At 60.3% G+C, this 115,343-nt stretch carries 75 protein-coding genes, 1 tRNA gene and 1 riboswitch (2 of these 77 running past the window's edge); of the genes, 29 read left to right on the forward strand and 47 right to left on the reverse strand.

Annotated elements, in window-relative coordinates; translation table 11 throughout:
- Window positions 1-1,084, reverse strand: the 5' portion of a protein-coding gene (locus tag D0Y96_RS18445; RefSeq protein ID WP_199480459.1) for an alpha-L-fucosidase. Its footprint begins 404 nt before the window's first position; 1,084 of the gene's 1,488 nt are visible here — the first part of the coding sequence; the start codon lies at window positions 1,082-1,084; its stop codon lies off the left edge, out of view.
- Window positions 1,085-1,336: 252 nt separating this feature from the next.
- Between D0Y96_RS18445 and ffh the strand changes: the two genes are divergently transcribed.
- The 3 genes from ffh (at window position 1,337) to D0Y96_RS18460 (ending at window position 4,761) form a co-directional block, all read left to right on the forward strand.
- A complete protein-coding gene (gene ffh, locus D0Y96_RS18450; RefSeq protein WP_117302968.1) occupies window positions 1,337-2,716 on the forward strand; it encodes a signal recognition particle protein in 1,380 nt (459 codons plus the stop codon).
- 76 nt (window positions 2,717-2,792) lie between these two features.
- Entirely contained in the window at window positions 2,793-3,971 is a 1,179-nt protein-coding gene (locus tag D0Y96_RS18455; protein WP_117302970.1) for a glycoside hydrolase family 172 protein, read from the forward strand.
- A 130-nt stretch (window positions 3,972-4,101) separates the two neighbouring features.
- Window positions 4,102-4,761, forward strand: a complete 660-nt coding sequence (locus tag D0Y96_RS18460) for a peroxiredoxin-like family protein (RefSeq protein WP_117302973.1) — start codon at window positions 4,102-4,104, stop codon at window positions 4,759-4,761.
- Between the two features lie 22 nt (window positions 4,762-4,783).
- On the opposite strand, the gene D0Y96_RS18465 is transcribed toward D0Y96_RS18460, so the two are convergent.
- From D0Y96_RS18465 to D0Y96_RS18510, 10 genes are all read right to left on the reverse strand, one after another.
- Entirely contained in the window at window positions 4,784-5,545 is a 762-nt protein-coding gene (locus D0Y96_RS18465) for a PIG-L deacetylase family protein (protein WP_147325139.1), read from the reverse strand.
- A 12-nt stretch (window positions 5,546-5,557) separates the two neighbouring features.
- Window positions 5,558-6,301 carry a ribonuclease HII gene (gene rnhB / locus D0Y96_RS18470; RefSeq protein ID WP_117302978.1) on the reverse strand — a complete coding sequence of 248 codons (744 nt, stop codon included), beginning with the start codon at window positions 6,299-6,301 and terminating at the stop codon, window positions 5,558-5,560.
- Window positions 6,302-6,400: 99 nt separating this feature from the next.
- Window positions 6,401-6,754, reverse strand: coding sequence for a 50S ribosomal protein L19 (rplS, locus tag D0Y96_RS18475; protein ID WP_117302981.1), 354 nt, complete (start codon window positions 6,752-6,754; stop codon window positions 6,401-6,403).
- Window positions 6,755-6,817: 63 nt separating this feature from the next.
- Window positions 6,818-7,117 (reverse strand): type II toxin-antitoxin system RelE/ParE family toxin, encoded by a 300-nt coding sequence (locus D0Y96_RS20820; RefSeq protein WP_117302983.1) that lies wholly within the window; start codon window positions 7,115-7,117, stop codon window positions 6,818-6,820.
- Complete coding sequence (locus tag D0Y96_RS18485; protein WP_117302986.1) at window positions 7,107-7,343, reverse strand: addiction module protein; 237 nt, start codon at window positions 7,341-7,343, stop codon at window positions 7,107-7,109. The genes D0Y96_RS20820 and D0Y96_RS18485 overlap by 11 nt, the downstream gene beginning before the upstream one ends.
- Before the next feature lie 35 nt (window positions 7,344-7,378).
- Window positions 7,379-8,188, reverse strand: a complete 810-nt coding sequence (gene trmD / locus D0Y96_RS18490) for a tRNA (guanosine(37)-N1)-methyltransferase TrmD (protein WP_117302988.1) — start codon at window positions 8,186-8,188, stop codon at window positions 7,379-7,381.
- Window positions 8,189-8,277: 89 nt separating this feature from the next.
- Window positions 8,278-8,892: a ribosome maturation factor RimM gene (gene rimM, locus D0Y96_RS18495; protein WP_117302990.1), complete on the reverse strand. Its 615-nt coding sequence runs from the start codon at window positions 8,890-8,892 to the stop codon at window positions 8,278-8,280.
- Window positions 8,893-8,909: 17 nt separating this feature from the next.
- Window positions 8,910-9,200, reverse strand: coding sequence for a KH domain-containing protein (locus D0Y96_RS18500; RefSeq protein ID WP_350449118.1), 291 nt, complete (start codon window positions 9,198-9,200; stop codon window positions 8,910-8,912).
- A 180-nt stretch (window positions 9,201-9,380) separates the two neighbouring features.
- Entirely contained in the window at window positions 9,381-9,623 is a 243-nt protein-coding gene (rpsP, locus tag D0Y96_RS18505; RefSeq protein WP_117302992.1) for a 30S ribosomal protein S16, read from the reverse strand.
- Between the two features lie 182 nt (window positions 9,624-9,805).
- Window positions 9,806-11,251 (reverse strand): dicarboxylate/amino acid:cation symporter, encoded by a 1,446-nt coding sequence (locus tag D0Y96_RS18510; RefSeq protein WP_350449119.1) that lies wholly within the window; start codon window positions 11,249-11,251, stop codon window positions 9,806-9,808.
- Window positions 11,252-11,467: 216 nt separating this feature from the next.
- On the opposite strand from D0Y96_RS18510, the gene D0Y96_RS18515 reads away from it, so the two are divergent.
- The 7 genes from D0Y96_RS18515 to D0Y96_RS18545 all read left to right on the forward strand — a co-directional run bounded on the left by D0Y96_RS18515 (window position 11,468) and on the right by D0Y96_RS18545 (window position 18,142).
- Window positions 11,468-11,552, forward strand: a tRNA-Leu gene (locus D0Y96_RS18515).
- A gap of 50 nt (window positions 11,553-11,602) precedes the next feature.
- Window positions 11,603-11,956 carry a DUF3467 domain-containing protein gene (locus D0Y96_RS18520; RefSeq protein ID WP_252263935.1) on the forward strand — a complete coding sequence of 118 codons (354 nt, stop codon included), beginning with the start codon at window positions 11,603-11,605 and terminating at the stop codon, window positions 11,954-11,956.
- A 3-nt stretch (window positions 11,957-11,959) separates the two neighbouring features.
- A complete protein-coding gene (locus D0Y96_RS18525; RefSeq protein ID WP_350449120.1) occupies window positions 11,960-13,540 on the forward strand; it encodes a glycosyltransferase family 39 protein in 1,581 nt (526 codons plus the stop codon).
- Window positions 13,541-13,567: 27 nt separating this feature from the next.
- Window positions 13,568-15,217: a tetratricopeptide repeat protein gene (locus D0Y96_RS18530; RefSeq protein WP_350449121.1), complete on the forward strand. Its 1,650-nt coding sequence runs from the start codon at window positions 13,568-13,570 to the stop codon at window positions 15,215-15,217.
- Window positions 15,214-16,566 carry an NfeD family protein gene (locus D0Y96_RS18535; RefSeq protein WP_117302997.1) on the forward strand — a complete coding sequence of 451 codons (1,353 nt, stop codon included), beginning with the start codon at window positions 15,214-15,216 and terminating at the stop codon, window positions 16,564-16,566. Before D0Y96_RS18530 ends, D0Y96_RS18535 begins: the two co-directional genes overlap by 4 nt.
- Window positions 16,567-16,615: 49 nt before the next feature.
- Window positions 16,616-17,401, forward strand: coding sequence for a slipin family protein (locus D0Y96_RS18540; RefSeq protein ID WP_117302999.1), 786 nt, complete (start codon window positions 16,616-16,618; stop codon window positions 17,399-17,401).
- Between the two features lie 27 nt (window positions 17,402-17,428).
- The gene (locus tag D0Y96_RS18545; RefSeq protein WP_117303001.1) at window positions 17,429-18,142 is read left to right on the forward strand and encodes an SPOR domain-containing protein; all 714 of its coding nucleotides are present in this window, start codon (window positions 17,429-17,431) and stop codon (window positions 18,140-18,142) included.
- 28 nt (window positions 18,143-18,170) lie between these two features.
- Here the strand turns inward: D0Y96_RS18545 and D0Y96_RS18550 are convergent, their stop codons facing one another.
- From D0Y96_RS18550 to D0Y96_RS18590, 9 genes are all read right to left on the reverse strand, one after another.
- On the reverse strand, window positions 18,171-18,881 hold the full coding sequence (locus D0Y96_RS18550; protein ID WP_117303003.1) for a lysophospholipid acyltransferase family protein: 711 nt from the start codon (window positions 18,879-18,881) through the stop codon (window positions 18,171-18,173).
- Window positions 18,882-18,883: 2 nt separating this feature from the next.
- Window positions 18,884-20,338, reverse strand: a complete 1,455-nt coding sequence (mpl, locus tag D0Y96_RS18555; protein ID WP_117303005.1) for a UDP-N-acetylmuramate:L-alanyl-gamma-D-glutamyl-meso-diaminopimelate ligase — start codon at window positions 20,336-20,338, stop codon at window positions 18,884-18,886.
- Between the two features lie 22 nt (window positions 20,339-20,360).
- Entirely contained in the window at window positions 20,361-21,302 is a 942-nt protein-coding gene (locus tag D0Y96_RS18560) for a S66 peptidase family protein (RefSeq protein ID WP_350449122.1), read from the reverse strand.
- The gene (gene dapF, locus D0Y96_RS18565; RefSeq protein WP_117303010.1) at window positions 21,295-22,095 is read right to left on the reverse strand and encodes a diaminopimelate epimerase; all 801 of its coding nucleotides are present in this window, start codon (window positions 22,093-22,095) and stop codon (window positions 21,295-21,297) included. The genes D0Y96_RS18560 and dapF overlap by 8 nt, the downstream gene beginning before the upstream one ends.
- A complete protein-coding gene (locus D0Y96_RS18570; RefSeq protein WP_117303013.1) occupies window positions 22,092-22,811 on the reverse strand; it encodes an MgtC/SapB family protein in 720 nt (239 codons plus the stop codon). The genes dapF and D0Y96_RS18570 overlap by 4 nt, the downstream gene beginning before the upstream one ends.
- The gene (locus tag D0Y96_RS18575; RefSeq protein WP_252263936.1) at window positions 22,808-24,442 is read right to left on the reverse strand and encodes a hypothetical protein; all 1,635 of its coding nucleotides are present in this window, start codon (window positions 24,440-24,442) and stop codon (window positions 22,808-22,810) included. Before D0Y96_RS18575 ends, D0Y96_RS18570 begins: the two co-directional genes overlap by 4 nt.
- Entirely contained in the window at window positions 24,435-25,382 is a 948-nt protein-coding gene (locus D0Y96_RS18580; RefSeq protein WP_117303017.1) for a PfkB family carbohydrate kinase, read from the reverse strand. The genes D0Y96_RS18575 and D0Y96_RS18580 overlap by 8 nt, the downstream gene beginning before the upstream one ends.
- A 48-nt stretch (window positions 25,383-25,430) precedes the next feature.
- A complete protein-coding gene (locus D0Y96_RS18585) occupies window positions 25,431-26,291 on the reverse strand; it encodes an S-methyl-5'-thioadenosine phosphorylase (protein ID WP_117303018.1) in 861 nt (286 codons plus the stop codon).
- 98 nt (window positions 26,292-26,389) lie between these two features.
- Window positions 26,390-27,943, reverse strand: coding sequence for a hypothetical protein (locus tag D0Y96_RS18590; RefSeq protein WP_117303021.1), 1,554 nt, complete (start codon window positions 27,941-27,943; stop codon window positions 26,390-26,392).
- 86 nt (window positions 27,944-28,029) lie between these two features.
- Here D0Y96_RS18590 and ygfZ point away from each other — a divergent pair, with 86 nt between their 5' ends.
- Genes ygfZ through ribF form a run of 4 tightly spaced genes read left to right on the forward strand, consistent with a single transcriptional unit; the run spans window position 28,030 to window position 31,547 of the window.
- Window positions 28,030-29,139, forward strand: coding sequence for a CAF17-like 4Fe-4S cluster assembly/insertion protein YgfZ (gene ygfZ / locus D0Y96_RS18595; RefSeq protein ID WP_117303024.1), 1,110 nt, complete (start codon window positions 28,030-28,032; stop codon window positions 29,137-29,139).
- A gap of 12 nt (window positions 29,140-29,151) precedes the next feature.
- A complete protein-coding gene (locus D0Y96_RS18600; RefSeq protein ID WP_117303026.1) occupies window positions 29,152-29,802 on the forward strand; it encodes a DUF1844 domain-containing protein in 651 nt (216 codons plus the stop codon).
- Window positions 29,803-29,817: 15 nt separating this feature from the next.
- Window positions 29,818-30,597, forward strand: a complete 780-nt coding sequence (locus D0Y96_RS18605; protein WP_117303029.1) for an MBL fold metallo-hydrolase — start codon at window positions 29,818-29,820, stop codon at window positions 30,595-30,597.
- Complete coding sequence (gene ribF, locus D0Y96_RS18610; protein WP_117303031.1) at window positions 30,594-31,547, forward strand: riboflavin biosynthesis protein RibF; 954 nt, start codon at window positions 30,594-30,596, stop codon at window positions 31,545-31,547. The genes D0Y96_RS18605 and ribF overlap by 4 nt, the downstream gene beginning before the upstream one ends.
- Before the next feature lie 60 nt (window positions 31,548-31,607).
- Here ribF and D0Y96_RS18615 read toward each other — a convergent pair whose 3' ends face one another.
- Together D0Y96_RS18615 and D0Y96_RS18620 are read right to left on the reverse strand one after the other, a co-directional pair.
- Window positions 31,608-31,838, reverse strand: a complete 231-nt coding sequence (locus tag D0Y96_RS18615) for a glutaredoxin family protein (protein WP_117303034.1) — start codon at window positions 31,836-31,838, stop codon at window positions 31,608-31,610.
- 37 nt (window positions 31,839-31,875) lie between these two features.
- Entirely contained in the window at window positions 31,876-32,946 is a 1,071-nt protein-coding gene (locus D0Y96_RS18620; protein ID WP_117303037.1) for an SDR family NAD(P)-dependent oxidoreductase, read from the reverse strand.
- Between the two features lie 244 nt (window positions 32,947-33,190).
- On the opposite strand from D0Y96_RS18620, the gene D0Y96_RS18625 reads away from it, so the two are divergent.
- Window positions 33,191-34,189: a DUF892 family protein gene (locus D0Y96_RS18625; RefSeq protein WP_117303040.1), complete on the forward strand. Its 999-nt coding sequence runs from the start codon at window positions 33,191-33,193 to the stop codon at window positions 34,187-34,189.
- A 27-nt stretch (window positions 34,190-34,216) separates the two neighbouring features.
- Here the strand turns inward: D0Y96_RS18625 and D0Y96_RS18630 are convergent, their stop codons facing one another.
- The 3 genes from D0Y96_RS18630 to D0Y96_RS18640 form a co-directional block, all read right to left on the reverse strand.
- Window positions 34,217-35,815, reverse strand: a complete 1,599-nt coding sequence (locus D0Y96_RS18630) for a rhamnogalacturonidase (protein WP_117303043.1) — start codon at window positions 35,813-35,815, stop codon at window positions 34,217-34,219.
- A gap of 47 nt (window positions 35,816-35,862) precedes the next feature.
- A complete protein-coding gene (locus D0Y96_RS18635; protein WP_158562483.1) occupies window positions 35,863-37,026 on the reverse strand; it encodes an endo-1,4-beta-xylanase in 1,164 nt (387 codons plus the stop codon).
- An 89-nt stretch (window positions 37,027-37,115) separates the two neighbouring features.
- Window positions 37,116-40,457, reverse strand: coding sequence for a TonB-dependent receptor (locus D0Y96_RS18640; protein WP_117303048.1), 3,342 nt, complete (start codon window positions 40,455-40,457; stop codon window positions 37,116-37,118).
- A gap of 301 nt (window positions 40,458-40,758) precedes the next feature.
- Here D0Y96_RS18640 and D0Y96_RS18645 point away from each other — a divergent pair, with 301 nt between their 5' ends.
- The 3 genes from D0Y96_RS18645 (at window position 40,759) to D0Y96_RS18655 (ending at window position 47,396) form a co-directional block, all read left to right on the forward strand.
- Window positions 40,759-42,033: a hypothetical protein gene (locus tag D0Y96_RS18645; protein WP_147325140.1), complete on the forward strand. Its 1,275-nt coding sequence runs from the start codon at window positions 40,759-40,761 to the stop codon at window positions 42,031-42,033.
- Window positions 42,034-42,224: 191 nt separating this feature from the next.
- Window positions 42,225-45,578 (forward strand): TonB-dependent receptor, encoded by a 3,354-nt coding sequence (locus tag D0Y96_RS18650; RefSeq protein ID WP_117303052.1) that lies wholly within the window; start codon window positions 42,225-42,227, stop codon window positions 45,576-45,578.
- A 144-nt stretch (window positions 45,579-45,722) separates the two neighbouring features.
- Entirely contained in the window at window positions 45,723-47,396 is a 1,674-nt protein-coding gene (locus D0Y96_RS18655; RefSeq protein WP_252263937.1) for a glycoside hydrolase family 43 protein, read from the forward strand.
- A gap of 68 nt (window positions 47,397-47,464) precedes the next feature.
- Here the strand turns inward: D0Y96_RS18655 and D0Y96_RS18660 are convergent, their stop codons facing one another.
- Both D0Y96_RS18660 and D0Y96_RS18665 read right to left on the reverse strand, forming a co-directional pair.
- Window positions 47,465-50,857: a TonB-dependent receptor gene (locus D0Y96_RS18660; RefSeq protein WP_147325141.1), complete on the reverse strand. Its 3,393-nt coding sequence runs from the start codon at window positions 50,855-50,857 to the stop codon at window positions 47,465-47,467.
- Window positions 50,858-51,063: 206 nt separating this feature from the next.
- Window positions 51,064-54,540, reverse strand: a complete 3,477-nt coding sequence (locus tag D0Y96_RS18665; protein WP_117303057.1) for a glycosyl hydrolase — start codon at window positions 54,538-54,540, stop codon at window positions 51,064-51,066.
- Window positions 54,541-54,720: 180 nt separating this feature from the next.
- Here D0Y96_RS18665 and D0Y96_RS18670 point away from each other — a divergent pair, with 180 nt between their 5' ends.
- Window positions 54,721-56,880 (forward strand): alpha/beta hydrolase family protein, encoded by a 2,160-nt coding sequence (locus D0Y96_RS18670; RefSeq protein WP_158562484.1) that lies wholly within the window; start codon window positions 54,721-54,723, stop codon window positions 56,878-56,880.
- Between the two features lie 117 nt (window positions 56,881-56,997).
- Here the strand turns inward: D0Y96_RS18670 and D0Y96_RS18675 are convergent, their stop codons facing one another.
- The 8 genes from D0Y96_RS18675 to D0Y96_RS18710 all read right to left on the reverse strand — a co-directional run bounded on the left by D0Y96_RS18675 (window position 56,998) and on the right by D0Y96_RS18710 (window position 71,722).
- Window positions 56,998-59,277: a TIM-barrel domain-containing protein gene (locus D0Y96_RS18675; protein WP_252263938.1), complete on the reverse strand. Its 2,280-nt coding sequence runs from the start codon at window positions 59,275-59,277 to the stop codon at window positions 56,998-57,000.
- A gap of 30 nt (window positions 59,278-59,307) precedes the next feature.
- Window positions 59,308-60,540, reverse strand: coding sequence for a hypothetical protein (locus D0Y96_RS18680; protein WP_117303063.1), 1,233 nt, complete (start codon window positions 60,538-60,540; stop codon window positions 59,308-59,310).
- Window positions 60,537-61,691, reverse strand: a complete 1,155-nt coding sequence (locus D0Y96_RS18685; protein ID WP_199480461.1) for an alkaline phosphatase family protein — start codon at window positions 61,689-61,691, stop codon at window positions 60,537-60,539. Before D0Y96_RS18685 ends, D0Y96_RS18680 begins: the two co-directional genes overlap by 4 nt.
- 90 nt (window positions 61,692-61,781) lie before the next feature.
- Complete coding sequence (locus D0Y96_RS18690) at window positions 61,782-65,333, reverse strand: TonB-dependent receptor (protein ID WP_117303065.1); 3,552 nt, start codon at window positions 65,331-65,333, stop codon at window positions 61,782-61,784.
- A 44-nt stretch (window positions 65,334-65,377) separates the two neighbouring features.
- Window positions 65,378-67,720 (reverse strand): alpha/beta fold hydrolase, encoded by a 2,343-nt coding sequence (locus tag D0Y96_RS18695; RefSeq protein ID WP_117303067.1) that lies wholly within the window; start codon window positions 67,718-67,720, stop codon window positions 65,378-65,380.
- 316 nt (window positions 67,721-68,036) lie between these two features.
- Complete coding sequence (locus D0Y96_RS18700) at window positions 68,037-69,074, reverse strand: LacI family DNA-binding transcriptional regulator (RefSeq protein ID WP_117303069.1); 1,038 nt, start codon at window positions 69,072-69,074, stop codon at window positions 68,037-68,039.
- 542 nt (window positions 69,075-69,616) lie between these two features.
- Complete coding sequence (locus D0Y96_RS18705) at window positions 69,617-71,032, reverse strand: sensor histidine kinase (protein WP_117303071.1); 1,416 nt, start codon at window positions 71,030-71,032, stop codon at window positions 69,617-69,619.
- A gap of 3 nt (window positions 71,033-71,035) precedes the next feature.
- The gene (locus D0Y96_RS18710) at window positions 71,036-71,722 is read right to left on the reverse strand and encodes a response regulator transcription factor (protein WP_158562485.1); all 687 of its coding nucleotides are present in this window, start codon (window positions 71,720-71,722) and stop codon (window positions 71,036-71,038) included.
- A gap of 157 nt (window positions 71,723-71,879) precedes the next feature.
- Between D0Y96_RS18710 and D0Y96_RS18715 the strand changes: the two genes are divergently transcribed.
- Window positions 71,880-74,753, forward strand: a complete 2,874-nt coding sequence (locus D0Y96_RS18715; protein ID WP_117303075.1) for a TonB-dependent receptor — start codon at window positions 71,880-71,882, stop codon at window positions 74,751-74,753.
- Window positions 74,754-74,825: 72 nt separating this feature from the next.
- Here D0Y96_RS18715 and D0Y96_RS18720 read toward each other — a convergent pair whose 3' ends face one another.
- Window positions 74,826-75,533, reverse strand: coding sequence for a Crp/Fnr family transcriptional regulator (locus tag D0Y96_RS18720; protein WP_117303077.1), 708 nt, complete (start codon window positions 75,531-75,533; stop codon window positions 74,826-74,828).
- A gap of 129 nt (window positions 75,534-75,662) precedes the next feature.
- Here D0Y96_RS18720 and ric point away from each other — a divergent pair, with 129 nt between their 5' ends.
- The 3 genes from ric to D0Y96_RS18735 are packed head-to-tail and all read left to right on the forward strand — an operon-like array spanning window position 75,663 to window position 80,019.
- Window positions 75,663-76,370 carry an iron-sulfur cluster repair di-iron protein gene (gene ric / locus D0Y96_RS18725; RefSeq protein WP_117303079.1) on the forward strand — a complete coding sequence of 236 codons (708 nt, stop codon included), beginning with the start codon at window positions 75,663-75,665 and terminating at the stop codon, window positions 76,368-76,370.
- Window positions 76,367-77,722: an NnrS family protein gene (locus tag D0Y96_RS18730; RefSeq protein ID WP_199480470.1), complete on the forward strand. Its 1,356-nt coding sequence runs from the start codon at window positions 76,367-76,369 to the stop codon at window positions 77,720-77,722. Before ric ends, D0Y96_RS18730 begins: the two co-directional genes overlap by 4 nt.
- Complete coding sequence (locus D0Y96_RS18735; RefSeq protein ID WP_117303081.1) at window positions 77,719-80,019, forward strand: nitric-oxide reductase large subunit; 2,301 nt, start codon at window positions 77,719-77,721, stop codon at window positions 80,017-80,019. The genes D0Y96_RS18730 and D0Y96_RS18735 overlap by 4 nt, the downstream gene beginning before the upstream one ends.
- Before the next feature lie 60 nt (window positions 80,020-80,079).
- Here D0Y96_RS18735 and D0Y96_RS18740 read toward each other — a convergent pair whose 3' ends face one another.
- Window positions 80,080-82,326 (reverse strand): alpha-amylase family protein, encoded by a 2,247-nt coding sequence (locus D0Y96_RS18740; RefSeq protein WP_117303083.1) that lies wholly within the window; start codon window positions 82,324-82,326, stop codon window positions 80,080-80,082.
- A 164-nt stretch (window positions 82,327-82,490) separates the two neighbouring features.
- Window positions 82,491-82,675, forward strand: a riboswitch (cobalamin riboswitch).
- A 100-nt stretch (window positions 82,676-82,775) separates the two neighbouring features.
- On the opposite strand from D0Y96_RS18740, the gene D0Y96_RS18745 reads away from it, so the two are divergent.
- Entirely contained in the window at window positions 82,776-85,625 is a 2,850-nt protein-coding gene (locus D0Y96_RS18745; RefSeq protein WP_117303085.1) for a ribonucleoside-diphosphate reductase subunit alpha, read from the forward strand.
- A gap of 16 nt (window positions 85,626-85,641) precedes the next feature.
- Entirely contained in the window at window positions 85,642-86,784 is a 1,143-nt protein-coding gene (locus D0Y96_RS18750; protein ID WP_252263939.1) for a ribonucleotide-diphosphate reductase subunit beta, read from the forward strand.
- Window positions 86,785-86,845: 61 nt separating this feature from the next.
- On the opposite strand, the gene D0Y96_RS18755 is transcribed toward D0Y96_RS18750, so the two are convergent.
- A complete protein-coding gene (locus tag D0Y96_RS18755; RefSeq protein ID WP_117303089.1) occupies window positions 86,846-88,096 on the reverse strand; it encodes an amino acid deaminase in 1,251 nt (416 codons plus the stop codon).
- A 103-nt stretch (window positions 88,097-88,199) separates the two neighbouring features.
- Between D0Y96_RS18755 and D0Y96_RS18760 the strand changes: the two genes are divergently transcribed.
- The 4 genes from D0Y96_RS18760 (at window position 88,200) to D0Y96_RS18775 (ending at window position 92,877) form a co-directional block, all read left to right on the forward strand.
- Window positions 88,200-89,654, forward strand: coding sequence for an N-acyl-D-amino-acid deacylase family protein (locus D0Y96_RS18760; protein ID WP_117303091.1), 1,455 nt, complete (start codon window positions 88,200-88,202; stop codon window positions 89,652-89,654).
- 22 nt (window positions 89,655-89,676) lie between these two features.
- Window positions 89,677-90,069, forward strand: a complete 393-nt coding sequence (locus D0Y96_RS18765; protein WP_117303093.1) for a RidA family protein — start codon at window positions 89,677-89,679, stop codon at window positions 90,067-90,069.
- A 64-nt stretch (window positions 90,070-90,133) separates the two neighbouring features.
- Window positions 90,134-91,483 (forward strand): GntT/GntP/DsdX family permease, encoded by a 1,350-nt coding sequence (locus tag D0Y96_RS18770; protein ID WP_117303095.1) that lies wholly within the window; start codon window positions 90,134-90,136, stop codon window positions 91,481-91,483.
- A 410-nt stretch (window positions 91,484-91,893) separates the two neighbouring features.
- Window positions 91,894-92,877 carry a YncE family protein gene (locus tag D0Y96_RS18775; RefSeq protein ID WP_158562486.1) on the forward strand — a complete coding sequence of 328 codons (984 nt, stop codon included), beginning with the start codon at window positions 91,894-91,896 and terminating at the stop codon, window positions 92,875-92,877.
- 103 nt (window positions 92,878-92,980) lie between these two features.
- Here the strand turns inward: D0Y96_RS18775 and D0Y96_RS18780 are convergent, their stop codons facing one another.
- The 9 genes from D0Y96_RS18780 to D0Y96_RS18820 all read right to left on the reverse strand — a co-directional run.
- Window positions 92,981-94,009 carry an alpha/beta hydrolase family protein gene (locus D0Y96_RS18780; protein ID WP_117303099.1) on the reverse strand — a complete coding sequence of 343 codons (1,029 nt, stop codon included), beginning with the start codon at window positions 94,007-94,009 and terminating at the stop codon, window positions 92,981-92,983.
- 163 nt (window positions 94,010-94,172) lie between these two features.
- On the reverse strand, window positions 94,173-95,849 hold the full coding sequence (locus D0Y96_RS18785) for a hypothetical protein (RefSeq protein ID WP_117303101.1): 1,677 nt from the start codon (window positions 95,847-95,849) through the stop codon (window positions 94,173-94,175).
- 423 nt (window positions 95,850-96,272) lie between these two features.
- On the reverse strand, window positions 96,273-100,424 hold the full coding sequence (locus D0Y96_RS18790; RefSeq protein ID WP_158562487.1) for a beta strand repeat-containing protein: 4,152 nt from the start codon (window positions 100,422-100,424) through the stop codon (window positions 96,273-96,275).
- A 457-nt stretch (window positions 100,425-100,881) separates the two neighbouring features.
- Complete coding sequence (locus D0Y96_RS18795; protein ID WP_147325142.1) at window positions 100,882-102,336, reverse strand: hypothetical protein; 1,455 nt, start codon at window positions 102,334-102,336, stop codon at window positions 100,882-100,884.
- A gap of 49 nt (window positions 102,337-102,385) precedes the next feature.
- Window positions 102,386-106,573: a TonB-dependent receptor gene (locus D0Y96_RS18800; protein WP_252263940.1), complete on the reverse strand. Its 4,188-nt coding sequence runs from the start codon at window positions 106,571-106,573 to the stop codon at window positions 102,386-102,388.
- A gap of 72 nt (window positions 106,574-106,645) precedes the next feature.
- Window positions 106,646-108,538, reverse strand: coding sequence for a hypothetical protein (locus D0Y96_RS18805; RefSeq protein WP_117303111.1), 1,893 nt, complete (start codon window positions 108,536-108,538; stop codon window positions 106,646-106,648).
- 145 nt (window positions 108,539-108,683) lie between these two features.
- Window positions 108,684-110,813, reverse strand: coding sequence for a hypothetical protein (locus D0Y96_RS18810; protein WP_147325143.1), 2,130 nt, complete (start codon window positions 110,811-110,813; stop codon window positions 108,684-108,686).
- A gap of 59 nt (window positions 110,814-110,872) precedes the next feature.
- Window positions 110,873-114,988, reverse strand: a complete 4,116-nt coding sequence (locus D0Y96_RS18815; protein WP_147325144.1) for a hypothetical protein — start codon at window positions 114,986-114,988, stop codon at window positions 110,873-110,875.
- Window positions 114,989-115,011: 23 nt separating this feature from the next.
- A protein-coding gene (locus tag D0Y96_RS18820; RefSeq protein ID WP_117303117.1) for a hypothetical protein crosses the window boundary here: on the reverse strand, window positions 115,012-115,343 show its 3' portion. 1,081 nt of this gene lie beyond the right edge of the window; the window shows 332 of its 1,413 coding nt (coding positions 1,082-1,413); its start codon lies beyond the right edge, outside the window; it ends in the stop codon at window positions 115,012-115,014.

Below are 115,343 nucleotides of genomic sequence, written 5' to 3' on the forward strand. Positions count from 1 at the left end.
TCGTTCCGTCAGATTTTGGCCCGATATTCAGCAGAAGATTTCCGTTCTTGCTCACGATGTCGATCAGCTGCCAGACCAGCGACTCCGGCGACTTATAGGTATCGCCCTTCACATAGCCCCAGCTTTTGTCGCTGACCGACGTATCCGTCTGCCAGTGCAGCGGATCAACATGATCGAGGCCACCGCGCTCGATATCCAGCACCACCGTGCCTTCAGGCGTCGCACCATTCTTCAGAAAGAGCACCGGCTGTTGTCCGCGTTTTGCTGCTTCGTTGTAGTAGAAGGCCATAAAGCGCCTCAGATACGGCTGAAACTCCGGCTGCTCGACCCACCAGTCGAAATACATCAGCTCCGGATGCAGCTTTTCCACCAGCTCACCGGAGCGTGCCAGCCAGTCGTTCAGATAGGCCGCATCGGGGTGCAGCACGCCTTTGGTTCCTGGTTCTTTGCCCTGCGGCGCCACATGCGCGGGTCCATACAGCGATGCATTCTTCGGGTCCTGCACATCGGAGGGAAATGCCCGCCCGCTATCCATAAACCAGTAGTGCTCCGCCCGGTGCGATGAGGCTCCAAAGTGCAGCCCATCTGCACGAACCGCATCCGCCAGCTCGCCCACCAGGTCCCGCTTCGGTCCCATCGCTGCCGCGTTCCAGTCGCTCAGCTTTGAGGCATACATCTGGAATCCATCGTGGTGCTCCGCAACCGGAATCACATACTTCGCGCCGGACTCCTTAAACAGCGCCGCCCATGCCTGCGGATCGAAGTGTTCGGCATGGAACATAGGGATGAAATCCTTGTAACCGAACTTCGTCTCCGGCCCATACGTCGCAATCTGATGTTTGAATTCCGGCGAGCCCTGGATATACATTTTGCGCGGATACCATTCGTCCCCAAACGCCGGCACCGAATACACGCCCCAGTGGATGAAAATCCCGAACTTGGCATCTTGATACCAGTCAGGCACTTTGTACTTCTTCAGCGAGTCCCAGTTCAGTAGAAACGGCCCTTCTTCCGCCTGCCTGTCCACCGAGTTCAGAATCGCCGCGCGCGTATGGTCGTACTTCGCAACGGATTTCTGCCACACCAGATCATCCGCATTCGGGGTTTGTGCAACCGTTATCATTGCAGGCGCTAAAAAAAGGCCCGCGGAGATCAGGATCGTGCAGCGCCGGGTCCATCCATTCCACAGAGGCATTGGTTCTGGCCACTCCTTCAAGGGGGAATTTTTCAGAAGGGACAGCTTATACCCCGGCGGGCGTCTTCGCCCACCGCAGCTTTCGTTTTCCTGCCGGGAGCCTCCCCGTTCGCTCCGCTGATAAACTGACAGGGCCACCTTATGTTTGAGAATCTTTCCGAGAAACTGCAGCGCGCCTTCAAGAATCTCCGCGGCCAGGGCACCATGACCGAGGAGAACATCCAGGAAGCGCTGCGCGAAATTCGCGTCGCCCTGCTGGAAGCCGACGTCAACCTGAACGTCGTGAAGGACCTTATCGATCACATCCGCGAGAAGGCCATCGGTCAGGAAGTGATGACCGCCCTCTCGCCGACCGAGCAGGTCATCAAGATCGTGCACGATGAGCTGGTCACCCTGCTCGGCAAAGACACGGCGCGCTTTCAGTTCGCTTCGCGTCCGCCGACCGTCATTCTGATGGCCGGCCTGCAGGGCTCCGGTAAAACGACGACCTCCGGCAAGCTCGCCGCATGGCTGCAGAAGGGTGGTCATCGCCCCATGCTGGTCTCGGTCGACGTCTACCGCCCCGCTGCCCGTGAGCAGCTTCGCGTCGTGGCGCAGTCCATCAAGGCAAATATCTATCAGGGCGATACCAAAGGTGAGCCCGCAGGCACGCCGCTCGTCGAGCGCCTCGCGAAAGAGGCGCGCCGCGAAGCCGTCATCACCGGCTGCGACACGCTGATCGTCGATACCGCCGGACGTCTGCACATCGACTCCGATCTGATGGACGAGATGGCGAAGCTCAAGGCTCTGCTCAGCCCGCAGGAGATCCTCTTCGTTGCCGACGCCATGACCGGACAGGATGCCGTTCGCTCCGCTGAGGAGTTCCACAGACGCCTCGCCCTCACCGGCATCGTCCTTACCAAGATGGATGGCGACGCCCGCGGTGGTGCTGCGCTCTCGATACGCCATGTCACCGGCCAGCCGGTGAAGTTTATCGGCATGGGCGAAAAGCCGGATGCCTTCGAGCCCTTTCACCCCGACCGCATCGTCGGCCGCATTCTCGGCCACGGCGACATTATGTCGCTCATGGAGCGGGCCGAGGAGAAGCTCGACCGCAAAAAGTCGGAAGAGTTTGCCCGCAAGGCTCTCAGCGGCGATGGCTTCTCGCTTGAAGACTTTCGCGACCAGCTCCGCCAGATCAAAAAACTCGGCTCGCTCCAGAGCATTATGAAGATGCTGCCCTCGGTCGGTCCCTTTGCCGGCATGCAGCAGATGGCCGATCAGGTGGACGAGAAGCAGTTCACGCGCGTTGAAGCCATCATCAACTCCATGACGCAGAAGGAGCGGAACCATCACGAGATCATCTCGGGAAGCCGCCGCAAGCGCATTGCCAATGGCTCCGGCACAACCGTTCAGGAAGTGAATCAGCTTCTGCGCCAGTACGCGCAGATGCGCAAGATGTTCAAGGGCATGGGCAAGGGCGGCATGATGCAGCGCCGCGCCATGGGTATGCTCGGCGGGATGAAGGGCATGGGGCGGTAGACCGGCCTTTCTGCCCGTAACAGGCGGAGAGGCGTATGCTGGTCGGGCGTAAAAACCCTCCACTGCAGGACGGTCCATGATCCAGCACTCTGTCCGAATTCGCCTGACCCCATTCTGCCTTTCCGCGCTTCTTCTCGCTGCCTCGACGACACTGACTATGGCCTCCGCTCACGCGCAGCAGGAGAGCGCCGCGTGGCCTTCTCTGACGCAGCCGCAGGATTACGTCGTAAAGCGCGTCTCCAGCGCAGACCCCACCGGAGCCAATGCCGATGCGCGTCCGGTCGCGCCAGGAGCGACCATCACCCTGCTCGATGCTGATGGCCCCGGCATCGTCTCGCATGTGTGGATGACCATCGCCGACTCCGAAGAGTGGTCGCTCAAAAAGATTGTGCTGCGCATGTACTGGGATAACGAGACAGACCCCAGCGTCGAAACGCCCGTCGGTGATTTCTTCGGCCTCGGACTCGGCGATTATCACAACTGGCAGTCGGCGATGCTCTCGGTCGCGCCTGAAAAGGCTCTGAACAGTTTCTTTCCCATGCCCTTTCAGCATCACGCGCGCATCACCATCACCAACCAGGGCAGCCAGCCCATCCACTCGCTCTACTGGAACATCGACTATCGCGCGTATCCTCATCCCCTGCCCGCAGACACACTTTACTTTCACGCGCAGTATCATCAGGCCCAGCCCAATCACGGAGCCTTCAACACCTGGACCTCCAACGGCGACCCGGCGGTGAACAGCCGCACCAACCTCACCGGCGAAGACAACTACGTCTTTCTCGACGCGAAGGGCCGCGGCCAGTATGTCGGCGTCACTCTTTCGGTGCTGCAGAATCAGGACAACTGGTGGGGCGAGGGCGATGACATGTTTTTTGTCGACGGCGAAAAGAAGCCGTCCATCGCCGGCACCGGTTCAGAGGATTACTTCCTCGGCGCGTGGGACTTCGGCAGCCACGCCTTCTCTTATCCTCTTTATGGCGCTCCTTATATAGAAGGCGATGAGCATGAAGGCTCGCGCGCCAGCGTCTATCGCTTTCACCTCGACGCGCCCATCACCTTCACCCGATCCATTCGCGCCACGATCGAGCATGGGCACGCCAACGTGCGCTCCGATAACTACTATTCGGTCGCCTACTGGTATCAGACCGAGCCGCATGCTCCCTTCCCGCCGCTGCCTCCGGTCGCCGATCGCATCCCCGCACTGCAGCCAACCGGAGGCCCCGGCAATCATCTGGTACAGCCTGCTCCCTGAGCGGGAAAGCAGCGTGCGGCAAAGAGGAATGAGGCGATTCCATGCCATGACCCTCTGAAAATGAGAGGATGGAGAGGATCGCTATCTTCTCACTGAGGCTGCTTCGCATGCCTCGCCATGCAGGACACGAATGCCGCACCTTCAGAACCAGCTCGACCAGATTACGCAGAACACGCGCACCCTTGTGCAGCCGGAGCGGCTGGAGATCAACGAGCGCTCCATCGCCGAGCTCTTTGCCACCGGCATCGAAGAGAACATCCTGCCCGCCGGTGAGCAGGCTCCCGATTTCGCGCTTCCCGATGCTTCAGGCCGTCAGGTCCGTCTTTCGGATCTGCTGGCCCTCGGTCCGCTGGTCCTCAATTTCTTCCGCGGCCGCTGGTGCCCTTACTGCATAACCGAGCTTGAAGCCTGGCGCGATCTCTATCCGGTCATCCGCGAGCGCGGAGCCCTCGTCATCGGCATCTCTCCTCAGCTCGAGCGACAGAACGACTTCACCGCCGGCCAGCATTCGGTTCCCTTCCCTCTGCTGACCGACAAGGAATGCTTCGTCGCGAACAAGTTCGGCCTGGTCTGGACGGTTCCGCTCTATCTGCAGAACTACTATCGCAGCATTCTGGTGAATATTCCGTACATCAACGGTGAATCGAGCTGGAAGCTGCCGCTTCCGGCGACCTATATCATCGCGCAGGACGGGAAGATTCTTTATGCCGAGGCGCATGCCGACTTCCGTGTTCGCCCCGAGCCCGAAGAGGTACTGCGCGCGCTGCCCGCCTTTGCGCGGCCGGAGTAATTCTTCCAAACAGGCGTTTCCGTCAGTCCCCGGTGATTCCCGCAAACAGCGCACGATCCTCGCTGACCGGAACGATCCCTCGTGTTGCCACCAGCAGAAATCGCTCGCGCGCCATGGCGTTGCGCACATGCTCACCCACCCGCTCCAGCACGCCGCTTTGCGAGCTGTGCTGGCGGAAAGCCTCCAGCTTGCGCGCGCTCAGCTCCGGATTCAGCTCCAGCGTGAGCGAGTACGGCATTGTTGAAGATCCACTGAGTTCCGGCCGTCCGCGCACGGAAATAAACGGCGTGCTGGAGTAGTACAGCTTCTGCGGAGCATACGTCTCCAGCCCTTCAGCGAGCTGCTCTGGAAAAAACTCCGGCCGGCCGGCCCAGTGAAACGCCGCCGTCGCCGTTACGGAGACCATCGTGTGATCGCGGTGCAGATTCACGCTGCCGTCCCCGCCGAAGGTCAGCACCACATGCGGGCGCCACCGCCGGATTCGCGCCGCGATCGCTCCCGCAAGCTCATAGAAATCCTGCCGCGGCAGCTCTCCATCCGGATAGTGCAGCACCTCATGATGCGCGATGGCCAGCACGGCCGCCGCAGCCTCAAGCTCGGCGCGCCGCACCTTTCCCAGATCCTCACCGGCTGCGACCTCTCCGCGAAAGTGCGCCGCTTCTCCATTGGTCAGGCAGAGAACGCCGGTTTCCACGCCCTGCTGGTGCGCCGTCAGCAGCGCTCCGCCAAAGGCTCCGCTTTCATCATCGGGGTGCGCGGTCACGCACATCAAACGCAGAGGCAATCGATCATCTCCTCAGGAGGAAAGCTGCTCGTCCCAGGGCAGCGATGTCTGGGCAACGGGACGAAAGCTGCGCCGGTGCAGCGGGCACGGCCCGTGCTTCTCAAGCGCCGCCAGATGTTCCGGAGTGCTGTATCCCTTGTGCGAGGCCAGCCCGTACTGCGGATACTCGTGATCCAGCTCACGCATGCGCCCGTCGCGATAGACCTTGGCGACGACCGACGCCGCCGCGATGGAAATGCTCAGCGAATCGCCATAAATAATGCTGGTCTGCGGGCAGGTCAGGTCGAGCTTCATCGCGTCGATCAGGAGATGATCGGGAGCAGGCGACAGCTTCGTCACCGCCGCGGTCATCGCCAGCCGCGTCGCCTGATAAATATTGACGCGGTCAATCGTCTCCGCATCGATCTCTTCGATGACGATGGCAATGGCCTTCTTCTTCACCACGCCGGCCAGCCGCTCGCGGTCTTCGCGCAGAAGCTGCTTCGAGTCACGCAGCCCGCGAATGCGCGTGTCGATGGGAAGAATGACCGCCGCCGCCACCACCGGTCCAAACAGCGCGCCGCGGCCTACCTCATCCACACCGGCAATGACGGTGGCGCCCTGCAGCCGCGCGGCTTTCTCGTACTTGTTGCCGCAGACCAAGGTTCGCAGCATGCGCAGCTTGCGCGCAGCCGCCGAGATACTTTTCTCGCCGTTCCCGCTGAGAATCTCAGCGTCGAGCCCAGGTTCGGGGATGGGTTCGAAAAGCTCCGCCATGCCTCAAAGTGTAAATCGCAGTGTGCTGCGGAAGGTGGTGGAAATTCGGGCAGACACACAAACGCCCCGGCGGAACACCGGGGCGCAGCGGGAAAAGACCTATGCCTTCTCTACTTCCTTCAGACGGGCAGCCTTGCCGCGCAGTCCGCGCAGGTAGAAGAGCTTCGCGCGGCGAACCTTCGCGGAGCGAATCTTCTCAACCTTGTCGATCACTCTGGAATTGAACGGGAAGATGCGCTCGACCCCCTGGCCGAAGCTCATTTTGCGGACAGTGAAGCTGCCCTGCGCACCGTTCCTGCGGGCAATCACGATGCCCTCAAACGCCTGAAGACGCTCTTTGTCGCCTTCCTTGATCCTGACCTGGACACGCACCGTGTCACCGGGCGCAAACGCCGGCAGATCGGTACGGTTCAGCTTGTCGGCAAGCCGCTGCATTACTGGATGAATAGACATAACTCTTCCTGATGATGAAATCCGAACTCTCAGTTTACAGGAAAAACTGTACCTTTGACGACTTCAGACGCGATTTCGCCAGTATCCCGGGCGTCTGTACCTATGCGCAAAAGCCAGTATCTGGATCGTTGTTTCCGTTTCGCGGTACACAACAGCGAATGGGAAGTGGCTCAATATAAATCTGCGTGTGCCGTCAGCTCGGAGTGGCCAGCGTTGCGGAGATGCACTTACCAGTGCAATGCAGCGGTCAATTTCCGCGGCCAGTCTGTTTGCTGCAATCACACTGCGCTCGCGATACCACGACAGTGCAGACTTTAGTTCTTCAAGCGCAGCGGGATGAAACTCCAGCGTCTTACCTGGCATGGAGAATAGCTGACATCTGACGACGCGCTTCAGCCCATGCAACCGGCTTTACCCTGCCGCTGTCCAGCTCCGCCCTGCGACTGGCAATCTCTTTCTCCCACGCCTCTTCCGCTGATTCATCCACGGTGTCATCGAGACTGTCCAGTAATGAATCCGCCAGCGCCGCGCGTGCTTCGGATGGCAATTCCAAGGCCTTTTTCAGAAGTTCAGAAACCTCATGCGCCATACAAACAGTGTAGACGGGAATGTCAGGATTCCGCCTCACCTGGACTGATTCATGTTCAGGAGAAACTTCCTGTCTTCTTTGGTCAGCTCCGCCTTCTCGAGCAGATCAGGCCGGTTGCGCAGCGTCTTTTCAAGCGCCTTCTGCCGCCGCCACTTCCGGATCGCCGCATGGTCTCCGCCCGCCAGCACCTCAGGCACAGCGAGCCCGCGAAACTCCGCCGGCCGCGTGTAGTGCGGGTAATCGAGCAGACCGCCTGCTCCGTGCGTGGAGCGCGGCGGCCCATCCGGATCATCGGCGAACTCGGCATCCGCCACTCCAAAGCTCTCGTACGCGCTCGAGGCCTCGTTACCCAGAACGCCCGGCAGCAGCCGCATCGTGGCATCGACGATGACCGCCGCACCCAGTTCTCCACCCGAGAGCACATAGTCTCCGATCGAGAGCTCGCGATCGCAGAACAACTCGTTCACCCGCTCATCGACGCCTTCATAGCGGCCACAGATCAGGGTCACGCGCTCCAGCTTCGACAGCTCCCGCGCCACCGGCTGGGTGAACCGCGCTCCCTGCGCCGAGAGCAGAATCACCGATTCCTTCGTCGTGTCGCGTTCCGGCTTCGCTGCGATGCCCAGCGACTCGATCGCCTCCGCCAGCGGCTCCGGCTTCAGCACCATGCCTTCGCCGCCGCCGAAGGGGCGATCGTCGACGGTGCGGTGCCGGTCATATGTGAACTCCCGCAGGTCATGCATGCTGACCTGCACCCGCTCCTGCGCGATGGCGCGGCGCACCACTCCATATCCGAGAATGCCGGTAAAAAAGTCGGGAAAGATGGTGATGATGTCAAAACGCATATAAGATTTCCGGCGAAAATTACTCCGGAGGAGCGCAGAGTCCGGCCGGCACGAGCACGGGGAAAGACAGGCTATACCTGGACGAGATTCTATTCTTTGTTCCTTGTCTCGATCTCGCGCTGTTCCTCTTTCGTCATCGGCGCGTTGATCTCAAGCAGGCCCGCCGGCAGGCGCATCTCGATACGCTGCTGTTCCACGTCGATCGCCTCCAGCCACGCCTTCGCAAAAGGAATCAGAGCGTCCTGCTCCTTCCTTTTTCCGGGACCCGATGAGGGACGCCGCACTACCAGCAGCGAGGTGCTCGACGACGCGCTGTCCACGTCCACGACCTCGCCGATGTCCACGCCGTTCCGGCCCAGGTCGATCACATGACAGCCGATCAGATCGCCGACGTAGACCGATCCCTCCTCGAGGGGAGCCCGTTCGCTCTGCGGGACAGCGACCTCAAATCCGCGCAGAGGCTCGGCATCGTTGATCGACTCGATGCCTTTAAATTTAAAGACGATTTTGCTGCGGAAGAACCAGTGACTCTCCAGCTCGATCTCGCGCGGGCGGGAGTGCAGTCTCTCCGGGGGAATGAGAAACAGCCTGCGCCGCTCTTCGAAGCGTTCAGGGAAATCCGTGAGAATGTCGGCTATGATCTCGCCGCGTCGTCCGTGCGTACGAAGGAGCCTGGCAACGATCACCCAATCAGACGGCGGCATGTGGGGGGAGGGGACCGTTATTCTGCCTTGGCTGCCTGCTGGTTCTCTTCGAGAATGTCGAGCGTGTAGCGATGATGATGCTTCATGCTGACGGCGCCGAGAATCGTGCGCATCGAACGCGCAGTCCGGCCCTGCTTGCCGATCACCTTACCTACGTCAGCAGGCGCTACCCGCAGTCGAAGCACAGTGCTTTCGTCGCGCTCCACAGCCTCAACGATTACCGCGCCCGGTTCATCCACCAGTGCGCGAGCGATTTCCGTTACCAGTTCCTGCATGTTGTCGGGTTTATCTTGCGAACTCATCTTCATGGCCCCCCTTTGCGAGATCGCCTTCCGTCTCCAAGGGCTTGTCGCGCAATAGTACCGCAAGCCCAGGAAAGGAAGACAGCGTATTTCCTGAGTTTTTACGCCGTACCACAGCAAACATCTGTCAAGGGGGAACTTTTTTGATCCGTACTACTTACTACACCCACGGAACTGGTACAGAAACTACGCTGCGACCGGAGCGCCCTGCTTCGCCACCAGAATGGCGACCCGATCGGACAACTGAGCACCCTTCGCGGTCCAGTAATCGATGCGATCCTGCTTCAGCGTGACGGAAGCCGGGTTGGTACGCGGATTATAGGTACCGACCACTTCTACGGAACGGCCATTACGCGCGCGGCTCTTCTCGATCACCACGACCCGGTAATATGGCTGCTTGCGCGCACCGACGCGCGCCAGACGAATCATCAACACAGTCAAACATCCTTTCAAATACAGCTGCAATTTCAGGGGATACCAGCGGCTGCTGCGCCCGTCAAACAGGCGTTAACGCATACTCCTGGAAGTTAAGTATAGCAGCAGGAATGGCCTGCGGACAGAGAATCTCTCACAGGAACATTCCCTTCCCGTGAAACATTTTCTTCGCGCACTCAGTCTTCGACAGCGGCCAGCACCTGCTCTGACGGAGCTTCGCTGCGGAACTCACCCTCCCACCGGGCTACGACTGCCGCAGCCAGACAATTCCCCACCACATTCACCGTCGTCCGTCCCATGTCCATCAGCGCGTCGATGCCCAGGACCACGAAGATCGGACCCTCCGGCAAGCCGAAGATCGAAGACATCGCCATCAGCACCACCAGCCCTGCCCGCGGCACGCCTGCCAGGCCTTTGCTCATCAGCATCAGCGTTCCCAGCATCACGATCTGCGTGCGGAGTTCCATCCGGAACCCCGCGGCCTGCGCCACGAAGACCGATGCCAGCGACAGGTAAAGCGCCGAGCCCGCGAGGTTGAAGCTGTATCCGGTCGGAATCACAAAGGCGACGATGCGGCGCGGAACGCCGAAGGCCTCCATCACCTCCATCGACCGCGGCAGTGCTGCCTCCGACGTGCTGGTGGCGAAGGCAATCGTCGCCGGCTCCGCAACGGCGCGCAGAAACTCCCGCACCGGGATGCGCGCGATCAGCGCGGCCGGCAGCATCGCCAGCAGAGCAAAGGCAATGAGCGCGATATAGAGCAGCAGCAGCAGACGGCCCAGGCTCAGCATCACGCCCAGCCCCGACTGCGCCACCGTATAGGCCAGCGCCGCTCCCACGCCGAAGGGCGCAAAATACATCACCAGATTGGTGAAGGCGAACATCGTCTCGGTCAGCGATTCCGCCAGCCGCATCATCGGAGCGCGCCGCTCCTCATTGAGCCGCGCCAGCGCCAGACCGAAGAGGATGGCGAAGACCGCCACCTGCAGAATCTGATTGTCGGCCATCGATTTCGCGATGCTCTCGGGAAAGACGTGAATCAGGAACTCCTGCCAGGAAATCTGTTGCGGAGCCTGCGCCGGATGCGCTTCAGCCAGCCCGCTTCCGCCGGGAAGCGCGCTCGCAGCAGCAGTCGAAGCACTTCCTGCATGCAGATGCGTTCCCACCTTCGAGACATCGATCGCGACGAGACCGATCGCCAGCGCGATCGTCGTCAGGACTTCAAAATAGATCAGGGATTTGAGTCCGAGGCGGCCGACCGCGCGCAGATCGCCGTGCCCGGCAATCCCGGTGATCAGCGTTCCCAGAATCAGCGGGCCGACGATGACCCGGATCAGGCGCAGGAAGATGTCACTGAGGACGCGAAGCTGTATTGCGAGACGCGGCGCATCGAGCCCGAGCTCGATCCCGGCCAGCATCGCCCAGAAGATCCATATCGTCAGCGACCGCCTGCGTATGGCGCCCCAGGCCAGCAGCAGCAGCCCGGCCACGCGGATCGCGATTCCCACCCGGCCCAGTGGAGTCGACAGGCTGCCTGCCACTCCTCCGGCCAGCACGCCGGCGGCATACAGGGCAATCCCCGGGAAAAGTATTCGACCTGCGCCGGGAAGTTCCGATTTCACCCGCTTTTCCCCTCTGTCCATCGCCGTTCGCCGGCACCCAAATTCCTTTCATCATAGCGAAGCGCCGTTTGAAATAGGGCGAAGCGCCGCCTGGGGCACAGCGAAGCGCCGGTTCGCAGCCGATTCCGCGATGGCGCGGCCTCACTGGCACGTATTCGATCCATACTCTGCACGAGCACGCCGGTGGCATAAAATGATCCCAGCCATGGATCATGTGCGAAAGTGGCGAAATTGGCAGACGCACCAGACTTAGGATCTGGCGGGGCAACCCGTGGGGGTTCAAGTCCCCCCTTTCGCACCAGATGACAGGGCGCTTCGGCGGTCTCTCCACAGCTTTATCGCCGAATTCGAATGGCGCCGCGCCTCGCGGCCTGCTGCTGCGGTACTCTGGTGAAAACCATGAATGCCTCGCATCCGCAACCGAAGCTGAATCTCACCAAATCGTCCGATTACCGGGAAACCTATGCCAACAGCGTGCAGATTCGCATGAGCATGTGGGATTTCTTTTTTGCCTTCGGACTCATTCGCCAGGAGATGCCCGATCAGGTGACGATTGAAAATGGCCACGGCGTCTATATCAGCCCGCAGCAGGCCAAGGCGCTGTGGAACATGCTGGGACAGAACCTGGCGCAGTATGAGCAGACCTTCGGCCCGATCTCGCTTGAGCCGCAGCCTGTTCCCGCACCTCACGGCCCGGTGCACTGACGCGTGACCGGCACCGGAAGATCTTCGCGGCCGATTCCCTCCGGGCTGTTTTGGGCGCTGATTTTCCCGCTGATCTTTATTGCGGTGCTGGTCGCGCACCTGTCGCTGCTGCGCCTTCCTTATTACTGGGACGAGGCCGGATACTACATTCCGGCAGCCTGGGACTTCTTCCGGACCGGCTCGCTGATCCCCTTTTCGACGCTTTCAAATGCCCATCCGCCGCTTCCCTCCCTGTGCCTCGCCCTTGCATGGAAGCTCTTCTCTTTCTCGCCGCTGGTCACGCGCACAACCATGTGCCTGGTCTCCGCCGTCGCGCTGACCGCGGTGTGGAAGCTGGCGCTCACCGTAACCGGCAGACAGTCGGTTGCCGCGGTAACCGTGGCTCTCACCGCGATCTATCCGGTCTTCTTCGCGCAGAGCTCGCTCGCGCATGCGGATATGTTCGCCACCGCCGCGACACTTTGGGCGCTGGCCTTTCTGCTGCAGAGAAAGCTCTGGCCGGCAGCGCTCTGCTTTGCCCTTGCGGCGCTGGCCAAGGAGACGGCCATCGTTACTCCGCTGGCGCTCGCGCTGTGGCAGCTCCGGCTGGCGCTGCGCTCACCGCAGAAGAGAGAGCCTCTGCGCGCCGCCGCGCTGCTCTGCCTGCCGGTCATTCCGCTGGCACTCTGGTACTTCTATCACTGGCACCGCACCGGCTATATCTTCGGGAACCCTGAATTTCTGCGCTACAACGCCACCCAAACGCTGACACCCCTGCGCGTGCTGCTGGCCTTCGCGCATCGCGTGATGCACGTGACCCTGCACATGAATCTCTTTGTGCCGGTGCTGCTGACGCTGGGCTGCATGCTGCTTCCGCCGGCCACAGAAGACGACGGCACCGAGCGCAGACGGATCTCCTTCGAAGATCAGGCGATCTTTTATGTCGTGATCCTCGCCAACCTGCTTCTCTTCTCCGTGCTCGGAGGGGCGCTGCTCACGCGCTATCTGCTTCCGCTCTATCCTCTGGTGCTGCTTCTCTGCGTCAATACCTTTCACCGCCGTCTGCGGGACTGGTCGGCGCTCGTTGCCCTCAGCACAGCAGGATTCATCATCGGCCTCTTCGTCAACCCGCCTTACCGCTTCGCGCCGGAAGACAACCTCGAATACGTAACCGTGATCCGGCTGCAGCAGAAGGCCATTGCGCAGATTCTCGCGCACTATCCCGGGGCGACCGTGCTGACCGCGTGGCCAGCCACCGACGAGCTGCAGAAGCCGGAGCTGGGCTACGTCTCGCGGCCGGTGCCCGTGACCGCCATCGACAATTTCTCGCTGCCGCAGATTCATCGCGCCGCGTCGCTCGACCAGCCGTATACCGTCGGCCTTATCTTCTCCACCAAGTACGACCCGCCCCGGCTCCTGCTCAGCCTGGGACGCCGCAACGAGGCTCTCGACACACGCTTCTTCGATTTTCACCGCGATCTTCCGCCGCGGACCATCGCCCGTCTGCTCGACGGGCAGGTCGTCTGGAGCATGGACAGCAAGGGGCAGTGGGCCGCCGTTCTTCACTTCGACCGGCCGCAGGTAGCCCGGTGGCCGCTCGAATAACTGCCACCCACTTATAATCACTCTGTCGTGCGGCTTTCCTTTCTATCCCGTCTCTTTTCCGTTTTTGTCCTGATTGTCTTCGCTCTTTCTCTGCCGGCACAGCAGGCATCGGAGAGCGTGCCGCAGGCTCCCGCGAGCTCAGAGAGCGAAGCGGCCACCCACGGACGTCTGATCCTGGTGCTGCCCTTCGAGAATCACAGCGGCCAGGCGAGCCTTGACTGGATGGAGGAGGCATTTCCCGACATCTTCAATCGCCGGCTGGCTTCGGCGGGCTTTCTGCCCATCATCCGCGCCGACCGCCTCTATGCCTTCGATCATCTCGGCCTGCCGCTCAATCTGCATCCTTCGCACGCCACGGCGATCCGCATCGCGCAGATGCTCGACGCCGATTACATCGTCTTCGGAGACTACACCGTTACCGGCGACCAGCTCACCGCCGAGACCCGCATTCTGGACGTGACGGCGCTGCACCTCGGCAACAATATTCAGGAGCAGTCGAAGCTCGAAGATCTGCTCGATACGGCCAACAAGCTCGCCTGGGAGGTGGCCCGTCAGTTCGACCCCACCTATGCCGTCGCCGAGCAGACCTTTCTCGCCGCCGACGGACATCTGCCCGTCAGCGCCTTTGAGAATTACATTCGCGGCGTCGTGGAAGATCAGCCCGACGAAGGCATTCGGCATCTGCGCGAGTCCATCCGCATCGATCCCAACTTTCCGCCCGCATGGCTGGCGCTGGGCCGGCGATACTTCGCCAATCAGGATTACGATGAGGCGGCCGCCACCTTCGGCCACCTGCCCACGGACTACACCTACGCTCTCGAAGCGGATTTCTACCGCGGCCTTGCCTTCTTCTATACCGGCAATTACATGAAGGCCGAGGATGCCTTCGCCTTCGTCAGCACGCGGCTCCCGCTGCCTGAGGTCGTGAATAACCAGGGCGTCGCCGCCAGCCGCCGCGGCAAGGATGCTGCGGCCCTCTTTCGCGAAGCCATTGCCGCCGATCCCAAAGAGCCCGATTATCATTTCAATCTGGCTGTCTCTCTCGCGCACAGCGGGAAGACTCCGGAGGCCGTCGCCGAGCTGCAGCAGACCCTGAAGCTTCGCCCGCAGGATGCGGAGGCGCAGTCTTACCTGAACACACTGCAGAATCCGGGCGCGGTGAAACCCAACCCCGACCCAGGCCACGCCATCACCGATACCGAAGGACCGCTTGAGCGCATCCGCCGCACCTATAACGAAGCCGGCTTCCGTCAGGCCGCCTTTGAAATGGAGCAGGTGCAGAAGATGCGGCTTGCCTCGATGCCTCCGGCGCAGCGCGCTGCCGCTCTGGTCAAAGACGGCGATCAGTTCTTTCAGCGCGGCCTGGTGCTTGAGGCCGAGCACGAATATCAGTCGGCTCTGAGCGCCGACCCCTCCTCGGCCGCCGCGCATGCCGGCCTTGCCGCCGTGCGCGAGCGCAGCGGCGATCAGGCTGCCGCGCGTGACGAGGCGCAGAAGTCTCTGCACCTTGCGCCCAACGCCGACGCGCATCTGGTTCTGGCGCGCCTCGATCTCGCCGGCAATCAGCTACTCGCCGCCGCCGGCGAGGTCAGCGATGCGCTGAAGGTCGATCCGGCCAGCCCTGCCGCCCGCGGCATGAAACAGGCGCTCGAAGCGCGTGGACAGCAGGTGCCATGATCTGCCTCCGGAGGTGGCTGTCTCGCTTCAGAACGCCGGCGACGGCCGCCCTGGCCGCGGCTGTTTTTCTGGCCTTCGCGTCTCTGCTTAGTCCATCGGGCCTCGCCGCGTCAACCCCGCGCGTTGTCGTGCTGCATCTCGACGACACCATCCAGCCGATCAGCGAGGATTATCTGAGCCGAGGTATTGCGCGTGCGGCCGATACCCGCGCCGATGCGCTGCTCGTCACGCTGAACACGCCCGGCGGCCTGCTCGACTCCACGCGCGAGATGGTCTCAAAGATTCTCGCCTCGCCTGTGCCGGTCATTGTGTACGTCGCGCCCTCCGGCAGCCGCGCCGGCTCGGCGGGCTTCTTTCTGCTCGAAGCGGCCGACATCGCCGCCATGGCTCCCGGAACCAACGCGGGCGCGTCGCACCCGGTCATCGAAGGCGCAAAGCTCGACCCCATCATGAAGCAGAAGCTGGAGAACGACACGACCGCCTTTCTCCGCTCCTTCGTCTCGCGCCGCGGGCGCAATGTCGACGCGGCCCAGGATGCCGTGCTTAACTCGAAGTCGTACACCGAGCGCGAGGCCCTGCAGCTTCATCTCCTCGACACGATCGCGCCTGACGAACATGCTCTGCTCAATGCGATCGACGGCCGCACCATCACCCGCTTCGACGGGCGCACGCAGGTTCTTCATACGCGCGATGCGATCCTGACCCCGGTCACTCCGTCTCTGCGCGAGCAGATCCTCGACCGCCTGATGGACCCGAACCTGGCTGTTCTGATCCTCGTCGTCGGCGGCCTGCTGATCTACCTCGAGTTCAATGCGCCCGGCACCATCATTCCCGGCGCGCTCGGCACCCTGCTGCTGCTGCTCGCTCTCTTCGCGCTCAACCTGCTGCCTGTGCATTACACCTCGATGGTGCTCATCCTCGGAGCCTTTGCCCTCATGATTCTGGAAGCAAAAGTGCCCAGTCATGGCATACTGGCCGGAGTCGGCATCATCGCCCTGGTGCTGGGTACCCTCACGCTGGTCGATGCGCCCATTCCGGAGCTGCGCGTGCACGTCTCTACCGCCATCGCCACCGGCGTCGCCTTCGGCTTCATCACGACATTCCTCGTGCGCCTTGCCGTGCGCGCTCGCAACAATAAAGTGCTGACCGGGCCGGATGCGCTCATCGGCGGCATCGGCATCGCCCAGGAGGCTCTTGCGCCGCGCGGCCAGATCCTCGTCCACGGGGAGCTCTGGTTTGCCGAATCCGCTACGCCTGTCGCCCCTGGAGAACACGTCCGCGTCCGCGCCGTAAACGGTCTGACGCTGTTGGTCGAGCGGATTCCCGATGCCGTTTCTTCAACGGTTTAACTCATTTCCGGTCTCTTCAATGAGATACAATCGCAGCCGGTGAGGCTTTATGTCCAGCATTCCTGTCTTGATCGTCGTCCTCGTTGTTCTTCTCTATCTGTTCAATTCGATCAAGATCCTGCGCGAATATGAGCGCGGCGTGATCTTTCGCCTCGGGCGCGCTCTGCCGCAGCCCAAAGGCCCCGGCATCATTCTTGTTTTCCGTCCCTTCGATCAGATGGTCCGCGTCTCGCTGCGTCAGGAAGTGATGGAAGTTCCCCCGCAGGACGTCATCACCCGCGACAATGTCACCATCAAGGTGAACGCGGTGATCACGCTGCGCGTGCTGGACCCGGCAAAGGCCGTCATCGAGGTCTCGAACTATGTCTATCAGACCTCGCAGTTTGCGCAGACCACGCTGCGCTCGGTGCTGGGCGAGGTGGAGCTCGACGGGCTGCTTTCGCACCGCGACGCCCTCAACCAGCGCATTCAGAGCATCATCGACCAGCGCACCGAGCCCTGGGGCGTAAAGGTGGTCAGCGTAGAGGTCAAGCAGGTCGACCTGCCGGAGCAGATGCTGCGCGCCATGGCCCGTCAGGCCGAAGCCGAGCGCGAGAAGCGTTCAAAGATTATCAATGCCGAGGGCGAATTCGCCGCCGCCGAGCGTCTGGTCGAGGCTTCAAACCTGCTCGCCCAGCAGCCTATCACCTTACAGCTCAAGTACCTGCAGACCCTGATCGATATCGGCGTCGAGAAAAACACGACCATTGTCTTTCCTCTTCCCCTGGAGCTCCTCTCGCTTCTGGGAAAGATTGTGCCAGCCGCGCAGCCGGCTCCGCCACCGGAGCAGAAGTAGCGGGTTAGCATCAGCGGAGGCATCGCCATGAAAAGCACCCTCGATCGGGAAGAACAGCAAACCGACACAGAAATCACCCTGGGAATGACTTCGCTGCTCGGCATCTTCTTCGGACTTGTGCTGATCTGCGGTATCTTCTTCGGACTCGGTTATTCTCTGGGCCGCGGCAACGGCTCTCATGCACAAAGCGCAGCCACGCCCTCGACAGACGCCACCACAGCCAGCGCAAACCATGCACCCAAGCCCTCTGCCGACCAGGGCTCCTCGCTACCGCAGACCTCTGCGGACTCCTCCGCCTCGCCTTCCGCGGGAGACAGCTCCAGCGTGACCGTCCCAACCGGATCGGATGCGGCGGCACAGACCACATCGGCAGCCACCCCGTCGGAGCCTGCTCCCACGCCTGCTGCCGAAACCGCTTCGACGCCCCCGGCAGTGCTGACCCGCACCACCGCGCCGGCGCAGACCCAGGCTATGCCACGGCCGGCCGTGGCATCCACTGCCGTACCTTCATCGGCCGGCCCTTCGTCGCCCATCATGGTGCAGATCGCCGCCGTCAGCCATCAGGAAGATGCTGACGTGCTGATCTCCGCGCTGCGGCGCAGAGGCTACAGCGCGACCGCGCACAGCGAGCCGCAGGACAAGCTGCTCCATGTGCAGATTGGTCCCTTCGCCTCACGCGACGAGGCCCGGGCCATGCGGACAAGGCTTCTCGCCGACGGCTACAACGCGATCGTCAAGTAAGACAAGGAAACCTGAACGCAGACTCGTCTCAGGCCCGCATCCACTCCGGCAGACCCGAAGCAATCGCCTCACGCACCGCAGCCATCAGAGCATCCCGGTCCGCGAAGTCCTGCGGCCAGAGCGCGGGGTGAAAGACGACATGCGCCTTACCCGGTCTGATCTTCACGCTTCCCTTGCGCATCATGCTCTCCGTACCGTAGATCGACACCGGAACCACCGGGGCGCCTGTCTCCATCGCCAGATAGAACGGCCCCTTTTTGAAGGCCTGCAGCCGTCCGTCGCGTGAGCGCGTTCCCTCGACAAAGGAGAGAATATTCACGCCGGACTCGAGAACGCGCACCGCCTTCTCCACGCTTTCCTTCGCGCTCTCCAGCCGCCCGTCGCGGTCTACAGGGATAAAGTCACCCAGCTTCATCCCGTAGCCGATCACGGGAATTCTGAGCAGCGAGCGCTTGATGAAGACCGAAAGCCGCCCCGGCACCAGCGGCAGCAGAACCGGCGGGTCGAGATTCGAGATATGATTCGCGAGATAAATATATCGCTGTGCCGGATCGAGAGGCTCGCGCCGGGTGGCCACAATCTGAATCCCGGCAAACTTCAGCCCGGCGTGCAGGATCCACATCGCCCAGCCGTACAGCATGGTAATGTCGCCGCTCACCAGTGTGATCGGAATGCCCACCGCCGCTGCGGGAATCGCGAGCACGACATAGACCAGCAGCAGCTTCAGCGAAGCGAACACGATCAGCCCCTCCGCGCCGGACCGCTCACGCCGGCGGTCCGCTCTTCGAGCGCTCTGGGCAGCTTCTGATAGATTCCGTCGAAGCCCCCGTTGGAGAGAATCGCGATCACATCGCCGGGCTCAGCCTGCGGAGCCACTTTCTTCACGATCGCATCGGCATCGGCAAGCAGCTCCGCCGGACGGCCCGCCGCCTGCAATGCCTCGACAATCTGCTCCGGATGCAGCCTTTCTCCTTCCGGAATATTTTCGCTCTGATAGACCGCGGCCATCACCACGCGATCGGCCAGCATCAGGCTCTCCACCAGCTCTTTCTCAAAAACATTCCGCCGCAGCGTATTCGAGCGCGGCTCGAGCACCGCCCAGAGCCGCGCCTGCGGATACGCCGAGCGCAGCGCCCGCAGAGTCTCGCGAATCGCCGTGGGATGATGCGCAAAGTCGTCGATGATGGTCACGCCATCCACCACCGCACGCACTTCCAGACGCCGTTTCACGCTCCGAAAGGTGGCCAGCGCCTCGACGATGGCATCGAGCGGCACGCCCTGCCCGGCGGCGAGTGCCGCAGCGGCCGTCGCATTCAGCGCATTGTGCTCTCCGGCCATCCCCAGCGAGAATTCTGCCCACGCCTCGCCGCTCCGCAGCACCTTCCATCGCGTCTGTCCATCCTGATGCCGCAGCTCCGTCATGCGCCACATCGACTCCGGCGCGAATCCGTAACGCTCGACGTTACAAAATGACCTGGCCACACACTCTGATACATGCGGCGCGCCATCGAAGGCCACCACGCGTCCCCGCCGCGGCACCAGATTTACCAGCCGCCTGAACGCCGTCTTCACCGCGTCGAGATCGCGGTAAATATCCGCATGATCGAACTCCACATGCGTCAGAATCATCGCATCGGGGAAGTAATGCATGAACTTCGGGCCCTTGTCGAAGAATGCCGTGTCATACTCATCGCCTTCAATGAGGAACGGCCTGCCCTCGCGCAGCTGAAAGCTGGTGCCGAAATTCTCCGCTACTCCGCCGATCAGAAACGACGGCGCAAGCTCCGGCTGCCGACGCGAAGCGACCTCATAGATCCAGGCCAGCAGGCTGGTCGTGGTGGTTTTGCCATGCGTTCCCGCCACCACCAGCGACTCGTGATCTCGGATGAACTCCTCGTGCATCACCTGCGCCAGCGAGGTAAACGCAATCCTCCGGTCGAGTACCTCTTCGAGCTCCACATTGCCGCGCGAAATCGCATTGCCCACGATCACCAGGTCGGGACAGGGCTGCAGATTCTCCGCGGAAAAAGGCTCCGCAACCGGAATACCCAGGCTGCGCAGTAAATCGGACATGGGCGGATACGCGGCGCGGTCCGATCCCGTGACGCGATGCCCTTTGCTCTGCAGCAGCCCGGCGAGCGAAGCCATCGCCGTACCGCAGATGCCGATCAGATGAATGTGCTTCGTCTTCTCCATGCTCTTCAAATCCAATACGCCGTCATCCAGTCCGGACCGCTGCCTCCGCATAGTGCAGGGACGGCTGATCTTCCAGCATCAGCTCCGCCTCGATGCCCATGGGCAGCGTGACATTCCCGCCTGAGACATGTCCTGATCGCAGCCCAATCGCAATCGGTCCATCGAACCAGTCCAGCACGCGCAGAATCACCTGTTCCACCAGGTCCGGATGCGCTCCCGGCGAAACGCAGTCCAGCATCTCGCCAAAGATAAAGCCGCTCACGCCGTCGAATTTACCCGCCAGCACCATCTGCCGCAGCATTCTGTCGATCTGATACGGCTTCGTTCCCACATCTTCGAGAAAGAGCAGCTTTCCCTCCGTTTGTGGCGTAAAATGCGTGCCCAGCGCGGCAGTCAGGATGCTCAGGCATCCGCCATACATCACCCCGCGCGCCCGTCCTGGCCTCAGAATACGAAGCCCCTGCTGCGGCCCGGCTTCCACCTGTCCGCCATTGCAGGCAGCGGCAAAGCTGCTCTGGTCGACGCCGTTCTCCACCGCGAAATCCGCTGCGACCATCGGCCCATGAAAAGCCACCAGCCCCGCCTGATCCAGCAGCCAGGTCTGTACCGTTGTCAGGTCGCTGTACGCAAAAAATGGCTTCGGATGGCTCCGGATCAGATCGAGGTCCAGGTCTTCCAGCAGATAATTCGATCCGTAACCGCCACGCGTACAAAATATCGCCGCAATCTCCGGATCGCGAAAGGCCGTGTGCAGATCCTCGATCCGCTCCTCAGGCGTTCCGGCAAAGTAGGGAGCCTGCCTCCCGTACGCGTGCGGAGATGCCGCTACCTCGTAGCCCAGCTCGCGCAGCCGCTCGATGCCACGTGTAATGCGCTCCGCCTTTGCGCTGCTCGCCGGGGAAACAACGGCGATCTTTGCTCCGGACTGTATGGCCGGAGGCCTGAGAAGCGAGACCTTACCCACCAAAAGCCTCGCCCGTCGCAATCAGATCAGCCGGACCGGTCAGCGTCATCTCTCTGCCCTCGCCCGCCCACTCCACGTGCTGTCTGCCTCCTGGCGCATCCACCAGCAGATGCGGCGCACCACCGTAACGAGCAATCACCGTCGCCGCGCAGGCACAGGTTCCGGTGCCGGAGGAGGTTGTCGGTCCCACGCCGCGCTCGAAGATCCGGATTGCGATCTCTTTTGTATCGAGGATGCGCACAAATTCCACATTCGTCTGCTGCGGAAACTGTAGATGGAAGCAGATCTCCTGCCCCAGCGCCTGCCAGCTTCTTCCGTGCGCCTGAAACTCTTCTCCCTCAACCAGAATGACGAAGTGCGGATTCCCCATCGAAACCACCGTTCCCTCGACAACGGTTCCGTCCGCCAGCGTCACTTTTTCCGCATGCACGACGGGAACGCCCATCCCGGCGGCGATCTCGTAATGGCTCTCCGCGGTGCTCACCATGCGGCATGCGCGAACGCCCGCATCGGTTTCGAGCGTCACCACATCGCCCGGTGCGGCATTTGCCTGGTGCGCCATCCACGCGGCCACGCAGCGGGTTCCGTTGCCGGAGATCTCCGCAATCGAGCCATCGGCGTTGGCCAGCCGGATCGTCCCGCTCAGACTGCCCGTCCACTCCAGGAACTCCACGCCGTCGGCGCCTACTCCTGTATTGCGCGCGCACAGCTTCTTTGCCAGCTCAGGATCGCACTTTCCTTCCACCACCAGAAAATCGTTACCGCACGCATGCGCCTTCACAAAGCGCGTCATTCATCCTCCGGATCACGAAAAATATGAACTTCATCGATGATGGGCGAAGCCTTCAGCGACTCAAGCATGCGCCGATGCCCGCGATGCGTGGTGGCCACCGTAAACGAGACGCGCTCCAGCTCCCCGATCGAATCATGGTCCACGCTCGAGAGCTGCCGGTTCTCCCTGTCCATCGCGCGCAGAATCGCCAGCGTCATCTTCTCCGCATCGCGGCCGCGCGTCTCATACACCACGGAATAAAACTTCAGGTTCGATTTGGTCTCCAGTACGCCCACCACTTCCAGCACCACCAGCACCAGCACCGTCGAAAAGATGGCGGGAACATACAACCCCGCGCCGCACGCCATGCCGATCGAAGCTACAGCCCACACCGTCGCCGCGCTGGTCAGCCCGCTGACCCGGTCGCGGTTGTGCAGAATCAGCCCGGCGCCGAGAAAGCCGATGCCCTGCACGATGTTCGATGCGATCTGCGCTTTATTCGGGCTCGTATCGCCGGCTACCACCGTCGACAGAAAGGTGAACAGCGCCGCGCCGAAACAGATCAGCAGATTCGTCCGCACGCCCGAGGGCTTGTGGTGATACTCCCGGTCGATACCGATTGCGCCTCCCAGCAGCGCCGCCAGCAGCAGCCTTCCGGCCACGTCGCTGGTCAGAATCATCTGCTGCAGCTGGTTGAAGCTGGTCATATGTGCGCCCTGATCGAATACGAGGATCATTTTTGCGTGATGCTATCACCCGCGGCGGTCGCATTTGAACGGTAAATGCGCACGCAGGGTTGACCAGTCGAACACACTATGTTGAGCAGGCTCAGCCCGTCAGGGTGCGCGGCCACCGCCTTCGCGACCGCGTCTCCGTCTTCGGCAATCACAAAGCCGGCCGCTTTGGCCGGGTCGCGCAGCGCCGGAGCCCACTGATAATAATCCGTCTCATTGATGGTGCGCTTCAGTGGAATGCCCGCGCGCTGATAAGCTCCCACGTGGTCCGAGGTCCAGGCCAGAATCCGGCCCTCCTGCGGAAGCTGGTTCAGGGCCCGTGCATAGGCCTGCTCAAAGGGAATGCGCGTCCGCGAGTTCGCCACCGCTTCGGCCAGCACCAGCGGCCGCGCGCGCATCAGCGCCGAGCAGTCCACGATCGTAAGGCACACCGCCGCAAGCAGCGCCAGCGGAGCCAGAGACGGCCAGCGCCGCTCCATCTGCCGCGTTACCCATACCACCAGAAAGCCCAGAAACAGGGCAAAGCCGGGCAGCATCTCCATGCCGTAGCGCGTGTTGTACCAGGAATGCGGCCACCACGGCGGAATAAAGATCGGCACCGATCCCCAGGCGACAGAATAGGCGTAAAACGGCACAGGCAGCCACAGCAGCAGCGCGGGCAACAGGCATTTTTTGCGCCATCCAAAGACAGCCGCCGCGCTTCCGCCCAGCGTCAGCCACAGCAGCACATTGGTCCATCGCAGCGGCACCGCTCCCAGCTCGGCGGCCTTCAGAAAATAGAGCGCTGCCACCGGCATGCTGTGCCAGCCCGGATAATGCGGCGAGCCCGGCTTCGTCGTGCGCGCATCGATGGCCTTCGCCGAATACGGCCCGCGCATAAAGTCCAGCGGGTCTCCGAACTGCCTGGCGTTCCAGATCAGCCACAGCAGCGGAGCCGCCGCCATCGCCACCGTAAACAGCACAAAGGCCCCGCCCGCTTCCGACTTCCATGCCCGCGCACGCCATACGCCGCGCAGCACGATCAGCCACTCAAGAAATGTCAGAACCCATCCGTCGTAGCGGGTGAAGATCGCCGCGAGCAGCACCAGGCCAAGGCCCATCAGCATCCGCGCGGCGTGGCGATGCCTCCCCGATGACAGAGCGCGCAGGCACGCGGTAAGCAGCAGGGCGCTCCAGATCACCTCGCACAGAAACAACGGCTCCGTCATGGCCGTCGTCTGCATGTAAAGCAGACCCGGATTCAGTCCGAAGAACAGCGCCGCCACCACTCCGCCCGCAGGAGGCAGCCAGAAGCGCGCCAGCCGGTACAGCCCGGCCACGCTCAGCACATAGAACATCATGGAGGGAATCGCACCCGCCATTCCGCTCTGCCACCAGCTCATCGGCGCCACGAAGGGAATGAGCAGCAGATGCGGCAGCGGCAGCCAGACCGAGCCAAGCTGCCGGAAGCCGGGGTTCAGCGAATCGACGACCCGGCGCGCAATGTGCATGTGCGCCACGGCATCGCCGTAGAGCAGCAGCATGCCGCGCGGATAGCAGTACGCGAACGCCGCCATAGACAGCAGCGTCGCGAGCATCGCCGCGAACAGCGTCTCATGACGCAGCCCGCGCCGCTCCGTCTCTGCTTCAGTCAAGGTGCGAGAGCTGGCGGAAGAGCGCAAAGCGTTTCTCGATTTCATCCCGGTCGAGCTGCTGCAGGCGCTCAGTTCCAAAGCGCTCCACGGTAAACGATCCCATCACGCCGCCATAGAACATCGCCCGCTTAAAGACCGCCGGCGTCAGCTCGCCCTGCGACGCCAGATAGCCGAAGAATCCGCCGGCAAAGGAATCGCCCGCGCCCGTGGGGTCGACCACCTCGGAAAGCGGCAGCGCCGGCGCGCGAAACGGCACCGTCAGCACGTGCGCGTCGCTCTTCGCCAGGCCCGGGAACGACCGCTCGCTGAAGAAGGCCGTCGCGCCGTACTCCCCATGCTTCACCACCAGGCTCTTCGGGCCCATCTCCAGAATCTTCGCCGCAGCGCGCATCAGGTTGCCGTCGCCGGCCAGCAGCTTCGCCTCGCCGTCGTTGATCAGCAGAGCATCCAGCCCCTTCAGCACGCGCTCCAGATTCTCGCGATGGCCGGTGATCCAGTAATTCATTGTGTCGCCGCACACCATGCGCACGTCCGGCATGCTGCGCCGCACCTCTTCCTGCAGCACCGGATCGATATTGGCCAGGAACAGATATTCGCTGTCGCGATACTCGGCGGGAATCTTCGGCGTAAAGCTCTGAAAGACGTTCAGCTCCGTCGCCAGCGTCTGCGCCTCGTTGAGGTTCTTCATGTACGAGCCCTGCCAGAAGAAGCTCTTGCCGGAAACGTGATCCAGTCCGCGTGTATCCACACCGCGCCGGGTCAGAATTGCCTCGTGCTCGGGGAGAAAATCCTCGCCGACCACGCCGATCACGCGCACCTGGGTAAAGTAGCTGGCCGCCAGCGAAAAATATGTCGCTGCCCCCGCGACACAGCGCTCCACGCGGCCCGAAGGCGTCTCCACCGTATCGAACGCAACACTGCCTACCACGACAATCGACATTCGCTCTCCTCGCGCCTCTGTTTTCAAAAATTTACTTCTGAAAAATCGTTACAGATACTTCCCCATCAGTAACTGCAGCTTTTCCCGCGTCGCCGCCGGAATCGCATCGCGCTGCGTCAGGATGGCGTGCTGCAGCGCCGAAGCACAGGCGCATGTACGCTCCTTCGGCATGGCAGCCACGGCTGCCTTTACGACCTTCGCCGCATTGGCCGCATTCTGGTGCAGCACAGCGACAATCTGATCGACGGTCACATCGTCATGGCCTTCATGCCAGCAGTCGTAATCGGTGACCATGGCCATCGTCGCGTAGCAGATCTCGGCCTCGCGCGCCAGCTTCGCCTCCTGCAGATTGGTCATCCCGATCACGTCGGCGCCCCAGCTGCGATACAGGTTCGACTCCGCTCGGGTCGAGAACTGCGGGCCTTCCATGCAGACATAGGTGCCGCCGGACTTGCCGATGACGCCTTCCGCTCTGCAGCCCTGCGCGATGGCCTCCGCCACCGTTGCGCACACCGGATCGCCGAAGGCCACATGGCCCACGATGCCCTCGCCGAAGAAGGTAGAGATGCGGTGGAAGGTGCGGTCAATGAACTGGTCCGGAATCACGAAGTCGGTCGGCTTGTGCTCTTCCTTCAGCGAGCCGACGGCGGAGACGGAGAGAATCCGCTCCACGCCAAGCTGCTTCATCGCATGAATGTTGGCGCGGAAGTTCAGCTCCGAGGGAAGCAGGCGATGGCCGCGGCCGTGCCGGGCGAGAAAGGCTACCTTTCGGCCTTCGAGCTCACCCAGAACGAATACGTCGCTGGGATCGCCGAATGGCGTGGTGACGCGCTCTTCGCGCACCTGGGTCAGTCCGGGCATGGAATACAGTCCGCTGCCCCCGATGATGCCAATCTCTGCCTTTTGCAATACGTGCTCCGGCGGCGTCCTGCGCGGCGCGCCGCTTCCGGTGGGATTGAAAGACCAGTATAAATGCTGGTGCAGCAGTGCTTTTGAAATTCCTGTTCTCAGTGCGGCAGCGCGACCTTCATCATGCCGCAGCCGGCAAGGAAATGAACCATGCTGCCGGTCAGTCCCTCGACGGGAAGCTGCCGGCTCGATGCAACCTGCTGCCCGGCGCTGCCCTGCTGCGCGCCCAGCATCAGCAGCTGCAGCTTGCGCGCCGTGGTCAGGTCATAGCTTTCGCTGATGAAGACGTCGCGACCGCTGGTCACCATCAGCACCGGGCCTTCACTCGTTTTGTACGCCTGTTCTCCTTCGGCCTCTTCGGCGTCAGGATCGCGCTGCACGTTTGCATATTTCTTGCCCAGCTCATCGGCATACATCTTCACAAACAAGGCCGCGGCTTGCGGCGACTTCCACTGCGAGAGGTACATCAGCGCGATCGACGCGGTGGAATCCTTGTCCGGCGCATCCTTCTTCTGCGAAGCGTAGTAGATGCCGCCGTCCCAGGCCGGTGTGAGCAGCGCCGCCGTGCGGTCGCCGCCGAACAGCTTCGACAGAATCTGCACATCCAGCTCGCCCATCACGCCGATGTCGTAAGGGTCGTACTGCGTGTCCAGTATGGGATGCACATCCGGCATGTGCAGCAGCGGCACCGGCGTTCCCCGCTCATAGGCCTTCGGATTCATGATCTCGTAGCTGGTGGCGGGCGGGTGATCGAGCACCGCGGCGAACGCGCCCTGCTGGCCTTTGTCGGTCAGCAGCGTTGCCTCGAACTTCAGCCCGTCCCGGTAGGGAAAGAGCAGCGACTCCTGCAGCAGCAGCGGAGCCCGCGAAAGCACGGGCGAATCCGGATCGTCGGCCATATTGTCCGTCAGGTTATCCACCAGCTCCGGTGAGCTCTGCAGATGCCTGCCGGTAGGCGCCAGGCCGTAATCGAGGAAGACCGCCATCGCCTGGCCCTCCAGCACGGCCTCGCGCGCCGTATCCACTTCGTCGGTGGAGACGTGGTGCAGGTCCTCGGCCGCGTTGCGAGAGATATCCTCGCTGCTCTGGTCCTCCCACTTATCCAGATTCACGTGCTGGTCCTGCAGGGCGTGAGTCAGCTCATGCGCCAGCACCGGCTTCTGCGTCTCCGGTTCGATCCAGTCCAGCAGGTTCACCGTCTTCGTCTTGTTGTCGTAATAACCGGCGATCTGCTCCTTCAGCAGGCTCACCAGAAACGGCTCGAGACGGAAGTCCTGATCGAGCAGCCCGAACTTCTTGAGCACAATCTCGGACCGCTCCATCCGCTTCGCATCTTTGTCGTCCTTCATTTTGTCGACAAGATAGCCCTCTACCGCGGCGCGCGTCGTCAGCTTTCGCTTCACCTCATGTTTGATCGGCAGCTTCGAGTCCTGTGAGGCAAACTGCATGATCGTGTCGACCGAGGCGAAGAGCTCCTTTGCCTGGGCAGGAGTAATGTGGGTCTCTGTCTTCTCCTGCGGCTTCGCGTCGCCGGGCTTCGTCTGAGCCGTATCCGGCGTCTGATCCTGCGCCTGCTGCTGAACGCTCCCGGCCCATGCCGTGCCCCATGCGGCCGTCATCCCCAGAACGATGACCGGCAAAATCCCTTTCATCCTCAACAAATGCCTCATTCCTTTTCCTTTAAACAGATGCAAAAACGGGACTTCGCTTCCGCAGCTATAATTTTCTCAGGTCCCTCATGAGCACGACGCCACATCTCGCGGAGACTGCCTTCTTCTCGACGCCGCTCTCTGCTCAGCTCTCCAGCCGTCACCCTGAGCTGGCACAGCGGCCTTACCGCGGATCGCTCTCTCCCTCCGGGTTTTCCACTCAGGAAGCGGAGCTGCAGGCGCTTCTCGCCTCTTCCGGCCTCTTCGACCTCGGCTGCAGAGCCTTCCTCCGCGTGACCGGCGACGACCGCCTGCGCTGGCTGAACGGCATGGTCACCAATACCGTTCAGGGGCTTGCCGACGGCCAGATGAATGACTCGTTTTTCCTGAATGCGCAGGGCCGAATCCTTGGCGATGCCGTCATTTACCGCTCCGCCGATCATCTGCTGATCGAAACCGACCGCTCCCAGTCTGAACGCCTCCTCGCACACCTCGACCATTTCATCATCATGGACGACGTGGAGCTGCAGTCATTAGACGCATCCGCGAGCGTACTCGGCATCGCCGGACCACACGCCGCTTCCGTTCTCATGAAAGCCGGAGCCACTGTGCCCGAGCCCATGCACTTTCTCTTCACCTCGATTCACGGCGTGCCCGTCACGCTTGCCCAGGTGTACAGCCCCGGTGTGCCCCGCTTTGAAATACAGGCACCCGCGGACAAAATCCTCAATCTCTGGACCGACCTCACCGGCGACGGAGCCGTTCCCTCCGGGATCGACGCGCTGGAGGCGCTCCGCGTCCTCGAAGCCCTGCCGCTTTACGGCACCGATATCTCCGACCGCTACCTCGCTCAGGAGACGAACCAGAATCAGGTGCTCCACTTCAGCAAGGGCTGCTATCTGGGGCAGGAGATCGTCGAGCGCATTCGCTCCCGCGCCACTGTCCATCGCGGCCTGCGCCAGTTCGAGCTCCACGGCGACGTGCCGCAGCTCGCGCCTGGCCAGAGCCTTCCGCTCACCGCAGGTGAGACCGCGATCGGCGAGCTGACCAGCGTGACCCGCATCACCCTGCCCGGATTTACCCATATCCTGGCCCTCGGCGTCGTTCGCAGCGAGGCCGTGGAGCGCGGGCAGGAAATCTCTTATCCCGGTGGTACTGCAACGCCTCTGACTTCACCGCCCACTTTTACCGGCATCTGAAAGAAGAACACTATGGCTGAGAAACCTCCTGCATTTACCGTTACCGATCGCCGCAAGTTCACCAGCGAGGGCGATCTTCGTCCCGACGAAACGGGCGAAACATCTTCATCCGCTGCCTCCGAAACTCGTCCGGCGTCCGCGGCTGAATCCACCGGCGGGCGTGTCGTCACGATGCCGTCGCCAAAGTCTGAGACCCCGGCAGCCAAAGCCGCGCCGGTAAAGCAGGAAGAGCCGGAAACAGAGGCCCCCGAAACAGAAACCGAAGAGGGGCTGCCCGGCTATACCGACGAGGAAAACGCCGAGCAGCATGCCGCGTATCAGCAGTCCTCGCAGCAGATCGACGACATGCTGCGCCAGGCCAACCCCGGCATGGGGCCGTCGGCGGCCGTTACCTTCGAGCATGTCATTCAGTCCATCTATGTCTCGGCCATGCTCGCCCTCGGCGCGGGAACCGAACAGGGGCAAAAGCCGCGCATCGACATTCTTGGCGCCCGTCAGAGCATTGATATGCTCGCTATTCTGCAGGAAAAGACCAAAGGCAACCTCACCAGCCGCGAAGAGAGCCTGCTGCAGAATGCGCTCTTCGAGCTGCGGATGATGTTCCTTGAAATGACCAACGCCATCGCCAAATCCGCCCAGCATCCGCCGGCGGGAAGGAGCTGATTCCCGGCCCCACGCATGCAGGCGGAGATCGTCATCCTCGGCAGCGGCACCTCCATGGGTGTCCCCACGCTTGGCTGTTCCTGCGCGGTCTGCACCTCTGCGGACCCGCGCAACCGCCGCATGCGTCCCTCGATTGCCGTCGCATGGGAGAACCGCACCGTCATCATCGACACGGGTCCGGACTTCCGCGAGCAGGCGCTGCGCGAGCGCATCCGGCATGTTGACGCGGTCTTCTACACGCACTCACACGCCGACCACATCCTTGGCCTCGACGACCTGCGGCCGCTCAGCTTCGCGCACCGCCCCGGTTATCTGCCGCTCTTCGCCGATCAGCCGACGGCAGAGATCCTTGAGCGCATCTTCGAATACACCTTTTCACCGGATTCCCAATATCCGACTCGCGCCCGCGTGAAGCTGCACCGTCTGGAGGGTCACGAATCGGCTATGATCCACGGGGCTGATTTTCGCCGCGTTCCGATTATGCACGGCGATCTGCCCGTCGCCGGCTTTCGCTTCGGCTCCGCCGCCTACCTCACCGACATGAACAGCATCCCCGACTCCAGCCTGCCGCTGCTGGAAGATCTCGACGTCCTGATTCTCGATGCGCTTCGTCCGGAGTACCACCCCAGCCACGCCAATATCGAGGAGGCGCTGCGCTGGGTCGAGCGCGTGCAGCCGCGCCGCGCCTGGTTCACCCACATGTCTCATGAGATCGAGCACGCGGAGACCGAGCGCACGCTTCCTCCGCACGTGCGCCTGGCCTGGGATGGCCTCCGCATTCCGTTTGCGCTATGAACGTCTATCGCTCCATCGGCGATCTGCCCGCCCCGCTCGACCGCTCCGTTGTCGCCATCGGCAACTTCGACGGCGTGCACCGCGGCCACCAGATGATCATTCAGCGCGTCCGCGAGCGCGCCCGCGAGCTTCAGGCCGTCTCCCTGGCCGTCACCTTCGATCCTCACCCGGTCGCGGTCCTTCATCCCGAATACGCTCCGAAGCTGATCACGCCCATGGCGCAACGGCTTGCCCTGCTGGCGGAGACCGGCCTCGACGCCGCTCTGGTTTTGCCGTTCACCCATGAGTTTTCCCGTCTGTCCGCCGACGACTTCGCCCGCGGCATTCTGCGCGACGCGCTGCACGCCGCCGAGGTCCACGAAGGCGACAACTTCCGCTTCGGCCACGGCGCCACCGCCGGCCTGGCGGAGCTGAAAGAGCTGGGGCAGCAGCTTGGCTTTGCCGTCGTCGCGCATGGAGCGCTGCGCATACGCGGCATCGATCTCTCTTCAAGCCAGATTCGCCGGATCATCGCCGATGGCCGCCTGGCCCTTGCCCGCGCTCTGCTCGGACGTCCGTTTTCTGTCCGATCCACGCCCGCGCATGGCCGCGGCATCGGCTCGAAGCTCACCGTGCCTACCATCAACCTCGCGCCCTATGCGGATCTGCTCCCCCCCAACGGCGTCTACGTCACGCGCATGAAGATCGGAACCGGCGCAGCTGCACGCGTCTTCAACGCCGTCACCAATGCGGGCGTCCGGCCTACTTTTGGCGAGGAAAGTTTTGCCGTCGAGTCGTATCTGCTCAACTTTGAGGCGGTCGATCTCTCTGAACAGACTCCGCTGGAGCTCTGCTTTCTGGCACGCATCCGCGAAGAGCGGCGCTTCCCGTCTCCCGAAGCGCTCAAAGCGCAGATTCTGCGCGACGTTGCATGGGCGCAGCATTACTTCCGCAGAGCCGGCCTGATATAGGTCCGCAGTCTCTGCAGATCTTATTTTGTTTCTGCCAGGTTTTCGCTTCTTTGCTGTGCGCTACTTCGCCAGCATCGACGTCAGCCGTTCCGGATCGAAGCCGATCATCACTTCGCCATCCACCACAATCGTTGGCGTCGAGCGGCTGTTCAGCTCCGTCAGCTCGCGCAGCGCGGCCGGATCGGCCACCACGTCGCGGTATTCGAACTCCACCTGCTGCGCTTTGAGGAAGTTCTTTGCGGCAAAACAGGGCGGGCACCCTGGCTGACTGTAGAGAATAATTCGTTTCACCCTTTCAGAATACCGAAAGGCTCACGAAATACCATCCTTAATCTGTCTGGTTATAGCGCCGCGAAGCGGCATGGGCAAAGCGCATCGCCGGTCTCACCTCCAGCTCGCGCACCTCGTCGCCGCGAAAGACGGCCGATGTTCCTGGAACGGGCTGCGGCAGCGCCAGATTCACGAGCTGCATCGCGCGAGCCGTCAGCGACGGCATCAAGTTGCCGAAGCGCGCAGCGAACATGGCCTGCGGAGTAATCGTGATCTCGCTTTTTCCCGCTGTCGCCGCATGCACGATCCTGCGCGCTGCCGCTCGCGCCGAGGCGGACACGCCAGGAAGCGCGGCAGCCAGACTGAACCACCGGTACTCGCGCACAGCATCGCCGGTAAACCGTGCGTTCCCATGCGAGCCGGTGCGCATCAGTCCTGGACAGACCGTCAGCACTCGAATTCCCTTCGAGCGCACCTCGGCGTGGAGCCCTTCGGAAAATCCGGTAACGGCAAATTTGCTGGCCGTGTACGGCAACAGATGCGGAAAGGCAATCTTTCCCCCGATCGACGAGATATGGATAATGTTGCCGCTCTTCCGCGCCAGCATCTGTGGCAGCACAGCCAGGGTGCAGTGAAGGCCGGAGAAAAAGTTCGCCTCCATCGCCTCGCGGAAGCTCTCCGCGGTATGATTCTCCACCGGACCCACGGTCATAATGCCGGCATTGTTCACCAGCATATCGATATGCCCGAAATGAGCCGTCGCCCGCTGCACCAGCGCGTCTGCGTCCTCGGGCTTCCGCAGATCGCAGGGAAATGTCATTACATCGGACTCCGCCTGCACCGCGCGCCATTGCAGCAGGAGCCTGCGCGCCCTTTCCAGCTCTTCTCCGTCGCGAGCGGCAAGCACAAGCCGGGCGCCGCGGCGTCCAAACTCTTCAGCCAGAGCCAGGCCCAGCCCGCGCGAGCCTCCGGTAATCACAACGACCTTTCCCTGCACTCGTCTCTGCACTCGCGCCGACACCTTTTTACAGGCCTTCGCCGCACAGAACACGGCTGCCCCGGTACAGGCCAGCCCCGTGCCCGCCGCTACAGCCGCGGCGATCCCTGCCGCTTTTCGTATCCTCATCATCGTCAATCCCTCACCCGCCGCGAATCATACCCCTGGTCTGCCTGGAGAGACAAAACTCCTTCAGGCCGAGCGCAAATCGTCTGGTGCAGTTGGATGTCATGAGCGGGGCCGGCGTGGCCCGCCAGGCTTCCGCACGCCTGTACATCTTTCGGGCCGCCTGAAACCGGAAACAAAAACGAGAAGAAGCCTCGTGACATACGCGCGCTCCCGCCCGGCCGCATCCAATCAATACAGGAGGGAGCACATGGCAGAGACTGTGCAGGAACGGATCAATCGATATCTGGAAGACGCTGTTGCAGCAGAGCGGAATTTCGACAGCACGCTTCATGCCTTTGCTCACACAGGCGTACAGCATCCTGCAAAGGTTCTGTTCGCCTCGCTTGCCGGGCGGACAAGGACACAGCACGAACGGCTTACCGCGCTGCTGAAGAAGCGTGGCGGCGCGCCTTCGGCGGCAAAGACAGCCCTGGCGCACACCCTCGCGTTTACTCCGCTCTGCGCTCAGATGGGTCAGGGGCATGCGGAGAAGAATACGCAGAACCTCATCATCACCTTTGCCGCCGCAGCGGCTGAAATGGCGATGTACGAGTCGCTTGCCGTGGCCGCCGCCGAGGCTGGCGACGAAGAGACCGCTGCGCTGGCGCAAACGCTGCAGTCGGAAGAGCACAGCGACTCCAGACAAATCTGGAATCTTCTTCGTCACAGCGCAAAACAATCCTTCGAGGATGAGGTTTCCAGCGGCAAGGAGCCCGAGCATCTCATCCGCGACTATCTCGAAGAAGCCATTGCCGCCGAGATCAGCTTTGAAAAGCAGCTTCGCGCCTTCTCCAAAGACGCAGATGATGCCGCTGTTCAGCAGCTCTTTGCGCAGCACGCTCAGGAGACGCATGCGCAGCATGAGATCCTGGTCCGCAAGCTGAGGACCTTCAAGGCCACCCCATCGGTCCTCAAAGATATGCTCGCTCATCTCTTTGTGATGACGCCCAAAGTGGCGCAGTCCGGTCATGACGGTGCGGAGCGCCTCAGCCAGAACCTGATGATGGCCTACGCGGCCGAAAATGCGGAGGTCGCCATGTACGAGGCGCTGGCGGAAGCTTCTCTGGCCGCCGGAACTCCCGATGTGGAGCGCATGGCGCTGTCGATTCAGCAGCAGGAAAAAGAGGCCGCGGAAAAGATCTGGAATCAGCTTGCTCCGGCAGCCCGCCGAGCCGTCTCATCGATGGCAACGGCGCGGGCTTCCTGACGTGCACGGCTCAGAAAGCCTGCGCTGCTACCACTGCTCGTGATCGATGCTCTCCGCGCTGCGATCTTTCAGCACCGCGCTGCCGAAGCTGCGGAAATCGCGGACATTGCGCAGATCGAAGGCCGCTGTGCCTTTTGGAATGCGCAGGCGAAACAGGTCCAGCCCCTCCACATCTTCGGCCCAGACCGCGGGCCGCGCATCGGCTTTCACTGTGGCGATCTCGACGTTGCTGAATTCGAGGTTCTTCGCATGGCGCAAAAAGAAGCCGCTCGCCGGCAGAGTGCCGAACATGCTCGCCTCCGGATAACCAGCCGGCAGGGTGGGTGGCTGAAGGCTCGCCCATTCACTGCCGCCTCCGCCCATCTGCTGCAGATAGACGTCGCTTATCTTTATGTCTTCGATTCGGTTGCCGGGGATTCCCGCAATGATCGAGGGATACTCTGCCACCGCGCCGGAGCTGCTGATATTCGAGATCAGCACACGCCGCAGCACACCGGGAGCAACACCCGCCGGTCCGCGCATCCGCGACTCCAGCCGCAGAAACAGCGGCGAGTGCACGACGTTGCGCATCGTCAGATTCGAGATCGTGATGTCTTCGATCAGCGCACCGTCGGCCGTCTCCAGCGCGAGTCCACGGCAGGTGTCGAAGATACAGTTTGTGATCGTGATGTTTTTAAAGCCGCCGTTCGACTCCGTACCACACTTGATGCGGCCGACCGCTTTGCGCACATCCGAGTACGTATGCCGCTTCCAGGTGCCGTCGAGCATCGTGCCGAACTCGTAGCCCCCGGTCACGTAGCAATCGGAGATGGTGACGTTCTCCGTGGCGCGCGCATAGCCCAGCGCGAAGGAGCTCTTGGGGCAGATAGCATCGTCCCAGGGTGAGTTCACGGCGCAGTTCGATACGCGGACATTGCGGCAGCAGTCTATGTCGATGCCGTCGCGGTTCGTATCGATCTTCAGTCCGTCGATCAGCACATTGTCCACCCCGGTAAGCAGAATGCCGAAGTGTCCGCCCATCAGGATGGAGAAATCGCGGAGGGTCACGTTGCGGCTGTTCTTCAGCGCGATGGCTTTGTTGCCCACGCCGGGGCTCTCTGCGCGCGGGAACTCATTTGCTTCGCCACGGCTCAGCCCTTTGCCCCGGATCAGACCGGGGCCGAAGATCGAGACATCTTCCAGACCTTCGCCCCAGATCAGACTGTTGGGCCAGTGATTGTGGCCGAAGTCCTGGTATGACTCCCACGGCTGCGGCGGACCCGCAGGGTCATATCCGCCCGTCGTCGTTCCCTCTTTCGGAACATCGGCCGCGAGAATGGTCGCGCCCGCATCGAGATGCAAAGAGATATGACTCTTCAGGCGAATCGTATAGCAGGCGTATGTTCCTGCCGGAAAAAATATCGTTCCGCCGCCTGCGGCCGCCGCTGCTTCAATCGCTTTGTTGACCGAGGGCGTATCAATGGTTTTGCCGTCGCCCGTGGCCCCGTAGGTTCTTACATCGAACACGCTGTCCGCCCGATGCGCGTCGCGAGAGCCGCCGGCGTGCGACTGCGCATGAAGATCCGAAGAGAGACCGGCAACCAGCATTCCGCATGAGCTGCGGCGAAGAAAATCTCTGCGAAACATTCTTTCTCCTCTTTCAGGCCCTGTTTTCTCAATCAGACTCAGCCGGTTCAGACGCGCCGGTGGTCGAAGCTGTCACGAACGGCAAAGTATGCCGGCTTCGGTTTGAAATCGCTGTCGAAGGGCAGCGATCGCTGCGGACGATTCGGCTGCTTCCTGTGGTGTGTCGGTCCATCATTCAGCCAGGTAAAGCGATCCGTAATGCCCCAGGTGAGCACGGCCTTTACAGCGGGACTGGCCAGCGCAACCTGCAGATAGTCGCTGTAGATCTTCGCAATCGCCGCATCGCGCTTCTCCACGTCGTTGTACGCCAGATCGTCTTCATTTACGTCCAGCTCGGTGAGAAAGACCTGCAGCCCCATCTGCCGGATGCTCTCCATATAGTCAGCCAGTCCCTTGCCGAACCCATACGGCTGCCCCGCCTTCACGTGGCTCTGTATGCCGACCGCATCGAGCGGCACGTTGCGCTGCTTCATGCCGCGCAGCAGCTCCAGAATCAGCCTTCGCCGCTCCGCATCTTCCTTATCGTCGAACTCAACTCCGTAATCGTTGTAGGTCAGCAGCACATTCGGATCGGCCGCGCGTGCCGTGTGAAACGCGAGATCAATATATCCGGGTCCCATCTGTTCGAACCAGAAAGACTTTCTCAGCCCGTCGGTGCGTCCGTCCGACGGCAGGATCGCTTCGTTCACCACATCCCAGGACTGCAGCCGCCCGGCATAGTGCCTGCACACCGTGGTGATGTGATCGATAAAGAGCTGGCGCGTGTCAGGCCGGTTCTGATCGGTTTTGATCCAGTCGGGCACGGAGTTATGCCAGCACAGAGTGTGCCCGCGCATCTCCATGTGGTTGTGATGGGCAAAGGCAAGCAGCGCATCTCCCTGCGTAAAGTCATAGCGGTCGCGGGAAGGCCGCAGCGCAACCCACTTCAGCTCGGACGACGGCACGACAATGCCGCACTGCTCGCTGAGCAGGCGCGCATACTCCGGCAGGGTCAGCAGGTCATGCACGCGAACCGCCGATCCATAAACAAGGCCGTGCGCATGCGCGTGCGCACGAAGCGAGTGCCTGCCTCTCAGCTTTTCTGTCTCCGGCGGCAGCTTCGCGGAATCCGCAGCATCCTGCGCAACGAGGTAAGGAACAGCAAATCCGGCCGCACCAAGGACCATGGCGGCCTTGAATCCGTCTTTCAAAAGATCACGACGCGTCAGCATTGCATCTCCACTCTGCGTTGACGTGCGTTTGAGAAAAAATCGCCGTGTGGTGTGCAGCCACACGGCGTAAGGGGAGACTTTGACTCTGTTCAGAACAGCAGCTTGAGAGAGAACTGCGCGATACGCGGATCGTTGGTCACATCGGAGTTCTGCGGCGCAGTACCCGTGATCCGGCCGAACGAGGACGTATCCGTTGTATTCGGATCGCCAAGGTTCGTACGGTTCAGCACATTGAAGTACTCCGCGCGGAACTGCAGGTTCAGCCGCTCGTAAAGCGGGAAGGTGCGGATCAGGCCCACATCCCAGTCGCTGTAATTCGGGCCGATGAATTCGCCCTTCTGCGTATTGCCGAAGGTGCCCGCCGGGTTGGTGGTAAAGGCCGCCGGGTTGAGCCAGTTTTTGCATGGGGTGCCTGAGCCGCAGGCATTGCCCCCGTAGGCTCCCGTACCCAGATACACTGCGCGGTCGCGATCCTGATAGCTGCCCGAGTTGTTATTCGAGCCCGACAGAACCGTCAGCGGATCGCCGCTGCGGAAGGAGTAGATGCCCTGGGTCTGCCAGTTGTTCACCACATAACGCAGCGCCGCTGCGCCCGACTGCAGCTTCGGAAGCGCCCACTCATAGGAGAGCGAAATCACGTTGCGATGATCGAACTCGGTCGGACCATAATCGAGCCGCTTGTAATTCGGCATGTAGGTCGGAAAGACATATGACTGTCCCGTCAGCCCGGCTGTGGCGCTGGCGTTGTAGGGCAGATCGCTGAGCGACTTCGACCAGGTGTAGTTGAGCAGGAAGGAAAGGCCGTGGCTGAGCTGCTTGGTCAGCGACGCCTGCAGCGAGTGGTACGATACGTTGCCTCCGGTGTTCACAAAGGCCATCTGCTGCGTCAGTCCGCTGGCCACACCCGACGGTGTGTACTGATACACGCGCTGCCCCTGCTTCGGCCCTGAGATATAGACCGAATTGACGTCCGTATCTTCCCATTCGTGACTGCCGTGGCTGCCCACGTAAGCCAGCCGCATGGAAAGATTGCCCGTAAGCTGCTGCTCCAGCGTCAGGTTCCAGTTGTAATTCACAGGAACGTGAAAGCCGTTGTACGGATCGAACGAGATATAAGGCTGAGGCGAGATCGGCGCCGTGGACGGCGGCGGCTGCGGAGCCGGAAACGGATTCGTGATGCCCGCGTAGGGATTCGAGAAGTTGCCGGGCGCATTGTTCGGATAATTTATGCCCACCGCTGTTACAAAAGGAGAGTTGTTGGAGAAGATGTTGTTGAATACGCCGCTGAGGCGCGTCTCATAGAACATGCCGAAGCCGCCGCGGATAGCCGTTCTTCCGTCACCGGAGGCGTCATAGGCAAAGCCGACACGCGGCATGATGTGATTGAAGTTGGTGTCCACACCCTCGGGATTGAAGCCCGCATCACCGGCAAACAGCAGCCCGATCGGCGCATTGGGATAGACCGCCGAGTGCTGGCTCGCATCGAAGGCCGCCGGGCTGAAGCCGCCCATGCGGTTCTGAATCTCATGCCAGGGAAAGAACGGCTCATAGCGCACGCCGTAATCGAGCGTCAGGCGGCGATTCATCTTCCAGCTGTCCTGCGCGTAGAAACCATAGAAGTGGCCGCGGTTATTGAAGAACTGCCCCGAGGCCTGATTGAACGTGGTCAGATCGCCGAGCAGAAAGCTGGCGATGCCGTTTCCTGTGCCGTTCGATGTGAAGAAAAACTGTCCCGGCTGCTCGTAGTCGTTCTCAATATCGATCTTCGAGATCTCCGCGTGGAAGCCGAAGCCGATATTGTGCGATCCGATCACATAGTGCACATCGTCGTTGACGGAATAATTGGCTCGGCCGAACTCCGCCTGCGGATTGTCGCCCACCGTAAATCCGGCCGGCGCGCCGCCGTTCACCTGAATCTCGTTGATCTGTTTGATAGCAGGCTGCCAGATGTTCACGCCCAGATCGCCCACGTCCACGCTGCTGGCGACCGGTCCGCGGGTGGAATCCTCAAGCTGATAGTTCGCGGTGAATTCGTTCAGCAGATGATCGTTGAAGGTATGCCGCTCCGCCACCAGCGCATTGTTATACGAGATCAGCGCCTGATCGGAATAGGTCAGCAGGTTCGACGGATCAAGCACACCCTGCAGCTGAAAGCGGTCGTAGTAATAACGAGCTGTCGCGTGATCGTTGCTGCCAAGATCCTGATCGTACCGGCCCATGCCTTCGTTGTAAGTCTCATTCGTCGGCTTGCGATACGTATAGGAGCCGCTTGCATTGGCGGGAGGCAGATACTTCAGCAGCGCAAGCGATGAGGCGTTGAAGCTGGCGGGGTTGATATAGGTGGTGCCATTGGTGCAGGGATAGCTCGGCATGCAGCCGGTGAAGTTACCGGCCAGCTCCGAGGTCGAAGGCAGTGTCGAAGCCGTCGTGGCGCTGGACACATCGTGGTATGTCTCTCTCTGATAGCCGACAAAGAAGAACGCCTTGTGCCCCGAAAACAGGTGCGGAATCGCTACCGGGCCGCCAAAGGTGCCGCCGAACTGGTTCCGCTTCAGCGGATCGACGACCTTTACGCCGTTGGCATAGCTGAAGTAGTTGGCGGCATTGAAGACGCCGTTGCGCAGATATTCGAAAGCATCGCCGTGATACTGGTTGGTGCCGCTCCGCGTGATGATGTTCACCACGCCGCCGGCATTCTGGCCATACTGCGCGTTGTAATTGCTCGTCTGAACGCTGAACTCCTGCAGCGCATCGGGGAACGGGAACGGATCGTTCACATTGGTGTACTCGTCCACGTTGTTCGCGCCGTCCAGCAGATAGTCCGTCTGGTTGGCCAGCGTTCCGTTGGCCGAGATCGTCACCACCACCGGGAAGCTCTTGGTGGTTCCCTGATCGGTCTGCGCATCCGGGGCTGCCACCACGCCGGCCACCAGCTCCGTCAGCGAGGCCGCATTGCGGCCGTCCAGCGGCAGATCGTTGACGCTCTTCTGCGTCACCACCTGTGACAGCGTGCCCGTGGTCGTGTCCACCTGTGGCGGCGCCGCGGAGACATTGACCGTCTGCGTCGTGCTGCCCACCTGCAGAGCAATATTTACTGTGGCCGCCTGGTCCGCCTGCAGCACGACCCCCTTCTGCAGATAGCTGGAGAAGCCGGCTTCCGAGACCGAAATGGTGTACTCGGCCGGAGGCAGCGAGGGAAACACATAGCTGCCGTCGCTGTTGGAGACCACCGTCGTCTGCTCATTGGTGCCGACGCGTGTCGCGACCACGTGCGCATTGGGCACAACGGCCCCGGTTGTGTCGGTAACGACTCCCGTAATCCGTCCCAGACCCTGGGCCAGCGCGGCCGGGCCGGTCAGACCAGCCCAGATCAGCGCAATCGCCACCAGGACCCATAACGAATGAGCCGACTTCTTAAACGGTACTGCCATAACTCACGCCTCCATCTGTGCTGCAAACCTGCAGTGCTGCTCTTTATCTTCAACAAGGAAATAAATTCACAATTGAAACCGAAAACATCGTAGTCAACCTGTTGAAGCATTGTCAACGGCGGTGGTCAGACCTTTGAAGAAGCCCCATAAATACAATGGTTTGGCCACCTCGCTTCAACGGGATCGCGCTGCGCCGTCGAAATACCATCTGTGATCCGCGATGCCCGGGTGAATCTGTTTCCGTGGGGATGACGCGCCATCTCCTTCGGGCAGTTGCTATAATTTCGCCCACCGGAAGGCCATGATCAGTTCTTTACTGGAAATCGAGGAGAACGTTGAACCGGACAAGGGAATGGTTCGCGAACAGCTCGCGCTGCTTGTGGAAGATCATGCGTTCCGTTCGAGCAAGCGGTCCGTGGCCTTCCTTCGCTATGTGGTCGAGCAGACTCTGGAGGGTTCAGCGGAGCTTCTGAAAGAGCGCACCATCGGCATAGAGGTCTTTGGCCGCGACCCCTCTTACGACACCAGCGGCGATCATGTCGTGCGGACGGCAGCGACAGAGCTGCGCAAGCGTCTGGCTATCTATTATGGAGACGAGAAGCACAGATCCGAGCTAAGGATCGGTCTCCTTCCCGGCTCTTACATACCGCAGTTCACGCTTCCCGGTGGCGAAAGTGCAAAAGCATCCGAGCGTGCCGCCGCTCCGCGAAGCGCTCTCGATGAGCCGTCGGTGGTCGAGCCACTTCCACCTGCTGCCGCCATCGCCGCTTCCGCGCGGTTACCGCGAAAACTCCTTTATGCGGGTATTGCCGCCGCGGTCGTCGTGGCAGTGGCTGCGGGAGTCGCCGCGCTTCGCCCTGAATCGCCGCGCACCCGCTTCTGGAACCCGGTTCTCCGCAGCAGTGCTCCGGTGCTGATCGCCGTAGGCGATGTCCCCAAAGGCCCTCCCAGTATGTCCGCCACCGAAGGAGCGGATATTCCTCCGTCTCCCAAACCGGGCGAGCAGGACCCGCCGAGCGTTCCCTTTGCCGATACCGTAACCATCGCCCGCGTCACCAGCGTGCTGGCCGGCGCGGGCAAACATGTGCTCATTCGCCGGGAGGGCGCCAGCTCCTTCTCCGATCTTCGCGAAGGCCCGGTCGTGCTGATCGGCGCCTTCAATAATGAATGGAGCCTGCGCCTGACCCGTCCGCTCCGCTTCAGCCTGGCCATGGATGCCGCCCGCCGGGTCATCTATATCCGGGATCGCGATCATCCGGACAGCCGGCAGTGGAGCTGGAGTATCGACCGGCATGAGCCGGCGGCCAGCAAGGTGAGCAGCACTCCTCTTCATGACTATGCCCTGATCTCCCGGATCGCCAACTCGGAGACCGGCCAGGTCGTCGTGATCATCGGTGGCCTCTATACCTATGGAACCCAGGCCGCGGGTGAGTTTCTGGTCGATCCGCAGCTCATGTCTCTTGCCCGGTCGGTGCCGCTCGATACCACCAGAAAGAACCTGCAGATCGTTCTCGAGACCGACGTGACGGAAGAAACGCCGGGGCCGCCACGGATCGTCGCCGTCTCCAGTCACTGAATCCGGATCGGCGTACGCGGGCTCTCTGTCGCATTTCTCTTCCATTTTCCGGGGAAATTCTGGAAATCTGACGGTCAGGAGCCGTCCTCGTCTCTGCAAAGCCGCCTGCGTTCTGTATAACCATCGCGATTCGGTACGGCCTCTTCTCTTCCCCCTCCCAGCCGCAACCGGACGATTGGAGAAAACAGAGCATGACGTTTCTGAACATCCGGAGGTGGGCGTGTCTGATGCTGCTGGCTGTAGCCGGCACCGGAACGCTCCTGGCGCAAAACACAACAGGAAGTATTGTCGGTCACGTCACCGATACCACCGGGGCGGCCATTCCCTCGGCACAGGTCACGGTCACCAACCAGGAGACGTCCGAAACCCGGACCCTTGCCACCACACCGGCCGGAGACTTTACCGTTCCTCTGCTCAAACCGGGAACCTATAAAGTGACCGTCAGCGATGCCGGCTTTGAAACGGTGACCACTTCCGGAATCGTCCTCCAGGTCGACCAGACCGTCCGCGCCGATGCCTCTCTGAAAGTGGGCAGCCACCAGGAGACCGTCTCTGTCTCCGCCTCGGCTCTGACCCTCGATACCGATTCCGCCAGCGTCGGGCAGGTCGTGTCGGAGAAGCAGATCACCGAGCTGCCGCTGAACGGCCGCTACTTCACCGATCTGATCTTCCTCGCTCCGGGCGCTGTGCAGACCAGTGGCGAGCAGTCCAACCGCATCGAGTCGGGCAATGCCATCTCCGTCGGCGGCGCCAGAACCTCGTCAAACGGATACACCCTCGACGGCACCAGCATCATGGACGTGAAGTTCAATACGCCCGCCTTCAACCTGTCGCTCGATGCCATCCAGGAGTTCAAGCTCCAGACCAAAACCTACTCGGCGGCCTATGGCTACAGCGTCAACCAGGTCACGCTCAGCTCAAAGAGCGGCACCAATACCTTCCACGGCTCGGTCTTCGAGTACCTGCGGAACAACTTCCTCGACGCGCGCAATTACTTCAACCGCCCTCCGGTCGCGGTCGCGCCTCTGCGTCAGAACCAGTTCGGCTACTCTCTCGGCGGTCCCGTTTTCATTCCCAAAATCTACAACGGGCGGAACAGGACCTTCTTCTTCGCGAACTATGAAGGGCAGCGCATCAGCACCAAAACGACCGTGCAGAGCAACGTCCCCACAGCCGATCAGCTGAAGGGCATCTTCACCTTCCCCATCACCGATCCGTCCACCGGTATGCCCTTCCCTTCGACCAACGGCGTCACCACAATCCCGGCCGATCGCATCTCCCGCCTCGGCCAGCTCGTCCAGGCCAAGCCGGCCTTCTTCTTTCCGCTTCCCAACCAGACCGGAGCCTTCAACTTCGGTGGCTCGCTCCCCACCCCCACCACGCTCGACCAGCAGAACTACCGCATCGATCACACCTTCGGCCCGAAGGACTCGATCTTCTTCCGCGCCACCACGTCCGATCTCTATTCCACCGTTCCCGCCGGCGCCGCCGGACTCAATCCTGTCTCAAACAGCTACTTCTCGCAGCTCGCACGCAATTACACGCTGGTCTATACCCACATCTTTACTCCTGCCCTCGTCAATCAGTTCCGCTTCGGCTATCTGGAAGCCCTCGCACGCCAGACGCCGTATCCCATCACCTCCGGCGACCTCTCCGCGCTGGGCATCTCGAACATCTTTCACACACCCGCCGACGGCTATCCCAACATCGGCTTCGCAACCTATCCGGGTCTGCCGAACGATAGCATTGCTTACGCGGGCAGCGGCTCCTATATCAACACGCCGTCGATCGGCAATCAGCCGCTTGAGGATCTCTCCGACGCTGTCTCATGGAGTCACGGCCGACACACCATCAACTTCGGCTACGGCATGCAGTGGATGCAGTTCGACACGAAGAACGACACTAATCTGACCGGCAGCCTGGCCTTCAACGGCCAGTTCAGCGGCAATCAGATCTCCGATATGCTTCTCGGCGATGCGGACTCGGCCGGAGCAGCTACCCCCGGACCTCTCTCGAACGTCTTAACGGGAGACTCCGTGCACCTTCACCTGAGAAACTACGCGCCTTACATTCAGGATGACTGGAAGGCCACGCCCAGTCTGACCATCAACGCGGGCCTCCGCTATGAGTTCCACGCCACGCCTTACGAGGGACAGAACCAGTTCGGGTGGTTTACGCACAACGTTCCAGGCGGCGCTCTCTACGTTGCAAATCCGCAGGTCGCTGCCACGTATGGCAACGGCATTTATCTCTACAACGGCAAGCGTGGTGACGGTCCCGCCCCGTGGGGAGCCTTCGCGCCCCGGCTCGGCTTCGCGTATCGCGTCAACAACAGCGATAAATGGGTGGTGCGCGGCGGATACGGCCTCTTTTACGACACTGTCGGCCTGACTGAGTTCCAGGGATCGACGAGCTTCTATCCTTACTCCAACTCCGTCAACTTCACACAGAGCACCTCACCGGGTCCCATCAGCACAGACCATCTCTTCCCCGCGCCGACCTTCGGTCCTGTGCAGAAATCCACGCTGCAGTCTTCGCTGTATCTCTTCATGCCGCAGAAATATAAGGTTCCCTATATTCAGGACTGGTCTCTCGATATTCAGCGGCAGCTTACGCCCACGACCGTGCTGGATGTCGATTACGAAGGGAATAAGGGAACGCGGCTCTTCCAGCGCATCGACACCAACCAGCCAACGCAGTGCAATGCCGCGCACAACTGCAATCCTCTTGCGCAGACCTCGGCAACCATTCTCGCCCGCCGGCCGTATCAGAACTTCGGGGAGATTCTCGAAGAGCAGTTCACCGGCTGGGCGAACTACAACGCGATGGATGCCAAGCTGGAGCGCCGCAGCACCAACCTCACGCTGCTGGCTGTCTACACCTGGTCCAAAATCATGGATGACAAATCAACCTCGGCGGCCGTGGGCGGCGATGCCGGCGGTGCCTTCGGCGTGCAGAACGCTCACGACATAGCAGCCGACTATGCGCGCGCCAGCTATGATGTGGGCCAGCGCTTTGCGCTCAGCTTCGTCGCCGCGCTTCCCGTGGGACGCGGCAAGCGCTTCCTCGGCAATGCCTCGCGTCTCACGGATGCCGTCATCGGCGGCTGGCAGGCAAACGGCATTTATCAGCTTCAGAATGGCTTTCCGTTCACCATCTCCGCAACCGATATCGGCGGCGTCAACGAAGGCCGCTCCAACCGCGCCAATCTCGTCGGCAATCCTTATCCGCAGGGCTTTCACAAAAACATCCAGGAATGGTTCAATAAGGCCGCATTCGCCAACCCCGCGCCGGGAGATTTCGGCGACTCCGAGCGAAACTTCCTCCGTGAGCCGAAGCTCAATCTGATGAACTTCTCCCTCTTCAAGGATTTTTCTCTCGTCGATCGTCTGCGCGTGGAGACGCGTCTGGAATCCTTCAACACGTTCAACCATCCACAGTTCGGTCTCCCCAGCCAGAACGTGACCAGCTCGACATTCGGCACGATCTCGTCGACGGCGCGCGACAACCGCGAACTGCAGGTCGCCGTTCGCCTGACGTTCTGAGCGGGAGGGTGCGGCTGCCGAGCGCGGCCGCATCCTCTCTTTCCGCTCCGGCATGTGCATTGTGTGAGTGCTGTCTGATTCTCAGCAGTCTTCACTCTCCGCTGGCCGAACATACATACTGCACGCCCTAACCCTGAGAAAGGAATGGCCCGACTGATGACACCGTTTCGCACGCTCCGCCCGAGCATGCGCTCTCTCTGCGTCTTCCCGGCTCTGCTTCTGATCCTGCTCGCAACCGTCCCGGTGCTTCATGCCGCATCGGGAGACGAAGGCAACGGACGCTACCGTAACCCCGTCCTCTTTTCCGATTACTCCGATCCGGATGTCATCCGTTTTGAAAAAAACTATTATCTGGTCGCTTCGAGCTTTCATTTCATGCCGGGTATTCCCGTCCTCGAGTCGCATGACCTCGTGAACTGGCACATCGTCAGCCATGTCTTTCCCCGCCTCGATATCGATCCGAAATACAGCATGGTCGGGGGCAACCGCTACGCTCAGGGAGCCTGGGCGCCCAGCATCCGCTATCACAAAGGCCGCTTCTACGTGTACTTCCCCACTCCGAAGGAAGGCATCTTCATGAGCTCCGCGCCTTCGCCGAAAGGTCCATGGACGGTACCGGCCGCGGTCATCGCCGGGCCGGGCTATGAAGATCCATGCCCCTTCTGGGACGATGACGGCAACGCCTACCTCGTGCACTCGCGGGTCGGCGCCGGTCCGCTCATTCTTCATCGCATGAGTGAGGACGGCACAAAGGTGCTCGACGACGGCAAGGTCATCGTCGACGACCCCAAGCTTCTGCCGACGCTCGAAGGCCCGAAGCTCTACAAACGCCACGGCTATTACTACATCTTTGCTCCCTTCGGCGGCGTCGGAACCGGAGCGCAGGCCGTGCTGCGCGCCAAAAACATCTACGGCCCCTGGGAGTCGCGGACGGTCCTCGAACAGGGCACGACCAAAGTGAATGGTCCGCACCAGGGTGGGCTGGTCGACACTCCGGGCGGTCAAAGCTGGTTCATTCACTTCTCACAGCGCGGAGGCTACGGCCGCATCCTCTATCTGGAGCCGGTGCAGTGGAAAGACGGATGGCCCATCATCGGATCGCCGATCCCCGGCGGCACCGCCGGCCAGCCCGTCGCCGACTGGCCGAAGCCCGATGTCGGCAAAACCTGGCCCATCGAGACGCCGCAAACCTCAGACGAGTTCAGCAGCTCCACGCTCGGTCTGCAGTGGGAGTGGAACCACAACCCCGATGACTCTCACTGGTCGCTGAAAGAGCGCCCGGGCTATCTTCGCCTGAAGGCCTCGTATGCTCCCGATCTGATTCACGCGCGCAATACGCTGACACAGCAGATGGAGCACGAGTCCTTCGATCTCACGACACGCATCGACACATCGGGCATGAAAGATGGCGAGCGTGCCGGCCTCGTGATGTTCGGCTTCCATGCCAGCTCAATCGGTATCGAGCAGACCGCAGGCAAACGTCAGATCGTATACGAAGATGCTTCCGGCAAAACGACGGCCGTGGTCCCTCTGCAGGAAGCGGATGTCCAGTTCCGGATGCACGTCGCCGATCAGCAGGTCTCCTTCTCTTACAGCGTGGACGATGGACGATCCTTCCAGTCTGTGGGCTCCGCCAATCCGTTCTACTTCAGCTGGTGGAAGGCCGCCCGGCCCGCGCTCTTCAACTACAACACGCAGACGGATGCACAGACCGATGGATGGATCGATGTGGACTGGGTGCGATGCTATGCCCTGCCGGACAGTGACGATGCTGCGTCCATGTCACCGCCGCAGCACGCCGGCAGTACCCGGCCGTAAAAAAAACGGGGCGTGGAATGAACCGCGCCCCGTTGCAGCATTCTTACCGGAACAACTTCAATCTGTCGCTAATAGATGAGCTTGAGAGCAAATTCGAAGATGCGTGGATCGAGCGCGCTTGTCACCGTGCCAAAGGTTGCCGAGCCGTATCCCGTCGTAACAGCGCTGAAGTTGGGATGGTTGAACAGATTAAATGCTTCGCCGCGGAACTGCACCGCAAGGCGCTCATAAAGCGGGAAGTTTTTGTACAGCGATGTGTTCACGCCGACCTGGTGCGGTCCGCGAATGATTCCGTTTGCCGCATCGCCGAAGAATCCCGGAGCCGGCGCTGCAAACGAATCCGTGGAGAACCACTCCGTCAGCTTTCCGACATGCTGGTATGGCGCAACCTGATTGGGACGCGTCGCCAGTCCGGCCGTCGACGTGGAGAGTGTGGGAGACAGAGCGAATCCACTCTGGAACAGAGCCAGCCCCGCGAAGCTCCAGTCTGCGAGAGCGTAGCGCTTGAGCAGATTGTGCGAAGTATGCGCGTAAGGAATGTTGTAGACCCACGATCCCGAAAGATCATGCGTAAAGTCATAGTCGGGCGGCCCATATTCTGAGTGGAAGTTGCGCGGATTCTGCACCGATCCGCCGATCGAGCTGCCTGCGCCATTGGTATGGCCGCCTACAGTCGCCAGCGCCTTCTCATAGGTGTAGGCCGCGTTGACCTGCAGATTCTGCGATCGGTGTACAAGTCCCATCTGCAGCGCGTTGTAGTTCGACACGCCTTCGTCGTAGATGTTGTTGATATTCGCGAAGCCCGAATACGGACGGGTATAGTTCGCAGAGACCGCGCCTGAGTTAATGCAGGGATCGAAGTTATATTCGGCCGACGTACCGTTCGTCGGGCACGAAGCAAGGGTGGGAGCCGCTACAGGCAGAGGGAAGTTCAGGTTTCCGCCGGTCTGCAGCTCGAGGTGACGGCCTACGCTGCCGGCGTATGTGACCTGCAGAACCGTAGCATGCGTGAGCTGCTGTTCCAGCGTAAGGCTGTATGACTGAATCTGCGAAGGCCGGAAGCTCGAAGGAATGATCGACAGAGTCGGCGCGGAGAGCGCGGCAGCCGAGCCCGCCGTGGGATTGGTGATCGTGCTGTTGATCAGGTTCGCCGTGTGATTGAACGGCGGGTTCTGACCGAACGATGTGTAGATATTTTCCAGCGGGAGACGCGTATAGCCAATACCGTATCCGCCGCGGATCGAGGTGCTGCCGTTGCCGAATACATCGTAGGCGAAGCCGACGCGAGGTCCCAAGAGATCTTTCTTTGGAATGAAGAATCCCGAAGGCACGCCGTTCTGCCCGGCAAAGATGATTCCGTTGAGCGTATTGGCTGTGCTGCCGGAGCTCGTGACCGGCTGACCCTGCGCATTGGTCGCCAGTGTTCCGTTCAGATTGATGACCGGAGCCTGCGCTGTTTCAAACTGAGCCGGGTTAAAGCTGCTCACCTGGTCTCCACTCGCCGTATCGCTTGAGAAGTACACCCAGCGCAGTCCGAGGTTCACCGTCAGCCGCGGCGAAGTCTTCCATGTGTCCTCGACGTAGGCTTCTCCCTGCCGATAGTGGAAGGCGCCGCTCCGCTCCGTGCTGTCCTGAGAGTACGTCGCATCAAGCCCGAGAAGATAATCGGCCGCCGGATCGCCTGTATGCGTGCCCGTGAAGGTGAACTGGCCCTCGGGCCGGGTAAACACGTTCTGCCGTTTGATGCCGAACATGTAGACGCCGCCCGCTTCGAGAACATGACTGCCCCTCACCCAGCTCACATCGTCGGAGACAATGCCTTCACCGTCAGAGGCGTGAATCGGAATGTTCCACAGTCCGACCGACGTATAGCCCTTGCTGATCGAAATCGTCGGAATGCGGTTGTACATATCCGCTCCCGGATACGCCTGGTTGATCACCGCGCCCGATGGCAGGCTTCCGCTCGATGCGGAGTATTTGGGACGATCTTCCGTCTCGGCAATGCCAAACGTGTTGATGAGATTCGGCGTCAGCGTGGAGCTGAGCCGCGCCATCATATTGAGTGCCGGAGTCGTAATCGTCTCCGTAATGTTGCTTCCCACATAGCCCTGCTGCGGAACATCGGGATAGTTGACTGTCGTCGGCGACGACATGTACCGCACCACAAGAAGCTCGTTCGGATTGAAGTAATGATCCACGCGATACTGGCTGTCGAACTCGCTGGTCACCTGGCTTCCCTGGTTCAGATAGTTCAGGAAGCTGGTTCCCACAATGTGGTTGGGAAGCGGCATGTAGGAGTTCATGATGGCGACCGCCGTTGGGTCGAAGCACGCGGTATTCAGTGTCTTCTGACCGAGAACGCAGTTCGTCTTCCCTTCGGAAGCCAGCAATGCCGTGCTGCCTGGATCAAGTTTGAAGGCGCCGCCGGTAAGTGTCTGGCTCTGACTGAAGTCGCCGTTCCGGAAGGCCTGAGAAAAGAACGTTCCCTGGTTTACCTGACCGGCGCGGATGCTGAACCACTGGTTCGACGCGAAGAAGAAGGTCTTCTTTCGATCCGCGTTGTATACATGCGGAATCACTACCGGACCGCCGAATGTATAGCCGTAGATGTTCTGGCGCAGCGGAGTCTTGATCGTCGAAAAGTAGTTATCCGCGTCGATTGCGTCGTTGCGAAGATACTCCCACGCCGATCCATGGAAGGCGTCCGTTCCGCTTTTCGTTTCAATCACCACCTGGCCGGAGCCGGCAAGCCCGTACTTCGCGCTGTAGTTATCCTTCAGCACGCGGAACTCGTTGATGCCGTCCACAATGGGCGTCACGTTCACACCCTGCAGGCTTCCCGAGTTCATGTCGTAGATACCGTCGATGGTGTACGTCGTGTACTCGACCGAGCTGCCGTTGACGATAAGATCGCTGTTGCTGCCAAGCGTCTGGTTTGCGCCCGTCGTGCTCGCTACACCAGGAATCGTCGTAGCCAGCGTCTGGAAGTTGCGCCCGTTCAGCATCAGGTTATCGACCTGCTTGCTTGAGATCGTGCCGGCATTCTCTGACGTTTCCGTATTCACCTGCACCGCATCGGCGCTGACCAGCACCTGCGAGCTGACCTCTCCCACCGGAAGAGTGACGTTCACGGCGCGCCGCTGGCCGGGATCGATCTGGATGCCCTTTGTCCTGCTCTGCTGAAAGCCGCTTTTTGTCACCGTTACGGCATACGAGCCCGTTCCCAGGCCCTCCTGCGAGTAGAACCCCGCAGAGTCGGTCGTCACCGTTGTGGCAACGCCGGTCGCCTCGTTGGTGATCAACACCGTGGCTGCCGGAATCACTGCTCCTGCCGTGTCGGCCACTGTGCCCGAGATCGCGCCGTTGCTGGTCTGGGCCAGGACCGGAAGAGCCATGCATAACGCCAGTACAGCGATCGAAAAAGTCGCGATCAGGCGTCCTGGATAAGTGCGGATTTTCACGTACAACCTCCCATAAATCCATGTTTCAAAAAGGAAACTTTTCCCGAAGCGGAACAATACCGACTCCACTGAAAAAGTGTCAAGAAGTTTCTCGATTTGGCGCGATATGTTTCATGTAATTCATGAAAAGACACGGCCTTTCTATGCAAGAACACATTGCGGGACGCACGTTTGCTCCCACGTTTTGTTGAAGGCGGCGAGCTTTTTTAGTGAGCCGTTGTCCGGGCGCTCAGCAGATCCACCGGCCCGATAAGACCGGATGGCATGAGCGGCGAATCGGGCCGGAACGGGCGATAGTCGGTGAATGTTTGCGTGTGGGCAACACCCGGCTGAAGATCCCCGATCATCCGGTTCGGCCAGAGATTCGTCACCCGGATTTCGATGTGATTCGTTCCGGCATGAAGGGCCGCCGTAATATCTGTGCGGAAGGGAGGCTTCCACAGGACGCCTCCGGCCTGCTGTCCATTGACGAACACCTCAGCCATCTCCCGCACCACGCCCAGGTCCAGAAGAATGTGCGATCCGGAACGAATCCACTCCGGCTGAACCGTCACATCCTGCGCATAGGTTGCTGATCCGGAGAAGTACCGCACATTCGGATCGGCCGACTCCGTCCACGACGCAAGATGCGTGTCGTGTGTCTGCACAGGAGATCCGTCTGCCATGGGAAACTTCACGCTCCAGTCTTCAGGCAGCACAGCCAGCGGCTGCGCCTCTGCGAAAAGCGGCGCGGGCGGCGCTGCGCCTCTGCGGAAGACCACGAAGACAGAGCCCACCGGGTCCATGTGTATCGGAACGATGGTTCTTCCATCCTGCTCGCTGTACATTGCAGCATCGAGGTCGCCAGTGTCCGGATGCCAAAGCTCCGGCACGCGGCCCTGTACGCGAAAGCTCACGTTCACGTCGAAGGCATGCTTCTTCTGTGTCGCGACGAAGTAGATATCCGCGTCGTTCGTTGTGCGATGCAGATACACTAGATCATCCGGGCTGGCGCCATTCGGTATGGCGTACGGAATCTCCGGACCCACGTTGTGCGGAGCATCGTAGCTGAAGTCAGGCAGAACACCCTCTTTGCCAAGAACGCTCTCGATCTCCATGCCGGTGTACACTCTGCCCCGGCCCAGTGCGTGTTCTGTTCCCGATCCCCACAGCTCATCGGCGATCTTCTGAAATTTCGCGTCGGCATCGGGTCCGCCTTCAAGGCCTGATGCATGCTCCAGCCGCGGGCTCAGCAGCACCATGCCCGCTTCGACCAGGCTGTGAATCCTCATGATCAGCGCAAGCGACATGCTGTGCACGTCATCGGGAATTACCAGCACGCGATACTGCATTCCGCTGGCAAGGCGCAGGCTGCCGTCTCTTACGGTTGCGCCGTGCAGCAGCACATCATCATTCACCCAGTCGTAGCCATAATGTGCGGGAAGCGCCGGCCGGATCGGCTTCCAGAACGGAACCGTGACCGGCGCGCCATCGCCATAGAAATAGGCCACGTCTGCTGCGTAGCTTCCCTGCTGCAGCAGATAGGAGCAGCGCGCCAGATACGTGTTCCAGGCCTTTGCCTGCGTGGCCCAGGTGATATTGCGCGTGTAGCTTTGGCCCCACGGTCCGAGCGTCAGGCCCGGCCGATGCTCCTTATCGGTGAAGGGCTGATGCACCGACGTGTGAATGACGATGCGGTTGATGCCGCGTGCAAAGTTTTCATCGGCCAGCGGCTTCAGATAGAGCGGCGACTCTCCCCACGGCGTTACAAACGGACCCGTCGTGAAGGACTCGGTTGCGGCCAGCGGTTTGCCGTAAATGTGCGCAGCCGAGCTCGTCTCCTTCACGTCGCTGTAGTGGTTATCGGAATGATCCGGCGGCGGCGTCCAGAATTCGCCCATCGGAATCGTCACCTGGCCTTTGTTCATCAGACCGTCGCCGGTTGTGGGCAGGCCGGTTCCCATGGCCTCAGCATAAAGGCCGACGCCTCGCGCCTTCATCATCGCGGCGGCATTCCCGTAGTAGTTATCGGCCAGCATATCTGCGATCGTTCGCCGGAAGTCGCGAAGAAACGCATCGCTCTCTTTGGCGCTGCCGACAATGCGGCCCGTGAGCACCGGCAGATAAGGCCGCATGTCGTAGCCGCGCCGCTCGCTGAACTCGCGGAACATGGCCTCTGTCCAGTTCTCTTCTCCCGCCTCCCAGCTGTCCATCACAAAGTAGCGAAAGCTCTTCCCGAAGTATGGCCCGGCCATCGACGAGATCATGTCGATGTAGTGATTGAGATAGTCCGTCACGTCGGCGCGGCTTAGCTTATCTACTTCGAAACCCGTTGCCTCGCGGGTGGCCGGATGATTCACCTCGCCCTCAAGCGAATAACCGAAGCGCACAATACGCCAGCGGCCCTCCGGCACCTGCCAGTGCAGCGTTCCGTCCGCCGACATCTTCGATGTCAGATCCACCACGTCCGTCTTGCGAATCACTTCATTCTGCGGTACATCGCGCGTAGGCGTGGAGGCATCTTCATAGAGCGTGCCGAAGCTGGCCTTGTCCTCCCAATCGTTCACGCGCGGCGTGGAATAGAACCGAAGCTCAGTCAGGCGAATCTCATGCGGAAGCCCCGGCCTCCGCGGTCCTGCAGGCGGCTTCAGCAGCACGCGGTAGAACTTCGCTTCCGTCTCCGGATAGGTGTAAGTGCGAAGGCTCAGATTCACGGAGCGCGATTCCAGCGGACCAGGAAGCTCGACCAGCGTTCTCCATGTCTGCCCATCGTCGCTGGCCTGGACTTCACCATCCGGCAGCGCGCGCGGTCCGAATTTTTGTGTCGATGCCGCGGCGATCAAAACCGAACTGGTGCGAAACCGCTGCGCAAAGGCGTATTCGATCCAGCCCTCGTTCCGGTTCGGCGGCAGCGGAAGAACAAATATATCTTTGAAGTGGCCGTCCATCAGCGCCGATGCATCCAGATCGCCGGCACTCGTCGTCACCTTCGGATGCAGATCCGTCATCGCGATTTCCTGATCGGGCACCCTGTACGCAATCACCGCCGTGTCCGCATAAAAATCGGGCAGCTCCGGCGATGGTGGCGCGGGGGGCTGCGGCCTTGCTCCTGGCAGCCCGCTCACAGACGGAATTGTGCCGTCCGGCACCGGAACCAGATCCTGAAATTTTCCATTGTTTCGCGGGGGAGCCGTCAGTCTGCCGCTGTACATCTGCGGACCGTGCACCTCTGTCTCGCTCCACACATACTTCTTCATCGCCTGCCCCGGTTTCACCCAGGGACCGCCGCTCTCGCTCCATCCACCGGAAGCCGCCATGCTCATCTCCAGGTGCAGACGATCGGCTTCGGCGGCAGCATGCTTCCATGCAGCCTTCCAGTCCGGCGTCATCCACAGCAGCGGCTTGTCCACGAAGACCGGCACACCAAGATCGCCGTCGAACATCTGCATCCCGCCAATCCCTGACCGGCTCATCCATTCGAGATCGGCTGTGATGCCCTGCTGCGTGATGTTTCCATTCACCCAGTGCCACCACACTCGCGGCTTCGCCGAATCCGGCGGATGAAGAAAATTCTGCGCCAGCGCGTCCTGCGTTTCGGCAGGCGCCGGCTGCGCATGTATGTTGTTTGTGAACCAGAACAGCAGGCCCAGACACAGGGTTGTAAACACAAAACGCGAGCGGCGGCGGCGAGGATAGAGATTCATGAACCTTCCCTGAATGGCAGGATGCTGTCCCGAGCCAACCTTATACAGGCCGGACGCATGGTTCCGCCAGTGAATTGTTTCATTACGGAATATCTGCTAGGATTCACTCGCCCATGCGGCGGGTGATTTTTTATGTGGGAATGCAGCCGCCATTCGGGCCCCGTCAGGAGCAAACAAATCATGCATAGAGTGCCGAGCCTGCCCGGCAAGAGGGCAGCATCGCAAACATCTTTCCGGCTGAAGTGGCCGCTGCCACTCGCCCTGTTGTCCTGCTGCCTGTGGCTGGGCGCAGCCGCGTGTCACGCGCAGACGGCCGCTGCACCTTCCGCGCCGACTTATGAAGACGTGCTGAATCGCATGACGCAGCCGTTCCTCGATCAGCGCCGCGATGAGGTCGCAAAGATTCATACGCGCGCACAGGCTGAAGCCCGTCAGGCCGCGGTTCGCGCGACCATTCTCCGGCTCATCGGCGGGCTGCCCGACAATCACGATCCGCTGAACGGACAGGTCGTCGGCACGTTGCAGCAGGACGGCTTTCACATCGAGCGCATCATCTACGACAGCCTGCCTGGCTATCACGTCACCGCCAATCTCTACATACCCGATCACGGCCACGAGCCCTTCCCGGCGGTCGTCGTTCACGCCGGACACGGCCCCTTCGGCAAGCTCGGCGGCTTCGGCATGGGCTCCGTGCTGGCGCGCAACGGAATCGCGGTTCTGGCTTACGATCCGCTCGGATCGGGAGAGCGTCTTCAGGCGATGAATCCTGCTACCGGCAAATCCTGGGCTGGTCCCGATGAACACTCGCAGGCGCAGATTCCCATCTCGCTGACCGGCGATCACGTCTCGCGCTATATGGTGTGGGACGCGATGCGCGGCGTCGATTATCTTGCCACGCGGCACGACATCGACATGAACAACATCGGCTCCTTCGGCTGCTCCGGCGGCGGAACGCTCTCCGCATACTTCATTGCTCTCGATACGCGCGTGAAGGCCGGCGCCGTTGCCTGCTACTTAACCTCTACCGAAGAGCTTCTCAAATCCATCGGGCCGCAGGACGGCGAGCAGGTGATTCCCAGCTTCACCAAAAGCGGTCTGGACTTTGCCGACTGGGTGGAGCTGGCTGCGCCGCGCGCCTATGCCATGATCAGCACCACCGAAGATATGTTTCCCTTCGCCGGTGCGCGCGCTACACACGACGAAGCTGCCCGCTTTTACTCCCTTTACGGCGCCAAAGACAACCTTCAGTGGTTTACCGGACCCGGTCATCATGGAGCGATACGCCCGCTGATGCCGCAGATCATTTCGTTTTTTATGAAGCATCTTGCTAACAGCGATGCGCAGCCCGACATGACCGCGCTGCATCCGCCGCCGGCAAAGGAGCTGCTCTGCACCACGACCGGACAGGTGACGACTGCGCTTCCCGGCAGAACGATCTATGAGATCAACCGGGAAAAGGCAAAGATGGTCGAACCTCCAAAGGCAAATGTCACCAGCCACGCTCAGCTGGCAAAGCTGCAGACGAGCCTTCGCAGGGAGATCCTCAGGGTCACCGGCATGGAACCTGCCGATCGAAGCATTCCCGCAATCGACTTCACCACCACGGAAAAGCATGACGGCTATGTGCTGAAGACGGGCATGTTCCACAGCCGCACCGGCCTGCTGCTGCCCGTGCGCATTGCCATTCCGGAAAACGCCGGGCGTCACCCCGCACTTCTCATGACCGATATTCGTCCGGTCGAGACATGGACGGGATCGGGCAGCGCCTTCGAACAGACTGCGGTCAAAGGATCGGTGGTTCTCGCGCTCACTCCTCTGCCCTGGCCGAAGAGCACCGATCAGGACCGGCCTACCATGGGCACCATGCTGCCCATGACGTCGCGTGCCTTTCTCATCGGCAAAACATTTGTGGGCATGCGCGCTGAAGATGATCTCGCGGCCGTCAACTGGCTTGCCGCGCAGCCGCAGACAAACACGCATGATATCTCGGCCTTCGCCGAGGGCTCATCGGGAGTGGTTCTTCTGCATGCCGCCGTGCTCGACTCCCGCATCGCGGCCATCACCCTCGACCACAGTCTGATCTCTTATCAGTCTGTTGTCGATGTTCCGGTACATCGCGGCGTCACCGAGTCTGTCATTCCGGGCGTGCTGCTTCACTACGATCTGGATGACCTGATGATCGCCCTTGCACCGCGCCGGCTTACCATTTCGAATCCGGTGACGGCAGCGGGCGATGTACTCGATCAGGCGGACTTCCGCAGCGCGCTCTCACGCGTTTACGAGGCCGACAGCGCTCTCGGACTCTCCGATCATCTGCAGTTTCTTCCCTCTGCTCAATAACAAAGCGGTATCTCTTCGGCATAGTTTGAATAACTCCATGCCGGAGAGATACCGCAGAAGATGTCTTCTGACTCTGTAGCTGGAAAGCCGCGACCCTTATAAGGCGCGGCTTTCTTTTTAGTTCCAGGCGATGGTCGTGTGATCCTTATGCCTGAACTCGACATACGGGCCATCTGCGCCGTTCTGTACCGTAATCTCCGATCCGTTGACCGAGACCGAATGCACCTTCCCGAAGCGCCAGCGTACTGTCACATCGGCAGGCTTACCCTGAATGGTGAGGGAGTGCGCGCTGCGCGTAAGATTGCGGCCCTCGAAGTCCGTGATGCCGACTGATCCGGAGTCAGCAGCCTCGGGCAGCAGCTCATAGACACGGCGATCGTCGAGCGATTTGATCGACGTGTTGCCGCTCTGATCGCCGGGAACCAGCGTCATCACATCTTCCGGAATCTTCGGAATGATCGCAGATGCCCGCGCATACAGAGGCAGCGTCTCCAGCGGCGCATCGGCAATGACGATCTTTCCACCCTGCAGCGCTTCACCGGTCCAGTAATTGACCCACTCTCCAGGCGGCAGATACACCACGCGCGACGTGTTTTCGTCGATGACCGGAGCCACAAGGAAGTCGGGGCCGAAGAGATATTCGTCTTTCGCCTCCCGCGCGCGCTGATCATTCTGATATTCGAGCACGAGAGCGCGCATAATCGGCATGCCCGTGCGGGATGCCTCCTGCGTGGCGGCATAGAGATACGGAAAGAGGCTCATATGCAGCACCGCATATTTGCGGTAGTTCCCCAGCGCCTCCGCGCCGTAATCCCAGGGATCGAGGTTAGCCGTGCTGATCGTCTCCATCACCGGCGAGAATGCGCTGTATTCGGTCCAGCGCATGAACAACCGCGGATCAGGCGTGGAAGCGGTCTTCAGATAACCACCGAGATCGGCGAGCCAGAGCGGCATGCCGCTGAGCCCTGCGCCAAGTCCGGCCGTAACCACAGTGGGAAGTCCATTCTCAGTGGAGAAGCTGGCTTCGTTGTCTCCACCCCACAGAAATGCCAGGTTGTGATCTCCCACAGTAGCTGAGCGGATCAGCAGAATGCCGTTGCCGTGAAGTTTCTTTTGAAGCACTTCTTCCACGGCATTGTTGTACAGCACGGTGTACTTATTCCGCATAAGCCGCGGATCGGTGCCATCTGCAAATCTCGCGCTGCCCTGAAAGTTTCCTTCCGCGTCGTCGTCCTTGAACCCATCCGCACCCTGTGCAACGACGTTCTCCAGCTGTGCCTGCCACCACGCTTTGGCTTCAGGGTTGGTGAAATCGATCATCGATCCCTGGCCCTTCCACCATGTAGCGGCATAAGGCTTTCCCGAAGCGTCCTTAACAAAATAGCCTTTGGCAGCGGCCTCTTTATAATTCGACGACTCCACGTCGATCTTGTCCGCGAACCCCACTTCACCCGGAGTTTTGGTCCTGTTGTTGATCCATGAGGTGTGCCACAGGACCAGCTTGTAGCCCTTCTCATGAATATTCCGGATCATCTCAGGAACATCGCTGAATTGCTTTGGGTTAAAGATATAGCTGTTGTAGCCGGTCGCCCACGGAGAATCGATAAGCACCACGCTGGCAGGCAGGCCAAGATCGCGCGTCTTCTGAATATCTTTTTCTACTTCTGCGTCACTGGGATAGTAATCGCGGCTTACCCAGGGAGCGAAGCTCCAGTAAGGAGGAAGAATCGATCGTCCGGCAAGCGCGGTAAATCGATCGAGTATCTTCGGAAATGCAGGACCGGCGATGAAAACGATGCGAAGCTTCTTCCCCGGAACCGAAACCCACACATCCTCCCGCGAAGTTACATTCAGGTCGAAGGTCGCTTCTGCCGTGGTATCGAGCCAGAGACCATATCCGGTAGTGCTCATATAAAACGGAATCGGCTTATATGTATCAGTACCCTTCGCAGCAGGATTGTCCTGCGAGCTGTTCACCAGAATCTGATGGGCATGATTGAGCGAATTGAACCGTTCACCTAATGCGTAATACCCATCCGCCGCATCATTGACCGCGAACTTCCAGACACCCACCTTCGGGGCCTCTCCGGTGATCTCCTGCACGCCATCACTCAGCTCGCGTACATGAAGGCTGCCCGTTGAAACCGCCGCACCGTCGAAGGACACATCTTGCAGCAACAATTTTGCATCGCCGTCACTGTTCCTTCCCGGTTTAAAGCCAGGCACCGTGAAGGCCAGTGCGTCTGTCTCTCGCTGCACCTGCGCAGCGATGGGTTGCCCATTCGCTTCTCTTCCACCGTTGTCAGCCGATACATGTGATGCGAGCGCCGGCAGCGCAAGGCTGCACACAAGGATGCCGAGCGGCATCCACTTACTGGTCCGAATCAATATATTCATAAGGAAGTTATCAAATAAATAAAATATGAGTTAGTCCATCCATTGCAAAACCTGCTGCATAGTAACCGCCGACGCCGATACTGTTCCACGCGGCAGAGAAGGAGAGATTGCCAGTGCCAGCTCGTGCTCTTCAAACCATACGAGGAATCGCGCCTGGTCGGCCCCTGCCAGACGCGCCTGGTTGATCCAGGTATACCAGGCTCCCATATCCGCGTCGATCAGCGAGCCCTGCGGGTCCATCGCCTGGGTAAAAGGGTTTCGTTTGAGCAGAACACTCATCGGCGCCATCATTTGTCTTGGACAGAACCTGGCAAGCAGCGTCACAGGCTGCGCCCGCCGCAGAGCTTCGCGCGCACTCCATTGAACAAATGTTGTGCTGAAGACCTGCGTGCCGGCTCCCTCTGTAAATATGCTGGTCTCAAATTCATGGAGAACGGGATCACCCTGCCTTTCCGAAAAGCCAAGGTCGGCCGGCCCGAGAGAGGCCATATACGACGTCACCTCTTCCGGTCCTGCCGGCGTCTGCATCTGCGGATTCCCAGCGAAACGGTTCATGAGATTCAGCTCTTTGAACGCAAAAGCGGCCAGCTCTCTGTACGACATGACCGTGATCCCCTGGGCTTCGCCGCAGTCAGAGCGCGGGGTTCCTCCGTCGATATACCAGTGGGCATAGCGTTCGGGATGAGTCTGTGCCCGTTTGTTGACGCAGGCAACGAGCGCGTCGAATGTTCCGGCCGGTTGCACTGCGGTGAACAGAGCGCCATGAGGACGCAGATCGCGAAAGAGCGTACGGCTTGTCTGCGAAGCGCCGTTTCCAACGATGACAATCGCCAACCGTGGAATGGCCGGAGCCTCGCCATTCAATGCATCCGCAAGGCGCTCCTCATATTTATGCCCCGCCTCGCGATAGGCATCGATCTGATGCGTGGACCAAAGTGAAGCGCTGAGGCGCTCGTTGAACCGGCGCGGGTTCTGCACCCAGTCCATCCGGGCCAGATCATCCGGAAGCTCCAGAGCAGCAAACGGAGCCATCAGCGCTGCGAACTCTGCCGCCAGCATCTCTTTCAGAGAATGAAGCTGACGGGCAAGCGTCTGCTGCTCGGCGGGAAAGCGCGAGTCATAGTGAATGATCTGAGCGAGCAGGATGGAAAGCAGCGGAACCGGAATCTGCTGCAGCACCGCCAGATGATCGGCGATGAAAGCCTGCGCCTGCGGGGGATAGTGCGCAAAGCTCTTCACCGTGAGTGTCTGCGGCCGAATCACAAAATCTCCGTGACAGGCCGGCCTTTAGCGTAAGGTGTTTCAAATCCCATCCAGGAGCCGATCGTCGGAACCAGATCGACGGATTCCACCGGCCTGTCAACCGTGAAGTTCTCACGAATGCCGGGGCCAAGCGCCATGATCCACGTCGTGCGCGACAAGGCGTCACCGGTGCGATGATGCTGAAATCCATTGCCTGCTCCGTCAAAATCGGAGTCACGGCCGAAATCCGGAAGAATCACAAGTGTGGTGCGGCCTTTGTATTCAGGATGCGATTCGATCTTCTGCCATATCTCCGCGCATAGCCGATCCGTGCGCTGGATGGCATCTATATATAAGGAGTAGGCGCCGGAGTGCGCGACATCCATGTCATGCAGCGTGATCCAGAGCAGGCTCGGTGAAAACTGACGCATCACCTGCTCCATCACGAAGACCGACAACTCATCCGCGCTGGATAACGTACCGGCATGCGCAATGATCTCCTTAACGGAGATGCGGAGAATCTGCTGGAGACGATCGAGTTGCGTGTCGGCATGCAGTGACGGTGACACCAGAAATGGATTCTCATAGTTATCCTGCAGAAGAAAATCCAGACTCTCCGGGTGCATATCTTCCCGCTGCGCGGCAGACGCAAGCAGCTCTTTCGGAAGCACCACTTCAGCGCCATAACCGCCGGGAAAGAGCGCTCCACTGCTCTGACCAATCCGATTAAAGCCATTGCTGGGTGCAATCACCCATGCGTCCTGTGCCGGACGCCGAAGACCTTTGCGGAAGTATTCGAATACTGTCGGATTCTCCGGCGCAACGTGCGCAAAATTATCGAAGCGCTCGTAAACACCGGTCGCGATGCTGGCGTTGGCCACATAATGGCCGAGAATTCCGCGATTCACCACCTGAGTAAAGAAGGTAGCCTGAGGAATCAGCTCGCGGATCAGATGCGGAATATTCTCCTGGCCTTCCGCGGCAAACGTCTCCTTGTCGCGGGCTCCTCCTCCGAAGGTAACGACCACTACCTTGCGGTCGCGCTGAGGCTGAAGAGCAAGTGCAGGCGCAAAACTGAATAGCTGCGAGCCCGCGCCGGCAATGGCTACAGACCGCAGGAAGTCGCGCCGGGTAATAGCCCGCTCATGTGCAACCCTGCTGATCGCATCCATTGATGGTCTCGCTGCTTCCTGTGTTCCGTCGAATTGTACGTCTCCCGCGGAGAATCTGCCATGACGGCAGACTCCCCGTGGAAGCTCTTTTTAGAAAATATACTTCGCAGATATCTGGATGAACCGGGCGTCTGGTGTGTTGGACTGAAATACTTTTGCCGCGGTGATGGCTCCTCCATTCGAGGCATCCGTAACGACGCTTGGATTGCCCCAGGATGGGTGGTTGAAGATGTTGAAGACATCACCGCGCAGCTCGAGATACTGCTCCCGCCACGTGGTGAAATTTTTGAACAGAGACATATTGATCCTCTCGTATCCGGGACCGTACACCTGATAGGCCCGGCCGCCGAGAAAGGCATAGGCATCGGCCAGTCCTGTGGTGTACTTCGGATACGAATACCCCGCCTGAGGAGTGAACGGTGACCCATCAGGACCGGGCTTGAGGCTGATCAGCGTGCCGGGTAATGGATTCGCCATCGCGCATGGGTTATACCAGTTTGTTTTGGTACGGGTATGCGCTGCGCAGTTGACCCCTGGGTTCGAGGGATCAGGTGAGCCTCCAGGTTTGAAGGGATCGCGCACCACAAACGTCCGTGCCTGCCCGCGAGGTCCGGCCGGAGCGGTGGTGATGTCGGGTGTCACGCTGAATGGATTGCCCGTCTGCGCCGTGAATGTCAGGCTGGTGGACCAGCCTCCTGCAAACGCATCGATCAGCCTGTTGGTGATGGGGTGCGCGCGGCCTGCTCCGTAAGGGATCTCGTAATATCCATTAAAGGTGAAGCGGTGCCGCACATCCCACAGCGAGTTTGTATATTCATCGGACAGAGGAATCAGGTTGGAGTTGCGGGGAGTACCGGCTCCGCTGGTAAGCGGACTGAAGCTGTTATCCAGGCCGTGCGAATACGTGTAAGTAGTCAGAAAGGAAAGCCCGGATGCGTAACGCTTCTCGAGCTTTGTCTGCAGGCCGTTGTAGTTGCTCACGCCGGCAAACAGGTTCTGGTTGCTCTGCCCGAAGTCGGGGAAAGGCAGCGCCTGAAGATACGAGTTTGCAGGATTGACCAGCGCATTCGGACCGTTGGGGTTATCGACGGTTTCAAGATGCCGGGACACATTTCCCACGTAAGCGATAGTCGCCGAGAGATTGCCCGACACTGCCCTCTCAACAGACAGGTTGTAGTTCATGGTGTAAGCGGTCTGCGAATGAGGGTCCATGCTCTGCATCTGAGGCGAAGACACGGAGTTTCTTAAACCGCTGCTGACCAGGCTGGTAAAGCCGGTAGCCAGATAATAACCGGCAGAAGGGCAGCCCCCGGATGCGGTGCAGCTGGGTGCCGTGATTGTGCTGCTGAAGGAGAACGGAAAGCTGGAGCCGAGATTGTTGCCGCCGAAGCTCTCCAGACCTCCATAGAAGATGCCGTATCCCGCGCGGACCACGGTCTTGTTGTCCACCGAATACGCAACTCCGAAGCGGGGCGCAAAGTTCCCCTTCTGCGCATTCAGCAGATATTGATTGCCAATATACTGTATGGCTACGTTGTCCTTTTGGGCCAGGGCAAGGAAGGTAGGCGAAAGCGGAACACTACTTGCTTTCGTCGGAATCTGATAGACCGCTGTCCCTGTTCCGATCTGATGGAAATTTTCAGGGACGAAGTTCGCCTGGTATCCGGCGTTCTCCTTATACGGCTGATAGTAGTCATACCGCAGACCCAGGTTCAGGGTCAGCTTCTTGGTCGCCTTCCAGTCGTCCTGGACATATGCGGAGCGATACCACCGCGCATCGTTCGTGGTTGCCTCGTTGGATATCTGACCGCTGTACATCTGATCCGCCAGGAAATCCGCGGCGGCATATCCCGTATAACTCGCGCCCAGATTGCTGGTATACAGTCCGGTGTAGTTATAGTTTCCTCGGGAGTTAGGCGGCTGCAGAAACGCCATGCGAATGCTCTGGAAGATAAAGCCGGCCTTGATCGAGTGATTGCCGACAATTTTGGTCACGTTGTCGAGAATCTGATACGTATTCTGGTGTTCGACCGACGGTGTATATCCAAAGCTTCCAAAGTACGTCAGGCCGGTCATCGTAACGTAAGGAAGACCGCCGTTGTCCGGGAAGTCGGCTCCCGATGGAACCCCTCCCAGCCCAAGCGACCCTGCAATGTTGGGGTTGTTGTAGTTCAGCTGAAGGTTGAAGAATGCACCGTAGTCGTATCCAAAGCGCACCTCGTTAATAAAGGTGGGCGTAAAGATATGCGTCTCGCTGCCAGTCACGTTTTCAGATAATGCCGATGTCTGCGCCGAGCTGTTTCCCAGAATATTTCCGAGCGCCTCAGGGTTAGTCGCCTGCACGTGAGAATAGCTGAGCCGGACGAAGGCCTGATCCTTGCTCGTGGGGTTCCAGTCCAGCCGCTGATCCCACTGGAACGTGTTATTGCGGTCGTTTTCCGTGGCGGTAAAGTTGTTGATGATCTTTCCGCCATTCGTATTCGGCATCGGATACAGGCTCAGAAGATGCTGCGCGGTGGCATTGATCTGGTTCGTGCAGAACACGTTGTTCTGGCCGCTGCACTGCAGCATCGCTGACCCGCCGGAGTTCGGCTCATAGAGCTGAATCGGACTGGCCTGACCTGTCAGGCCAGTGTTGAGCAGCTCTGAGAAGTTCCCCTGGCGCATCAGCGCCGTGGGCACTGACAGAGTCGATGTCGCTCCAAAGGTGATCCGGTTCGCTTCGAAATCGCCGAAGTAAAACATCTTGTTTTTAAGAATGGGAAGACCGAGCGTAGCTCCGAACTGATTCTCGTGGTACGCGGGGATACTCAGCGCAGTCCAGTCTCTGGCATCAAGAATGGTGTTGCGCACATACTCCCATGCGCTTCCGTGAATATGATTCGTTCCCGACTTGATGCTGGCGTTCAGCACTGCGCCGGCCGAGTGGCCAAACTCCGCGCTGAAGTTCGATGTCTCCAGCTTGAACTCGGCAAGCGCGTCCGGGGGAGGGCGAATGCTGTAGCTGGTGCCGTTCATAAAGTCGATGACATTGATGTTGTTATCGACGCCATCAAGAATAAAGTCGTTCTGTGTCGCTCTCTGCCCGTTGGCAAAGAAGTCTCCCGAGCCGCCGCCTCTGCTTTGGCTGCTGACGGATGGAGCCACACCGGCCGTCAGATGAGCGATGTACACCCAGTTGCGTCCGTTGAGCGGCGTGTTGTTGATCGCCTGCGTGCTGATCACCTGATCGACAGAGCCCTGCTCCGACTGAATCAGTGGAGGCGCCGTGTTGACCACAACCTGCGTCGTGGCGACACCGGGTTTAAGGCTGATCACAATGTTCAGCCGGGCCTGCACGTCCAGCTGCAGATTCTCCTGCGTCGTCGTGGAAAAGCCAGGCGCTGAAGCGCTGACCTTATAGCGTCCCACCTTCAAAGGTGAGAACACATACACGCCGCTGCCGTCGGTCGTGCCCTGCAGCACGAGGTTGGTATCGATATTGGTCAGGGTAACGGCCGCATTTGGAATCACGGCTCCGCTCGTATCCTGAACAACACCAGTGATGGTGCCCTGGTCTACCTGGGCGCCGGAGAAATGCCACGCAAACAGGAGCAGGAACGCACTTAAGAGTACTAATGATTTTGTTATCCGGTATTTCATTACTGCGGTGACCTCCAAAATGGGGATTGCATCGAAATGCTTCGCTATTTTTCGTTCAGAGACATCCACTGCACGGTTTCATTGAGTGTGTTATTGGGGAGCCGATTGATATCCCATGGTTCGCGAAGCGCCAGCTTTGCGCCTGCGTCATACAGCGAGTAGATCTTTCCCGCCTGCTCGACTGCGGTCTTCACATCAGCGGGAGTTGCATCGCGGTCCAGAAGAGGCTGCACAATCAGTGCGGGCCGCGGCGCAATCATCGCCAGCAGATCGTTGAAGTCGTATGGAATCTGTGACTCATGCCCATCAAAAAATCCGAGCCTGGGAATGAAGTCGCGTATCTTGCTGTAGCGGGCCACGCCTCCTGTGCCGGTGGCAGCGGTGTCTGTTCGCATTGGAGTAAATCCAGCGACGGAGACAATGCCTTTGACGCGTGAGTCCAGCGCGGCCGTATAAACGGCCACCGTGCCGCCAAGGGAGTAACCGTAGAGATAGACCCTTTGCGGATCGATCATGCTGTCTTTCTGAAGCATGTCGATCGCCGACTGCGCGTCCTCTACAAGCCGGCCCATGTGCGACCACTGCGGATAGCGGCCGTAGAAGGGACCGGTTTCGCCGAGCCTGCTTCCAAATCCGCTCTGGTCATAGGCGAAGACCGCGTATCCGGCCTGCACCAGCGCGAGGATCGGGTGCGTATCCTCGTGATAGCCCCACATATATCCGAGCGGATAGCTGTAGCCGTGCAGCCATATCACCACCGGCAGTTTTGTTCCATCCGGCGTGCCGGCGGGATAGTAGAGATCGCCCCGCAGATTGTCGGAGAAGGTCAGCCTGCGCGAAACGGTTTTGCTTCTTTGCGGCTCAGTCCATCCATATTCGTTATCGCCGCGAGCCTGCATCGAGATCGCCCACGCCGGAAGATCGGGTGTCACCTGCCCAGGGTTCGCAGCTCCTGGCGGCATCGGGCGAAAGTGGAAGCGTCCTGCGTTGATCTCCTCTTCGGTCATCTTCGGCGGCTCGGTTCCGAGCATCCACTCAACCGACTTATGCAGCTCGGCTGACTTTGCTTCCCACTCCGCAGAAGTATGCACCGACGCCAGATCGTCGCCATTGTGCTTTGGAAACGAGCTCAGACTGACCGACTGATTCGTATCGCTGCGCCACTGGTCCCAGTTCCAGCGGAAGATCAGATTGTTCGTCCAGGTGGCCTTCGAGCGCCCGAACTGAATGTCGAGCCAGTCAAGGCAGGCCTCCTCATCATTCGCGCCGTGAAAACCAGGAACGCGCATGGTACTGATCCGGTCGGGAACCCCGAGAAGCTGATACACCTTCAGCGCGGAGTAGTATGTCTGCTCGTTGCCCCAGGTGTTGGAGACCTGATCGTTGTTGCCCCATTCCATCAGCAGCGAGCGCGGCGCGATCATCGCCGCGACCAGGTTGCCATCAACAGGCAGCCGGTCCTCGCGTCCGGTAAAGAATCGCAGCTGCGGCGCAAACCATGTGGGAAAGCGGCGGGTCGTGGCCTCAATTCCCTCGCCGATGCCAACTTCTCCCGACGCGCGCCACGGCAGCACGCCGCCAACGCCAGTGCTGCCTGCAATCACAGCGGCAAAGCGCGTATCGAGCGCCGCCGCGATGGTCGCCATCTTGCCGTTGCGCGAATAGCCGAAGATGGCTATATGCTTCGCATCGACCTGCGGCAGTGTTTCCAGATAATCCAGAACAAGACTGGCGGCCCAGGCACGGCGTGGCAGCAGCGCAAAATCGTAATCGGGATACAGCTTGTCGAGCGCGGCGGCATCGTCCATCATGTCGTTGCCCGCATATCCCGCCGAGATATAGCCTCTGCGAATCAGCTCCGGAGCCCATCCCAGCAGATCGCAGTTCAGCAGCACCGGCATCGGCTCTTTGCCATCCGGAATGACAACGCGCGCCCGCATGCTTCCCTTGTCTTCGGGACCAAAGACGAGGCGCACATTGCGCACCAGATAGCCGTTCTCATGCTTCTCATCGAGAACGACCACGTGATCGAGCTTGGGCTTCGGCGGAATCGTGCCCCACACGTACTTCTGCGAGAGCTGGTCGATCTCATTTCTGCGCGCGGCCCATCCGCCGGCCGTTGTTACCCTGCGGCCGTCCAGAAAGGTGAGCGGATCGGGAAGCTGATTCTGTTTGGGTAAAGCCTCAAAGTCAGGAGGAAGCGCATTCGTCTTCTGCAGCCAGGTGTTGAAGTAGGGATCGGGCGGCAGGATCTGCTGCAGCTTTTCGAGATATTCCTTACGCCCCTGTTCCGTCGAGGTGTTCTGTGCCGACGCACAGACGCTCGCCACAAGCAGCACTCCCGGTAAAATTCTGCGAAACCACAAACTGCCCTCAAAACGAATCATGCTTCTCCCATCAGGTGGTCAATACGCATCCGAGACACGGAGAGCGCTTCTCGGCCGACACCTCATCGGCCAGAAAAAGCGCAGGCAGGGATACAGCCGGACGGCCTGCAAACCGTCGTTCACTGTGACTGGATATCGAAGTAATTTTTGATTTCGGAAAAACGATTTTCCAAAATCACGAGGCTTACTTAAACACTGTGAAATTTGCACTGTCAAGAAATATTTCAAAATAATTATGAAATATTTCTTTTTCAGGCATAGATGGGCGCACGGGCATGCGCTCCGGGTTTAGCCCTGGGGGATTGCGAGGGGCGGATTAAACCTTTTCCGGGGAGATCAGTGCGGCGCAGGACTCCCTGCGGACCAGCTGCGTGGGAAGGATGAGCGAGCGCGGAGGCTGATCGGGCTCGGCGATCGTTTTGAGCATGGATTCGGCCAGCTGTCTTCCCAGCTCATCGGCAAATACCCTCACCGAAGTCAAAGGCGGATGCAGGAAAGACGCCTCCAGCGTGTCGTTGAAGCCCGCCACGCTTACGTCATCGGGAATCGTCATCCCGCTGTCGCGAATCGCCTTGTAGACTCCGCCGGCAAGGGCATCGTCTCCCGCAAAAATCGCGGTGAGCGTGGGAGTTTCCTGCAGCATCAGCTTCGTGGCCAGATAGCCCATCTCCTCGCCTTCGCGGGTATTCAGCTCGCTTGAGCGAGCCGCCAGGCCGGCCTCCAGCATGGCGCGCTGGTACGCCTGGTGGCGGCGCGCAAACCAGGGCAGTCTGCGGTCGCCGATAAAACCGATATGCCTGTGGCCGAGCGACTGCAGATAGCGGGTAAGGTCGTAGGCGCCCGCCATGTCGTCGAAGTAAACCAGCCCCGGCTGCTTCTGCTGCATCTCTCCCACGATGTTGTTTCCAAGAGCGACCCACGGCATGCGGCGTTGTGTGAGCAGGCTGGTCAGGCTCTTCGAATTGGTGCCGGCCATGATGACGCCCGCCACAATCTGCCGGTTCAGCAGGATCTCCGGCAGCTCCAGCTCATCCGGCGCAGTGCTCATGGAATACTTCAAAGAAAGAAACAGCAGCCCGTAATCATTCTCCGCGCAGTAAGTCTCCGCCCCGGTGAGCACCGACGAATGGAAGGGGTGCAGAACGCCGCGATTGCTCAGCAAAAAGGCGATAATGCGCGACTTCTTTCCCGTCTCCAGACTGAATCCAAGACGCTTCGCAGCGTCAGTGATCCGCTCGCGGGTCCGGGGATTCACCTCGGCACTGCCGGCAATAAGACGGGATACGGTGGCCGCGCTGACATTCGCCTCACGCGCCACATCGACAAGCCTGATCTTTTTCGATTTATCGTTCATTTACTGACTTCTGCTCTCACCTGGCACAATCACAACCGGATACCTGCCGCAATTTATGCGCAGAGAGAAATCCTATATCTGCAAACATTCACATATTCAATGGAAATTTTCAATAAGCCTTTGCCGATCCGTAAAAAGCAGGCTCCATTTTTACCCTGCAAACGTTTTCACCACGGAACCAGCGGAATTTCAAATCGGAAACTCGCTGGAGGCTGAGGTGTTGTGCCTCTTATCTTATCTTATGAATCCAGCTTATTCACCTATAAGTATCTGAAACTGGCGGATATACCTCGCGGTGTGCCGCAGACCGAGACAAGACAGATCCCGACAGCGGTTGTTCCGATGAGCTTTCAGAAATTTTCTGAAGGATTTTCAGGGCGTGCTATTTCAAATCAGACATGCAGGCGCAGTCGCAGCAAATCAGTAAATCGAAAAATCATGGATGGAATAAAAGCAGGATCGCTGATTTCCGGCTTCTGCTTCAGAACAGCACAGGCATCCGCCGGCTGCGGCTCGCGCAGTGATTTTGGAGCGCCGGAAGCTTATGCAACGGACCCCTGCCGGGCCGTTGCAGTATGTTCCGGAAAGGCAACCCTGAAGCAGGACCCCTCCCCCGGCACACTGTTCACAGTGATCGTTCCCTTATGCTGCTCAGCGATCCACCTCGCCAGAGAGAGCCCCAGGCCTGAGCCGCCGCGCTGCAGTCCCTGTGAGCGGCGGCCGCGATAGAAGCGGTCGAAGATGCGGGGCATCTCTTCTTCGGAGATCCCGATTCCTGTATCGCGCACCCAGAGAGAGACATGACCGGCATCGCGATCCACGCCCAGACGAACCGTACCGCCTGCCTCCGTATACCGGCAGGCATTATCAACGAGCATGCGCAGCAGGCGCTCCAGATCCGTCTGGTTGCCGATCACGTGGACGGCGGCCACTGGCTCCTGCACCTGCAAATCGAGCCGGAGCTGCTCCGCCGTCAGCTTCCACTCCCGCGCCGTTCTGTACAGAAGCGCCGATACATCCACAGGCTGCAGTTCGGGCTGCGCCGTTCCCGAATCCAGACGCGCCAGCGCCAGCAGCTTTTCGATCAGAGCCGTCATCCATACGGTCTCCGTCTGAATCTCCCGCAGCGTCTCGCTGTACTCTTCCGCCGTGCGCGGAAAGCAAAGAGCAATCTCCACTCGTGTGCGAATCAGGGAAAGCGGCGTGCGAAGCTCGTGCGATGCATTGGCGGTGATCGAGCGAACGCTGCGGAAGGCGATATCGATGCGTGCCAGCATCTGATTCAGAGTTTCGGAGAGCTGCGACAACTCATCGCGCGCCGTCGAGACGGAGAGCCTGCGCGAGAGGTTGCGATCGCTGATCTCCCGCACCTCCGTGACAATCGCCTGTACCGGAGCGAGCGCTCGACGCCCCAGGAAATGCCCTACGCCCGCCGCCGCCAGAAACACTACAGGCACCATCAGCCAAAGATCGCGCCGGAACCGGACGAGAATCTTCACCGACATATCGCCGGAGATGGCCATCGAGACCATGTAGCAATGACCGTCAACCTGCAGCACGCGAGACAGCGTCCGCAGGCTGTGCCTCCGCTCAGTCACAAAGGGTATTAACGTGCCTGTCTGGTTGGGTGGTGAAGGAATGGGGTTCGCGATTTTGCTCCGGCTGGAGTAGTAGACCCAGCGTCCATCGTCGGAGACAATCTCGAGCCATTTGCCATCATCTTTCAGGCGATAATCGCGCATCAGCTCGGCGCTCAGCATATCCGGATCGGGATTGGGACCATACGATGCAAGAACCGCTCTGAGGTCGTCCATTCTCTCGTCGAGCTCATGCATCATCAGAGTATTCAGACCGTGCTCAAGCAGCAGCCAGGTCGCCGCACTCAGCAGCAGCCCCGCCGCTGAAAAGAAGGTGAAGTACAGCAGCGTAAGGCGAAGACGGATCGAGAGCGCTCTCATACGCTACTCCTGAGCCGCCTCATGCTCTTTCCTCTCCTCTGCGTAAACGCTGTAACCGGTTCCCTTGACCGTGTGCATGAGCTTACGCTCTCCGGGAACATCGATCTTTCTGCGCAGAAGGCTGATGAAGGAATCCAGCGCGCTTCGGCCATCCGGCGGATGAGAGCCCCACACCATCTGCAGCAGCTCCAGGCGCGAAACAACCCGCCCCTGATGCTGCAGCAGACAACTCAGCAGGCCGAACTCGGTCCGCGTCAGATCCAGCTTTTGTCCGGCGCGCCAGGCCCGATGCTGCAGCAGATCGAGAACGAGATTATCCAGCACCAGCAGCGGCTGCGTAAGACTGCTTCTGGCTCGCGCCAGGCAGTGCAGCCGTGCCAGCAGCTCCTGAAAGGAGAACGGCTTGGTCAGATAATCATCGGCGCCCGACTCGAGTCCATGGATCACATCCGGCTCACTGTCGCATGCTGTCAGCATCAGCACCGACGCCGTATTCTGCCTCCGGCGCAATTCGCTCATCACGCTCCATCCGCTGATTCCCGGCAGCATGATATCCAGCACCACGACATCGAACGCGTGCTCGCAGGCCAGCGCCAGAGCCTCTTCGCCGTATGACGCAGTCATTACAGCGTAGCCATGTTCACGCAGGCCATGGCGCAGCAGCTCAGCCAAACGGAGTTCGTCTTCCACCACCAGGATTCTCAAAGCATACCCACCGGGCGAATCTCGAAATACTTTCATGGAACGGTTAACACTCGTTTAAGACAGCTTCCTAAGGTGAACTCGGGGCGCATATCTTTCGTCACTCATCAACCCCGCCCGCCTTTCCAGAAAATCAAGGAGCGTCATGCACACCCGGCGTTTGATCGTGCTGTTTCTGCATCTCTTCTTCTTCTCAGCTCTTTACGCATCTGCGCAATCCGGCAATGGAAGTATCACCGGCCAGGTAAAAGATGTTCAGTCCGCCGCTCTGGCCGGCGCCAGGGTGGAGGTGCAGCCTCAGCTGCAGCCCGTTGTCTCAAGCCGCGAGGGACTCTTTACCCTCGTGAACGTTCCTCCCGGCACATATACCATCACCATTTCCTATGTCGGCTTCAAACCATACAGCAGTGCGGTCACGGTAGCCGCGGGTCAGACCGTCAACGTGCAGGCAGTGCTGCAGGTCGCCAGCGCGAGTGAGCAGGTCCTCGTAACCGCGGAGCGTCCGCATGGCGAAGCCGAAGCGATCAACCGCACGCTTGCAGCCGAGAATATCCTTCAGGTGCTGCCGTCTGAGGTCATCACCTCGCTGCCCAACGCCAACATCGCGGATGCGCTGGGGCGCATGCCCTCCGTCACGCTCGAGCGCGATGAGGGCGAAGGCAAATACGTGCAGATTCGCGGCACCGAGCCCCGGCTCAGCAACACGATGGTCGATGGCGTGACCATCCCGTCTCCTGAAACAGGCGTGCGCCAGATCAAGCTCGACACCATCGCATCCGACCTCGTCGATTCGGTTGAGATCAACAAGACGCTGCAGGCCAACATCGACGCCGACGGCATCGGCGGCTCAGTCAATATCGTCACGAAGACAGCAAGCTCGGAGCCCACCATCGCTCTCTATGGCATTGTGGGACACACGCCGATCATCGGCGGACGTACGGTCGATCAGGGCGGCGGTACCATCGGACGGCGCTTTCGCAACGATAAGCTCGGCGTCCTCATCGGCGGCACATACGATTACAACGGACGCGGCATCAACGATATCGAGCCGGTTCCGACGCCATCGAGCCTTACACCGCACTACATGAGCCAGGACTTCCGCGACTATATCTACAACCGTACCCGCTGGGGCGGCACCGGCAGCGTGGATTACCGGCTCAACGAAGCCTCCAGCATTGCGGCCCGCTTTCTCTTCTCCACCTTCCGCAACTGGGGCAACAAGTGGGTCTATACGCTCAATGACGGCAATGACCCCAAATCCACGAACATACCGGGCTTCGGCATGGACTGGCGCCGGCCCAATATGGCGATCTTCAGCCTTTCGCTCAGAGGCAGCCACGTCTTCGCCTCGAACACAATTCTCTGGACTGCAGCGGTCTCACGCTCCCGCTCGCTGAGTGGCAGCGGCGGAGCCAACTTTGCCTGGATCGGTGATCCGAATATCCCCTGCGCCAACGACCAGAGCCGCGCCACCAGCGTCAACCGCCCAGGCTGGAGCACCGGCTGCTTCGGCACAGGACAGGACAACGCCTTCGACAAGAACAATTACGGATTCATCGAATACGATCCGCCGACCTTCGGCCAGAGTGCTCAGCTGAACCTCACCGGCTCTGCCTCGTATTCGCGCCTGTACCACATCGGGCATCGCTTTGGCACCTTTGAATTCGGCGCCAAAATCCGCAACGGCCACAAGTTCGACGACACTTACAACGAAGCGTACCTGGCAGCCGATCAGTCGGGCGCCTCCGATCCTGTGGCAAAGCACCCGGAGTGGAACAGCACCTTCAGCGATCCGGACTACTATGACGGCACCTATGGCAAATACCCGTCCGTCGTCGACTTCGGCCCACTCAAAGCCTATGCGCTGGGCTCTGGAAACTTTACTCTGAATGGCGGTCCAGGCCTGAACGACAACAACTACGATTTTGTGGAGCGCGTTACGGCGGGATATCTGATGAACACCATCGAGCTTGCCAGCCGGGTGCGCCTCGTGACCGGTGTCCGCTTTGAAGCCACGCACCTTGCCACGCTCAGCTTCGACGGCACCACGAACGCGCTCAGCTTCAAGGCCGGAGGCGACTATCTCGACGTGATGCCAAGCGGCTCTCTGCGCTTCGCGCTCGACAAGGATTCCGATCTGCGACTCGTCTACGGCCGCGGACTCGCACGCCCTGACCCGCAGGATGTGACCGCTGCCGTCAGCCAGATCGTCAAAGGCCCTCCGGACACACTGAGCATCGGCAACCCCAGCCTGAAAGCCGAATACGCCAACAACTATGATGTGCTCTACGAGCGGCAGCTCAACCCGCTGGGGCTGATTCAGGCCGGATACTTTTATAAGGCTCTGTCAGACCCAATCGTGACCAAACAAACCATCACCAGCAATTCCCAGTACGATCCGGGCAGGCTGCTCATCCTCACACAGCCTCTGAATGCAGGCAGCGCGCATGTGCAGGGCATCGAATTCGGCTTTCAGCAGCGGCTCTCTTATCTGTCCAGCGTCTTCGGCGGCCTCGGCCTCTCCGCCAATTACAGCTACACCAACTCCAAGGCGTATGACGTCGATCCGCTGCGCACCGACAGCCCTGCGCTGCTTCGCCAGGCGCCGAACACGTGGAACATCAGCCCCACTTATGACACGCGCAGATTTTCGATGCGCGTCGGCATGACCTTCAACGACAAGATGATCTATGCATACCAGTACGAGAATCTTGCTTACGCCACCGACTCTAACGGCAATCCCATCGTAGTAAATGGAGTTCAGCCGACCGTTCCTAATCCTCAGGTGGGCGGAACGGCGGGGCCGGCCGGTGACAATTATCTCTACGCTCACTACCAGCTCGACGCGCAGGCAACATACCATCTGCCCTGGGGCTTCTCCGTCTACGCCTACGGCCTGAACATGAATAACGAAGTCTTCGGGTTCTATCAGGGCAGTCCGCAATACGTCGTGCAGCGCGAGTACTACCACCCGACCTACGCTGCCGGCCTGCGCTGGAACCTCGTGCGCGAGAGATAGTCTCACTTCGATTACCGGTGTATGCGGAGTGGCCTGTCAAAGCCGCTCCGCATGCGCGTTTCAACGTAAGACTTACTCCGCAGTCATCCGATCATCCGCGCCATCGCGCAGCTTCTTTACGCTGAGCACGACGATGCGATGGCCGCGAATTTCGATCACTTCACGCTGTGTGAGTTTCTGCAGCGCGCGCGTCACCACCTCCCGCACCGAGCCCAGACGGGCCGCGATCTGCGCATGAGACAGCGGCAGAGAAAAGGACATGCCATCCTTCAGCTTCGGCGCGCCGCGCTTTGCCTCGTCGAGCAGAAATTTAGCCAGCCGCTGGCTTACGTCCATCAGCGCCAGCTGCTCGACCATCGAGGCCACCATCCGCAGCTTCTTCGCAAGAATCTCCAGCGCCTTGAGCGCGGCTTCGGGATGCAGCAGCATGAAACGCCGCACCTCTTCTCTGGCAAGAAAGAGCACCTCCGCATCCACTTCCGCAATGGTTGTGGAGGGATAAGAACCACCGTCGAAGACGGCCACTTCAGCCAGTGTGCCGCCCGCCTGCTCAATGTGAATCGTCTGCTCCCGCCCGTCGAGGTTCACACGAAATGCACGGATCGATCCGGAGAGCACGATATAGAGGCCGTCTGACGGATCGTTTGCCGAAAACAGAATCTCTCCCTGTTCCAGCCTGCGCTCCACCGCACCTGCGGCAAGCTCGGAGAGCGCTTCCGTGGGCAGGCTCTCAAACAGCGCCGATCTTGCCAGAACTTCCAGACGATGGTGGAGCAGCATGGAACCATCTTCGTGGATTCGTCTCCTCTCCCGCAAGAAATCAAAGCCCGATGACACGACAGCGGTGATTTACATCACTGAATTTGTCACCGCCCCGACCTACTGTTGGAGCTGTCAGGAGGTGCAGGGATGGTCATTACATCAGAGACGCCGGTGCGCGAGATCGTGCTCGAACGGCCCGGAGCAATTCCACTACTGGAGGAGCTCGGGATCGATTACTGCTGTGGAGGAAAACACACGCTCGGCGAGGCATGCTCCCGCCGCCAGCTCGGCGTCTCAACGGTTCTGGATATGCTGGCCCGGCAGCAGCCGCAGCCCTCCGACACGAACTGGCAGACAGCACGCCTGACTGAGCTCACGCAGCACATCGTCGAAAAGCATCATGCGTTCACTCGCGAGCAGCTTCGCCTGCTGCAGGAAGTGGCCGAAAAGGTCCAGCGCCGCCACGGCGATCGTCATCCCGAAATCCCCGAGGTCTACAAAGCCATCGCCGCGCTCATCGCTGAGACAACGCACCACTTTTACTGCGAAGAAAACATTCTGTTCCCGTATATCGGCAGCCTGGAGGAGGGAGAGAAACCGGCGCAGCCGCCGTTCTTCGACACCGTCGATCAGCCGGTCACGCGCATGATGATGGAGCACGATCAGACCGGTGACGAGCTCAGGCACCTTCGGGAGCTGACGAACAACTACCAGCCGCCGCCGGATGCCTGCACGACCTTTCGCGCGCTCTATCGCGCTCTCGATGAGCTGGAGCGCGACCTCCATCAGCACATTCACCTTGAAAACAACATTCTCTTTCCGCGCGTGCTGGCCATAGCGAGGGAACAGCGGTGAGCTATCCGGAACGATTGCCGTCCGCCGCCGAAGACTCTGCGCGCATTCGCAACGAGCGCGCAGGCCAGCGGCTGATTACGGCCTTCGTTCTGAGCGGACTCTTCTTCATGCTGCTGCCGGGAACCTTCCTCGGCGTATGGAATCTGATCGGTATTTCCCAGGCGCATGCTGCCACGGCCCTGCCGCAAAGCTGGCTGCAGGCTCATGGACAGGCGCAGCTCTTCGGCTGGGTCGGCTCTTTTATCATCGGCATCGGCTTCTACTCCCTGACAAGAATGCGCAGCGGCCGGACCTTCCCGGCGCGCGCAGGCTGGGCCGTCTGGGCTCTCTGGACCTGCGGCATTACGCTTCGCTGGCTCGCAGGCGTGACGGGATGGAAGTGGAGGATGCTCCTGCCATCCGCCGCGATGCTCGAGCTCGCCGCATTTCTCCTCTTCTATGCTTCGGTGCGACATCATCGCCCTCAGCCGCAGGCACAACCGGGGCCGAAGCCAGAGCCGAAACCAGAGCCGTGGATGCGGCTCATCATCGCTTCGACCATCGCCTTCCTGGTCACGCTCGCAATCAACTGCATACTGCTGGTTCGTCTGGCGCTGACAGGAGACTCGCCCGCACTGCCGCACGTTCTCGACCAGCAGCTCGTAACGCTGGCCGTCTGGGGCATCCTGGTTCCAACGATCTGGGGATTCAATGCGCGATGGCTGCCCGTCTTTGCAGGCCTCGAAAAGCCGGATAGCAGACAGCTCTTCGCCACGTATCTGCTGAGCGTAGCCGGCATCGTTGCGAGCTTCCTCAACCGGCTTCCGGTTGCTGGCGCACTGCTGCTCTTCGCTGCGCTTCTCTCCATTCGTGCGCTCCATGTATGGGATCGCTCGATCCATCCGCCGAAGCTGCTGAACGTTCACCGCAGCTTCCCTCTGTTCATTCGCATCGCGTATGGATGGCTCCTGCTTTCGTCGCTGCTCGCGCTGCCTGCGGCGGCATTTGACCGCACAGGCGGGCTCTGGGGAGCGAGCCGACATGCACTGACAGTGGGGTTCGTCGCCGGCATGGTCTTTGCCATTGGACAGCGGGTACTGCCTGCGTTCTGCGGCATGCGCGTGCTCTGGAGCGTACGCCTGATGTTCTGGTCGCTCGCGCTTCTCTCCGGCGGCTGCCTGCTGCGCGTCGCTTCGGAGCCGCTGGCTTATGCGCATCTCTGGCCGTTCGCCTGGAAGATCCTGCCCGTCTCAGCAGTGATGGAGCTGACGGCGGTCAGCCTCTTCGCTGTCAACCTCGGCGTTACTCTCTGCCGGCCACCCGCTCATCTCCGTCGTGAAACGAACCTTGTATCTCTGGGAGGAGCAGCATGAAATCCTACAAGCGCCTCTGGATCGCCTTCGGTCTGGTCATCGGAATCTCGTTCGCTGTGCTTGGCACGGTCGGCCATCATCTCATCAGCCACGCTCCGCCTGTGCCGGCGCGTGTCGTCACACCGGATGGCGCGGTCGTGTTTACAGGCACTGACATCGTCGACGGGCAGGGCGTGTGGCAGTCCATCGGAGGCCAGGAGATCGGCACCATCTGGGGCCACGGCGCCTACGTCGCGCCCGACTGGACAGCCGACTGGCTGCATCGCGAATCGATCTTCACGCTCGACAACTGGGCACAGCAGATGGGCAGCGCCTCGTACAGCGCTCTCTCCGACGAGCAACAGGGCGCGCTCCAGGCTCGCCTGCGCGATGCCATGCGCCGGAACACGTATGATGCCGCGGCCGGAACCATTACGATTTCCCCTCTGCGTGCGGAAGCGTTCTCGAAGCTCGAGCAGTATTACGCCGGTATCTTTGCAAAGGGCCGCGATGCGTACGCCATCCCCGCAGGCGCGCTGACCGACACCGCGAAGCAGAGAAAGATGGCCGCGTTCTTCTGGTGGACGGCGTGGGCCGCAACGACGGACCGGCCCGGAGAAAGCACGACCTACACCAATAACTGGCCTCACGAATCTTTGGTTGGCAACGAGCCGACACCCGGCGCAATCGTCTGGAGCATCATCAGCTTCGTGCTTCTGCTTGCCGCTGTCGGGGGTATGGTCTGGTACTTTGCCTCGAAGGAGCCGGCTCCGGTGTATGAGGCTCCGCCCGCCAGCGATCCTCTCCTCGGACTGCATCCCACGCCCTCACAAAAAGCAACCATCAAGTATTTCTATGTGGCGGCTCTGATGGTGCTCCTTCAGATCGCCTGCGGCATTATCACGGCGCACTATGGAGTCGAAGGCTCCGCGCTCTACGGAATTCCTCTGGCAAAATGGCTGCCGTACTCCATCTCACGGACCTGGCACCTGCAGCTCGCCATCTTCTGGATTGCCACCTCGTGGCTTGCAACCGGACTCTACGTTGCTCCCGCGGTGAGCGGCTTCGAGCCGAAGGGACAGCGGCTCGGCGTCAATCTTCTTTTTGGAGCGCTGGTCGTCGTGGTTGGCGGCTCGCTCGCCGGCGAATGGCTCGGCATCGAGCAGAAGCTCGGCAATCTCTGGTTCTGGTTCGGCAGCCAGGGGTATGAATATGTCGATCTCGGCCGCTTCTGGCAGATCCTGCTGTTTGCCGGCCTCACCTTCTGGCTCTGGCTCATGTGGCGCGCGCTGCGTCCGGCTCTGAGCACGCCATCGGAAAGCCGGCCGCTGCTTGCTCTTTTTCTGCTCAGCAGCATCGCCATTCCGCTCTTCTATGCCTCAGGGCTTATGTACGGCCAGCGCAGCAATCTTGTAACCGCGGAATACTGGCGCTGGTGGGTCGTTCACCTCTGGGTCGAAGGTTTTTTTGAAGTCTTCGCGACAGTCGTCATTGCATTTCTCTTCACGCGGCTCCGGCTGCTGCGCACCGACATTGCCACCAGCTCAGTCCTCTTCTCGACCATCATCTTTCTGTCCGGCGGCATCATCGGAACCTTTCACCATCTTTATTTCGCCGGAACCGGACCCGCGGTCATCGCGCTCGGAGCGCTCTTCAGCGCCCTCGAGGTGGTGCCTCTTGTCCTGATCGGCTTCGAAGCCTGGGAGAACATCCGGCTCGGACGCGAGCGCAACAAAGCCATGTGGATCGCCGCGTACAAATGGCCCATTCGATTCTTCGTCGCGGTTGCATTCTGGAACTTCATCGGAGCCGGATTATTCGGTTTCCTCATCAATCCTCCGGTCGCTCTCTACTATCTGCAGGGACTGAACACGACACCTGTCCATGGCCATACGGCGCTGTTCGGCGTATATGGAATGCTCGGCCTCGGGCTGATGCTCTTCTGCCTCCGTGCTCTGCATCCCGGCAGAGCGTGGAAAGACCGGCCGCTGGCGATCGCATTCTGGTGCATCAACACTGGTCTCTCTCTCATGGTCCTGCTCAGCATGCTGCCGGTCGGGCTGTTACAGGGATGGGCCTCGGTGCAGTACGGCACATGGTATGCGCGCTCCTCCGAGTTCCTTCAGACACCGCTGATGAACCATCTCCGCTGGATGCGCGTGCCCGGCGACACGATCTTCGCTCTCGGCATGTTCGCCTTCTGCTGGTTCCTGCTTGGACTGCTGACGGGACACTCTTACGACGACAGCGCCAGCGTCCAGGAAGGAAGCTGGGAGCTGGTCGAAGCCGGGTCGCCTGGCCGCATCGGAGCGGATTGACATCTCATCGGGGCGCCCTTTGCAGGAGCGCTGTCACTGCGCTCCTGCTCCGCTCTGCCGCTACAGAACAGTGACGGCTGCAACTTCGTAATCCCCGACGGAGGGAATCGTAAAACGCAGCGTCTGCTCCTCCAGACGAAAGGGCACTGTCTGCTCCGCGGCCAAAAGCTCCACCGATTTCACACGGACGCTCGAGGGCAGCTTCATGGTTACATGCTGCGCGCCGAGCGGCGCAACAGATTGTAACCATCCGTGATACGTATTCGGATTCTCGTAATTCAGGAGGTGAACCGCATAGCCGGGAGCCGTCTCCCAGCAGAACATCTCCACCAGGCCATCTCCGTTTACCTGCACCACGCGCTCCTCGTGCGTCACCCAGCGGATGGTGTTGTGCAGCAGCCGCAGCAGGTCGCCATGCCCCGTCGCCCAGTACGTGCGCTCCACATCTCCGGGAAACCAGGCGATGCGGCTCGCTCCGGACTCGCGCAGAACCACCGCCGGTTCATCGGTATGTGAGACCGGAGGATACGCCAGCTCCGGCGGATATCGCACAAATCCCGGCACCACGGTGAGCAAAGGGTTGTCGATCGGCTTGAGAGGAAGGCGGTTCTTCGCGCCCGGAAGCCAGTTGGTATTACTGAAGCCCCTGAGAAGAGGATGCGGATGAGCAGATGTCGGCGCCTCAATCCGCGCATAGTACGGATTTCCGTTGGTGCCGATGGCATCTCCGGCCCGGCTGATTCCGAGCAGGTTCGCAAGCCCGGGCTCTGTGCGCTGCTTCAGATTCTCGTCGTACAGACTGGTCTCAAAGCTGGCCATGAGCGATCCGCCGCCGCGCACATAAGCACTGATCTGCTCGCACTGCCGGTCGCTCAGCATCGCGACATTCGGCAGCAGCAGCGCGCGATATTTGCTCAGCCGCTCCTGGTCCAGCCGGTCTTCGTGTACAAAATCGAAGGCGAATCGCCCGCGCAGCAATGCATCGTAGATGCCCTGCGTCGTCTCATACATATAATCGCGCGTGCGCTCCGGCGCAGGCCCCGGATAGAGAAGCTGCGTTGCCTGGCCGATCACGACGCCGATGTTGGCGATGGAGCGGCGCGTTCTCAGATGCGCGTCATGACGCGCCGTCCACTGAAAGTAGTCCGTGCCGGTCTTCTGCCATCTGCGGTCTTCGCCGAGCCCGTCCTCAGCCCCGACAAAGTGATAGTACGGAACCATGCCGCTCGCGAGCGTTTCGTTAAACCACATGCGCGTCTCATCCGCGGTCTTGGTCAGGTTGCGCCAGCCGGGCGTGCCCGTCGAATACGCAGCCGTAACGTTCGCGGCAAATTTTCCGTCGAGCACCGCATTGCACACACGGCCCTGCAGACTGCATCCCCACACCGCCGGCTCGTTATACGTGCGGCCCTGATTATCGGCCTGAAACCATGCGGTGATCTTTCCCAGCCTGTCGAGGTTCGGACCGCCGCGCACGTTGCCACCGGAGTTCGCAAAGAAAAAGCTGTCGCTCTTCTTCTCTTTGGCGATCGCATCATACCGGTGCCACAGGTCCAGAACGCGGTCGGTAAAGACACGCCAGTAGGCCGGTGTTCCCGAGGCGGGAAGCCTGCTGCAGATGGCGCAGTGGCAATCCGGCAGATTGCCCAACGGCGGCCAGCCATTCGTGTAGAAGCAGTCCACATCGTAGAGCGAGTTCACCTCGCGCATGATGGCCGGAACATAATCGTCCATGTAGCTCGAAAACATGCACGTCTTAAAGAGCCGCGGATCTTCGGTGCTGTGCTGCGCCGAGCCGTCCTGATGGCGCATCGCCCACTCCGGGTGCGCCTCGAGCGCGTCTCCCCAGTTCAGGTCGGGGCTCATACGGGCCACCACACGCATGCCGCGCTTCTTCGCGGCGGCCACGCATTCACCGAAAAAATCGCGGCCGTTCAGAAACTTTCCATGGCGATGGAACCTGACTTTAGAGGGGTAGAACGCAAGAATGCCGGTGACGCTGATGAAGACAATGTCAGCCTTCGTCCCGCTCCAGTAATCGGCCCACTCTTCGATGTTCATCACCGCGGGGTCGTGCTCGGTCATGTTGGTCTGCCCCACGCGCCGAACCCGGTGCTGCCACGGCTGCGAGGAGGCATCTTCCGCAGACAGGCGCGCCGGCAGAGCCGCCATCACGGCGTCCCGGTCATCGATAGCTCCGGCATCAGGAATAGATTCGGCATGCAGACTGCCCTGCTCATGGAACAGCGGAAGAGCTCCGGCTCCGGTAACGAGTCCGGTTTTGATGAAGTTGCGTCGGTTGAGCATCGATTCCCCCTGAATGCAGCTATGCACGAAGTGTAATTGCCGCAACGCGGCTGCCACGGCTCCGGCGCTGCCGGCCGGTAATTTCCATATCCGGGCTCAGCACGAGGCAATATTTGCAGGATATCCACAACTAATAGGATTTGCGGATTTGCAAACCACAGGATATAGTCACCCTATTCCGAGGTTCTTCCGGCAACGGAAGACGAAGAGGGAATCCGGTGAGAGTCCGGAACTGCCCCGCAGCGGTAAACAGGGACGAACGCCAATCGACACTGGGCATAGCCTGGGAAGTCCGGCAAGTAGGTTTGAACCTGTGAGTCCGAAGACCTGCCACGGATACATTCGCTGACGCCTCCGAGGGGAGGCGAGGTGGCAGTGGGCTGTCTTCGCTCCCGAAGCACACTCCTGTTTCCCCGCATCGCTTTCTGAGGTCAAAGGAGATTCTTTCTATGGCCACGCACACTCACAGCTTCGACACCGCTCCCTCTGTTCCGCCCGCCGGATACCTCCACGGCGACAGCTCTTCTCCGCAGCGCTCATCGGGTCTGCAGGTCATTCGACGGAACGGCTCGTTTTCACCCTTCGACGCAGGCAAGATCACTGTTGCCATCACAAAAGCATTCGTTGCCGTCGAAGGCACGGAGGCCACCGCATCCCGCCGCATTCGCGACGCAGTGGAGTCTCTGACGCATCAGATCGTTGAAGCCCTGAGCCGCCGCGCGGAGCCGGGCCGCCCCATTCACATCGAGGACATTCAGGATCAGGTGGAGCTGGCGCTGATGCGCAGCGGCGAACATAAGGTCGCACGCGCCTATGTGCTCTATCGTGAAGAGCGGACGCAGGAGCGCCGCAGACGCGAAAGCCGGACATCCGAGCCGTCTCAGCCCCGGCTTCACGTTCGTCTGAAAGACGGACGATCGGAGCCGCTCGATGAAGCGCGCCTGCTGCAGGATGTCTCCGCTGCATGTGCAGGCCTCGACGGCGTCTCTGCCGATGCCGTAATGGCCGAGGTTCGACGGAATCTTTACGACGGCATCCTGCTGCACGAGCTCGGCCTCGCGCAGACCATGGCCGCGCGGTCCCTCGTTGAGCAGGAGCCGAATTACGCGTACGTCAGTGCGCGGCTGCTGCTGAATATCCTTCGCGAAGAAGCGCTGTCGCTCGTGCTCCCCGGCGCGGTTTCGTCGTCTCAGAGTCACAGCGATCTGAAGTATGACGAGTACTTCCCCGAGTTCATCCGCTGTGGCATCGACCTGGAGCTTCTGGACAAAGAACTCAGCAACTTTGATCTCGCACGCCTTGCCGCCACGCTCAAACCGGAGCGCGACCGGAACTTCCAGTTCCTTGGCCTGCAGACGCTCTACGACCGGTACTTCCTGCACAAAGACGGCGTGCGCTTCGAGCTGCCGCAGGCATTCTTCATGCGCGTGGCCATGGGCCTGGCCATGCGGGAGATCGACCGCGACGCCCGAGCCATCGAATTCTACGAGCTCCTTTCGTCCTTCGACTTCATGTGCTCTACGCCGACGCTTTTCAACTCCGGCACGCTGCGCCCGCAGCTCTCGTCCTGCTTTCTCACCACCGTCGCCGACAACCTCGACGGAATCTTCAAGGCCATCAAAGACAATGCTCTGCTCTCGAAGTATGCCGGCGGCCTCGGCAACGACTGGAGCGGCGTGCGCGGCCTGGGAGCGCACATTCGCGGCACCAATGGCCAGTCGCAGGGCGTTGTTCCCTTCCTCAAGGTCGCTAACGATACGGCGATTGCTGTCAATCAGGGCGGCAAGCGCAAAGGCGCCGTCTGCGGCTATCTGGAAACGTGGCACATCGACATCGAAGAGTTTCTCGATCTGCGGAAGAACACCGGCGACGATCGCCGCCGTACCCACGACATGAACACGGCCAGCTGGATTCCCGATCTCTTCATGGAGCGCGTGGAGGAAGACGGCGCATGGACACTCTTCTCGCCCGACGAGACGCCCGATCTCCACGAGCTCTGCGGCGATGCCTTTGCGCAGCGGTATGTGCTGTATGAGGAGAAAGCACGCCGTGGTGAGCTGAAGATCACTCGCACCGTCCGCGCCGTGGACCTGTGGCGCAGAATGCTCACCATGCTCTTCGAGACAGGGCATCCATGGATCACCTTTAAGGACCCCTGCAATCTGCGCTCGCCGCAGCAGCACGCCGGCGTCGTGCATTCCTCGAACCTCTGCACCGAGATCACGCTGAACACGAATCATCGCGAGATCGCCGTCTGCAACCTGGGCTCGATCAACCTTGCAAATCACGTCACAGAGAACGGCATGGACGAGACGCGGCTCAAAAAGACCGTGACCACCGCCATGCGGATGCTCGACAACGTGATCGACATCAACTTCTACACCGTGCCGGAGGCGCGCTATTCCAATCTGCGTCATCGTCCGGTCGGTCTCGGCATCATGGGGTATCAGGACGCACTCTACACACTGCGCATCCCCTGCGCATCGCAGGAGGCCGTTCGTTTCGCCGACGAGAGCATGGAACTCGTCAGCTTTCACGCAATCTCAGCTTCCGTCGATCTTGCTGCCGAGCGCGGCCGCTATGCCACATTTGAGGGCTCGCTCTGGAGCCAGGGAATTCTCCCCATCGACTCCATCGACCTGCTTCAGAACAATCGCAAACACACGCTTACGGTGGATCGTTCGGCGAAGCTCGACTGGGCGGGACTGCGCGAGCGCGTTAAAACGACCGGCATGCGCAATTCAAACACCATGGCCATCGCGCCAACCGCGACCATCTCCAATATCTGCGGCGTCACGCAGTCAATTGAGCCGACCTATCAGAACCTCTTTGTGAAGTCGAATATGTCGGGCGACTTCACGGTCGTCAATGCAGCTCTGGTCCACGACCTGAAGAAGCACAACCTTTGGGACGAGGTCATGGTGAGCGACCTTAAATATTTCGATGGTGCTCTCGGCTCGATCGACCGGGTCCCGGAGAGCCTTCGACAGCTCTACGCCACATCGTTTGAGATTGAGCCGGCGTGGCTGATTCAGGCAGCCGCCCGTCGCCAGAAGTGGATCGACCAGGCGCAGTCGCTGAACCTGTACATCGACCAGCCGAGCGGAAAGAAGCTCGACGCGCTTTACCGCGAGGCGTGGCATGCCGGGCTGAAGACAACCTACTACCTGCGTTCGCGCAGCGCAACGCACGTGGAAAAATCCACGTTGCAGCGTACAGACGGCAAGCTGAATGCTGTTTCACCCGTGGCCGTCAAAGCCTGCGCGATCGACGATCCCACCTGCGAAGCCTGCCAGTAACCGTCACGGATACATTATGGAGAGACTGATGCTCGACTGGAGCGAAACCATTGAAGAAAGCCCGTCTGAACTGATCCTGACCCCGCCGCCGGTCAAAGAAATTTCGGATACGACGGGCCTGGGCAAGATAGCGCGCGGAGCGGCCCGCGTGCGCGTTGACGACAAGGCCATGATCAACTGCCGCGCCGACGTCAATCAGCTTCTTCCGCTGAAGTACCGATGGGCATGGGAGAAGTATCTCTCCGGCTGCAGTAACCACTGGATGCCGACCGAGATTTCGATGCAGGCCGACATTGCTCTGTGGAAGAGCACGGATGGACTGACCGCCGATGAGCGCCGCGCGATCAAACGCAATCTCGGCTTTTTTGCAGCATCGGAGTCGCTGGTGGCGAACAACATCGTACTCGCCATCTATCGCCATCTCACCAATCCCGAATGCCGTCAGTATCTTCTTCGTCAGGCGTTTGAGGAGGCGGTTCACACCCACACCTTCCAGTACATCGTGGAGAGCCTGAGCCTCGACGAGGGAGAGCTCTTCAATATGTATCGCGAGGTTCCATCGATCACGGAAAAGGCTGCCTGGGCCATTCAGTACACGCAGCACCTCAGCGATCCCACGTTTGTGACCGGCACTGCGGCCGCGGACCGCGCCTTTCTGCGCGATCTCATTGCCTTCTACGTCGTCTTTGAAGGCATGTGGTTCTACACCGGCTTTGCGCAGATTCTTTCGCTGGGCCGCCGGAACAAGATGACCGGCATTGCGGAGCAGTATCAGTACATTCTGCGCGACGAATCGATTCATCTGAACTTCGGCATCGATGTCATCAACCAGATCAGGATTGAAAATCCGCATCTGTGGAGCGATGCCTTTCAACAGGAGGTCCGAAGCATGCTCCGGAGCGCTGCCGAGCTGGAAGCCGCGTATGGGCGCGATACAATGCCCAACGGGTTTCTGGGACTCAGCGCCGGACTGTGCGAACAGTACATGCACTTCATCGCCAACCGCAGATGTTCGCAGCTTGGCCTTGAGCCGGTCTTCCCGCCATCCGGCAATCCGTTCTCATGGATGTCGGAGGCGATGGATCTGAAGAAGGAAAAAAACTTCTTCGAAACCAGAGTCATTGAATATCAGAGCGGAGGCTCGCTGGCCTGGGATTAGCCACGATCGGTCGTGGCTTTCACACAACAGGCCGCCTGCAAGATGGTGGCAGACGGCCTTCTCAAAAGAAGGTCTGCATCACATCGACCACCTGATACTGCGCGTCCAGCACCGGCAGCACACGCCATTTGTCGAAGGTCAGGCAGGGATGCGAAATATCGAAGCCGATCATATCGCCGACACGAAGATCGTCCTCCTCCGTGATCTGCAGGTAAGCATGCTGGTCCATCATTTTTGTGATCGTCCAGTGCCCGGGAGCCCTCTGCGGCTTCGCGCTTCCGGGCCTGAAGTGCAGCGCGGGCACCGGGAAACCGGCATCGAATGCGGCATCGCGCTTGCCCATGCCGACAATTGCTCTTCCTGCTTCCGGCACCGACTGCACATAAGCCCACACCTGAAGCGCGGGTTCCAGACCCGAATGCATCTGCCGGGCAACAAGATTCCGCTGAAGGATCTTTGCCTGGGCCTCGCGATACACGCCGATGTCATGCGTCAGATAACAGCCAGGACGCAGCACAATTTCGACGGAATCTCCAAAACCGGCCGAAGCGAAGACCTCGGCCACCACGTCGTACCACGCCGATCCCGCGCCTGAGAGCAGAACCGGCGCACGCTGAAAGCGGCCTTCTGCGGCCAGCTTTCTCGTCACCGCAACCGCCCGCTCCAGAAAAGCGCGAATCGCCGGCTCATCATCGAGCACGCCTTCGTAAATCTCGATGCCGCTCAGCGCAAGTGAATCCTTCCAACAGGACAATGCGGTTAACACCGCCTGCAGCTGCTCTTCATCGCGCACGCCGGTGCGTCCTCCGGCAACGCCGAGCTCCACGAGCACATGCAGACGCTGACCGCGCGCAGAAAAAAATGCGCCGAGCTGATCCACCAGCTCAGCCGAATCGACGAGGCAAAAATATTCGAAGCCCGCATCCTCGAGAAGCCGCGCAATGATGCTCATGTTCTCTTTGCCGACAAGCTGATTCGCCATCAGAACGCGGCGCACACCATGCTCGTAAGCCGCCAGCGTCTGATGCGCGGTCGCCAGCGTAATACCCCACGCTCCGCTGTCCATCTGCATGCGGAACAACCCCGGCGCCATCGTCGTCTTGCCATGCGGTGCCAGCTTCAGTCCATACGCAGTAATGAACTGCTGCATCCAGTCGAGATTGTGCCGCAGCTTGTCCTGATAGAGGACCGCCGACGGCAGACTGAGGTCCTCGCGCAGCAGGTTCCAGTCATGCGAGGCAATCTTTTCCAGTTCAGAAGGCTCATCGAGAAAACCGATGCCCTTGTTCAGCCGTTCGATCCTTTCAGACATATGCTGCCGGTCCTTGAAAATTGAGATCCCGATAATCTCCCGGGAATAAGAGCCCGAATCAGGTCGATAATGCGTGACCGATATATTCTAAGAGAGCTCAGCCATGCGCAGGTGCGATACCCTCATCCGAAATGCAAATCTGCTCGACGGCAGCGGCACTGCCGCCGAACGTATGGACGTCGCTCTCAGCGGCGATCTCGTCTGCGACATCAGCCCCTCTCTGTCATACGATGCTTCCTCAACCATAGACGCGCACGGGCTGACGCTCGCACCTGGATTTATCGACGTTCATACGCATGACGATACCAGCGTGATCCGCAATCCGGGAATGCTGCCCAAGCTGTCGCAGGGCGTAACCACTGTGATCGTCGGCAACTGTGGCATCAGCGCCGCACCCGTGCAGCTACAGGGTGAGCCACCCGATCCCATGAACCTCCTCGGCGGCACCGATGCCTTTCGTTACCCTACCTTCGCCGCGTATGTGGCAGCCGTCGAAGCTGCCAGGCCGGCCGTGAACGTCGGCGCGCTGGTGGGGCACACCGCCCTGCGCAACAATCACATGGACCGGCTCGACCGCACTGCAACGGAAGCGGAGGTCGCTGCCATGCGCCGGCAGCTTGAGGAAGCGCTTGCCTGTGGCGCTCTCGGCCTCAGCACCGGTCTTGCCTATCTGTCTGCGAATGCTGCCTCTACCGAAGAAGTAGTGGCCCTCGCTGAGCCGCTGGCATCGGCAGGCGCGGTCTACACCACGCACATGCGCAGTGAGACGGAGACCATTCTCGATGCCATGCACGAGGCATTTGAGATTGGACGCCTGAACCGTATCCCCGTTATCGTCTCTCATCTCAAATGCGCCGGCATCGCCAACTGGGGACGCAGCGGAGAAGTGCTCGAAGCCCTCGACGCGGCGCGCGCCTCACAACACATCGGATGCGACTGCTATCCCTATGCCGCCGGCTCGAGCACGCTCGATCTGCGCCAGGTCGATGAGCGCGTAAAGATCACCATCACCTGGAGCACACCGCATCCCGAGGCCGCAGGCCAAACCCTTGCTGAGATTGCCGCCGCCTGGAACACGACGCAGCCTGAAGCGGCACGGCGTCTTCAGCCTGCAGGAGCCATCTATCACAGCATCTCCGAAGAGGATATGCGCCGCATTCTGCAGCATCCCGCCACCATGATCGGCTCCGACGGCCTGCCGAACGATCCCCGGCCCCATCCCCGTCTGTGGGGAACCTTCCCGCGTGTTCTTGGCCGCTACAGCCGTGAAGAAAAGCTGCTCTCTCTGCCGGAAGCAATCCACAAAATGACCGGGATGCCCGCGCAGCGCTTCGGCCTCGCAAAGCGGGGACTGATCCGCCAGGGATACTATGCGGACCTGGTGCTCTTCGATCCTGACAAAATCATCGACACGGCTACATTCTCCGATCCTGTCAGTCCATCCAAAGGCATCGCCGGCGTCTGGGTCAATGGAGTTCTCTCCTTCACCGATCAGGGCGCTGCCGGAAAAAGAAACGGACGCTTCCTGTCTCGCGGCAAAACCACATGGGTTCAGTAACAAAACCATTTCAGGAGCACACATGAGTATCAAGCGGTATGGCACGGAAGGCGGTAAAGGCACAGGCGGCCAGCATCTGCCATTTGCGCGCGCGGTCGAGGCCGACGGCTGGCTGTATGTTTCCGGTCAGGTCGCAATGGTCAGCGGCGAGGTCGTAGTCGGCAATATCGTCGCGCAATCCGAACAGGCCATTCAGAATCTGCTCTCCATCCTCCGCGAAGCCGGTTATGGTCCGGAGCATGTCGTCCGCTGCGGTGTCTGGCTCGACGACCCCCGCGACTTCTCTTCTTTCAATGCGGTCTTTAAAAAGCACTTTGGCGAGCATCCTCCCGCCCGGGCCTGCGTCGTTTCAAGCATGGTCGTCGACTGCAAAGTGGAAATCGATTGCGTCGCCTACAAAGCGCCGTCGCACTGATCGATACTCTGAACCTGCAAGCGCATTCTCTTTTTTTTGACTGGAGCGTCACGGCTGTGCGCCTATGATCGATCATCACAGTATTTTTCTGCTTGTTTCGGCTCTCGCTTCCATCATCGGCCTCATTGTGCTGATCGCCGTTTTCAAGCTGAATCCCTTTCTTTCCCTCTTCATCGCCTCCCTGTCGCTGGCTCTGGTCGCAGGCATGAGCCTTCAGACCATCGTTCATTCCTTCGAGCTGGGCGTGGGCGGTACGCTGGGACACATTGCCATCGTTGTGGCGCTGGGAACGATGCTGGGCAAGATGATGGCCGAATCAGGCGGCGCTGCACAGATTGCGCACACCCTCATCCGCCTCTTCGGCGAAAAGAATATCCACTGGGCCATGGTCGTCATCGGCCTCATCGTCGGTCTGCCCGCCTTCTTTGAAGTGGGCTTCGTGCTGCTCATTCCCATTGCATTCACGGTGGCGCGGCGAACGAAGAAGTCGCTCATTCTGGTGGGCCTGCCTATGGTGGCCGGCCTTTCCGTCACCCACGGTCTCGTCCCGCCACATCCCGCAGCTCTCATGGCGGTGAGCATTTACAAAGCAGACGTGGGCCGCACCATCTTTTACGCGCTGCTCGTCGGTATTCCCACGGCAGTGATCGCGGGCCCTCTCTACGCGAAGCTCATTGCGCCGCACATCCATCTCTCCGACGAAAATCCCATGGCGGCAGAGTTTGTCGACCACGGCTCCGAGCAGAGCCTCCCTGGATTCGGCCTCACTCTGCTCACCATTCTGCTGCCGGTATTTCTTATGTTGGCAGGCAGCGCGGCAGACAGTTTTTCCGCGCCGAAGAGCACGCTCAACCAGTGGCTGCATCTGATTGGCGACGACAGTATGGCCCTGCTGATCGGCGTCCTCTTCAGCTTCGTCGTTCTCGGAAGAATGCGGGGCTTTACCTCCGACACCATCCTGCGTTTCAGCAACGAGTGCCTGGCGCCCACTGCAATGATCACGCTCCTCGTCGGCGCAGGTGGAGGCTTTGGACGCATCCTGCAGGACAGCGGCGTCGCGAACGCCATCATCGCCGTCGCCCTGCACAGTCACATTCCTCTGCTGCTGCTGGCATGGCTTCTGGCCGCGCTGATGCGCCTCGCCACCGGTTCTGCGACGGTGGCCATGACCACCGCCGCCGGTATCGTCGCGCCCATCGCAGTGCACAGCGCCGTTCATCCTGAGCTGCTGGCCATCGCCACCGGCGCCGGCTCTCTGATCTTCTCTCATGTCAACGACGGCGGCTTCTGGCTGGTCAAGGAGTACTTCAACATGAGCGTCATCGAGACGATCAAAACCTGGTCGATCTGCGAAACTATCATCTCTTTTGCCGGACTGGCCTTCTGCTTTCTCCTGTCGCTGGCGCTTCACTGATCGTGCGTGGCGGGCCGTTATGCAGACGCCTGACTATCCTGAGCAGCACCGTTTAGATATCACCAGGTGCGTCCCATGCAAATAGTTATATTTCAATGAATCGTTGCGCTGGCCAGTTGGTTTTCGCGGACCGTCCTCGTTTTACCAACAAAAGAGTCAGGCAAAAAACTCGCTCTCAGCATCCGGAGCTGCACTGAGACGATCCTGCCTGTCTGCTTCCTGCTTCGTATGCCTTTGAAGCGTGGAAGAGAAGGACGAGCTGCAACGCACCCATGTACCACCTTCCTGTCATCCGCTGGAAAGCTATCATTCCAGTCTTCCTGGCAACCTCGGATTCGCCGGCGAGGCTCCGGCTCCACTCGCAGTGGCGAGTCTGCATATCGCGCTTACTTAATGTAAGGAGAGAACGAATGCGCCTGTCTGCAATGAAGAACCTGCTTGCCGTCGCGGCTATGGCTGTCGCGGTCTCACTGCCCGCAACCGCTCAGACCGTTTCAAGCCAGATCAGCTTTACCGAGCCCGTTCAGGGCATTACCGAAAATCCACTCACTAACCAGATCTATGCCGTTGTCACTCTTGGCGCCGGAACCTCCGACGCCCTTGTCGTCATTAACGGCAAGAGCGATACGGTGACCGCTACGATACCGATCCCGAATGGCTCGTACGTTCCCGCTGTCGACATCCTCACCAACCGCGTTTTCGTTACCAACTGCACCTTTTCGCCGCTGTCGTGCGGAGTGACCGTCGTCGACGGATTCAAAAACAAAGTCATCACGACCATTCCTGTAACCACGACCACGGGTGATGGCCTCCTTGGCATCACCGCCGACCCGCTGAGAGGCAAAATTTATGTCTCGAACGGCAGCGATCATGTCGTGGATGTGATCAACGCCTACACCAACACGCTTACCGGAAAGATCACCATAGCCGGCGAGCCCTGGGGGCTGGCGATCAACCCGGACAACAATCGGCTCTACGTCACTCTGGGCGGCAGTGAAGTGGCGATCGTCGATCCGGCGACGCAGGCAACTCTGCAGACCGTCACCGTAGGCGAAGATGACTATAATGTCGCGGTCAACTGGGTTAGCGGCAACGTCTTTGTTCCGAACACGCTCTTCGGCTTTTCCACAACGGCTGTTCTCGATAAGAAAGGCAATGTCCTCTCGCAGGTGCAGGTCGGCGAAGCGCCTGAAGGCGTGGACGTGGATCCGATCACGAACCTCGCATTTGTAGCCAACTCATCCGATAACACCGTTACGGTGATCGATGGCAAATCGAACACCGCCACGGCGACTGTCGGCGGTATTCCTGCATTCTTCCTGGTCGCAAATCCTGCCACGCAGAAGGTATACATCTCTGGCGGAGAAACCGTGACCGTCATGACCGAAAAGTAGTTCACCACAAAGGGCGAGGCAAAAATGCAGATGCCTCGCCCTTTCCATCTCCGGCCGCAATCGTATTCCACCTGGCCCAAAACCCTTCGACGAGGTGGCGAGACTATCGAGCGCTGCTTGCCGTCTCCGTGGTCCCTCTCAGCTGCTTCTGCATCCAGCCCGACAAACCATCCTGCCGCCAGGCATTCAGATGAGCGAGGGTGTCTTTATACTGCACAACATCCTCGCGCTGTGGCGCGGCTGCGGCCATCCGCTCTCTGGCCGCGGCAGGCGTCTCCGGATCATCCATGATCTGCTGGATGCGCAGAGCCTTCAGCTTCAGGTGCGGCAGATACGAGACGGGATCGAGGCCCGATACATCCCGAAGAAACTGCGGCTTCAGATAATCCGCGCGCTCGTCTGCATGAAGCTCAGGCGACTCCTTCAGCCAGTCCGGCCAGTCACCCCAGGGATTGAGCAGGTCCAGAGCGACGATGCGGGGATCGGCCGAGGCCGCAAGCACGGCAACCGCTCCGCCCGATCCCTGCCCGTACATACCGGCTCGGCTCACATCAATGTCGCCTCTGCTTCCCAGATAGTTCAGAATCATCTCGACATCATGCGTGGTCGTCGCCAGAGTCTCCTGCAGATTGCTGACGAACCATTCCTTCATCGGCCTTGGCGCATGACGCCGCTCGCCCGACAGCTCGGACACAAAACCCACAGCGGCAAATCCTCCCTGCGTGGCCTGCCGGCACCAGACGTCGCTCCGAAAGCGCTCCGTATCGAAATAATAGTCATACAGATAAAGAACGACCGGAGGTTTCACCACGCCATCCGGCAGCACCACGTACAGATCAACAGGATCATTCGGCCTCCACTGCACCCGCCAAAGCTCGCGCGTATATCCCGTCTCTTTGTATCTTCCCAGGAGCACGGCATGATATGCCGACGCCGTCAATCCGCTCTTCTGCAGCGAAAGCTCCGTCCAGCTCTCACCCCATTTGGGCGTCGTGGAAAGATTCCCCGCAACAAAAGGCGATGCGGTCGCGCCTGCAGCTCCGGGGCTATCGGATGTCTGCGCCGTCTGCGCGCAGGCTGCCGTGGCAACAAGCAATGAACATGCAATCCATGCGGTGAGTCTGCAGAACATAGGGGGGGTCCTCCTGAAACCGAATGCGTTGAAGAGAGAGTGAGAGAGGCGGAAAGGCACACCATTTCACAGCCATCACCGGGTCAGCAGCAAAAATACAGCCGGGCAGGCCCACCTGGTTTGGCGGACCTGCCCAATTCGTTGCCTTCAGAAGTGAAGCGTGTTAATTGCGATGGTCGATATAGGTGCTGCCGGTGGTCGTCTTGTAATCTGCATCCACCGCGCAGGGAATCACTACGCCGCCCACATCGCCGCCTGCCTCGGTCGTCAGAGCCGTCGGGTTCGAGGCGCATTCGCCGTTGATGGGCGTAGCCGGCATGATCGTCCCGGCTGGAGGAATAAAGTGCGACCGCTCCACTTTAAGATTCACGGTCGTACCGGCACTCGCTACATAGTAGGGGACGAAATCCGGATGCATTGGCGTGGTAAACGATGCGGCGCCCTCCGCCAGGTTGAGAGTTGCAGTGCTGAGCGAGGAGTTGACGTAGACCAGCCGCAGCAGCGACCAGATTGGGTAGGTTCCGTCCACGATATGCGGGAATTTTACGTTGGCGAGCTGGGTAGCAGTGGTAGGAATGGTGCCATTCAGAGTGGTATAGCTGGTCAGCAGAGGATCGACGCCATCCACCGTAAGATACTTATCCGTTGAGGTTGCCGCTTTAAAATTGGTGACACCCCAGAAAGCATAGCCCAGCGAATCGTTATTTCCAAAGACCGCCGAGACCTCCTGGCCGGTGCCGATCGCGCGCTTGCGGAAGCTGGTGAAGTTTGTATTCTCGATGTTCATGGGATTCGACCCAACGGCCGATCCGCTGCAGTTCTTCTGGCTGGAAGGCTGCTCCTCACCCACATCCTGCGAGGTCTGGAGCTCCAGGGAGTTAGGAATGTTGTACTCCATCGTGTTGTAGGTGCCGGAGAGCGGCTCCCGGATGAAGACCGTGGTTGGTTCTGATGTTCCGGTAGCTCCTGGTGTCAGAGCATCCCGCGTCTCGCCGATCGAACCGTCCAGATAAAGGGCCAAGGTGGAGCGGTTCAGATTGGTAATGCTGGTATTGTTGAAGCCCGTGCCGCTGGCATCGGTGCTGTGGACAAAGACAACCACCGGGTCCGCGCCGACCGGCTGCGTAAAGAAGGTAGCAGGGAGGGTGAAATCGAGAGCATGGAAGCCGGTACCGGGATTGGTCTCGCTCTCGATGTTATCGCCGGCAGTGTAGCCAAGACCTTCATATTGCGTGGTGGTAACGGAGCCATACGTTGCCGGAATCGGAGTGCCGCACGTAGTGAGCGCACGAGCCGTCGCAAACTCGGCGTCCTCTGGGCGGATATCCGTCCCGGCAACATTCGGCGCACCGTTGAGAGCTGATGCAACCATAGCGGGAAGAGCGAACTCAGTAGGCTCGATCAGATTGGCTCCGGCGGTTCCCACCGCCGACGTATAGCTGATCGAGCACTTGGAAGCGGTGCCGTTGAAGAGGCAGCGGTCGCCGACAACTGAGTCGGTCTGCAGATAACCATAAACCGCTACAGGAACTACATTGCTGCTGCAGGTGCTTCCGGTCGGCGCAAACCACACCACCCAGGCGTTGCCGGTGTCGGTGTTGGTGCCCGAGCTGGTGTCGGTGGCCACCACCAGGCTGCTGGTGCTGGTCGACCAGGCGCAGGCTACTGCTGCGCCCGGCGGCAGCGAAAGGGTAAAGGCGGCTTCGCCGAGCTCGAGGAAGAGGCCCGAGGAGCCGATGGCGTTGACATCCGGTGAAGGTTGCGCGTTGGAGCTGGCCGGAAGTGCAACGAAGAGCACGGCGGCAAGGAGGATGAGGATTCGATTAGCGAGCTGTTTCACGAAATTTCTCCCTGGTACTGCGTGTCATCAGGTTGGGGGGGCATCCTGTCCTGCAGTCTTTGGAGACCACAAAGGCGGGGACCGGTATCCAGACGGCGCTCTGTCCGCGGTGAAGAGAGAGCCTTCTGAGCGCTTTTGTGGTTGAAACGGGGAGCAGAGTCTTAAAACAACTGCCGCCTGTGCGGATTCACCGAAAGATCATGGCGGTTTAACATCTCCGCTGGCCGCATAAATCGCCTAACTTGTCAAGATAACTGAATAAGTTAATTCTTAACTTATTCTTTGTAACTTCGCACTTACAGTCAATACGACAGAAATCAATCCATTCGGCTGCAGCAAAAATCCATCTCGCCTCATCGGACAAAAAAGGCCGGCAGGAGATCTCTCCTGCCGGCTGAGAGGCCGACTGACAATCGAAGCGCTTTACGGCTTCGTTCCCTGAGCTGCATTCTGCACAGCGATGGAGGTTGGTGTAACGGTAGGCGCAGCAACTCCGATGAACTCCACCAGCGCATTGTTGCCGGGCGCACCGGTGCCACCGGAGCTGTTGACATCAGGATTCATGAACCACAGGTTGCCCGAGCCATCCACCACCAGGCCGGGTTGGCTTTGAGCGCTCCTGATGTTGGCGCCACTGATAATGGCGCTCATTCCGGTTGCGGCGCTCTCGGCACTGCTGGAACCGGTATAGCCCGCGTCCGGAGTGATCAGTGTCTGGGTGGAAGGATTGACGGCCTCAAGTGCATCAACATAATTTCCTGTGCCTGCATCGAATTGGCTGTTGATCGACCAGAGATTCCCTGCTCCGTCTACGGTAAGGGAAGCCCCGCAATATCCAGATGGAATCGGCAGAGTGGCGGTTGGCCCTGTCAGCTTCGAGGCATTGAACACCAGATAAGACCCTGGGTAGTTATTGGGAATCGGGTTGCTGTTCGGCGGCGCAGGGGTCCCGGAGATCGTGATCGTAACCGAAGCTACGGGACTGCTATAGCTGCTCCCGCTCCGGCCCTGGTTGATAGCGTTGATCACCTCCGAGGTAGAGACAACGATCGGATTCGTGTACTGCTTCGCAGTTGGAGACGTGTTGGGGTCGCTGCCGTCCGTAGTGTAGATGATAACGTTCCCCTGAATGTACTCCATCTGTGGGCTGGAGTAGGTGCCTGTCGGGAGATTAAAGGTCGGAGGAGCCAGCTGCGGCAGGTTGCAGGCATACATGTTGCCACCCGTACCCGCGGCCAGCGAGTTTGTATAGACGCCGTTGTAGCCGCCCAGCGTAGTTCCGCTGGAGGGAACGGTGTCGAAGAGACCGGTACCCGTGCTGTTGCTGCCAACAGCCCACAGGCTTCCATTCGAGTCAAAGGTCAGAGAGAAAAGGCCGCCATTGGCCCCCGTTACGGTGTATTGGCCGTTATTCACAGGATCGGATGTAACAAACTGGATTGTCGTGGCGCCGTTTCCTGTCTCCCAGACACTACCATTCCCGTCAATAGCCAGATAATCCTTTGAAACAGGCACCCCCGGACCTTCCGTGACAACAGACAGACTAGAAATTGGGAACCAACTGGAGGGCGGCACAGGCACTGCCGAAGGCGAGATGGCCAGCTCGTTGCCATGATTAGAGTCATTCTCGCCCTCCCACAGGTTTCCGGACGGATCGATGGCAAACGCAAAGGGTTGTTGCATTAAGCCAGCGAGACCAGAGTCTTTGGGGTCATAATAATTTGGCCCAAACCCGCCGTAAGAGCTGTTCCCCAGATTGGTCTCGTCCACAAAGATCGATCCACCGACTAAAGAGGTGGGCGGTGTCAGAGCCTCTCCCAGCGGATCGAAGCCCGCTATCATGCCTGTGTCAGGCCAGGGTGGACTGCTTGCGTAAGCGGAGATCCATAGATTCCCGCCGCCATCAATCACCAGTGCGTAATTACCAAGTGCCTCCGAGGCGTCAGAAGAGTAGTCGATGCCCAGACCCGCACCGGTGAAGGTGAGCGCCAGGGTCAGGTCCGTTGGCGGAGTGCCGGCGTCGAGCACGGTTGCGTAGGGCGGGTTCGTCGCCGGAACCAGGCCCAGCAGCGCGGCCACGCTGATACCGTTGCTGCCGGGGTTCTGCGCGATGTTCAGCGCCGCCTGCAACGTGTCCGCGGGCGTGGTGCCGCCGGTCGGGGTCGCCGCGGGAAAGAGCGTCGCGCAGCCGCTGCCGTCGAGGCTCTCCACACACGAGGCGAGGATATCCGCCAGCGCATTGATGCGCGCCTGTGGCACCGTGCTGGTGTTCAGGCTGTCTGCCGGCACAACATTGTTGGTGCTGTTGACCGCGCCGTTTGGATAGGTGTCACCGTAGTTGCTGCTCCATCCGGTGGGGTTCCTCGGATCGGAGCCGCTGTAGAACGGCGTGATCGTCCGCGCCGTGCCTGCAGCAACGCCGTAGGTATCGGTCGTGCCGAAGACATTCACCAGATTGTTCACCGTGCGGAAGGCATTCGCCATGCCGAGGTAATTGCAGGAGGAGCCGCCCACCGTCGTGACGCCGCCCGTGGCGCATGTAGCCGCCGGCGCCGGCGCTCCGATCGCGATGCCCGGGCCCGTCGAGCTGAAGCTGGAGAAGCCGGCCAGCGCATAGGCCGAAGCGACGGTGGTGACCTCATTGATGGTTACGGTGGTGGACGCGCTGACGTTGCTGCACGCGCCCAGTGCCGTCATCAGAGCGATGCCGTTATTCGCGCTTCCGCTGCTGCCGAAGCTGCCTCCGGTGGCCACCAGATACAGCAGATCACCCGGCGCTGCAGGGCAGGTCGCGGGCAGCGTCAGCGAGAACGTGCCGTCATTGCCGCTCTGGACAGCCGAGCCAAGCAGTGTTGGGCCCATATTTCCGGTTCCGGAGCCGCCGTAGCCCGTCGTTCCGGCCGCGTACAACTGCACGCTGGCTTTGACGATCGGCGTGGTACTGCTCAGGACAGTTCCGGTGAGCAGGGGACCTGACGCGCCGACAGTGAACGCCACTCCGTTACTGGCCGTTCCATTCACCGTGACCACCACGTTCACGTTGCCTACGGTCGCCCCTGTGGGGACGGTTGTCACAATCGACGTGTCGCTCCAGCTCGTGGCCGTCGCCGTCGTGCCGCCGAACGCCACCGTGCTCGATCCCTGGCTCGCGCCAAAGCCCGTGCCGGTGATCGTAATCGAAGTGCCCGCTGCGCCCGAGGTCGGGCTGAGAGTGGTGATCGTGGGAGCCGGAACGCTGACCGTGAAGGCCACTCCGTTGCTGACCGTTCCGTTCACCGTGACGACCACGTTGCCTGAAGTTGCGCCCGTGGGAACCGTCGTCGTAATGGAGCTGGCGCTCCAGCTCGTGACCGTAGCCGCCGTGTTGTTGAAGGTCACCGTGCTCGATCCCTGGCTCGCGCCGAAGTTCGTGCCGGTGATGGTGACCGAAGCGCCTACCGCGCCCGAGGTCGGGCTGAGAGTGGTGATCGAGGGAGCCGTGGAGGTGACCGTGAAGGCCACTCCGTTGCTGGCTGTTCCATTCACCGTAACAACCACGTTACCTGAAGTTGCGCCCGTGGGAACCGTCGTCGTAATGGAGCTGGCGCTCCAGCTCGTGACCGTAGCCGCCGTGTTGTTGAAGGTCACCGTGCTCGATCCCTGACTCGCGCCGAAGTTCGTGCCGGTGATGGTGACCGAAGCGCCTACCGCGCCCGAGGTCGGGCTGAGAGTGGTGATCGTGGGAGCCGTGGGAGCGTTGATGGTGAATGCCGCTCCGGCGGATACAACTCCGGATTCCGATACCGTCACGGTTGCCGCTCCGGCGGTCGCGATCAGACTGGCGGGAACTGCAGCCGTCAACTGCGCTGCAGTCTTATAGGTCGTCGTCAGGGCCGTGCCGTTCCAGTTCACGATCGCGCCGGAGAGGAAGTTCGCGCCGTTGACCGTGAGCGTGAAGGCCGCGCCGCCAGCCGTAGCCGATGCCGGAGAAAGCGACGAAATGGTCGGCGTCGTCTGTGTTGTCCCGGTAATGGTGTAGGCCGCCGTCGCCACGGCGCTGTTCGCATAACCCGACGCAACCGCGATGGCATTGATGGTCTCCGATGCGGAAACGCTGATGGGCGCGCTGTACTGCGTCGAGCTCGCGGTGGGCGTGCTGCCGTCCGTGGTGTAGTAAATCGCAGCGCCGGTCGTCGTATCGCTGATCGTCACCGTCTGCACGGAGTTATAGGTTCCGGCCGCGGGCGAGAAGGCCGGCGTGGCCGTCTTCGGCAGATTGATGGTATAGGTCGCTGAAGCCACCGCGCTTGGGCTGTCGCCCGGAGCAACGGCGAGCGCGCTGAGCGTCTCCGTCTGTGAGATGGTCATGGGCTGCGTGCACTGTGATGAGGAAGAACTCGGCGCGCTGCCGTCTGTCGTGCAGTAGAGCACCGCGCCCGCAGTCGTATCGCTGACCGTCACCGTCTGCGAAGAGCCATAGGTTCCGCCAGGAGGCGTAAAGGTCGGCGTCGCGGTGGTCGTCTTCATCGATCCGCCGCTGCAGCCTGCAATCGTCAACGCTCCCGCCAGAACTCCGGCGAACCACACAGCGCGCATGTCCATCCTCTTTGACAGACCCTGCAACACGCCGCCTCCATGACTCCCAACTGCTTTCATGCTTCCCTGACCTTTCATGGCACCTGAAACTGCTCTGCGCTGAGCGCACGCTTCGGGGAAAGCATGCCGCCGCCTGTATCTCGATTCCATTCCTGCAGCATTCGCCAATTGCGGCCAGCTGCTAAAACGCTTCCTTCCGCCGCATAAACTCTTAACGCAGAGTCCTCGCGCGAACGGGAACAAATAGTCCAATGACAGAACGGAAAGGAGGGTGATTTCCCAACCACCACCGGCAAATTTTCCCTGGAGATTTCTTCAGATGGCTTTCGTCTGAGACAAGCGGCAGACGCCGCGCAGAAATAACTCACTCAGACATTACGGAATGACGAGGCGCTGCCTCATAGATATAAGAGACAAGCCCGCGCGGAGATAACAATTCCATGAATTTTCCCCATCCTTAGTTTGACTGCAGCAAATAGAGACCCCATGCCTGATTCGGCGAGCCCGTCTTATCCACTCCGATTAAGAAGACAGCAAACTTCTCATTCATCTGGCCCGCAATCGCGACAGCCGGAAACGAGTACGTCCTGCCGGTGGTATTTCCCGCAAAGCCCGATCCAACCCATACGGTCGCCTGCGGAAACAGACCGTTATTCGAGGAGTCCTGGCTCCCGAGATCGACGGCAAAATCGCAGTTGCCGTAACCACCATTGGCCTGCACGGCCGGGTCCGCGGGATTATTGCCGGGAAAATCTCCGCCGTAGACCATGGTGCCGTTCTGTGGCGGCAGCGACTGGCACGCAGACGGCATAGTCGAAAAACCAAACGAAGCGATCGATGACGACCAGATGGCGTCGCTGGTGCCGCTTCCGTACACAACGCCTAGATACTGCGCGCCGGTGAGAGAGCTTACGTCGACTGGACTGGATGGCTGCGGCAGACCGATCGCCCCGGTACCGGCGCCGAGAAACGGCTGATAGGTCGCGTTTTTGTTGCTGCCTGTCGTGTTATTTGCCGCGTTGCCGGCGAAGCTCCCATTGTTCTCGAGCAGAAAGCCGCCCGGACCGATGCCGACGATTGCGCCCGGAGAGATCGTCTCATTGGCGCCCGGATTGGTAATCGTCAGTGGATTCGGCGCGCTGATGGTGTTGCCATAAAACGTGGGCGAGCATACTCCATTGAGCGAAGTAATCGCAGGCGGATCACCAGACAGGTCGGCATAGGTGGCGACCTGTGTCCCGCTGCTCAGGAATTGCTGAATGCCGCTGAACTTCACCGTGGAGCCGCCCGTTCCGATACTGACTTTCCCATAGGCAGTTTGCGTGTCGGGGTTCCATATAGCCACACTGGGAGCGGTGTTGCTGCCATACGATCCAGGGATGGTGACGAACTGAAAGATCTCAGCGCTCTTAAAATCAGGACAGGACGCAGCGGCCACCAGGGGAACGAAAGGCATACCCTGCAGCTGCACCAGACCTCCGCCCTGGCCGGCCAGCTCAATCGCATAGTTGCCGCCTTTCGGCGGATCGTAGCTGAAGGGCCCGGTATTCCCTGAGTAAGACAGACCATAAGTTCCGTGCGAGTAGGTAATCCCGAAGTTGAGAAGTCCGCGCGCCAGTGTGGTAAAGCCGCCGGAGTAGTTCATCTGCGGTCCGTCCTGCGTATGGCTGAAGGCATAGGTGAACTGAGCAAATGTCTTCGCCGTGTCATCAATGGTGTAAGTAGCCAGAACGGACGAGTCGCTGAAATTGCCTGGTCCGCCATATCCTCCCGACACCACACCTGCGAAGTACGTCCGCAGAGTGCTCTGCGTAACCGGAGGGACGCTGGCGGTGGCGGGCGCGCCGCCTTTGGTGCCGCAGCCCACAGTCAGTCCCGCGATCAGACTGAACAGCGCCAGCATGCGTAGCATTTCTGCCTTCTTCGCTTTCACTCTTCGTGTCGTTTTCATCGCATCAGCCTCAGAAGGTCCCTTTCAGCCCAAACTGCAGAATGCGCGGATCGTGCGCATCCACAGGGTGCAGGAATGAGTTGCCGGCGAGGCAGCCTGACGCGCCCGCGGAATAGCCGGTCGCAATGCCTCCATAGCAGTTCGCGACGTTGTTGCCGCTGTTACCCGGATGAGCCGGGTCGTAAATCCGGAATTGTGTGTGGTTGAAGACGTTGTAGGATTCCGCGCGAAATTCAATGTCGAGCTTCTCGTGGAAGGACTTGAAGTGCTTGAGCAGCGACATATTGAAATTGGTGCGCGCCGGGTTGCTCAGCGAGTTCCGCCCTGAGTTGCCAAACGTAAGACCACGTGGCGCCGTATAGGCATTCGGGTTATACAGCAGCGGGCCGATATTCGAACCATTGCTGGCCACGGCCGGTTTAATGCCGTGTGCATCTCCGCTCCTGTCCACGTAAGACCCGATGCCCAGGTTGTCTCCCACTCCGGCATTATCCGCGGCGCCCGTTCCATCGGAGCCGCCGCCATTGATAATGCTGAATGGTGTTCCCGTCTGCCACAGAGTGATGCCGCTCAGCTGCCAGCCGTCCAGCCACGTCTTCCAGACCGGCGCGATCTGCGCACTGGCGCCCGCATCGTTGACCGGACCCGCCAGATTCGCAAACCCCTGAAGAAGATGAAACAGCGGCAGATTGTAGAGGTAGCTGATATTCAGCATCTGCCTCTCATCGAAATCGGAGCTCGCCCAGTTGGATTTCAGATCAAGCGAATTTGCGAAGTTTGCCGACGAGCGATCCGAAGCATCGTCGAGAGAGTGACTGTAGGTATAAGACACTCCGATCGTCAGCGCGTTCGTCGTCTCACGCAGTGTCGCCTGCAGCGCGTGGTACTGCGAATCGGCATTGTTGCTGATGGAGATGATGTTGGAAAACCCAGGATAAGGCCGAACCGCATCCGCGCTGATACCCAGCAGCTTTCCGCTCCCTCCGTTTCCTGAATTACCGCCCGACACAAACCCCGGATTGCCGGTGCAGGCCACAATCATATTGATGTAGCCCGGCGAGGTCGGTCCGATTCCCGGCGAGCTGGGAATCCCCGGACCAGTCGACACAATCGGGTTCGTGCCTGCAACGGAAAAGTAGTTAAAGCCGGCGCCGCTGGCGCATACATCGGAGGTGATCGGCTCGCCTGGAGCAAATGGATTCAGAGCGGGACTAAGCGGCTCCAGCTGGTTCAGATCGGCAACAGAGGTCAGATGCGTTCCCTTGGTGCCGACGTAAGCAATCTGCGCCACCACATTCTTTTTCAGCTGCCGCTCAACGCTCAGGCTCCATTGCTGCGTATAGCTGTAAAGCGCTTTGGTCGGAATCGAGGTTACATTCAGCGGGAAGGCCACGCCGCCGGCCGGGCTGATCAGGCTTCCGCACTGCGCTGCGCCTCCCTGGCAGGAGTACCCGATGGCGTTATAGGCACCTACATTATCTGCGTTTGACCCGTTCGGCGTTGGCAGCGTGGAGATATTCGACTGCGTCTCGCTGAGCACCAGAGGAGCGCTGCCGATCAGCGATCCCACATTCGCCTCATAGCCTGTGCCCTGCTCCCAGAAGAGTCCGTATCCGGCGCGAATCGCCATGCTTCCATCGCCGAATGGGTCCCAGGAGAATCCCATTCTCGGAGCAGGATGAAAGGGATAATTCTTCATGCAGCTCGCCGGAATTCCATTCACGCCGCACTGGGTCAGCCCGTTGGTGATCACCGGGCCGAGGCTGCTGAGACTGTAGGGGCCGGTTCTGCCCGAAGGAACAGGCATACCTGGAACACCCCCCTGGCCACCCGTCTTCCAGACCAGATTGCCGTGGTTTGGATCGATATAAACAGAAGAACCGAACGAAGGATTAAAGTTTTCCGGCCGCCAGTTGTAAGCCGTATTGGCCGGGTTATACCACTGGCCGAAGAAGCTCGCCCGAAGACCGGCATTGATCGTGAAGCGATGGTTCACGTGCCAGTCGTCCTGCAGATACAGCTCCGCGACCTTCACCCGGTTGTGATAGAACTGCTGGCCGCTGTCCTGGGTATAGCTCTTGATCCCGGTCTGAGCGTAACTGGGTCCTGGTCCATCGGTAGAGACAGGATTGACACCCGGACCCGCCAGAAAATCGGCGAAGGCATTCCCCGAGGTAAACAGCGACTGCTGATTGCTGAAGCCGAGCAGCCCCTGCAGATCGCCTGAGTCCGCGCCACTGACAGCGCTCAGCTCGTCCTGCCGCACATAAGATCCCGCAAAGCCGAACTGCAGATAATGGTCGCCAAATACCCTGCTCGCGTCATCCCGCAGCGTGAAGGTCGGATTGTCCTGATGCCACGGAGCATACCCGGTATCGACGGAAAACCCATGCCCGCCATATGCCCCGTTCGTACCCTGAAACTCGAGGCCAGGCATCTTGTTTCCACCAAATCCGTTGTCGAAGATGTAGCCCATCGCGCATCCCGTGAGAGGGGTTGCGTTCACACCCGTCTGCGGCGTCGTGCCGCAGAAAGGGTTGTCGGGAATCGGGGTCCAGCCATTGAGCTGGCCTGGATCATCCAGAGCCGCAGGCCGGATGAGCGAAGTCAGCCCCGGGCCCGGCTGCGGGGTCAGCGTAATGTGTTCGACCGAATAGGCAAAGCCAATACGGTTGAGAAAGGCATGAGGAAGGCTCTGCGTCAGGTTCAGCACCATATCCAGACCGGGCCCGTCGAGCTTGTTTTCGACCGTGGGAAAGCTGTTCTGCACGATGCCCCACTGCGGCGTCAGCGTCACCGTGTTCCACGCATCGTGAATAAAACGAAAGGAGAGCAACTCCGTCGGCGTCAGGTTGTGATCGATGCGGAACAGCTCTTCTCTCCAGTACGTCGGCGGAGATACCGCGCCGACAAAGCACCGTGGAAACGGAGTGGGATTGGTCGTGTTACAGCCGAACGTTGCATTCGGCTCGGGAATAATGCCCAAGTTCAGAATCGCCTGGCTCCCGTAATTGGGCGTGATCGTCCGGCTGGGCAGGATGCCGCTTCCCGCATTGGGCGCGTGCGGGCAATCCGGATACGCGGAGGGATTGAAGGTTATGGTGCCGCCAGGCACATACACAGGACATACATCGCTGAAGTTACCCTGCCGCTCCGCCATCGTCGGCACAGCCTGGTTGTAATCCACCGGCGTCTTTTCTCTGCGTATCTCCTCGGAAAAGAAAAAGAAGGTCTTGCTTTTATCTGTGTTGTAAAGATGCGGAATGAAGAGCGGCCCGCCCAGCGTCGCTCCAAAATCGAGCCTGCGATAGAGCGGTGTGTGATAAATGGACTTCCCGTGATATCCCGGAGGAGTCGGCTGCGGCTCGTCGAAATAGTTCCGCGCATTGAACATCTCATTGCGCAGAAAGCCGTACACATCGCCGTGGAACGCATTCGTGCCCGAGCGCGTGGTCACCAGCACGCTTCCCGACGCGCTCTTGCCGTACAGCGCGCTGTAATTAGAGGTCAGCACCGACATCTCCTGAATGGCGTCGATGCTCGGATACACCACCAGCGGCTCGCCCTGGCCGCGGCTGGCATTGATGCTGGTGTTCAGCACATCGCTTCCGTCGATCTCGAAGGTGTTGTACTCCACGCGGCCTCCGTTCACGCTGAACTTCGCGCTCCCGGCAACGCCAACCTTCGCCTCGTCCTGTCCGGTCTGGTTGCTCACGCCGGGCGCAAGCGTGATGAGCTGCGAAAAGTTGCGCCCGTTCAGGCCCAGCCCCGTTACCTCGTTGCTCGACAGCGTCGTCGAGATCGTCGCCGTGCTCGTCTCGACATTCGTCGTCGTCGCGCCTCCGGAGACCGTGACCTCCGTTTTGGCGGCGGCTACCTTGAGCTGCGCGTTAAAAACAAACACCTGTCCATTGGCGAGCGAGATCATCTGGCTCGATGCGCTTCCGAACCCCTGCGCCTGAATCAGAATCCGGTACTGGCCCGAAGGAAGGAACGGCACAGAGTACGCCCCGCCCGCGTCGGTCGTGGTATTCCGCCGGATCGTGCTGTCCTGGCTGATCACCTGCACCGTCGCGCTGGGAATCGCACCTCCATCCGGGTCCGTCACAGCTCCGGAGATCCGGCCGGTCTGCGCAAAGGCCGGCAAACCGTGCAACAGCACGATCAGCAAAGCAGCCGGCAGCCATAAAACACGCAAGCGAAACTTAAACACCGGAAATCCCCCAGCCTTCCCTGAAAATGACAACGGCATTGGCAGAGCCTGTCATGTCTACGGCAGGTAATAACGGAACGAGGTGAAGAACATATTGTCGATAGCCTTCGGTGTGCCGCTGAGGCCATTCAGAGGATCGCCAATGCCCTGCCACACGCGCCGCTCGGCATAGGAATACTGAATGCCCTGCTGCAGTGAGCCATGCGCTCCCTGATAGAAGCGATACCAGTAGCCGAAGGTTCCCTCCTGGATGTTGCGCGTATCCGCCTGGCAGTTGGCCGCGCTCCCGGGCACATTGCCTCCTCCATTCGGTGAAGAGACCGGCAGGACCTCGAGATAGCAGCCCGACACGTTATTATTCGGAGCGCCATAGCCGCCGAGGATCGGCTGGCCCTGCGTCGGCCCGGGCGTGATCACAAAGTAGCCGGTGTTATACCAGGCGCGCTTCGCATACTCTCCACCGTAGTAGCCATACAGCTCAAAGCGCGAAGTGGCATGCCATTCCGCCGAGCCGAGCGCCGAGCCTCCGGTCAGCAGTTCGAGCGAGCCATCGGGATGCGCGGTCGCATCCGCAATCTGCGTGGTGCTGTAGCGGCCGATGCCATCACCCGCCAGCACATGCGCTCCAATCTCGAGCTTTCTGGAGAGAAGAGCGATGCGCGCATTCGCACCCGCGCCGCCTCCTTCGGTCTTCGATGTGAAGGCCCCCAGCGCCGAGGTCGTTACCGGCTGCGTCGCGCCCGGAGGCGCCGCTCCGTTCGGAAAGACGCGCGCCCGGAAGAACCGCCCTACTCCGAAGACTTCAAAGTGGCCCCAGTTCGTTTCGTACGCCGCCTTCGCAATCAGGTCCGGCGCGTAGTTGAAGCTGTAATTCGCCGTCGGGTTATAAAGACCGCCGCCGGTGCCCGCCTGCTGGTAAGCGATCGTCGGCAGATTATGGCCGCCAATATTGAGCGTCTGCGCCTCTTCCACCGCCCCACCCAGCCAGAACCGGCTTCCAAGCTGCTTCACCACGCGAAAGCCGTACTGCCGCTCCCAGGTAAAGCCGACGTTATATTGCGCGTCAATCGTCAGCGGAACAGCTTCCGCGCGATTGTCGAGTCCATGCTGATACTCCGTGGCGAGAGACCACATCTGTCCGCCGGTCAGCGTCCATCCGCTGTTCAGTGCCAGCTGCGCCCACGCCTGGCGCTGGCGCAGCGTATAGCTGTTGCTCTGGTTATCGTTCGACGTGCTCCCCGCCGAAAGAAAATCCGTCTCGTAATATCCGCGCAGCGTCGAAGACGGCATCCTGCCTTCGGCCAGCAGAGAGAAGCGCGACTGGCGCCCGCTCGCATTGAACTCCGACAACACTCCCGCCGTTTGCCCGGCAAAGGGAATACTCGAAAACGGAGTATTCACATCGCCGCCGACGCCGCGCTGTCTGTCTACCGTTTCCGCCGCCAGAAAACCGCCCGGTGTCAGGTTCACTCCGCGAAAGCGGATGCTGTCGGGATTGGCCAGCTTTTTCGTCTCCTGCTGCGTTGCTTCAATCTTTGAGGAAAGCGTTGTCGAGTCGGTCTTCAGGGCAGCCACTTCGTTCTGCAGATCCGTCACCGCTCCGCCATTGGGCCCGATGGACTGCTGCGCCGCCTCCAGCTTTTGCTGCGCCTCCGCAGCGGCAGCGCGGGCATCCGCAGCCGCCTTCCTGGTCTCTTCCAGCTCCTCGTGGTCTGCGGCAAGCTGCTTCTGCACGGTATCGAAGCGCCGCTGCAGATCCTTATACTGGCTCGTCAGCTCGTCCAGCCGGTTGAACTTGTCGTTCAGCTGCTCCAGCAGAATCTGCTCCTGAGTTTTGGGCTTGCTCTTTGCCGGTTTGGTCACCGCCTGATTCGCGCGACTCTGGGCGTGCGCGGCAACAACGATGGCAAACAGCAGAATCACGCCACACATTCTTTTCGCGGTCATCATCCAACCTTCTCCTTCACTCACTTTTCCAGGCAGACTTCCCTCAGTCATCCCCACTCCTGATCTCTCCTGAACCTTCCGCCAGCCAAAACCTTCAGAGCTGCTCTTCGGGAGCACTCTCACTCTGTACACAGAAGCCCATCGGCGCTCATCGCCTGAAAGCTGTGCCGCTGCCCTTCTCATTCATATCGGGAGAAGACGCAACAGGCGTAGCGATCCCCACAAATTCATCCACCGCGTTCTCTCCGTGCCGCACGACCCAAAGATTTCCCGCGCCATCCACGGCAAGTGAGTTCGAATCTCCACCTGGAACCGGCAAAGCGGCCGAAGTGGAACGCACAGAAGGCATTCCGTCCACGCCATCAGCAATCCACACGCGTCCGCTGCCATCGACAGCAGCACTTTGCGCCGTGACCGGGCCTTCACCCGAGTAGTGCAGAGCGAGACTCCAGTTCACCGGCGCCGCAGCAAGGGCCGGCTGATAAGGTCCGTTTCCATTCGCCAGATCGAAGAGAGCATTTACTGCGCCTGCAGACTCCGCAGGATGACGCGCAATCTCCATCGCTGCCTGCAGCGTGTCCGCCGTCGCCGTCCCACCGGTATTGGAGAACAGATCGCCGCACGCGCTTCCGTCTCCCGCTTTTCCACCGGCCGTCACCGCGCATCCATTCAGCAGGTTCGCCAGAGTATCGATCTCTGCACGCGGCGCCGCACCATGGCCCACCGGCGTGGTGGAGCGCGCCTCGCCCGTTGCCGGGTCCACCAGATCCCACACCGTGGCAAATGCATTCTCGAGGCCAGCCTGATTCGCCGGAGTGGTTCCGATATGCGCCGCATCCTGCATAAAGCCGGAGAGCGCATAGGCGGCGGCGACCGTCGTTGCTTCACCGACGGTGACATTCGCTGTCGATCGAAAGCTGCTGCAGGAGCCGAGCGCCGCAACAAAAGCGAGATTCGGATTCGCTCCGCCTCCTGCATTGCCGCTGCGCGCCACCAGATATAGCTCGCTCGCGGAACTCGGACACGCTTCGCCGCCGGTGACAGTAAAGTAGCCGTTGTCATCCGTGCGTGCCGCGCTGTCCTCATAGGAGTTGAGCAGCATCGACGCCGAGCCGTATCCGCTCTCTCCGGTCGCGTAGAGCAGAACGGAAGCTCCGGCCACCGGCTGCGCTCCGGCCATCACCCGTCCATTCACCTTCGCAGGCTGGGGCGAGGTCACCGTTACGAGCGCACTTCCGGATGCGGTCTTGTCCGCGGTCGAGGTGGCAGTCACCGTCACCGCTCCACTGCCGGGCACTGCAGAAGGTGCCGTATACGTTGCAGCGGAGCCGCTGGCGGTATGGGCGGTAATCGATCCGCATGCCGTGGAGCTGCCGCAGCTCAGCATCCAGTCGACGCCCGCATTGCTCACGTCATTCACTACCGCTGCGCTCAGAAGACCGGTGCCGCTGGCCGCCACGGAAAGCGTTGCCGGATTCACCGTTACCGTCACCGGCAGAATCGTGATTGCCGCGCTCACCGACTTCGTAGTGTCCGATACCGAGGTTGCCGTGATCGTGACCACGCTTCCCGCGGGCATCGCTGACGGCGCCGTATAGGTCGTGGCCACTCCGCTGGCCGTCTGCGCCGCGCTGAACGATCCGCACGCATTCGCACCTGCTGCGCCGCAGGCCACCGTCCACTTCGCGCCGGCCGATGCATAATCGTTCGTCAGCACCGCCTTCAGCGAGGCCGTGGCGCTCACGGCGAGCGTCGAAGGAGGCGCTGGAGCAAAAGCAATCGAGATGGGCAGTCCGGTAACGGTCAGCGTGAGGCTTGAATATCGGGATGGATCATCGGTCGCTTTGGCGTAAAGCGTGACGATCCCGTTCGCGGGCACAACCGCCGGTGCCGTATAGAGCGTCACGTAGCTGGCTGCGCTCGTTGCGTAGCTCGGCACCGGGCCTCCAAGCGTATGCACCGGCGCGAACGTGCCGCACGACTGATCCACAATCTCGCCTGGCGGAAGCGGAGTTCCCGCGGGCGGCTCGTTGGTGCACGATACCGTCCAGTCCGCGCCCAGAAGCTGTGCGTCGTTGCCCAGATTGACCATCAGGTAAGCCGTCGACCCGGCGGCCATCGAAGCGGGAAAAGAAGCAAGCGGAGAACCGTTCACCGTAGTGAAGGTGATCGGTCCGGTGGACGGCTTGATCGAGCTGGTCGAGCATCCGGCAAGAAACACCAGCAGAATCGCTGGCAGAACAAGAGCCGGCATCGGAAAACGCCTGTCGATTGGCATGTACATTCTTTCGTCTTCGCGTGAGGTTCTGATTTCGCGGCTGCTTCCGGGCCATGCGTTCATGGCGTCCCTCCCAGCTTTTTGTTCTTTACGGCCAGAGAGAGTGGAGTGACCGCAGGTGTGGCAATGCCCACAAACTCCGTAACCGTGCCGTTGTTGAGCAAAGCCCACACGTTGCCTGATGTGTCCGCGGCAAGGCTCAGCGGACGGTTGCTCAGACTCGGCGAAGCGTACTCGAAATATCCTGATGGAAAGGCGGGCTTGAATCCGGTCACATTGGGAGGCACATTCAGGCTGCTTTCCGTACTGCCGCCATTGCCAACCCAGATCGTTCCCGCTCCATCGAGAGCAATCCCCTGGGAATTAGCCAGCGGATACCTTCCCGATCCGCTGTAACTGAGGACGATGGAAGGCAGATCCGTCGTGCCGATCCCTCCGTAGGGAGGGATCTTTATCAGGCTGCCTGACTCATTGCTCGCGGGAATTACCGTAGCCCAGATATTTCCCGAGCTGTCGGCCGCGATCTGCGTCTGATCCGGCCCGCCTCCCGACGTGACGAAGTTGGACGGAGGAGTCGATGCCGACTGAGAATTCGGCGTCAGAAAGCTGGGAAGGCCGCTGGCATTGTTCAGCTCCGTCAGTGACAGCGCGCCGGAATAGGCAGGCGCATTCGCCCCGAGCCAGACGTTGTTCGATGCGTCGATGGCTAAAGGCGGCAGCAGCGTTACCGTGTCTGCATCTGTTGGAGAGACAGGGACGGTGTAGCCGGTTGCGGGAGAAAGCGGATCGCCCAGACTGTCGAATTTGGCAACGCTGTTGCGGTTGATCGCCCAGAAATTGCCGGCTCCGTCAATCGTCATGTTCAGACAGCCGCTGCTCGTCAGCCCGCCGCCGCCGAAGGGGCTTCCCGGCAGCTCCACCCCCAGGAAATTCAGTTTCGTCAGCCCGTTTTGTCCGCATATCCACGTATCGCCGCCGGCATCGACTACAACCGGACCGGGTGCGGCAAGCGTGCTCGTCGTATATCCGCTGGAAGAGCTGATTGCGGCTCCCTGGTTATCCCATTCGGTTACGCTGTTCGTGCTGGTATCCGTGATCCAGAGATTCCCCGAGGCATCCACAGCAAAGAAGTTCGCACCGCTTGTGCTCGAAAGTCCCCCGCCCCCGGTGAAGTTCAGCGAGAGCGAAAAGTCTTTGGGAATCGTAGTCAGAACCGGCTGGAAGGGCGCAGCCGAAGAAACCATACCGAACAAACTGAGGCCCTGAATGAAAGGAAGATTGCCGCCATTTTCCAGACCCGGATTTTGCGCAATCTCGAACGCCGCCTGCAGCGTGTCGGACGGCACTCCGGAGTAGACCGTTCCGTTTATCCCGCTGTAAGGGTTCGCATAGGTGAACAGATTGCCGCAGACGCTTCCATCCCCCGCGACACCGCCGCCGGTCACCGTACACGCATTGAAAATATCTGCCAGCGTGTTGATTTCCACATAGGGAACCGAAGCATTCCCGGCGGGAACATCGAAGAGCGGCTGGCCGCTGGAGAGATTCACCAGATTGTTGACTGTGGCAAACGCGTTCGCCAGCCCCGTGACATTGCCGCTGCTCGATCCGATATTGAGATAGCTGATCTGTCCGGTCGTCAAAGGATTTGCGGCAAACGATGACACCGCCCAGGCCGAGGCAACCGTCGTCACTTCATTCACCACCACCGGCGACGAGCTCAGCGTTGCGCACGTTCCCAGCGCCGTCATCATCGCCAGATTCGGATTCTCAGGATTGCCGCCCGCCTGCCCGCCAATCGCCACCAGATACATCTGGCTGGACGTCTGCGGGCAGCTGTATCCCGCCGGAATCGTGAACATCCCGTTTGCATCGGTCGCGGCATATGGATTCTGGCCCGGCGCAGACACCAGCGTGGAAGCGGAGCCATAGCCCGATGTTCCCGCCGCATAGAGCGCCACCTGCGCTCCCGTCACCGGCAGTGTCCCGGCCCGCACAACACCCTGTAATGCCGGACCGGTATTAGTATCTGTAATAGTTACGTTTGCCGCGTCTGAAGCCGTCCCATCCGCATGCGCAGCAGCCGTAATGGTCATCGAGCCTGCTGGCGGAGGCGTCCCCGGCGCGGTATACGGTATCGGCAGTCCATTCGACCACCCCTTTACCGTCGTTGCCGTCACCGCAGGCACCGGAGGAACGTACGGCGTCTTCGCCGTTGCCGGAATCGCCGGAATGGCAGGCGTAACGGTAAAGAAACCGCAGCCGTTCGCACATACCTGCCAGTCCACACCGGCATTCGTTGCATCGTTCGCCACCGCCGCAATCAGCTTCACCGTGCTGCCCGCCTGAAGCTGCGTCGGCGCCGTTGGAACAAAACCGACAGAGAGTGCGCTGGAGGCGGCAATCGTAACCGGCGTCGTGACCTGCACGGTACATGTTGTCGCATTGCTTTGCGTGGTGCAGGAAGATGTGGCGGCAGCCGTGATCGTCACAGGCCCGCCGGGTGGCACAGGAGGAGCGGTATAAACCGCATTCACTCCGCTCGCGGTCTGCGGAGGAAAGATATAGCCGCACCCTCCGGCCGTGCTGCTGCCGCAGCTCACACTCCAGGTCACGCCACCGGGCGGCGTCGTATCGTTGCTCACGGCGGCGCTGACGGGAGCGGCCGCACCGGCGCTCATGCTCTGAGGCGGCGCCTGCAGAAAGGCAATCGCGATCGTCGGCGGCGTAATCATGATCGTCGCCAGGCCGGGATTCCCTGCCGGAGTTGTGGCCTTCGGCGTTGCCGTAATGGTGATCAGCCCGCCCGCAGGCGCCGCGGCGGGAGCGGCATACGTTGCCGTGTAACTGGTGCCGCTCCCCGCTGCATTGGTAATCGTGCCGCAGTCTCCTCCGCCGGGGCAGCTTACGGCCCACGTTACGCCGCTGTTCGAAGCATCGTTCGCCACCACCGCGGTGAGCTTTGCCGTCGCCTGCGTGGCCACGCTGGCAGGGGCCGACACCGTCACAGAGATCGTGGGAGTGCCGGCGATCGTCACGGCAGCGCTGGCCGAGGTTATGCCGTCGGCGTGAGCAGTCGCCGTAATCGTCACGGGATTCGCATTCAGCGATGTCGGCGCGGTGTACACAACGGCAGCGCCGCTCGCCGTGTGGCTCGGGCTGATCGTGCCGCAGCTCGGGCTGCTCGGACTGCACCTCAGCGTCCAGTCCACGCCCGCATTGGTCGAATCACCGCTGACCACAGCGATCAGGCCCGCGTTTTCCGTCTTGCCCGCGCTTCTCACCCCTACAGTGAGAGCCGTCGGCGTAACGCTGATGCTCAGCGGCTGGCCCACGGACGAGGATGTAATCGTGATTTTGGTGCTGGCCGATTTCGTTGCATCGGCAATGGACGTAGCCGTGATCGTGACGACACCATCGCTGCCGGGCGGCGCGGCGGGAGCCGTATACGTTGTCTGCGTGCCGGTAGCCGGACTGAAAGTTCCGCACGCCCCTGCTCCCGAAGATCCGCACGCCGCCGACCAAGTCGCCCCGGCCCCTGTCGTATCGTTCGTCAGCTGCACCCGAATCGGCACAGTTGCTCCGGTCGCGAGCGATGCCGGCGGGTTGCTGATAAATGTAATAGTGATCGGCACATTGACCGGCAGCGTGATGCTGCTGCTCGCCGATGGATCGCCGGTGACTGAGGCGGTAATGGTGACGTTGTTGCCGATCGGAACCGTCGATGGAGCTGTGTAAACTGCCGGCACGCCATCGGGTGTGTGCGCGGGTGAAAATGTGCCGCAGGCTCCGCCGGTGACGCTTCCATTCACCGGGCTTCCTCCGCATGTGGCAGTCCAGTCGACGCCCGCGCGGGTTGCGTCGCTCACCGGCATCATGCTGACCTGCGCCTTCATGCCCACCGACAATGCCTTCAGTTGTCCGGAGACGCTCCCGCTCAGGTCGCTGATCGAAATCGCCCCTGCTTTAATGGGAGAGCTGCTGCTGCAGCCGATCACCTGTACAAGCAGAGCAGCGCCGAGCAGAATTGCCGCCGTCTGCGCTCGGTAAACGCGCGATCGCCATAATGACCGAACGATCTTTGCCGCCTCCTGTCGATCACAGGACGGAGCTTCGCACCGGGCAGACAATCTTCGGGAGCCGGCGGCAGCAGCAGCCGGCAGCCGTTTCAACATGAGCAGCATCGCCTGAGAAACCTCTATCTCTTTCCACTCCTGGCTGTGGCCTCTTGAAAGCCGTTTTGCGCCTGCCGCGCATCTGCGCCCAGGTCGTTCATGGACGCAATCAGTTCCGGGAAGATCAGCTCCGCATTCCGCGGCTGGCCGCTGCTGCCCAGCGCGAGCTCCTCACAGAGAGAAAGATTCCGGTTGGCCGCGTTCACCAGCGAATCCGCGCGCCTCCCTGTTACGCCGGGCAGCCTTTCCATATCCGGATTCCCGGCCGCTTCACCGAGCAGTCTTCTTTCCTCGTCAAGGGCCGCCATGAGCTTTTCGCGATGCACAAAGATGAGCTCTGCCAGAGTCGCTCTGG

The organism is Paracidobacterium acidisoli, assembly GCF_003428625.2.
In the GTDB taxonomy this organism is placed as follows: Bacteria; Acidobacteriota; Terriglobia; order Terriglobales; family Acidobacteriaceae; genus Paracidobacterium; species Paracidobacterium acidisoli.

What these genes read in the sequence shown, in the direction of transcription:
- D0Y96_RS18795 (WP_147325142.1), bottom strand. Translation starts at nt 102,336, where the DNA reads ATGCTACGCATGCTGGCGCTGTTCAGTCTGATCGCGGGACTGACTGTG.
- rplS (WP_117302981.1), bottom strand. Translation starts at nt 6,754, where the DNA reads ATGTCTATTCATCCAGTAATGCAGCGGCTTGCCGACAAGCTGAACCGT.
- D0Y96_RS18645 (WP_147325140.1), top strand. Translation starts at nt 40,759, where the DNA reads ATGATCAGTTCTTTACTGGAAATCGAGGAGAACGTTGAACCGGACAAG.
- D0Y96_RS18715 (WP_117303075.1), top strand. Translation starts at nt 71,880, where the DNA reads ATGCACACCCGGCGTTTGATCGTGCTGTTTCTGCATCTCTTCTTCTTC.
- rnhB (WP_117302978.1), bottom strand. Translation starts at nt 6,301, where the DNA reads ATGGCGGAGCTTTTCGAACCCATCCCCGAACCTGGGCTCGACGCTGAG.
- D0Y96_RS18580 (WP_117303017.1), bottom strand. Translation starts at nt 25,382, where the DNA reads ATGTCGATTGTCGTGGTAGGCAGTGTTGCGTTCGATACGGTGGAGACG.
- D0Y96_RS18705 (WP_117303071.1), bottom strand. Translation starts at nt 71,032, where the DNA reads ATGAGAGCGCTCTCGATCCGTCTTCGCCTTACGCTGCTGTACTTCACC.
- ribF (WP_117303031.1), top strand. Translation starts at nt 30,594, where the DNA reads ATGAACGTCTATCGCTCCATCGGCGATCTGCCCGCCCCGCTCGACCGC.
- ric (WP_117303079.1), top strand. Translation starts at nt 75,663, where the DNA reads ATGGTCATTACATCAGAGACGCCGGTGCGCGAGATCGTGCTCGAACGG.
- D0Y96_RS18750 (WP_252263939.1), top strand. Translation starts at nt 85,642, where the DNA reads ATGGAGAGACTGATGCTCGACTGGAGCGAAACCATTGAAGAAAGCCCG.
- D0Y96_RS18810 (WP_147325143.1), bottom strand. Translation starts at nt 110,813, where the DNA reads ATGCCAATCGACAGGCGTTTTCCGATGCCGGCTCTTGTTCTGCCAGCG.
- D0Y96_RS18745 (WP_117303085.1), top strand. Translation starts at nt 82,776, where the DNA reads ATGGCCACGCACACTCACAGCTTCGACACCGCTCCCTCTGTTCCGCCC.
- ffh (WP_117302968.1), top strand. Translation starts at nt 1,337, where the DNA reads ATGTTTGAGAATCTTTCCGAGAAACTGCAGCGCGCCTTCAAGAATCTC.
- D0Y96_RS18545 (WP_117303001.1), top strand. Translation starts at nt 17,429, where the DNA reads ATGAAAAGCACCCTCGATCGGGAAGAACAGCAAACCGACACAGAAATC.
- D0Y96_RS18650 (WP_117303052.1), top strand. Translation starts at nt 42,225, where the DNA reads ATGACGTTTCTGAACATCCGGAGGTGGGCGTGTCTGATGCTGCTGGCT.
- D0Y96_RS20820 (WP_117302983.1), bottom strand. Translation starts at nt 7,117, where the DNA reads ATGCCAGGTAAGACGCTGGAGTTTCATCCCGCTGCGCTTGAAGAACTA.
- rimM (WP_117302990.1), bottom strand. Translation starts at nt 8,892, where the DNA reads ATGCCGCCGTCTGATTGGGTGATCGTTGCCAGGCTCCTTCGTACGCAC.
- D0Y96_RS18455 (WP_117302970.1), top strand. Translation starts at nt 2,793, where the DNA reads ATGATCCAGCACTCTGTCCGAATTCGCCTGACCCCATTCTGCCTTTCC.
- dapF (WP_117303010.1), bottom strand. Translation starts at nt 22,095, where the DNA reads ATGACGCGCTTTGTGAAGGCGCATGCGTGCGGTAACGATTTTCTGGTG.
- D0Y96_RS18600 (WP_117303026.1), top strand. Translation starts at nt 29,152, where the DNA reads ATGGCTGAGAAACCTCCTGCATTTACCGTTACCGATCGCCGCAAGTTC.
- rpsP (WP_117302992.1), bottom strand. Translation starts at nt 9,623, where the DNA reads ATGATTCGTCTGGCGCGCGTCGGTGCGCGCAAGCAGCCATATTACCGG.
- D0Y96_RS18720 (WP_117303077.1), bottom strand. Translation starts at nt 75,533, where the DNA reads ATGCTGCTCCACCATCGTCTGGAAGTTCTGGCAAGATCGGCGCTGTTT.
- D0Y96_RS18540 (WP_117302999.1), top strand. Translation starts at nt 16,616, where the DNA reads ATGTCCAGCATTCCTGTCTTGATCGTCGTCCTCGTTGTTCTTCTCTAT.
- D0Y96_RS18815 (WP_147325144.1), bottom strand. Translation starts at nt 114,988, where the DNA reads ATGTTGAAACGGCTGCCGGCTGCTGCTGCCGCCGGCTCCCGAAGATTG.
- D0Y96_RS18755 (WP_117303089.1), bottom strand. Translation starts at nt 88,096, where the DNA reads ATGTCTGAAAGGATCGAACGGCTGAACAAGGGCATCGGTTTTCTCGAT.
- D0Y96_RS18635 (WP_158562483.1), bottom strand. Translation starts at nt 37,026, where the DNA reads ATGCTGACGCGTCGTGATCTTTTGAAAGACGGATTCAAGGCCGCCATG.
- D0Y96_RS18500 (WP_350449118.1), bottom strand. Translation starts at nt 9,200, where the DNA reads ATGAAGATGAGTTCGCAAGATAAACCCGACAACATGCAGGAACTGGTA.
- D0Y96_RS18780 (WP_117303099.1), bottom strand. Translation starts at nt 94,009, where the DNA reads ATGTTCTGCAGACTCACCGCATGGATTGCATGTTCATTGCTTGTTGCC.
- D0Y96_RS18790 (WP_158562487.1), bottom strand. Translation starts at nt 100,424, where the DNA reads ATGCGCGCTGTGTGGTTCGCCGGAGTTCTGGCGGGAGCGTTGACGATT.
- D0Y96_RS18590 (WP_117303021.1), bottom strand. Translation starts at nt 27,943, where the DNA reads ATGAAAGGGATTTTGCCGGTCATCGTTCTGGGGATGACGGCCGCATGG.
- D0Y96_RS18620 (WP_117303037.1), bottom strand. Translation starts at nt 32,946, where the DNA reads ATGATGAGGATACGAAAAGCGGCAGGGATCGCCGCGGCTGTAGCGGCG.
- D0Y96_RS18735 (WP_117303081.1), top strand. Translation starts at nt 77,719, where the DNA reads ATGAAATCCTACAAGCGCCTCTGGATCGCCTTCGGTCTGGTCATCGGA.
- D0Y96_RS18775 (WP_158562486.1), top strand. Translation starts at nt 91,894, where the DNA reads ATGCGCCTGTCTGCAATGAAGAACCTGCTTGCCGTCGCGGCTATGGCT.
- D0Y96_RS18760 (WP_117303091.1), top strand. Translation starts at nt 88,200, where the DNA reads ATGCGCAGGTGCGATACCCTCATCCGAAATGCAAATCTGCTCGACGGC.
- D0Y96_RS18630 (WP_117303043.1), bottom strand. Translation starts at nt 35,815, where the DNA reads ATGTTTCGCAGAGATTTTCTTCGCCGCAGCTCATGCGGAATGCTGGTT.
- D0Y96_RS18665 (WP_117303057.1), bottom strand. Translation starts at nt 54,540, where the DNA reads ATGAATCTCTATCCTCGCCGCCGCCGCTCGCGTTTTGTGTTTACAACC.
- D0Y96_RS18765 (WP_117303093.1), top strand. Translation starts at nt 89,677, where the DNA reads ATGAGTATCAAGCGGTATGGCACGGAAGGCGGTAAAGGCACAGGCGGC.
- ygfZ (WP_117303024.1), top strand. Translation starts at nt 28,030, where the DNA reads ATGAGCACGACGCCACATCTCGCGGAGACTGCCTTCTTCTCGACGCCG.
- mpl (WP_117303005.1), bottom strand. Translation starts at nt 20,338, where the DNA reads ATGGAGAAGACGAAGCACATTCATCTGATCGGCATCTGCGGTACGGCG.
- D0Y96_RS18535 (WP_117302997.1), top strand. Translation starts at nt 15,214, where the DNA reads ATGATCTGCCTCCGGAGGTGGCTGTCTCGCTTCAGAACGCCGGCGACG.
- D0Y96_RS18690 (WP_117303065.1), bottom strand. Translation starts at nt 65,333, where the DNA reads ATGAAATACCGGATAACAAAATCATTAGTACTCTTAAGTGCGTTCCTG.
- D0Y96_RS18675 (WP_252263938.1), bottom strand. Translation starts at nt 59,277, where the DNA reads ATGAATATATTGATTCGGACCAGTAAGTGGATGCCGCTCGGCATCCTT.
- D0Y96_RS18640 (WP_117303048.1), bottom strand. Translation starts at nt 40,457, where the DNA reads ATGGCAGTACCGTTTAAGAAGTCGGCTCATTCGTTATGGGTCCTGGTG.
- D0Y96_RS18670 (WP_158562484.1), top strand. Translation starts at nt 54,721, where the DNA reads ATGCATAGAGTGCCGAGCCTGCCCGGCAAGAGGGCAGCATCGCAAACA.
- D0Y96_RS18485 (WP_117302986.1), bottom strand. Translation starts at nt 7,343, where the DNA reads ATGGCGCATGAGGTTTCTGAACTTCTGAAAAAGGCCTTGGAATTGCCA.
- D0Y96_RS18625 (WP_117303040.1), top strand. Translation starts at nt 33,191, where the DNA reads ATGGCAGAGACTGTGCAGGAACGGATCAATCGATATCTGGAAGACGCT.
- trmD (WP_117302988.1), bottom strand. Translation starts at nt 8,188, where the DNA reads ATGCGTTTTGACATCATCACCATCTTTCCCGACTTTTTTACCGGCATT.
- D0Y96_RS18520 (WP_252263935.1), top strand. Translation starts at nt 11,603, where the DNA reads ATGGCGCCGCGCCTCGCGGCCTGCTGCTGCGGTACTCTGGTGAAAACC.
- D0Y96_RS18740 (WP_117303083.1), bottom strand. Translation starts at nt 82,326, where the DNA reads ATGCTCAACCGACGCAACTTCATCAAAACCGGACTCGTTACCGGAGCC.
- D0Y96_RS18700 (WP_117303069.1), bottom strand. Translation starts at nt 69,074, where the DNA reads ATGAACGATAAATCGAAAAAGATCAGGCTTGTCGATGTGGCGCGTGAG.
- D0Y96_RS18605 (WP_117303029.1), top strand. Translation starts at nt 29,818, where the DNA reads ATGCAGGCGGAGATCGTCATCCTCGGCAGCGGCACCTCCATGGGTGTC.
- D0Y96_RS18460 (WP_117302973.1), top strand. Translation starts at nt 4,102, where the DNA reads ATGCCGCACCTTCAGAACCAGCTCGACCAGATTACGCAGAACACGCGC.
- D0Y96_RS18695 (WP_117303067.1), bottom strand. Translation starts at nt 67,720, where the DNA reads ATGATTCGTTTTGAGGGCAGTTTGTGGTTTCGCAGAATTTTACCGGGA.
- D0Y96_RS18685 (WP_199480461.1), bottom strand. Translation starts at nt 61,691, where the DNA reads ATGGATGCGATCAGCAGGGTTGCACATGAGCGGGCTATTACCCGGCGC.
- D0Y96_RS18655 (WP_252263937.1), top strand. Translation starts at nt 45,723, where the DNA reads ATGGCCCGACTGATGACACCGTTTCGCACGCTCCGCCCGAGCATGCGC.
- D0Y96_RS18570 (WP_117303013.1), bottom strand. Translation starts at nt 22,811, where the DNA reads ATGATCCTCGTATTCGATCAGGGCGCACATATGACCAGCTTCAACCAG.
- D0Y96_RS18770 (WP_117303095.1), top strand. Translation starts at nt 90,134, where the DNA reads ATGATCGATCATCACAGTATTTTTCTGCTTGTTTCGGCTCTCGCTTCC.
- D0Y96_RS18805 (WP_117303111.1), bottom strand. Translation starts at nt 108,538, where the DNA reads ATGATGACCGCGAAAAGAATGTGTGGCGTGATTCTGCTGTTTGCCATC.